Raw genomic sequence first — 115,343 nt, 5'->3', positions numbered from 1 at the left:
ATTTAAACATACAGATAGAAATGATATCCATCAATTTGTCTGTCACATAGTTGAACATTTAGATTTCACGGGACAAATTTCCTTTGATTTTATCGTAGATGAATGTAATAAGGCTTATCCAATTGAATGTAATCCGAGAACGACAAGCGGACTACATCTTTTTGATCAAGATGTGGTGAAAGCCTTACTTCTGCAATCTAACAAATGTTTAATACCTTTAAAGAAGAAAAAGGAAGCGATTAAGTTAGTATTGTTTTTATATGGACTTCAACAGGTTACAAATATCAGGAAATTAGGGGAATGGTTGAAAATTATCGCTACTTATAAAGACATTACTTTGCGGGCAAATGATCCTTTTCCTTTTTTCTATCAAATTATTAGTCTAATAAAACTGTGGAGAGATAGTAAAAAAAACGCTGTTACATTACTACAACAATCAACGTATGATATTAGCTGGGACGGTGATGATATATGAAGGTACTTGTTACAGGTGCAACAGGATTTTTAGGATTGAAAGTAGCACAACGCCTTTCTTCAATGGGATTTGACGTAACAGGGACAGGTCGAAATGAAAAAATAGGAGAAGAGTTATCCCGAAATGCTATACGCTTTGTACCATGTGCGCTGGAAAATAGGAGTTCCATCTTGGCTCTTTGTCAGGGTCAAGATTATGTGATACATTGTGGAGCCCTTTCCTCACCCTGGGGAAAATACAAAGATTTTTATAAGGCGAATGTGATCGGGACGCAAAACGTCATTGAAGGGTGTTTAAAATCGAAAGTAAAGCGGTTAATACATATTTCAACACCAAGTATTTACTTTCATTATAATGAACGAAAAGACGTAAAAGAAGATCAAGAGTTACCGAACAAATTTGTAAATCACTATGCGAAAACGAAATATCTTGCAGAGCTTGAAATAGACAAAGCATTCCAACAAGGTCTCGCGACAATCATCATTCGTCCGCGAGCTTTATTTGGTCCTGGTGATCAAGCTATTTTTCCCAGATTAATTAAAGTATGTGAGAAAGGGATGTTTCCAAAGATTGGAACAGGGGAAGTTGAAATTGATATGACATACATAGAAAATGTAGTCGATGCCATACTTCTTTGTTTAACATCTAGTGAATCTACACTTGGACATAAATACAATATAACAAATGGTGAACGAGTTAATTTATATAGCATGATAGAATCGGTGATGGAAAGATTAGAAAAATCCTTTACATACAAAGAAGTTTCATTTAAAAAAGCATTTCTTGTAGCAAACACATTAGAGCGCATCTCCACCATTTTATTGGGAGGAAAAGAGCCTTTATTAACGCGGTATACAGTTAGTGTTTTATCACAATCACAAACTCTTTCAATTGAAAAAGCAAAGAATGAATTAGGATATGAACCGGCTATTTCGATTGATCAAGGCACAAATGAATTTATTGAATGGTGGAAAACTCATGACAATTGAAATGGTCAAGCTCTTTGAATGTGGCTACTGCACACATCCTGAAAAAGTTATTAACCCTAAAGGGTCATTAAAGAAAATAAAGTTTCCAGCTACAGCAGCATTATTAAAGCATCCGACTAAAGGGTATATATTATTTGATACAGGATATTCTGGGAAGTTTCTAGAAGCCACAAAATCGTTTCCTTATTCTATTTACGCAAAGTTGACTCCTGTTTTTTTCACGGAAGAACAGTCGATAAAAAATCAATTAAGGAGTGAAGGGATTCATTCATCAGAAATACGATACATTATCCTATCTCACTTTCATGGAGACCACACAGCAGGTTTGAAAGATTTTCCAACTGCAAAAATCCTAACCTTTAAAAAAGCGTATGATCATATTAAACAATTTAATAAAGTAAAAGCTTTAACAAAAGGTTGTCTAGTTGATTTACTACCTGATGACATGGATAAAAGAATTGACTTTATTGATGAGCATCCTGAGATATCATTAAGCAGTCAGTTTCAACCATTTCAGAAAGGTTTCGATGTGTTTGGGGATGGATCTCTCTTTGCGATCGATTTAACAGGACATGCAATCGGTCAATTGGGGATTTTTGTTTCTTTGGAAAGTGGAAAAAAATATTACTATGTGCTGATGCCGTTTGGACAAGTCAGGCATATGAAGAACTGCAATTTCCTCATAAAATCACTAAGCTGTTAATTGAAGATGGATCGGCTTATAAGAAAAATATAAAAAAGCTACATGACCTTTCAAAGAATTCACCTGAAATTGATATTTTGCCAACCCATTGTCAAAAGACATGGAACCTGGTGAAAGAGGGATATATATATGAATAAACTATTACTATTAAAACAATATATCTTATCAAAATATTTAAGACGTTTTGAATCAAGAAAGACCATTCAAGTTTATCAAAATAAAAAAATAGAAAAGCACTTAGCATTTGTTTTAACACATTCTCCATTTTATCGTAACTATTATAGGGATCACCTGCTTGAATGGGAATCTTTACCTGTTATATCAAAGCGAGAAATGATGGAGCATTTTGATGAAATAAATACAGTGGGCATATCGAAGGAAGAAGCAATTCAATTGGCAGTAAAAGCTGAGAAAACAAGGGATTTTTCCCCGAAAATCAATACTGTCTCAATTGGATTATCCTCAGGAACTAGTGGAAATCGCGGTTTGTTTTTAGTGAGTGAAAAAGAATCAGCAATGTGGGCTGGAGAGGTCCTTGCAAAGCTGCTACCAGGAAGTCTAATGAAAAAACAAAAAATTGCTTTTTTCTTACGTGCTAACAATAATTTATACGAATCAACAAAAAGTAGTAAAATAAGTTTTTATTTTTTTGATTTAGTTGAAGATCTAAAAACTCATCAAAATAGGTTGCATGAATTGAAACCGACTATTATTATTGCACCACCATCTATGCTGCGTATGATTGCAGAGTGGAAGGGAAATAACATCATTGATATTACGCCAAAAAAAATCATCTCCGTTGCTGAAGTATTAGAAGACGTTGATAAAGCATTTATTGAAGATATCTTTCAACAAACTCTGCATCAGGTTTATCAAGCTACAGAAGGATTTTTAGCAACAACCTGTTCACATGGTGTTTTACATATGAATGAAGATATAATAGCGATTCAAAAGGAATATTTAGATGAAGAAAAAGGGATTTTTGTTCCGATTATAACTGATTTTACGAGAAAAACACAGCCATTAATTCGTTATCGCTTAAATGATGTGTTAATTGAGAGGCAAACTCCTTGTCCTTGTGGATCACATTTTTTAGCTTTGGAACGGATCGATGGCCGATGTGATGATATATTTTATGGAGTCCATGAACAAACAGGGGAACAACATATGCTATTTCCCGATTTTATCCGAAGAGCAGTCATGCTTTCTTCTGAAGATATACTAGAGTATAAAGTAACACAGAAAGATCTTTTTGTAATTGATATTAAGTTGAAAGTGAAAAATGAGAATTCAGTGGCAGAAGCAAAGGTTAAACAAGAATTAGAAAAGCTTTGGAAAGAAAAACTGCTTGTCTTGCCGCAAATTACTTTTACAAAATACGATTTAATTACATCTGAACGTAAAAGGAAGCGGATTGAAAATGTCATAAAGGAAAAGGCAAAACATGAGACTATATGATGTGAAATCAATTGAGGAAATTGACTGGAAAACAAAAAAAGATGGTGAAATGATTAAGCATTACTTTGAACCATTGATGAAAAATGGCAGTACATTTTATATGGAAAATGTCCAAACAGAACTCTTCTTTCTAGAAATAGATGATATATTGTTACCTCTCACTGTTAATAATAAAGAATTTAATAATTCCTATGTCACATCTCCTTTTACACATTATATTACTTATGCAAAAGAAGAGCTTTGGGAGCTGAAAAATCCTTTACTAGAAAAGGTGTTCTCATTAATTATTGATATAATTGGAAAAATACTGAAGAAAAGCAATTTAAATAAAGTAGTGATCGTAAATAATTGGTTATTGTCAACAAATTTAATGGGTTCTATTTTAACGAAGGACCAACTTTTAAGGATCACAAATTATCTAGTGGCAACTTTTCCGCAACACACCATTCTGTTTCGTTCATTAAAAGAAAATTTACATCGTCAGTTTCTTGATACAATGCATAATGTTGGATATCAAAAAGTCATGTCTCGGGCCATTTACTTATTTAATCACACACCAAAATTAACAAAGAAGCATGAAAAGACACTTCAACAGGACAAACGTTTATTTAAAAAATACCATTATTATGTTCGTAAACCTAAAATGGACGATATACCTAAAATAAAGGAATTGTACGATCAGTTATACATTAATAAATATTCCCGTCATAATCCACAATTTACAAAAGAGTTCTTTGAACAGGCCTTTCAGTTTGGGTTTTTACAATTTATGTTATTATGCCAGGGAGATAAAGTAAAAGGGGTAATCGGATATTGGGTAAGGGAAGGTGTTCTTACAACACCCGTATTAGGATATAACACCAAAACAGATAAAAAAGAAGGTTTGTACCGAGTTTTATCATATTTGATCACTGAGTGTGTCCTGCAGAATAAATATATTGGACATCGAAGTGCAGGTGCAGGGGAGTTTAAACGTAACCGAGGCTCAGTTCAGCAGATAGAATATTCTTATTTTTATCAAAAGCACTTACCTGTACATAAAAGACTGTCATGGACTTTTCTTAAGGTAATCATGTCCTTATTCGTTGAGTCTCTTGCGAAGAGGAAGGGATTTTAACTAATATTACCATCGAAAGGATGAGTGTTTTTTTGTTACGATCTTTAGGATAACTTTGTTTTTCTAAGGAGTGAAATATGTGAGGAAAAACATCACCAAAATTCTAATGATCCTGATAATATTTACAGGAGGCTTTTTCTCAGGCATCCTATATCATAATAATAGTGAAAAGAAAACGAATGTTCCTAAGGTCGTAACAAAGGCACCAAAGTCAGAAAAAAACCTACTATAAAAGGAACACCCCAATATCAAGAAGAAAAGAAAAAAGTATTAATTGGTTATGTGCAGGACTTTAGAGATCCGTCCTCAATTGGCTATGGAGATCTTACACATGTGATTTTTTCATTCGCACACCCTGCAAAGGATGGACGAGTCTTAATGAACGGAGAAACAGCTAAAACGAACTTAAAGGCGATGGTAAAAAAAGCACATGAACAAAAAACAAAAGTTTTATTAGCAGTCGGTGGCTGGTATCACATTGAAGGTGGAGAGTCGTATGATTATTTTCGGGCAGCAATCTCAAACAGCACATCAAGAACAAAAATTAGTAGATGAACTTATTTCACTAACAAAGACAGAAAATCTTGATGGAATAGACATTGATTTTGAACATCCGAGATCTAATGAGGATGCAGAAAACTTGAATATATTCATTCAAGCACTAGATGAAAAGTTGTCTAAGCTTGATAAAGAATTATCGATCGCCGTATATTCAAAGATTCATAGTGTAACGGGCACAGAAATTCAATCGGTGGTGTTTAAACCGGAGATGTTCAACTATGTTGATTATGTGAATATTATGGCATATGACGGACAATGGGACGGAGAATACAATGCCGCAAATTTATCTCCATATCCATTTGCTGAAGATATTGTAGCCTATTGGTCAACATTATTTGATAAACACAAATTATCAAAAGAAAAGTTGATCTTAGGTGTTCCTTTTTATGCACAACCGGAAGATGTCTCAATTAACCAAATGTCATATGGAGCCATTGTGGAAGCAAATCCGGAAAACGCTCAACGTGATACTGTAAAGATGCATGGTACAACTTATTATTATAATGGAATACAAACGATTAATAAGAAAACAGATCTAGCTCTTGATAATGGGTTTGGCGGGATGATGATATGGGAATTAGGTCATGATGCTAAAGGCAATTATAGTTTAACAAGTACCATTTCAAAAGAGTTGGCTAAAGAGAATGAAAAAATGTCTATTTTTGCAAAAGTGCATGAGTGAGTCAAAATAATCTACATGGTGGACTAAAATAAAAAAGCAAAAAAAGATAATGGGTGCTTACTCATTATCTTTTTTTGCTAATTCCTTTCTCATTCTTTCGTCTTCCTCGATAACACATATTCGAGTAATTTGTTCATTGAAGTAATGATTGAGATAATCCATCTCTTCCTCACAGTGTTCTTTTTTCATTGATAAACCTCCTTGTCATGTGTCATGCTATTCTTATCGTTTGTATGAAAAGGAGGTGCTATACCAAAAAAATAACAGCCTTATAATGGCCGGGATTTATATATAAGTTAACATATATGCTTTATATCAGAATGTGTATAAAGAATTGATTTAAGCTCAGTTTCGGAAGCTTCATAAAATTGTCTTCCATCAGGCATTTTAAATACATTATGATCGATTAAGGCTGTAATAATTTCAGATTTGGATTTTTCTTTTGCCATTTCACACATCAAAATCACCTCATATTTGAAAGCGTTTACAAATATATGATATATAAATTTTGTCCTCCTGTCAACTCTCTTTCGTCTATTTTTTCTTTACTTTATAACCTCATTCAATGTACATTTTTTATAGTGTATTTGAGAAAAATAAGGTTAAAGGAGGGAAATCCTGATTGAAACGGAAGTTTTGGGTTTTTACTGTTATTATATTTAGTTGTTTAATGATCTTTCTGTTCCTATTTTCAGATGATTCTGTTGCTATTATGAAAAAAAGAGACAAAAATTCAATTCATATTTATCTTATTGGAGATTCGACAGTATCTACTTATAAACCAAAGGTAGCACCTAGAATGGGCTGGGGACAAAAACTAAACGATTTTTTTCATGAACGGGTCATTGTTCACAATGCTTCCATCCCAGGAAGAAGCTCAAAAAGTTTTTATGAAGAGGGTAGATTTCAAAAAGTTAAAAGAGAGATAAGTCAAGGCGATTATTTATTCATACAATTTGGCCATAATGATGCAAAAAGGGCAGATGTCAAGCGGTATACAGATCCATTTACAACATATAAGATGTATTTAAAAAAATACATTGACGAAGCTAGGGAAAAAGGAGCAATTCCTGTACTCGTTACTCCAGTTGAAAGAAGAAATTTTTCAAAGCAGGGGACCATTATAGATTCACATGGTGATTATCCTAGTGCAATGAAGCAATTAGCTGTTGAAGAAAATGTGGAACTAATAGATTTAACAACTAAAAGCAGGCAGCTATTTAACAAAATTGGACCGGAAAACACGAAAAAATTATTTTTGTGGTTGGAACCATTTGAATATAAACATTTTCCAGAAGGGAAAAAAGATAATACACATCTACAAGAACAAGGTGCATATACGATTGCCTCGCTGGTAATTGAAGGATTGGTCGAAATCAATTCACCTCTTAAAGAATATGTGAAACAAGATTAAAGTTATTTTAGAGTCTGTCATAAAAAGGCAGACTCTTTAGTGTACAAGGAAAAATGTTCTTGTCATACAGAGGAATTTTTTCTTTTTCTTGAAATACATATATAAGGCTTTTGTAAACGCTTACCTTATATATGGAGGTTGAGAGAATATGTATGTTACAATCGGTGAACTATTTGAACAAACAGTAAATAAATATAAGAACAAAGAAGCTATAGTAGACAAGATGAGAGGAGTACGCAGTACATTTGAAGAATGGAATGTTGAAGTCAATCAACTTGCACATGCCATGTTAGCTTCCGGAGTCAGGAAGGGGGACAGGGTGTCTACATTGTTATTTAACTGTTTTGAATTGGGAACAGCGTACTTTGCTGCTCCAAAAATCGTGATCTTTGAGAAAGAATTAGAAGGACATATCACGAAAATACACGATCGTTTTCCAACGATACTATTTTGGAGCATCGATGAGACAACTTCACCTTATGCTTCTTCTTATCAAGACATCATCAAGTATTCTTCTACAACAAATCCAAATTGTGAAATTAGTGAAAATGATACGTATGCTATTATGTACACTAGTGGTACGACCGGACGACCAAAGGGGGTTATGCACCGCCATCGGGATATGATTGAACAAAGTTTAATTTGTATCAATGCGCTGCAAATTAATTCAAAGGATATCGGATTAGTAACAGCGCCGATGTTCCATTGCGCAGAGCTCCACTGCAGCTTTTTACCGCGGGTACATTCAGGTGCCAAAAATGTCATCCTGCATCATTTCGATGCTGAACAGGCATTAGAAACAATCGAGAAGGAAAAAATTACAATGCTTTTTGCAGCTCCTACAATGTGGAATATGCTACTTCAAGAAGAATTGGAGAGATATGATTTGTCTTCGCTTCAAGTTGGTTTGTATGGTGCAGCACCAATGGCTCCGGTACTAGTCAAAGCTTGTAAAGAAAAATTAGGAATCGAACTTGTTCAAGCATACGGGATGACAGAAATGGGACCTGCTATTGCATTTTTAGAAACAGATGAGCAATTATCCAAAGCAGGTTCTGCTGGTAGGGCTTGTTTTAATCATGAGATTAGGGTAGTCAAGCCAAATGAGGAAGGACCATCAGACCCTGATGACATTCTTCCCCCTGGAGAAATTGGAGAAATCATTGTAAAGGGCCCATGTATGATGATTGGGTATTATAATAGAGAAGAAGCTACTGAGGAAGCGATGTACAAAGGATGGTATCATTCAGGTGATTTAGGTTACTTTGACGAGGATGGCTATTTGTTTGTGGCTGATCGAGTAGACGACATGGTCATTAGCGGTGGGGAAAACGTATATCCAAGGGAAGTAGAAGATGCCTTATACGAGCATGAAGGAATTTTAGATGTGGCCGTTTTAGGTGAACCTGATGAGTTTTGGGGAGAAAGAGTAATTGCTGTTGTCGTAAAAAAAGATCAGGAGATTACAGGGGAGCAGCTTGATCAATTCTTAAAGAATTCAGATAAGCTTGCGCCATTTAAAAGACCGAGAAGATATGTTTTTGTTAACGAGCTCCCCCGTAATGCAAGCGGAAAAATTCAAAAATATTTATTAAGAGAAACAATGTCACAAGATAAGTTTCAGATTTAGTTATATAGCGTAATGTTAGGCAGTTCTGAAAAGGTCTGCCTCTTTTCTATTTCCATAAGATTTTATGAAATCGGGTTGTTAATATGGTATAGTTATTTAGCTGTTGTTTGGAAAAACTAACAATTAGTATGAATAGAAAGAAGATGTGATAAAAATTGGCTGATTTCTTACAATTAGGAATACGAAAAGAAATTCATTATACATTAAAATCATTAGGACTAACACAACCAACACCAATCCAGGAACAAACGATTCCGATGATTATAGAGGGCAAAGATGTTATCGCGCAGGCCCAAACAGGGACAGGAAAGACCCTTGCTTTTGTCCTTCCAATTATTGAAAAAATTAATACACAAAATGACGAAGTACAAGCCCTTATCTTAACTCCAACAAGGGAACTAGCTCAGCAAATTTCTAAAGAAATAAAACGGATGATTGAAAATGTGGAAGGACTCAACGTTTTGGCTGTTTATGGTGGTCAGGATGTTGAACATCAGCTGAAAAAATTAAAAGGAGCTCAACACATCGTTGTAGCAACACCCGGTCGGTTACTAGATCATATTCGCCGCGCAACGATTGATTTATCGACTATCCAAATGCTTGTATTAGATGAAGCAGATCAAATGCTGCATATGGGTTTTCTTCCTGAAGTTGAGGACATTATTTATGAAACACTTTCAACAAGACAAACGATGTTATTCTCTGCAACAATGCCAAGCGAAATCAAATCGCTTGCAAAAAAATATATGATAGAACCTTTAAACATACAAGTACAGGCAAAGAGAATAACAGTTGATGAAATAAAGCAAATCGCTGTTGAAACAACAGACCGGAGGAAACAAGCTACTTTGCTGCATTTATTACAAGAGCATCGTCCTTTCTTAGCGATTATCTTTTGTCGGACAAAAATTCGTGCCAAAAAACTGCAAGAGGCATTACTTGCTCATGGCTATGAATCAGATGAACTTCATGGTGATTTAACTCAAGCAAAACGAGAAAAAGCGATGAAGCGATTTCGTGAAGCCAAAATACAATTTTTAGTTGCAACAGATGTAGCGGCAAGAGGACTTGATGTAGAAGGTGTTACACATGTTTATAATTATGATATTCCTCATGACGTTGAGAGCTATGTCCACAGAATCGGCCGGACTGGTCGTGCAGGCGGAACGGGTGTTGCCTATACATTAGTTACTCCGAAGGATTTGGACTTTTTACGAATGATTGAAAAAGGAATTCATCTAAACTTGGAAAAACAAGTGATAAAAGGAATTAGTGTTCCTGATCGCGAGGATTATGAACAAGAGAGAAAAGAGCAGGTAAAAAGGCAAGGCGGCCAAATGACCGTGGAGGTAGAGTGAAAAGAGAAAACAAATCAGACAAAGGGAGAAGAAAAGAGGAAAATCAACATAAGAATAATGAAAGACCAGTGTCAAGAAATCGCCGATCAAAAAGGAGATAATATGTGACGGGTACCAAATGATACCCGTTATTTTAGTTATTTATTTAAATCCTTTTTTGTAATTTCACTTCTTATTGAAAGATCCTTCGAAAATTCTGCATCTTGTTTCTTGTTATTTGGATATTTGTTTTTTCGCTCACGATTATCATTGCGGTTTGTCATTTTATATCCTCCTCTTATGTTTTTCAATTCCTATTATGCTCGTTGGGTGGGCTATTTATCATGTTGAAAATAAATTTTCTTTTGTATACCCACTTCTTATTTGAGAATAATATCAGGGAATGTTTTACATAAGGAGAAGAATAAATGGATCAAAAATTATTTTCCATGATCAACGGATTTGCAGGCAGAAATCTTTTCTTAGATCGACTCATGGTATTTGCATCAAATGAATTACGCTACTTGTTTCTTTTTGTTCTCGTCTTACAAGTCGGTACGAAACACTCAAATAAAAAGATTGTAATTGAATCTATCATTTCAGTAATCATGACATTAGGTCTCAAAAAGGTCATTAATCGTATTAAGTTCCGTCCCAGACCTTATCTTACTCGCTACGCGAATGTCTTGGTATCATCTTTGCAAGACTCCTCTTATTTAAGCAAACATACACTTTTGGCATTTGCTGTATCAACAACAGTCTTTTTGTATAACAAAGCTTTGGGCAAATTTTTATATATTTCTTCTTTCTTCATTGGTTTATCCCGTGTTTGGACAGGAGTACATTATCCATATGATATTATTAGAAGTTCTATACTTGGAAGTATGGCAAGTCTGTTTGTAAATAAATTAAATATACGCAGATAAGTTTATTCATTCAATCTGATTCATCAAATAATTCGCATATTCAATTGGTATATCATGTGTTTTCTCCCAAAATGGCAAGTAATCCTTAATCTTTCTAAATGCACCATATTGACCTCTTAAGTTACATTCAATGAAATATAGTGTACCACTTTCAGTAATACCAATATCTAATCCTAAATCTGCTATGTGAGGCCAATTTTTTTCAAGTGCTTTAGCAATATCAACACCAAGTGTGTTGATATTTTTTTGGATATCTTGAATTGAAATGCCATCGTGGGTAAAGTAGTCCTGAAGTAATCCAATTTTTCCTCCTCTCGCCACATTTGTGATGACATGGCCTTCTGGAGCTAATTTTGCCACTATTCCGCTGATGATCCATTTCCCTGTACCATCTTTTTGAACGACAACTCTTAAATCAAATGGTCTATTTTGAAAAGTAGCTAATGGTATTCTTTCCTGGATAATAAAAGGATGTTGTTTAAACAGCCTTTTTATCCTATTAATCTCGACCGAATTAAATAAACTTTTTTCCCAGCTTTTTTTGGTCGTATGCTTTTTATAAAGATACCAATGACCATCCACTTCTTTTTGTATATTCATAATTCCTTTCCCGATACTGCTGTAACAAGGTTTAACAAAAAAATTCTCCATATGCTGTAAAACGTATTCTAAATTTTTGCCGGTGCCTTTTAAAGTAGTTGGAAGATAACGGATAAGATGTTCTTCTTTTTCTAATAATTGGTGAACAAAATATTTACTATTCATTATTGGTATATAATTAAATACCTTTGAACCTGATTGAATAAAATAAAAAAGGGTTTGCCGTACTTTTTTGTTATTTAAATGAGCTCGATTATAAACAACTTTTGGTATAGGTATCATTGTTTCCTTGAACTTATCGTTTTCCGTATCTCTTAGTAAGACATGGATATTATTGGAGGATAATGTGCAATCTGAACAAAGAAAACAAACGGAAAGTTGATAAAATTCTGCAGTAGATTCATATTGGGCATAGGCTGGATGAAGAGAATATTCACTTTTCATTGCTTCATAATGGTGCTTCGGAATAAAAATACCGATCATTCTTCTATACATAAACTTGCTCCATTCTAAATTAGTACTAACACCCATTTCATAAAGTATGAATATAGGTAGTTATGAGGATGAAGAATGGGTGTTTTGTGAAATAGCTCAACCATTCACTTCCACTTATTGGTTTACCTATACCTAATGTATTCGCTCTTATGAGAAGAGGTACTTTTATTGGAGATGAGAAAATGGACACGATTGTATTCATTGGATGTAACAAGTCTGGCACGAGTAGAGAAGCATTAAAGGCTGCATCAGGAATGGGATATTTTACGGTATTATATACTGATCGTTTAAAATTTCTTAAACAACGTGAAGAATTTCCTGAAGTTCATCAGTTAATATATATAAAGAGTCTAGAAGATAAGAATTTAGTAATTGAAGAAATTCAAAAACTTGTTCATGCTGGGAAACATGTAAAAGCATGTTTAAGTTTAATCGATCCATTTGTTTCAATCGCAGCTGATATTTCTGATATGTTAAAAATAGGGCGACTTACAAAAGAAGCAATCATAATAATGGAGAATAAAGCTTTGTTTAGAGAAAAACTCAAATCTCTATCTTACACACCAAATTTTTTTTATGATAAAAAGCAATCTATAAGTGAATTTTCCCAATCGAAGGAAAAATACTTACCATTAGTACTTAAATCTCCTAAATCTAACGGATCGAAAGATGTCATACTTGCTACAAATCTTCTTGAATTTAAAATAGGTTTAACAAAATTGAATAAAGTGTCAGATAAGGATCCTATTTTAGTAGAAGAATATATTGATGGTCGACAATATTTAGCCGAAATTATTGTTTACAAAGGAAAACTAACAATAGTATGCATCCTTGAACAAGACGTTATAAGAAAGAAAAGGTTTATTGTTTTAGGCTACCAGTTCCCAGCAAATTTAAGCTCTGATCAATATGCTGATTTAGAGATAGCGATAAATACGATTATCGAAGAGATCGGACTTAAAAATGGGAGTTGTCATTTAGAATTCCGTTATGTGAACAAAGAATGGAAGCTGATTGAAATAAACCCGCGCATATCTGGTGGAGCAATGAATAATATTATTTTTCACGGTACAGGAATTAATTACGTAAAAGAAATCGTAAAACTGCATTTGGGTAAGGAGCCTATTATCGAAACAAATGGGACTGAATATGTCTATGTACGATATGTAACAGTTGAAACGAAAGGTGTTCTTCTAAAGGTTACTGGTAAAAATCGCGCAAAGAAACAGGATGGTGTAAAAGAGGTTTATGTAAAGCCTAGAAAAGGGAGTATCTTAACACCTCCATTATCGATGGGTGACCGATATGCCTATGTCCTGGCAACAGCAAAGTCTCAAGAAGAGGCTAAACAGCTTGCTCTTCAAGCATTAAAAGAAATTAAGTTTATTATTGAACCACTTTAAAGGGTGATTAAATGACTGTTATTGGTATGCTTCATTCAAGAAAAGATCCTGAAAACGTAAAAAAAGCTTATGCATGTGCGGCGGTTTCTAAAATGGAAGGTGTTGATTTCTTTTATTTTTCTTTTGGAACAGTTGATATGGTTGACCATAAGATTAATGGATGGATATATGATAATGGAAAGTGGATTCAACAGCAACGAGACTTGCCGGATATTATTATAAACAGTAAATCTCCTAAGAATGACAAACAAAAACAAATATGGAGTTATTTGAAAAAAAGATGTCTATTTACAAGTTATTCAGTAGGAAATAAATTAAACGTTTATCAGAAAATTAGAGAAGGAAAACAATTTTCACATTTTGTTATTCCTTTTTTTATTCTGAATAAGGGAGAAGAGATCTTTGATTATTTTGAGAAACATAAAAGACTAGTATTGAAGCCGATTAAAGGGAGCGGGGGAAAGGGAGTTATTTTTATAGATAAAATAACCTCAAATCAATATCTTGTGATTAATGGAGATCATAACGAAACTCTTGTAAAGAATGAACTTTCCCTTTATCTTGATCATTTATTAACAACAACCCGGTACATCATTCAACCTTTTATTAAAAGCTCAACAAAAGAAGGATGGGTGTATGATATAAGGCTGCATGTTCAAAAAAATGGTAGAGGCGAATGGGAACCAACTCTTATATATCCGAGAGTTAGTGCAAATAGAAAAATGATAAGTAATATTTCAAGCGGTGGGTTTAGAGGTGAACTTCAACCATTTTTAATCGGAGAATTTGGTGATGAATATTATAATATGAAAAGATTATTAGAGCATTTTTCCATTTGTTTTTCACAGCATTTCGAAAGTCTTTATCATCATACATTTGATGAACTTGGAATTGATATCGGTATTGATGATAATCAAAAGCTTTGGATTTATGAAGTGAATTGGCGACCTGGTTCAAAGCATCGAGAAATGGATGTTGCAAAAAATCTAGTTCAATATGCTGTCTTTTTAGCTAAAGCGAATAAGTAAAGACCTTTCTTGCACAAATGCCCATATCAAGTAATAACATAAAAGAAAGGGCGTAGGAAAGGAAGGGAGACGATGAAGGACAACAATACACATGAACAAATAAAATCAGTGTATCATGCAATTCTTGAATTAAAACATCAACAAGATTCGTTGGGCGGTTGTCCAACAAGTTGTTTTAGTACCCTTTCTTCAAAACTTTTTAAGGTAGATACGATTCCGTTTTTATTATACACAGATAGCGGTTTGTTTCAGGTTTCAGAAGTGAAGGCTAGTGATACTGGTAAAGATGTTGATTTTTGGACACCTTTTTTTAGAATTGAACATGTAGATAAAACAGAAAAGTGTGGGATCCTTTCGCTTCTTCGTCCACTATCCTTAACTGGATACCCTGTTGAAGATGTTTCCGATGTGGAAAGGCTTGAACGAACAGAAATATACGTGAAAGTGGACTTAACCTGCATTTGTGCTGTGCAGTGTCTTGATATACATTTGATGAAGAAGGTTGTCATAGAACCTAAATGGTAAAAAGCGATTCTTATTCGAAGCTCATAGAAAGAGTTTTCGCATATAGAATATTTGATATTTTTGCTTGATATAAGATGCTTGGTTTGTTAGCTTTTACCGCAATATAATGATCAGGATTTTGATTATTAATTTCAATAATCCAAACTTTTCCGCTTTGGTCAATTCCAATATCAAATCCAAGGTTTCCCAGATGGTAACCATTCTCTTCAAGGATCACAATGGCATCCATCATGAGATTATGAGTAAGGTTTACTAAATCAATCATTTCCTTGATCGACAACTCAAAAACTGTTTTTAAAGTTATTCCGCCAATCTCTGCTTTTCCACCGGCTGTAATGTTGCTTACAATACTGTTTTTTCCTCCATATCTTGAAAATGCACCGATATTTTCCCATATCCCTTGGTTATTCTTAACCATAATAATTCGAAAATCAATGATTTGGTCATCATATTTAACTAAATCAATGGCTTGTTGAATGAGATAAGCCTCCTCTTTTACTATTCTTCGAAGATAAAATTTGAATAAACTCCATGATTTGAAATGTTTAACATTTTTCGAATGACGACCATACTTTACGATGACTCCATTAGAAATACGCGTGACTTTCAGGACGTATTTACCCAACCGCCCGTTAATTGGTTTTATATATAATGAAGGATATTCCTTTAACATCTTCCATACATCTTTAGGTTCATAGTAAATCACTGTTTTGGGTAAGAATTGTTGTAATCTTTCTTTCAAAAGTTGATACATTTGCCATTTATCAAAATTAGGATAGTTAAAAATTCTTTTACCGAGTTTTTGATGAAAATGTTTCATTGTATCTAAATACGTAGACCAGTTCTCTGTTAAACTGGTTTCCACAACTGAAAACACAGAGCGTGGATAGGGGAAAATCCCTTCTATCCAATTATTACTTTTTGGATCAAACATAAGTCCGGTGATTGTTTCGTTTTCATGGTCGATCCCATCTAAGGAAAAGGCAATGATTGTACCCCCAATTTTCTCATAATCTTTTACATAGACTGAAAGATAAGGAATGCTTTGCTTTAAGGTCTCCTTAGTAACGGCAGCAAGGACTCCTATATAGGGACCGAAGATCATCTTATTTTTTTCAAGATTAATTTCATAAGGTAAGTTAATAGGTATATCTAGTATCCGGATAACATCTAATGTAACGTAACATGTATCTTCAGGAACAGCATCTGAAAACAAGGGAGTGACAGACACTTCTTTTATTCCATAGATAATCTTTAGTGGTTTCCACCTTTGAACTTGTTTTTTAAAGGATGAATGCAAATGAATAGACATTGAACGTTTTTTATCTATGCGAATGTGTATCATACTTATATCTCCTTTTCGTTTATGTATTACTATATGTATCTACTAGTAAAGTGTCTGTTTAAATAAAGAATTGGTAAAAATCAATATATATGCCGATACAATTATTGGGGGAGCTAATACACTAATAATAAAAAACATTGTGAGTGTGTTGTTTATTATGAAAAGCTTGCTGCTTAGAAAGGTCGGTCCTGTTATAGGTGGTATTTTAATCAGGGGAGATGCAGATGCAAAGATAGAAAACGTAGCCACACGAAATAGTCATAAAATGACAAAAGATACGTTAGTGTTTTATCGTGAAAAACTTAAAGTTCCAACAAATTTACATTCATGTATCATTGTGACTGACCAAAAAAAGGTTGAAGCACTTTTTCCATCATCTTATACGATTGTCTATGTTAAAAAAGTGTGGGTGGCATTCTATAAATTTATTCATTATTATCGCAGGATGTTTCGAATCCCGGTGATTGGTGTAACTGGGACATGTGGAAAAACAACGACGAAAGAAATGATTGCCCATATTTTGTCACCTGAAATGAATATTGTTAAAACAGTATTAAGTCAAAACGGATTATCTCATAATCTAAAATATTTACTTGAAATCGATGACAAAACCGATGCGGCCATTATTGAAATGGGTGTGAATTCACCAGGTCATATCATGCAAACAGCAAGTTATTTTAGGCCAACAATAGGGTTGATTACAACCATAGGTACAGACCATTTACAAGGATTTAAAAATCATCACGAATATGTTAAAGAAAAGGAAAGTATGCTGAAAGCTGTTCATCCAGGCGGAACAATGATTTTAAATGCGGATAATTACTATTCAAGAAAACTAAGGACGAACAAATTTAAAGGTAAGCTGATTTACATTGGAGAATCAGATTTTGCTGACTACAAAATCATGAAGATGAAATATGATCAAGCTGGGATGAAATATATGATCGGAAATCGTGGGCGAATATATGTAGGTAATGTACCTGGGTTTGGAAAACATAATGTCTACAATGCTATTTTCTCTATTGCAGCTACTGGCTTATTAGGTATTGATATCAATACTGCGATTGAACGGTTAAAAACGTATAAACCCGTTCAAAGACATTTAGAATTAAGTCCTGGTATTAACAACAGTACAATCATCGATGATACATGGAATACTAATCCAACGTCGATTCAAGCTGCACTGGAAGTGTTGGAGCAAGTGTCGAAAGATAAAAAATCGATTGCAGTTTTAGGTGATATAGAAGAGTTGGGAGCACATTCCCAAGAAGAACATCAAAAAATTGGAACACTTATTGTAAAGCATAATATCGACTACCTTATTACAATAGGCGATCAAGCAAAAGAAATTGGTACGAAAGCAAGACAATTGGGAATGGACCCAAATTGTATATACTCTGTCAAACATGAAGATCATTTGTTAAGAATTTTAATGAACCACGCAGACAAACATACAACCATCTTAATCAAAACATCGATGAGGAACTCATTCAGAGGATTATTAAGTAAGCTAAAGGGATAAAAAACAGAGGACTGTATGATTTTAGTCCTCTGTTTTCAAAACATCATTAAATTGATATGTTTTTTTGATCTAACAAATAACGTGCATAATCAATTGGAGTAGAAAAAACTGATTCCCATTCTTCTTGTAGAAGTCTTTGTTGATGAATAAGCCCTCCAACATAATCTGAAATAAAATTGCATTCTATAAAGTAAGGAGCTCCTTTATTTGTTAAACAAATATCAAATCCCAAATCAGCAAGATGCGGGAAATGTTTGTCTAATTTATTTGCGATCATTAAAGACATGGTGCAAATATCCCGCTTAAGTTTCTCATAAGACATGGAAGGGAATGAGATCGGACAAATATCTTCAAGTCTACACGTTTTTCCACCTTGCGAGCCGTTTGTTAGAAAGCTCTTGTCTTTAGCCACTTTACACATAATACCCGTAACTTTAAACATACCAGTACCGTCCTTTTGTAAAGCAACACGCATATCAAAGGGATTTCCTTTGAAAGTAGCCAATGGAATTCTTTCTTGAATCACATAATCTTTCTTTTCAATATGTTCGAGAACGACGCTTGGTATCTCCGCTGTAAAGTTCACTTTTTCAAAAACATGACTGTTTAGCGGTTTATACGTAAGTGTACAATGCTTGATACCCTTATCAATTTTCATTGCTCCAATTCCACGTTCACCATAATTCTTTTTTAAAATAACACTTTTATACAATGATAGCATCTTTATGAAGCTTTGCTCTGTAAGGAGTTCGGTATGTGGTAAGTACTTTTGTATGTTTTTATCACGGTTTAGAAGTTGATGGATGGTAAATTTTTCAATGTCATAGTTAGGTACATTAAAAATTGTAACTCCTGCTCGGTAAAGGTCATAAATTCTTTTCCTTATAACAGGATGTCGATCAAGTATTCTGGAATAATTAACTTTCGGCCGAGGTATCCTCATTAATTTGTAACCTTCAGATGTAAGAACATACGCAACAACACTTTTTTTGTCAGGGTGGAGATGACGTAACCGAATAAAACAAGGAATTAGATTATTCCTTGCAGCAGCACGTTCAAAAAGCATAAACATCGTTTTATGGTTTCCGTTTAGATTAGGAATTTGTCTATAAATCGTTCGAGGTACTATGATTCCTACACCTTCCATAGACTGTATCCTCTCCTTAAATTACTTTCAAACTCCTATTAGTTTATTCTTGTAAAATTTTGATGTATGGATATGTAACTATGTTAGATGCAATTAGGGCGATCCTAATCACATTTAGTAAGAACTTGGAGGTATAAATATGAAGTGTAAAATAATCCTAAATAAAAGGAAAGACAAAACAATTTATGTGAATAGTAAACTTTTTCATTTGCTTCAACTAGACAAGTACTCATCTATTAATCTTCACTTTGGGACTGGCAAAGAAAGTTGTCGTATTGAAATAGATCCTTCAATAAAAAATAGTGAAATTAAGATACCTGCAAAAGTAAATGATTTTATCATTCCGTCTGTTTTTCAGTACGAAGCTAAGTTCAATCAAGACACACTAGTGGTTGGACCGTTTGTTGGAATTATGGGATGCAGGGACAAGAAATATTTGACCAAAAATGTATTATCAAAGCTTAGATATAGGTTAAAAGATTCCTGGAAACTAAATGGTTTGTTTTTTGTCTTTGCAGAGAATGATGTGAATCCCTTGAAAAAGGAAGTAGAGGGGTATTATTTTCATCCCCGTAAACAAGCTTGGGTAGCTGCGAGATTACCATTACCAAATGCGGTAATAATTAGTAAAAACTCAATGAGTAGAAGAGGGTATACTTATTTTACGAATATCATAGGTCAAAAGGTTTTTTACAGTGATCATCTTTCCAAATGGTATCAGTATAAGAAACTATCAGAGCATCCATCTCTTTCAAGCTTTGTTCCTAAAACAAAAAAATTAGTGAACAGACATTCTTTTTTGGAAATGATTAATGAGTTTGGTGCAGTTTATTTAAAGCCAAATCAATCATACCAAGGGAAAGGGATTATAAAAATCGAAAAAAGCGGTGATACCTATAAGCTACAGAATATAAATGGTCATATTAAAATGATATTTCAGGAACATATTTTATTGAAATATGTAACCTATAAGATGAAACAAAAGTATTTAATACAACAAGCCATCCCTTATACTGTTGGGGAATCATTAATTGATTTTCGCTTATATTTACAAAAGGGTAAGGATAAGCAATGGAGTTCACCTGGTACGATGGCTAGAATTGGCAAAAAAAGAAGCATCATAACTAACGCAAATCATAGAATAGATGTTTTGCCAAGCCAATATGCATTTGCCAGATATTACGGGTTAACGAATAATCAAATTTTTACACTACAAAACGAAATGACAAATATATGCAAAAAAGCAGCCGAATACATCGAAGAATGCGGACACCATTTAGGTGATATTGCAATTGATTTAGTTGTAGATAATGAGTTAAAGATATGGATTCTGGAGTTTCAAGGTGGCTATGGTGCTGAAATAAAAGAGAGAAATATGCCAAACAAGTTGTATGAAAAGTTAATGATAACACCTTTGGAATATGCAAAGGTGTTGGGGGGGTTTAAGGTTGTTAATTATACTAAAATAATAAATCGTGTATATTTCCGTTTATTTAAAGAGGTCTAATTTCCTTTTTTCTTAAAATAACTTGTTTGCATTTCACTCTTTAGCAGGTCATGACATATATTCTACATTAGAGATGAAGACCTTAAGTATTGAGTTGACAACAGGGAACTCGATAAAAAGAAGGAGTGAAAGAATATATGGCATTTAGCTTATGGAAATCGGAAAAAGAAGATCTGCAGGCGGAAAAAATTAAGCAACTTGAAGAAATGGTGTCAACGTTGGAACTGAAAATTAATGATTATGAAAGTGCATTAAGTAAAGTGCAAGTTCATAATAATGAAAATCATAATGATAGCCAAATAGCGGATATTTATACAAGAATACAAAATATATATGAAAATGATGAATCTAATATCAATAGGATACAACAGCTAGAAAGTGAAATATACAGTTATAAAGAAGTCCTTAATATGTATGAGATGAACATCAAAGAATTAACAAGCAAAGTACAAGAACTACAGTACAAACAACAAGAACAACAAATTAGTAATTTAGCTTACGATAGCAAAGTTGAGGAAGTACCGATGAAAGAACAAAAAAATATAAAGAGCAATGGAAAGAAAAAAGAAACGTAGAGTTTTCCAACAAAAATCAATCATTATTTCTATACGGAAATACATTTGGAGAAACGATTCAACGTATTTCACCTCCTGAAAAATCAGCTAAAAAGAACGAAAAGAATCAAAGAGTTAAAAAAAACAAAAAAATGAATTAGTATCAGGCTCGGAATATATAAATCGATTCTATCCAAAAGGTGAAACACCAAATCATGTTACATCCTTTAATCCAACAAAATATTCATAAATTAAGGGCAATTAAAAAAGGAACCAATAAGGTCACTCAAATTCATATATAAAATTAGTGACCTTCATATATGTTCATGTCTTCCTTTTATATTTTCTTTTATAGGACTCTATTGTATTATACATTGGTTTTAATGCTTCAATCTCAAGGAAACCTTTTGTTTGAGGGGCAGAGTTCGCTTCAATTATCCATATATTACCTTTAATGTCGATTCCTATATCACATCCCCATATTTTAATGCTTGGAAAATATGTATATAAACAATTTGAAATGGATAATGTAACGATTTCTAAAGTTTCCAAAAGTTCATCGAGGTTAAGGTGATTTATATTCGTATTCATTAAAGCCTCTTCAACTGTAAGAATACTAGATCCATATTCAAAATTCGTAACAGCATAACCATCTTTAGCAACTTTTGCATACTTCCCAGTAACAACCCATTCAGTATCGGTTCTTTGTACTATATATCTAAAATCTATTGATCTCGATGTGTAAGTGGCTAGAGGTATGTATTTTTGAACAATACTTTGAATAGAGTGGGTTTCTTGTCCTTTTAAAAATGTATAAAGGTTACTTTGTCCAACAATATTCTTAATTCTATTTAAAATAAATAATTCATATTTCTCTCTGCCAACTTCGGATACTATTATTATGCCCTTACCTAGAGACCCAATCGAAGGTTTTATCACGAATTTCTTATACTTATTTTGCATATTTAAAAGATTTTCTTTTGTAAGAAGCATTGTTTCCGGAAGATAATTCCTTAAATATGTGTCCTTCATAAAGATTTGATGTTTATGAAATTTATTATTCCTATTTATCTTCATAGTATTTCTCCCTAATGTTTGGATTAGATTCTTTTTTCTTGTTGAAAAGATTATATGAAGATGGAATATTCAAATATGATATAAAAATAATAATTTGCTTTTTTCCTATTCTTTGTTTATGCGTATCACTAAAAGGTAAGGTGAAGAACATGAGTCAGGAAACAGAGATGAATAAGACAGAAGGAATTTCCGTTATTACAGCTACCAACAGAGATGAGTGTATGGTAATGGTGTTCGCAAATTATAAAAGACAGCAGTGGCAGAATAAAGAACTCATCATTATATTAAACAACGATTTGATGGATTTAAACAAATGGAAAATGGAAGCTAGAAAGTACCAGCAAGTTACTGTATTTAAGCTTCCTGAGAATGATACATTAGGGAAGTGTTTAAATTTTGGAGTAGAAAAAGCGAAATATAAGTATATTGCCAAACTTGATGATGATGATTATTACGGACCAAAGTATTTAGACGAATCATTCGAAACCATGCATAATATGGATGCAGCAGTTGTAGGAAAAAGAACTTGTTTTATGTATTTAATAAAGAAAAAAGAAGTTCGACTTCGTTTTCCGGGAAAGGAGAATTGTGAGGTAAATATCCTTCAGGGAGCAACCATTTTTACTACAAAGAAGTTGTTACAGAAACTACCCTTTCCTAATAAAAATTTGGGAGAATGCCTTGATTTCCTTCAAAGATGTGAAAAGTACGGTTTTAAAATATGCGCTTCCAGTCGTTATAACTACGCCATTTTAAGAAAAAATTCAAAATTCCATACTTGGCGTCCTACAAAGGAGTACTTATACGTTACCTCTGAAAGAGTTGCATTTACTGAAGATTATAGAAAGTACGTCAATGAAATATAAAATGAACAAAAAGGTTACGATGTTGAAAAAACACGGATAGAAAGAAGGTGACGGACATAGAAGTTATATATCCTAATCAATCTAATACCGTTACCATTTCAAAAATAATTTCAGAAAAATACAGAGTTAGTGATTCGATAAAAATCATTAAGTTTGGTTCCTGGGAAAAAGAGATGGCTATCAGGATGGACGAAACATTAGTTGGAGAAATAATGTGCTTACCAGCTTACTTGCTCGATATTTGTGAGCTTCCGGCGGAATTGCCCTATGAACTTAAAGTTAATGATCATAAAATTGAAATTGGTCCAGTTATAGCGATGGTGGCATTTCGTGATAAAAGAGAAATGACATTTAAGTCGTTAGAAAAACTAAAACCCCGATTCTTACACTACCACCGAATTAACGGATTGGTATTCGTTTGTGCAGCAAATTGTATCATTCCAGGCGCTGACAAGATCGAAGGTTATTACTATAATCCGAGCCCAAAAACATTAAAAGATCGTTGGATATTTGGTGAATTTCCATTTCCAAATGTCGTATATAAAAGGGTACCCATTGATACCGACCGTTATAATTATCTAGCTTCTAAGGTGGAAAATCGGATTATCAATTCTATTTTCTTTTTAAAAGCTGATATTGCAGTAGAATGCGAAAAAGATAAAGATTTTGCTAGTTATTTTCCACACACAGAAATAATTAGAAATGGACAACAACTTAGAGATTTTATTACTCAATTTCAAACTGCTTATATTAAACCATCAAATGGATCACAGGGAGAAGGGATTTTTAAAATAACGTTTGATCAACATAAGAGATTAAAACTTACAGATCGAGATAAAAATATAACAATAATATCAAGTCCGAATAAACTCGGAAACTATTTGAAAGAATGGAGGAAAAAAGAATACGTTGTTCAAGAGGCCATTCATCCAACAAGCAAACAAGCTTTTGATTTTCGTGTGTATGTACAAAAAAATGGGTTAAAGAAGTGGGTTTGTCAGGGAATGATTGGGAGGATTGCTAAAATAGGAGCAATAATAACAAACCTAAAATATGTAGACAGAATACTTGAGGGTCATATAGCTATAAAAAAATATTTACATTTAGATGATCAAGAAGCATATAAACTTGAAAAAAGAATTCATGATCATTGCATAGGAGTCTGTAAGGAAATTGATAAAAGGTTTGGGACTTACGGTGATGTAGCAGTAGACGTAATCATTGACTCATCTCTACGTATTTGGATTTTAGAAATTAATAAAGTATATGGCTATAATAGTGTAAAAAAAATCAAAAATCAACAACTATTGAATACCCTTTATTCAACACCATTTGATTATGCAAAAGCGCTGACTGGTTTTTAGAATAATGGAAAGGAGGAAAAACATTTTACTCAAAAATATATTGGAATTCTTGTTTCTCCTGCCGTTTATAATGGCATTAAAGATGGCGAAACGATATACGAAGAATTACCTTTTTATGAAGAGGCAGCTAGAGAACTTCAAATGGTTATTTGTTATTTTCGTCTTAAAGATATTGATCCAAATGAAGCCCAACTACAGGCAATTATAAAACAAAATAATGGAAAGTATAAATTAAGGGAAGTTCCTAAGCCACAAGTTATACACAACAGAATTTTTACAAAGACTAATACTGCAAAAGAGAAAATTAAGCAATTACAAGAGGTAGGTATTTTCATATTTAATGAAAATAATCGTTACTCAAAATTAGAGATACATGACATCTTATTAAAGAATCAAGAGTTAATACAATATATGCCTGAAACACTTGTGTGTAATAGAGAAAATGTTATGTATATGATGGATAAATATCAAGAGTTAATAATAAAACCAAATAGCGGAAGTTTAGGGATGGGTATTATTAAATTAACTCAACTTACAGAGCAAAAATGGGAACTGAGTTATGTTCATGAACAATCAATGAAAAGAATGACGTTTACAGGAATATGGCCTAAGAAATTAAAACAAATAGTTTCAAATGCTAATTGGATCGTCCAAGAAAGAATACAATTAGCTTTAAGCAATGAAAGGCCTTTTGATATGAGGGTTTCGGTTCAGAAAAATGAGTCTGGTATATGGCAAGTGTCAGGTATTGTGGGGAAGGTAGCAGAAAAAGGAAGGTTTATCACAAATGTTGCACAAGGTGGTGCTCTGCTATCCTCTAAATGAGCTACTGAAAGAATTACCTCATTTGGATAATGAAAAAATACATCATAAAGTTGAACTCTTTTCTATAAAAATAGCTCAACTTCTGGATAGGGAAATCCCAAACCTAGCCGATTTGGGTCTTGATATTGGAATAACAATGGAAGGAAAACCTATGTTTATCGAGTGCAATGGTCGAGATTTAAGAGTAACCTTTCGAAATGCAAATATGTTTGAGATTTGGAAAAGAACCCATACTACTCCGATAAGATATGCAGATTATTTATTTAGATCAGTATTACCAGATCAATGAATTTCATGAAAAATGTCCTTTATTAAAGAGTCAAATGATATAAGTTACTTGTTCACTAACTTAAAAAGGTAATTTCTAAGAGTTTTTCTATATTTCTTTTTTACAAATTTGGTTTCCAAGTTTATTTTTTTGCCTGTAATTTTGTCCCCATTTTATCGTGATGTCGGTAAGAAACAAGTGGTTCATCAATATAAAAAAATTCATAGTTAAGTAACAAACGACACCACATATCATAATCATTGGCATATCGTAAAGATTCATCAAAATAACCTACTGCCGAAAAGACATCCATTCTTGTCATAACTGTACAGCCATTTACTGGACAATGTTTTAAGGCTGTTTTTATAAGTTCCTTTTTATTAGGATAAAATTTGTTTATCTGATTTATCACTTCTCCATTGGAATTAATAATATAGTATGGGGAATAAGATACTTTAGCACCAACTTCCGTCATAAGGTTTACTTGTTTCGAAATCTTTTCAGGGTTATATAGATCATCTGAGCTAAGCCAAGAAAAATATTCTCCAGTAGCATTTTTAATTCCCATATTTAAGGCACTTGCAGTACCACCATTCCCTTTTTTTATGTACTTTACTCTAGAAAAGTATGGTTGTATTTTTTCATCATACTTTGTGGAACCATCATCTATAACAATTATTTCGATATTCTTATAGGTTTGATTAAGAGCACTTTCAACCGCTTTATCGACATATTGGCAATTGTAAAAAGGTATTATGATTGAAACTTTTTCCATTAGGACCTCCATAACTGATTAAGGGATAAATATTAATACACTAATCATGTTATGTTTATGTATCTTAAATAATGTAAGAAAAAATCTAAAAGCATGTGTGGTAACCATGATTAAGGTTTGAATATAATATTTAATACTAATTATTTTTAATAATATTTTTCTAATTATCAGAATATAGGTCAGATGGAGCCGACAATAATAATATATTCATAAAATACAAAAAGGTAGGAGGTTACCATATTATGTTCCACAATGCTTTTCTTACTTTTAATGATAAGTCCTCTGTATCGATACCGGAACAAATATTTCTAAATGTTCAAAATACATTCACGATCGAATTTTGGGCAAAACCTAAAGGTGCTCATATCGTTGATCAACAAAGCAAAAAGGGCATTACAACAACGAATAATAAACAATTTGTAATTGTACCAATCTATGGTGCCATTGGAGATGGTAATTCTACACGTGCAGGTGTAGGAGTTTCTGTGGGAACTAACGGTGTCTCAATTTATGAGCATACATTAAACCATTTACCGGCTACATTAGTAGAAAATTTACCCATACATGATTGGACACATATTGCAATAGTCTACAACGATAAAACTCCCAACTTATTTATAAATGGAAACCTTGTTAAGAGGGGGTTATCTAGTACTAAAAGAATTGTAGTTCCTTCAGGAATCTTTGGGGGAATGGATAATTTTGGATCTTATATTGGTTCTCTAAGTGAAGTCCGAATTTGGGGTACAGCAAGGACAAAATCTGAAATAAAGCAAAATATGCGTCAGGAATTAACTGGAAATGAAAATGGCCTTTTTGGTTATTGGAAGTTAAATGAAGGTACTGGGACGATTCTATACGATTCAACTCAGAATAAAAAAAATGGTTTCATCCATGGAGCAAAATGGAACACATTACAGCAGACAGTACTTAATATAAAGAGTAATAAAGTTCTTTTTCAGTTCCTAGTTCCTAGTGGAGGAGTTGAAACACTAAATCGTCAACGCTTCTATGCATTAAAAAAGCAAGGAATTTACTGTCATTTTTTGTATGCCAAAGAAGGAACAGGATTACAAAATAAAATTGAGACCTCAATCTTTATTACAGATATAGATGCTGAAATAAAAGATATATTAAATAATGGAAATTATAGAGCAATTGTAGTTTTGGATAGCATTAAGCTAATTAAAAAAATACGAGATTTCGGATATAAGGGTCCGTTAATTTATGAGACTCAAGGTTTAGGTCATAATATTCAATATGCTGAACAATTTTTAAAAGAACAAGCTTATGATACTATTAATAACTATTGTGATGCAATTTTGTACCCTGTCACTCCTCACTTAATTAAAGCATTTAATTCTGTTTTTCCACATAAACCTAAGTACTGCTTTCAAAATTGTTTTGATTCGGAAGAATTTAAGTATGAAGTACATCCAACAAACAAAAGGCCAATCATAGGTTGGGTTGGTAGATTGGAACCAAATAAAAATTGGAAAGATTTCCTTTTAATTGGAGCAAAACTAATTAAAGAAGACCCTTCCATTCAACTATGGATGTTTGAGGATAATACATTGTCTGCAATGAAGGAAAGGGCAGCATTTGAACAAAAAATTGAAGAATTAAATTTAAAGAATCACCTCACAATCTATGCCAATCAACCACATCGTAAAATGGCTGAATATTACTCTATTATTGGCGATTCTGGAGGTTTTTTATGTTCAACATCAAAGGTTGAAGGATTCGGTTATGCAGTATTAGAGGCAATGATTTGCAGATGTCCTGTACTATCTACTGATTCTGAAGGAGTTAGGAGTTTCATAAAGCACAACAATACAGGTAAATTCTTTACTTTAGGTAATATAAATCAGGCAGTTCAAGAAGGAAGAGAATTAATGACAAATATGCATTTAAGAGAACAAATTAGATATAATGGTTTTAAGCATATTGAACTTCATTTTTCTCCAAAGGCCTATGCTGAAAATTTTATGAAAATGATTTCTGAAGTTGAGATCTTAAAATCATAATTTAGTAATTAGGTTCAACATTTAGATAGAATTTTTAATATCCATTTTCCCTCTATATTTTAGCCTATTGTGTAAAATCATTCTCATAAAAATAAATAAAACTGTCAAAAAGTGGAGAAGGGCAAATACTCAATCATTTAAACTTATTAAAGAATAGGATATAAAGTGAAGAAAGTAATACGCCATCATTCAAATGATTACTAAAGGAGCCATTCCTGTAATGAAGAAATTTGAGGATTGAAACAAAAAGAGCCCTCTTGGTATAGTACGAGGTGTCCGCAGCTGATCAGCACTAAGGACCCTTAATTAAGTAACCAAGGAGGACTCAAAATGAATTATACACAAAATCACAAAATCTCTCAAATTACACCTTCAACTCTCATTGTCGGCATTGATATAGCCAAAGACAAACACGTAGCACGTGCCCAAGATGATCGAGGCATCGAGTTCGGGAAACGCTTGATCTTTGAAAATCGAATGCATGGCTTTCAAAAACTAGTGAATTGGGCAGAAGATCTTCGGAAGGAAAATGCCAAGGATCACGTCATTCTTGGCGTAGAACCAACTGGTCATTACTGGTTTAGTCTAGCTTACTTTTTAGTAGCCAAAGGATACGATTTCGTGGTCGTAAACCCAATGCACGTTAAGAAAAGTAAAGAGCTTGATGACAATTCCCCTACTAAAAATGATACAAAGGATGCCCGTGTCATTGCACAGTTGATTAAGGATGGCCGATACTCTGTACCAAACCTCTTAGATGGCGTTTATGCCGAATTAAGAGAAGGCGTCAAATTACGAGATCAGCTTACTAAACAACTGATGATAACAGAGGGACGCATTCAAAATCATATTCAGCGCTATTTTCCTGAGTTTTTTGATGTGTTTGGAGACTGGGAAGGAAAAGCAGCCTTCTGTACGTTGCGATTATTTCCGTTTCCATCTCAAATTAAAGAACTATCTCCGGAAGAGGTGTTGATGAAGTGGAAGCCATATGTTCAACGAGGAGTGGGAATTAAGCGAGCGACAAAGCTAGTAGAAGCTGCTCGAAAGAGTATTGGGATTCAAATCGGTATTCAGTTTGCCAAGAGAGAATTAGATTATCTACTTGACCAGTATGAGCTATATAAACAACAGGTAGAACAATTAGATACGGAGCTTGAAGCTCTAGTGGAAACACTTCCGGGAGCTAAACAAATGATGGAGATATCAGGATTAGGATCTACCACAATCGCTTTATTCTTCTCGGAAGTAGGTGACATTACAAAGTACAGTCACCCCCAACAATTAGTGAATTTAGCAGGCCTCTCATTACGAGAACACAGCTCCGGTAAATTTAAAGGCCAAACACGAATAACCAAGAGAGGGCGAAGCCGTCTACGACGAGCCTTATATTTGGCTATTCGTCCACTAGTCGCCCATAACCCAACGTTTAAGGCCTTGCATCGATACTATACAACACGATCTGAAAAGCCATTGAAAAAGCAACAGTCACTCATTGCCTTGTGTTGTAAGTTACTACGTGTGTTGTTTGTCATTGGACAAAAACAATGTGAGTTTGATGGATCTAAACTAGTCAGAGGATTACCTCAAAAACAAGTATTACAGGTTGCTTAAAGCTCTTAGAAAAACACTCTAAATACACATTATTTCTCTACAAACACCAATAGTGCAGAGTTGGAGAATATTTTTTCCATTCGGGCAATTGACCCAGCTAAGGAGCATTTCCAACCTCCACCTCATGGATACGCAGGACGAAGGAAAGTATGGATTACAATCCTGAGAGATATGGGAGGGTTAGCGACCGTGATTTATGTGGAGATTTCTTAGCACGGTTATACACTTATTTTCCAAACTAATCCAGTTTGGTTGATAGGATGGCCCCCACCCTGTAAATTATTTATAGAAATTCAAATGATATCCAGTCATTTAGGTGAGTCAACTAAATGGTAGTTATGAAATATTGAGAATACATGAGTATTTGGAAGAAAAATTAACTTTATTGAGGGAGGAATAACTTTATGGCAGTTTTTTCAACTGGACCTGTTTTAAATAATCCAGTTAATGGTGTTAGACAAACACAGCAGGTCACAATTAAAATGGAAAACAATGATTCTGTAAATTCAGCTGCTGTTTTAATATATGGATATCACCAATTAAATAACACTAAAACGCTATATGTACTTGAACAATTATCTTTAGCGCCCAAAGAGGTTATTACGAGAAATCATTTTGTTAACTTTGATGTGTTTGAATTTGTTTTTGCAACAGTCGGTCCAGCAGCAGAAAATACTCAAATTTCAGTTCTTGGAAAGAGTAGAGCAGGTGTTTCGTTAAACACACTTTCCCTTGTATCAAATGCGTAAATTGTGAAATTAGGCAAAAGTTCAAAAATCCTTAATCCATTTTACGTAGGATTAAGGATTCATAGTAATTAGCAAGTGTTTAATAATTTTCATTTTTTACTATTCTCAATATTAATTAAATTAATTAATTGATCCTCATATTTTTGATTAAGGGTTCTTACTTCTTTCATTATATCTTCATAATGTTTCTTTGTTCCCATATCATTATGAACTCTATATTTCAATAGTGGTTCATTTAAATAATAAAATTCATAATGTTGCACTGCACGTAACCAAAAGTCATAGTCCTGAGTGAATTTTAACCCCTCATTAAATACCCCTAATTTAGAAAATAACTCCATTTTCATCATTACTGTACAACCATTAATGCTATTTCCAGTTCGTAAATGTTGTAGGAAATCAATTCTATTTGGAAAGTAAACTCCAGCTGCACTTTTTGTAATTTGGCTATCTTTATTTATGAAAGAGTAATTTGTATAACTAAAAGAACCATTTCTTTCTTTCATAAAGTTTAGTTGCTTTGCAATTTTATCTTTGTAGAATATGTCATCTGAGCTTAACCAAGAAAAATAGTCTCCAGTAGCATTTTTTATTCCTAGATTAAGTGCACTAGCTGTCCCACCGTTTCCTTTTTCAATATAGCGAATACGATTTAAATAAGGAATGATTTTTTCGGTGAATCTAGTCGAGCCATCATTTACGACAATTACCTCTATATTGTCATATGTCTGGTTTATTGCACTATCAATAGCTTGGTCGACGTAAGAACAATTATAGAATGGAATAATAATTGAAACCTTCGTTATAATAATCACCTTCTTTATCATGTATTGAACTTTTGGGGAATTTTTAGTGGCTTATCACAATTATCTCACCTAGATTAATAAAAACAGAAATATACCTTTTAAAATATTGTATGAAAAATGTTTATATAAGTGAAGAATTTTACATGAAAATTCAGACCTCAACCAGTTAGGTGACACCTAGTATCAAAATCTTTTCTATTATCTAGTAATTTGTATGAAAAAAAAATTCATTTTTTGTACTGAAATACAATCGGAAATTATTATCTTCTCATATAATATATTAATTCTAAAAGAAAGGGGGAAAATAATGGCGATTGAATTAGTAAACTATAATACTAGTGTACCTTCAAATTTTAATGATTCTATTAACGTAAACGTGACACCTATTCCAGTCACAGTAGCACTTTTTGGATTGAATATTCCTTCGAATAATACAAACGTGGTTTTAGTAGGTTCAGCAGGTCTCAGATCATTTTTAGGGTTTCCGGAAGTCTTGTTTAGGGTGGTACGAGATACAGCTGTTATTGGCAGTACTATTACTTCACCTTTAGTGATAGGAGAATTCCTTAACATTCCAATTAATTTTGTCGATCGAAACGTACCGCCAGGATTTCATACCTATAGGCTGACAGCAGAATTAACAACCAGTTCACTTACTACTAATGCCACAATTGTAGGACCAATGACTTTGTCAGGATTAGCAATTACAACAGTTTAATTCAAGAGGAGATGACTCAAAAGTTGATTTCTAAGCTCTAAAGTCATCTTCTTTTTTAATTTTAATTTAAACCTCTATTCAATTCGAATAATTTTTATGTTGTTGTACTTGTCCTTTTACAAAGGGGAGGAAGTAATGAGAGAAGTGTTGTGGCTTCTCAGCTTTGTATTCTTACATTTTAAAAAAGAAAGATAGTTTTTTTACAGCTCTTTTCTACCATTTATAATTTTTTTCATATCCTAATTCAATAAGAATGTTCCCTGCTACTTTTTTAAAGGCATCTTTTACTTCTTTATCAAATTCAGTTTTCCAGCTTCCAATTTTTCCAGAGCGGAATGTCAGTGAATATTTTTGATCCATTCTTTCTTCCATTTTTTCAATCATTATATTAATAGGAATTGGGGGAGTACGGTCATTCCAAAGGTAATCTGCAATTCTTCTCAATTGTAATTGTGTAGACTCCTTACTTCGAACTAAATCTTCAAAAGTAATATAAAGAGTATATGGATCCTTTATCCAGCCTTGGAATGGACGAAACCAATCTGCGATCGAAGGATATTTAAGCTTATCGTTTTGAACCCCATATATAAGGGCTAGATATCTTTGTTTCTGACTGATCGCTTCTTTAGTGAAATAATCATAGAGAGGATGGTAAGGGTATTTTTCTACAATAAAATAAACATATGAAACAACAACATCTCGCAGATCTCTACTAATAAAAATATGTTTCATATTCAACTGTTTAAGCATTTGGAGCCATTCAGGAGAATAGATTATATGTCCAGCTCCAAATTCGTTAGGATTCATTAAACTTAATTTACGGAAGTGATCATTTAATTGATAGAAATAGCCTTCATATAATTCATTTATAGGGTTATGAGTAACATTAGGGATTCCAAGTACAATGTTTTTTAGTAAATGAGTTCCACTTTTTGGAACTGAATTTATAAAAAAACTTGGAAGTGCATCCGCTTCTTTATTTTTCATATTTATTTTTTCGATTCATCACCAAATTTTGTGATAAGAAAAAAATAAGAAAACACTTTTGAAATCCTGGCAATAATGTTAGCGACCAAACTACACATTAGGAGGATCCAAAAGTGCTTTCCGTATCACTAGATTTGCCAGAATTTGAAGTTGTTAAACAGGAAGAATTGACTTCCAGTTATGTTGTTGTTGTTCAAAAGAATTCAGTAAAAGAACGTTGTTCTTTTTGTGGTTTTCTTTCTTCTTTTGTCCATGATAGAAGGACAAGAAAAGTAAGAGATCTTGATATATTAAATAAGCAAGTATATCTGCTTATTAAGGTAAAACGGTATAGATGTTTAAATTGCTCTGAAGTATTTTCAGAGTGTTACGATTCAATAGAACCTGGTAAACATCAAACTAATCGTCTCCGTGAACACCTGTATCAACTTTGCCAAGATACAACCATTAAACATGTTAGTGAGAAGTACCATATTCCATATACCACTTTAGAAAGGATCTATTACTCAGTGGCTCAAGAAAAAGCACTCATTCACAAAGAGGCAATTACACAAGCTACTGACAAAGATGACCTTGTCTTAAGCCTAGATGAGGTAGCCGTTAGAAAGGGTCATCAATATGAAACGGTACTTCTTGATGCAAAGCTAGGATGCATTCTAGGTATGATTCATCAACGTAGTTATGAGTCTACCTCTCAGTTGTTAACAAATTACATTTCATCATCTCAAGCTGTAAAAACGGTTGTAGTTGATATGTGGGATCCGTTTCACAAAGCAATTAAATCTTTATTTCCTTTGGCTTCGATAGTGATTGATAAGTATCATGTTGTTCAAAAAGTTACACAAGCTCTAGATAAAGTCAGAAAGAAATACCCTAAGTTAAAGAAAGCCAGATTCCTATTGTTAAAAGGGTATGAAAAGTTATCTGAACAACAAAAAGTCCGATTAGATGAGTTATTAGAAGAATATCCTTTACTTGCTTCAGCTTATTACCTTAAGGAAACCTTCAGAGAAATGTATAAACTTGATAATTATAATGATGCAGAAGAATCGTTTGAAGAATGGATTCAACTTGCATGGAGTAGTCCATATCCTTCTTTTCATGAGGTAGCTAAAACCCTTGAAAATTGGAAAGCTGAAATTCTTCAATATTTCTTGTCAAGATATACAAACGGAAGGACCGAAGGTACTAACCATAAGGTTAAAAACATTAAAAGAAGAGCCTATGGTTATAGAAATTTAGAACGGTTTAGATTACGTGTATTTCTGGAATGTACAGGAAACACTTATAAAAAACAAGTAGCATAACTCTCTTTTCTTCTTCAGCTATCAGTATGGTAGTTAGTAACTTGGATGCCGTCAAGGAAAGCACTTGACCGCATCCAAGTTACTAACTAAGTAGTCTACAAGCTGAAGAAGGAGATAGTTTGATTGCGACACAATCAAGCTAACTTATTTCTGGGATAGGTGTTTATCACAGAAAATGGTGAAGAGACATTTTTTCTTCCTTTCTATTCATGATTAAGATTAAATCATTATATGTCTTATAAATTACTAATATTAAATCATCTATTATTAAACTGTTCATAACATTATATGAAGAAATGAAAGTAAAGTTTGTATGATTAACTAGTTCAATTTATAAAATCACGTGTAGTCGCAAGTATTGAGTCCTGTAGAGAATAAATTTATTAACCGGAAATTCCCAGATTTTCACAAGGGATTATTATAAAGTTTAGGAGACAGCATTTAAGCTGTCTCAAAGACATAGGGACTAAACTTAAGATTGCTCTTTTTTAATTACCTCACTTCTATATATTACGTATGGTTTTAATAATGGATTTTTATCAGTAGAGGATACTATTTTATCTATGTTATTGTAATGCACAAATGAATAATTAGGATTTTCATTTAATGTAGAAATTAACGGTTTTAGCATCGTTGGCTCAGAAAATAACAAGCTGCCATCACAAATCATAAAATAAGGAGTATCCAAATTAACTTTGGCTTTATTGAGCTCATTTATTGGACTGCTATTTACTCCATCTATATAAGAAACCCTCATGTCAAAGTATTTCGCATTAATTTGCTTTATATTATTTTTTGGAGAACAATTAACTAGTAATAGTTTGTAATTTGTCCAGTATTGATCGATTAACTTTCCATATCTATTTAGGATTTCCTCTGTGGCTTCATAAAGGAAGTATACAATCGTTAGTTCTGGTTTAATACCTCTTCGCTGTCTGGTCTCATAGTGTGCGAGATGAACCTCATTCCAACAAATTCTGTGATATTCAGGTTTAGTACTTATACTTGTTGACAGGCTAAAAGGGGAGTTTAATCTATAAGCCATTGTCTCTATTGGAATAAATTTAATTTTACAATAATCCATCATTCTTAAGAAATAATCATAATCTTGAATTAATGTGAACCTATAGGGTCCAATTCTTTTACAGTATTCGACTTTGTATATGAATGAAGGTCCGATTATACACCCTTGAAACATGTTTTCGATTGTATTAATCCATTTGCGAAGATAAGATTCTAAAAATTGAGGGGAATCTGCAGAAGTACCATTTTCAAAAATGGAGTTGTAACTAGTATATACAATTCCAATATCACTTGTTGTTTTTACTATACCTTCATATAGGGTTTGGAGAAAAAATGGATAATATATATTGTCATTTGAAACCCAAGTCATATATTTTATTGAGGGTATTTGATATAATGCCTCAAACCCTTTGTTCAATGCATAGGCTACACCTTGATTTTCTTTATAGGATATAATTTTAACCCTCTTATCTCCATCAATAATTTCATGAACAAGCGGGAGTAAATCAAGGGCACCGTCAATGACAATAAATAAAATAAAATTTGTATGGCTTTGATTGAGAATTGTACTGATTGCACTTCTTATATGCTCTTCTTTTTGGTAATATAGGGGCATAACAATCCCTAAGTCACTCAATAGTATCACCTCTATATAATGAATGTTGAGACTTATAACATGTATGGACACCCAAATATGTTATATCTCCTAAAGAAATAAAGTTAACAAGGTTTCATTTCTAATATTTATTCTGTAGTTTTAAAAGGATTATTTTTGTGGTTATCACGATAAAAGTTGAGGATATCTTTTAACGATTGTTTTAAAGGGATGGCTGGCTTCCACCCTAAGTCAATAAGATTTGAAGGCATAATTTTTATTGTTTGTTCAATTTGATGGAACTCCTGTGATTTCAATTCAAAATTAATAGTTGTTAACGTCTTAAAGCAATTGACAATTTTTTCAATTGATCTGCTTTTTCCTGAGGAAATATCATATATCTCTCCACTTTTTCCCTTCATTAAAAGAGTTTCATATGCAGTAACAGCATCTCTTACATCTAAATAATCCCGTTGTGCATGTAGATTATTTACTTCTAGAACTTTATCTAGTTTATTTTCTTCCATATCTACAATTTTCTTTGCGAGTATAGAACAAACACCATTTGAAAAGCCTGGCCCTATAAGATTGGAAGGTTTTGCGATGACAATGTGCATATTAAATAATTTGGCCCATGACTGTGCGATTATCACTTGTAAGGTTTTACTTAAACTATAAGGGTGGGGAAGGGTAGTAATATTCCCAGGATCAAATTGAAGAGCTGAGCCTACAACAACAACCTTGCTTAATGGACTTTCTTTCCGAAGTGATTCTAGTAGATTCACAGTACCCATAGTGTTTACTTCCAATGAAGTTACCGGATCAACCCATGACAGACCAACATGATTTTGTCCTGCTAAGTGAAGAAGATACTGAGGTTTAGTTTTTTTAATTAGGTTTTCTACATCAGCTTTGTTTGTAAGATTACAATATTCATTAGGAACATCATTAAGAGTAAATTTGCTCTTTCTTGATACAGCAGTAACATTAAAGCCGACATTTAAAAAATGCTTTACAGCGTGTTGTCCAGTAAACCCATTTGCACCAGTAATTAACAATTTAGGCTGTTGATTCAATGTGTACGCATCCATTCCTTTAATTCCTCGACCATTTCTTTATATGATGGAATTGTATATTGGAAGTCGGTTCTTGTACTTTTAATGGTACGATCAAGTACAATCTTACTATCTGGACTTATTACTACATCGTCTTTATTAAAAACTTCTTGTATTAATTTCAACAATGAAAACTTAGAAATCTTATTCTCTGATCCAAGGTGGAAAAGGCCCGTCACGTTATTCCTGATCATTTCTTCAGTTGCCTTTGCAAGTTCGAGTGTTGTTACCCCATTCCAAAAAACCCGTTCATATCCTTTAATTCTTCCAGTTTGTTTCATGAACCATAAAAATAAGCCAATTCCATCTTCTTTTAATTCAGGACCGATTATTGAAGTACGAATCGTTAAGTGCTTGTCGCTGAAAACTTCTCCCCAGCGTTTTGACATTGCATATAATGATGTTCCATCTGGAATATCATCTTCTGTATAACTGCCTTTTATTCCCGAAAAAACGCAGTCTGTACTAATGTGGATTAATTTCCCACCGTAACGCTCAGCTAATTTTGCTAATTGATGGGGAAGTATACTGTTTGTTTGTAAAGCCAATATAGGATTGTTACTTGCTTGTTCATTTAAGATGCCAATGCAATTAATAATAATATCGGGTTTAAGAGATTCAATTATTTCTTCAATACCTTTATTATCTGTTACATCTAGGTAGAGGCTGTTATTATCTTTAGAGTCTCGTGAAGTATAGAACACTTCATAATTGTTTTCTTGCATGAAATATTCTACCATTATATGTCCTGCCATTCCTTTTCCACCTAGGATTAATACTTTCATTAAATAAACCCGCCTTTCTTTAACATGTCTTTAATTTCCTCTTTACTTATCAATCCTGTACCAGAATGATATTTATCTAAATTTACAGCTTGATATTTAGAATAATGCTCCATTAATCCCGGGATGTGGATGGAGGGGAGGATTACAAAATATTCTTCATCATATGCGATTGTTGTTTTGCTTTCATAACTTGAGAGAAGTAATTCATGGATTTTTTCACCTGGGCGAATACCGAATGTTTCAATGTCTACATCCTCTATACCAGAAGCTTCTATTAAAACATGAGCAAGGTCTAAAATCTTAAATGCCGGCATTTTCATAACAAAGATTTCTCCTCCAACACTTTCAAAAGTTGCTTTGAATACTAATTTAATTGCGTCTTGGACAGTTAGGAAAAATCGTGTCATATTAAGGTCTGTAATACGAACTTTTTGTTTTTCTTTTATTTGCTTTTTAAATACATGAATGACACTTCCATTCGTTCCTAAAACATTTCCACCTCGAATGCAAACGAATTTAGTTTCTGTCTTAAGTGTATTGGCATGAATGATTAACCGCTCACCCATTGCCTTTGTTAAACCATAGAAATTAGCAGGGTTTGAGGCTTTATCCGTGGAGATATACACAACTCGTTTAACATTACAGAGTATTGCTGCATCGATCACATTTTGTGTACCAATAACATTTGTTTTTAATGCTTCGAGTGGCTGATCTTCACAAACAGGAACATGCTTTAAAGCGGCCAAATGGAAAATATAATCAACATCATGAGCTGCCTCAATTACCGCATCCTTTTCCTTAATATCTCCTATCAAAAAGTGCAATCTTGGATTATTATCAAATTCTTGTTTCATCGTAAATTGAACTGATTCGTTTCTTGAAAAAATACGAATTTCTTTTGGGTTATATGTTAGAAGCTGTCTGACTAACTCATGCCCCCATGATCCTGTACCACCTGTAACCAAAACAGTTTGATTTTTAAACAATTTTTATACCTCCTAATACAATTTTTACTATTTTCTCTGAAACATTTATGTGATCATAACCTTCCGGAAAGATCCATGTTTTTGGTTGATTTACCATTACATTAACAGAACTGACAATTTGTCTTGCGTCAATACCGGATAACATATTGCTTCCACATGCTATTGTTTCGGGTCTTTCAGTTGTTTTGCGAACTGTAATAGTAGGCACGTGGAACAAACAACATTCTTCCTGTACTGTACCGCTATCAGTTAAAACGCAATAAGCATTTTTCTCAAGTTTTACAAAATCCAAGAAACCAAACGGCTCATAAAATTCTACAAATGAATGAAGCTCAAAATTTTCAATTTTATCCAAACGTGATTTAGTACGTGGGTGAATACTACAAATCACCCTTTTTTGGTAGGTGTTTGCGACATTATTAATTCCCTTGAAAATTTCCATAAGACGATCTTCATGGTCTACATTCTCAGCGCGGTGGATGGTTACTAAAAAATAATCCTCTATGTTTAGATTTAAGGTCTTAAGGATCGTTCTATTGTCAATCTCCTTTTTATAGTGTTCTAACACTTCATAAATTGGGTTACCGGAAATGAAAATCCGATTTCGTGGAATTCCTTCTTTAACTAAATTTTCTTTACTTTGAGGAGTATAAGGTAGATTAATACTTGAAATTGTATCTATAATTCTCCGGTTTTTTTCCTCAGGTACTTCTAGATCAAAGCATCGGTTTCCCGCTTCCATATGAATGACTGGTACACCCATACGTTCTGCTAAAATTGCACTTAAACCACTATTTGTATCTCCTAATACTAAAACTTTATCTGGTTTCTCTTTTAAAAGAATAGATTCTAAATTTTTATACATTATAGATAACTGTTCTCCTAGAGAGTGTTGTTGATTAGAGAGTACATAGTCAGGCTTACGAATATTTAATTCTTCAAAGAAGATGTCACTTAACGAAGAAGTAAAATTTTGTCCAGTGTTGACTACTATATGTTTTTCAGCATATCGATCAAGTTTTTTAATAATAAGGCTTAAGCGGATAATTTCTGGCCTGGTTCCTAAAATCGTCATTACCTTCATCTTCATTACTCCTTACAATAAAATTTTGGAAATTGTACATATATGGCTTCATTTATACCTTATGCCATTATTGGTTATATGCTATAGGCAATTCTATTAACTTTGCATTTTTACTAGGTTTTTTTACTAAGAAGAATATAAATTTACTAGACTATAATCCTAAAGATTAAGGGATTTTTGATCTTACGCCAGGGGTTTTGACAAAAGATTAAAAGTGAGGAAGAAGACAGTTGAATAAAAGGGGAGGGACTGAAAAGAGTGTAATAAATTAGTTAATACAAAAATACACCTCTTATATTTGATAGCAAATATAAGAGGTATTAAACCTTAGAAGAATCCATTCATTTTTTTAATGCTTTCATTAAAGTTTTAATGACTTCTGGTCTACTAAATTCAGACGGAGGTATTTCTCCACTACGCAACATCTCTCTTACTTTTGTACCTGATAAATGAAGGTGATTATTACTATCATGAGGACAAGTTTTTTGAGTAGTCATTTGTTTGCATTTTTTACAGTAAAATGAATGATCAAAGAATAAAGGTTTTATACCAAGTTCTTCATTTGTAAAAGAGGAAAAAATTTGTTGTGAATCATAAGTACCATAGTAGTTTCCTACCCCAGCATGGTCACGGCCAACAATAAAATGTGTACAGCCATAATTTTTTCGGACAAGGGCATGAAAAATTGCTTCTCTTGGTCCTGCATATCTCATTGCCGCGGGGAAGACTCCTAAATGTACTCTACTTTTTGGATAGTATTTATTTAACAATACTTTATAGCTTTCCATTCTAATATCTGCTTGAATGTCATCAGCTTTTGTTTCTCCTATAAGAGGGTGTAAGAATAACCCATCAACAATTTCTAATGCACATTTTTGAATATATTCATGTGCACGGTGAATGGGATTTCTTGTTTGAAATCCTACAATCGTTTTCCATTTTCGTCTTGTAAATTCTTTTCTTGTTTCTGATGGGGGAGAATAATAGCTGTTAAACGATGGATTTATAGTTAGATGCTTAACAAGAGTAATGGGGCCAGCAAGGTATATGTTTGCTCGGTTGTATAACATATTTACCCCTGGATGTTGTGGATCTGTTGTTTTATAAACATTTTCTGCTTCTATCTGTTTATTTGGCTTGTATTTTTCTTTTAAAGTAAGAATACCGTATACATCATCATTATGACTAAGTTTAATATTCTCACCTATAGTAAGATTACTAGCTACTTCCTCAGAAACGGGGAGCGTAATAGGTAAACTCCATATAATCCCTTTCGCTAGTCGCATCTTATAAACAACAGATTCGTAATCTTCTTTTCCTAAAAATCCTTCTAACGGACTATAGGCACCTGTACCAATTAACTCCAAATCCGCAAGCGCCATAGAGTCGATTTCAATTTCTTTCGGTACAGAATTGTAATCATAATGATAATTTATATTATCTATCAGTTTTCCTCCATGAGGTACACTGCCAACCATGATTAAACCTCCAATAAATCATATATTTTTCAAAATGTAGGTTGTAAGCTGATGAACAGAAGTTGGAATAGCTTGAGTAGTAGTTTCAATAATTAATTCGGGATTTGTTGGTTCTTCGTAAGGTTGTGATACTCCAGTGAAATGTTTGATTTTACCTAGTCTGGCTTTTTGATAAAATCCTTTTGGGTCACGCTTCTCACATTCTTCAAGAGTGCATTTTATATAAACTTCAATAAACTCACCATCTTTAACTTTTTGTCTTGCTTTATCCCGGTCTTTTTTAAACGGGGAAATGGTAGCTATGAGGATGACAATACCAGCATCAACAAATAATTTAGCAATTTCAGAAATACGCCGAATGTTTTCTTCTCTATCTTCTTGGGTAAATCCTAAATTACTATTAATACCAAGTCGGAGATTATCTCCATCAAGTAAATAGGTATGAATCCCTTGATTTATAAGCTCTTTTTCAACCCAATTTGCTATGGTAGATTTTCCGGAACCAGATAAACCTGTTAGCCAAATAATTTTGCCTTTATGACCATTTAAACTTTCCCGATCTTGTTTTGAAACAGTGGTTTTATGCCACTGTATATTTTCATTCATTTAAATTTCTACCTCCAAATCGAAAGTGTTATCAATACTGTGCAAAGCATACAAATAATACTTAATAGGGAACCTACCTTAGCATAATCAGAAAATCGGTATCCACCAGGACCATATACAATTAAGTTCGTACTATAACCGATAGGAGTGATAAAACTGCATGAAGCAGAGATAGCGATAAGCATTGCGAAAATTTTGGGGTCTATCCCCATTTCTACAGCAACTGATAGTCCAATAGGAAACATCATCGCTGCAGCAGCTAAATTATGGATTAATTCAGTTAAAATAGTTGTGAATAAATAGATGAGAATAGCTATTCCGTAAATCCCGATTACTCCATAAAGATGAATAATAAATAAAGAAATGATATCAGTTAATCCTGACTGTTCAACTGATGAACCGATCCCGATTGCGGAGGCCATTAAGATAATAATGCTCCAATCAACAGATTTCCGTGCATCCGAAGGGCTAATCGATTTTGTTAATAGCAAGATAACAACACTTATAAGAGCAGCTTTAAGGATTGAAAAAATGTTAAATACGACAAGCCCAATCATTCCTAATAACACAAATGAAATGATAAATTTATTTGTTGGTTTAGTAGGTTTTTTAGGTGTTATATCTACTAACAAATAAAAATCTCTAGAATTTGCCCATGTTTGGATGAAGTTTTCTTTCGTTAATAATAGAATTGTATCTCCAGGTTTGAGTGTATGATTTCCAATCCCTGATGTATATTTTTTTGTGTTTCTTTGAATCGCAATGATTGATGCATTGTAAATAGAACGAAAATTTGATTCTTTTACCTTAATATTCAGCAAAGGTGAATTATGTGATATAACAGCTTCAATAAGTGTAGATTTTCCGCTTTTATATTGGGTAATGAATTCATTGCTTTCAGTTTTTAATGAAATTCCACCATTTTTTAAAAGAGTGTTAATTCCATCAATGTGGCCTGAAAAAATGAGCAAATCACTTGATTGAATCAATTCGTCATGTGGAACCGGGGAAATGATTTGCTTTGAACGGTAAATTTGTATTAAAAAGATATTATTTAGTTTTCTTAAATTCGCTTCGTTTACAGTCTTTCCGACCATATGAGAATCGGGTGACACATATACTTCAAAGATATAACGTTTACTGGAATCTTCAATTGTTTGAAGCATATCAGTACTAATTACCTTAGGGAGTATATGCTTACCTATAGTAATCATATAGAGTATACCGATGATAGTAAGAGGAATTCCTATAAATGAAAATTCAAAAAGTGTAAACCCCTGATACCCATTTTGTTTAAGTAAGCCATTTATCATTAAATTTGTAGAAGTACCGATAAGAGTTATAGTTCCTCCTAAAATTGTTGCATAGGATAATGGAATTAGTAATTTCGAAGGGGGGATATTATTTCTTACTGCCCAATTACGAACAACGGGTGTAAACATTGCAACAATTGGAGTATTATTTAAAAATGCAGATAAGCTCGAAACGGGAATCATTAATTTTAAAAGAATCATTGAGAGCTTATTATTTGTTCTAAGATATTTTTTAATAAAACTTTGAAGTGTCCCACTATTAAACACGCTGTAACTAATAATAAACAATAATCCGATCGTAATTACGCCATCATTTGAAAAGCCTTCAAAAGCTTCTTCCACGGAAATAATTCCAGAAAGTAGAAATATTGACATTGTGGTAAAGAGGGTCACATCAGGAGGGAAATATTCCTTGATTAGTATAAACAGCATTACTGCTAAAACACTTACTACAAATATTATTTCCATTCGATAACCTCCGCGTCTTTTTCATATTCATTATTATTAGAATATGCAATATACTTCGGATGGTTCTTGTATACTCTCAACTTAATAACTATAAAAAAGCTGTTGTTATAATAAAAGTTAAAAAGGGGGAGTGGGGAAGGGGAAGTGGAAGAGAAAAGAATCGAAAGGTTAGAAATTAAGAGTTAGTTAAATTGGCTTGATATAGGATAAATAGTCCAAGTTTTTTAAAATATAATTAATATACTTACTCAAATTCTTTACTATTATTTTGGGAAGTTGACTCAATCTCTTTTGTGAGTTTCGCTAATTTAAACTCAAATTCATGAAAAACCGATTCTAAATTGCCTTCCTTTTCAACATCTAATGAGCTTTCTAAATGCTTTTTAAATTGGTGTTCTAGAAGAAAAACCAATAGCTCGGAAACTTCGTAATTGTCTGTATCAGTATAATTAATCATGGAAAGGAGTGAACCAAAATCCTCATTGAATGAACTAACAGTAGAAACCATTTGCTGTTGGAAATGTTGAATGTTATCAATTTTTGATAACAATTCTTTATTCATTTTTATTAATGAAGAGAAATTTTTGTCATTATTCTCATTTAAAATTTCTGTTTTTCCCTTTAAATACTCGTGCTGTTTCAAGTAGTTTTCTATGTTTTGTTCAAGATTAATATTTGAAGATTTTAGAGTATTGTTTTCTTGTTTTAAAACAGAATATTTTTTCTTGATATCCTCTAATTCTGTTTGTAAACCTTTAAGTTGTTTTTTTGACTGGCTTAATTCGAATTGTTGTTTCCTATTTGAATTTGCATATTCATCTTTAGCTTCTTCAAGTTTTTCTTTGTGAATTTTGATATCCTTCACTAAATCATTATGATTATCCTTAAGCTTTTCATTGAGATCTTTATAAAAAAACACTTCTTCTTGGAGTTTACTTAATTCGACTTTCCTTTGCTCTTCCTTAGTCTTTAACATTTCCTCCAGCTTACATTTGTCATCTTTAACAGTTGCTATTCGTTTTTTTAGTTCAGTAATTTCATTTGTATAATGATTATTTTCTTTAGATAGATGTTCAATATCGATTTGTAAAGTATCGTTTGTGGTTTGGAAATTTGCTATTATCTCTTTATGCTTAGAGCTTTCAATCTGTAGTTTTTGATGATCCTCTTTTAATTGTTGTAGTTCTACCTTTTTCTTGTTTAGATGTTCATCAAGGGAAGTCATGTCAAGTTTCATTTTTTCGTTAATTTTTTTATACTCTTCAAGTTTTTCTTTTAATCTAGAGATCTCTTTTTGATAGTTTTTATTATCATTAATGTGATTTTCTATTTTATTATTCTGAGTTAGGAGAGATTGATTTAACTCCTCAGTTTTTTCAAGTAATTGTAAGGACATTGATTCATTTTCGTCCCTTAATTCCTTATTTTGCAATTTCAATTTTCTTAATTGAGAATAATGGTAGTTATTCTCGTAGTCTTCTACCATTTCTTTATATTTAGCCAGTTCAGATTTTAAATAAATAATTCTTTGTGAAAGTTGAGTTGTATTAGTTGCACTGGAATTAAATTTGCTCATGTTTTGCCTCCTTCAATAACTTAATGTTTCTATAAGGAAATGGAAGATATTATTTATCTTTTAACTGATCAATAATATCTTCAAATTCTTTTTTATTCTTTATAATTAATGTGTCCAATTCTTTAATTAACTCAATTGAGGAAAAGTCATTTTCGTCTGTTGCGGTTGAATTATCAGTTTTTTGCTTTTCGGTGTTATTTAAGAGATACATAAGTAACATACTTAACGTATTGCTCTCTAAATAGATAAAACTGTGATCATCTTTGTTTTTACTTTTTAATTGTTCAAGCTTATCTTTTATTAGCTTATGAGTTAATTTCTTTAACACAAGTTCAGGATCTAATTTCTCATCAGAACTCATATTTCTTCACCTCACACTTAATTTCCACTTACACTTATTTGATTAATAGAGGGTATACCTTCTTTCTTTTCATCAAAATAGGTAAACCCTGTAATACTACCAGAATATGGTTTATTCGAGTGCCATTTCACTTGAAAATTAGGAAAAGAGATGATCTGTGATGGAGCTAATGATTCTTCTCCTAGTGGTTTAAGCCAATATTCCTCTTTATCTGATTGATTATTCAATCGTTCCCAGGCATCATTTAGTTTCATTGACAGATTGGAATTTTTATTTATATATTTTCCGGAAAATTGAAACGGTGAATTTGAAGAGAGTTTTAAACATATATATGGATTTGTTATCGTTTTTTTCCCTAAGTTATGGATATGGTAAGTGCCAATCATCATATGTTCTAGATCTTTATCATGTGAGAGATTCGTTGTATATGTAAAATAACTAATTATATTTAGTTCATTTCCTGTTGGGTTGCTTGAGAGTAAATTCTTTATTTCTTTTAAGTAAAAAGAAGTTTGTTGTTCAATTTTCCTAATTTTTTCCTGAAGAACGATCAATTCTTTGTTTTTCTCCATAAACTTACACTCCTTAAAAAAAATTAGAGAGAGGAGTGTCTCCTCTCTCTAATTCTATGCAGAATTAATCCTCGTCAGCACCATCATTATCCGGGAATAGTACAGGACATTGTGGTGGTAATGTTGGAGTTGGGCAAGCAGGAGTAGGTAGAATATCTCTTGGTTGACAGAAATCAGCAACAATTTCAAGTGTAACAGGGAATGTTGACTGAATGCTTTGGCATAGACGTACAGTAACAGTTGCATCAAATGTATCTGCAAGGTCATCACATTCGAACGTACAGATAAAGCAATCTAATTCAGGATAAGTTACCTCAACTGCAGTTCCTTCTGGTGCACATAATACGACTTGTTCACAGCGAGAGAAATCAAAAGATGCTTCACCAGTACCTAATAACGTTGGGAAGAAGAAAGTAACCGTGAAGTTTTTGCGAATAGTTACTAACTGAAGAGTAACTAATGCTCCGTCAATAACAAATTCTCTATCTTCGCGATTTAGAACTTCAGTACCTACTGCAGTTACTTCACATGTGACAGGACCAGTAAGATCATCACAAGTAATTCCATCTTCACCGATTACAGGTAGATCTTCATCAGCGATCGTTAAATCAAACGAAGCTTCATTAAGAATCCAGTCATATACCTTCTCAGTATTAATACAAAGGAGCTCCTGGCCTCCTGTTAAGTTTTTTGCTTGCATATTTGCAAACACCTCCGAATTAGGATAATTTCTATTCATTTGTAGCATATGTTTAGTAGTAAAAATGGTTCTAATATATCTGTCTAATTGTTAAATTGTGTAATTGTCCAGATTCATTTTAGATAATAATGAAAGGAGATTGTTAGAATGAAACAAGATGATATTGAGGGATTAAAGAAGAAGTACATTGTTTATAAACAAACGTTAGAAACAATGAAATCTGGTAATGTTGTTGAAGATTATCTAATTATGAAAAATGAGTGTTACGATTTAATGAAGCAAATATTAGAATTAGAGGATGTTATGGAAAGAAACAGAGACCAACATACTATTAAAATAACGAATATATCTCAACAGATAACGGCGCTTAAGGAAGAAATTAAATCAATGAATTTATCTATAGAAAATGTAAAGCAAAAAGTTAAGGGTTTAACAGATAAAGTGAATAGTTTGAACATGGATGAATTAATGGCAAAAATGGATTCGTTGATACGTAATGAGGAAACGTTATTATCCTCCATCACACAAGAAAAAAAGAATTGCTGGATTTGAAGAATGAACTAATCAAACTAAAAGGTGAAGTTCTTAAATCAAATATTGTACCCCAGAAACAAATACCCCAAGCAAAGAATAAAATACAACCGACAAGCTATCAGCAATTACAAAAAATAATTAAATCATCATCAACTTCCTACCAGAATATATTACCTGAGTTATCTGTACCCTTCGGAAAAGATATATCAAACTTTTATCAAGGTGTATCTAAAAGAACACAAAAAGCTAGTTTCTTACCACCTACTAGTCCGAAACCACAAAAAATTGAATTAATTGATCAAAACAAAGGGAAGAACAAAGATCTGAAAGAAGCAGAAAGTGAGTTGCTTATAAGTACTCGAAACAAAACAAATGAAGAAAAGCCAAAAATATTCTCTGAGACTCCAAATGATCCTTCAATTAATGAACTTAGCTCTAAAGTGTTAAAGGGTGACGTAAAATCCATATCATCCATACAAAGGAGTAAAGTTGATGAGTAACAACAAGTTAACTTTGAAACAAAATGATTATGAAAAGATAATAGACCACTGTTGTTCAGAACAACCGTACGAAGCCTGCGGAATTGTCTCAGGAGTAAATGATATAGTCAGCTCTATATGGAAGTTGAAAAATGAATCAAAGTCACTTAACAGGTATTTTGTCAGTAATGAAAAAGTTCAAAATGTATTTGATGAAATTTTCAATAAAGGTGAGAATGTTTTAGGTATTTATCATTCACACCCCAAAACATCTCCAATTCCATCTGAATTTGATTTAATTAATCATCCATATCATGATGTGAAAATGATTATCATTTCATTAAAGAAAAAAAGCCAGTTATAAAATGTTATGAAATAGTAAATAAAAGCTTTTTTGAAACAACATTAATTGTCAATTAGTCCAAACCACAAGATTATCACTTGTTTATAATATAGAGAAATTTATTTTATGGAGGGATATTATTTGAGTACTTACAGTAGTAATAATGGAGGGAGTAATAATAAATCACCCGTAATCATAAATCGCATTAAAAAGACTGCGAAAAAAGTTACTATTAAAAGCAGAGGAGCTAGAGGTGCTTGTTGTTTTAAAAGAATTAAATAACCTTATTAGACTTTAATTTATTTAAAGTTTCTTTTTTATAATATTGACTAACTTATGAAAAATAAAAATAGGGTGAAATCCACCCTATCAGGATAATTAATACCAAACTTTCTAGAATCCACCTTCATCTGGAGAAAAAGGCAGGCTAAACTTGGTTTCTACCGCACGCAATCTTTGGTTAAGTCGGTTAAGACGGCGGGTATGTTGTTCGACACGATTATTAACTCGAACAACTTGCTCATTTAGCCGGCTTATCTCACGGTTCATTCTGCGGTTTTCTTCATTTAAACGTTTTATTTCTTCATTTTGCCTTGTGAGTTCTCTTGTTTGACGTTCAGATTGTCGTTCGAGAGTTGATACTCTTCTTTCAAGGTTAGGTTGACGTTGTTCCATTGGTTGAAACTGATCATAATAAGTTGGATAATACATTTGATGTCCTCCATAAGGGAATTGCGATACAGGCTCGTTTTGATAAGCAAAAGGATATGAATACATGATGGTGAGCGCTCCTTTATCAACTTTTTTAGAATAAATCATCCTTACATTGGTATGTAGGTTATCGTGGAGTGTTACAGTTTGAATCCGATAATTGCAGTAAGAAAAATCTAATGAAATATAAAAAGAGTGATTTATCTAATGATAATCACTCCTTTTAATGTTCGCTTATTTATTTACTCTAACTAATTTAGTTATTTTCCTCGGCTTTTTTCTTTTTAAAAAACGAAACGGCCCTCTTTTTCATTGATTTTGTCAGGTAACCGCCTTTAAATGAACGAAGCTCATATGACAATAAAAATGCTTTTGGTTCAAAATGGTCAATGATTTGAAGCAGTTCTTTTTCACGGGAACGTTTAGCAACGATATCAAGACGGAATCTTGCTGTATTAATTCCTTCACCTTCAAATACTGTTACACCGAATCCTGCAGTACGTAACGCATTAACTAAATCCATATTTTTAGCGAGAATATTAGCCTGATAAGTAATAAAACCTATTGCCAGTTTGCGTTCTAAGGCTCCACCTAGAAGTAAACCAACACTAAAACCAACCACATAGGCAATGATATTGTAGATGTTTGATAAATCCTGAAACACAAAAATTAAACTAACAATATAAATGATTCCTTCTAATAATCCAACACCTGCAGCTGATTTTGTTTGACTTTTTACAAGTAGAATTGTCCTAATAGTAAGAACAGGAACATAAATTAGTTGAAGGGCGAAAATAAGTAGAGCCTGTAAAAGCATAGTTCGCAAATTCCTTTCTGCAAAGATATAGGCAAAGCATAACATATTTAGTTGATTTTCATATATAGTTTATAAAAATTCTATTGTCTTATGTAAAATTGAAATGTTGGTAACGAAGGGGAAATATGTTATTTAATTGTTTACCCAAAATTGCCAAAGAGAAACGTTTTACATAACATTATTATGTAAACAAAAACGTCTGTTTATTCGTATACATTAATGTAGGTCATTTCATTAAAGTATATGGATATTTTTGTAAAAGTAAATGATAATTGATAAATATTAATTGAGTATATAATGAATGAATTTAGTTGTCATAATTCTTTTCTTATCTAAATAATATAGAGAAGTTAAGTGTTTTAGACGTGTTTTAATAATAGATTAAATATAATTTTAACTATTAAATTATAATTATTATAAAAAAGTATTGATTTTTAATTGAGACATGTTATTATTGATTCATAGCCAAACAAAATATGAGGTGATTCTTAAATGACTAATAACAGACTAACTACAAGCTGGGGTGCTCCAGTAGGGGACAACCAGAACTCAATTACAGCAGGAAATCGTGGCCCAACATTATTGCAAGATGTACACCTTTTAGAAAAGCTTGCACATTTTAACAGAGAACGTGTTCCTGAGCGTGTGGTTCATGCGAAAGGTGCAGGAGCACACGGGTTTTTTGAAGTAACAAATGATGTGACAAAATACACGAAAGCAAATCTCTTCTCTGAAGTAGGAAAACGTACACCATTATTTATTCGTTTTTCAACAGTTGCAGGTGAAAATGGTTCAGCAGATACAGTTCGCGACCCACGTGGATTTGCGGTTAAGTTTTATACGGAAGAAGGAAACTATGATATCGTAGGTAACAATACACCGGTATTCTTTATTCGTGATGCGATTAAATTCCCTGATTTCATTCATACGCAAAAACGTGATCCACAAACACACTTAAAAAACCCTAATGCCGTATGGGATTTCTGGTCATTGTCTCCAGAGTCTTTACATCAAGTAACAATTTTAATGTCTGATCGTGGAATTCCAGCGACATTACGACATATGCATGGATTTGGAAGTCATACATTTAAGTGGACAAATGCGGAAGGTGATGGAGTGTGGATTAAATATCACTTCAAAACAGAACAAGGAGTTAAAAACATATCTCCTGAAGTGGCAGCACAAATTGCTGGTGAAAATCCAGATTATCATACAGAAGACTTATTTAATGCAATTGAAAAAGGTGATTTCCCTGCATGGAAATTATATGTGCAGATTATGCCTTTGGAAGATGCGAATACTTATAAATGGGATCCATTCGATGTAACAAAAGTTTGGTCTCAAAAAGATTATCCATTAATTGAAGTTGGTCGTATGGTGTTGGATCGTAACCCGGAAAACTACTTTGCGGAAGTTGAGCAAGCAACATTCTCACCTGGTACATTAGTTCCTGGTATAGATGTATCACCAGATAAAATGCTTCAAGGACGACTTTTCGCATATCATGATGCACATCGTTACCGCGTAGGTGCGAACCACCAGGCACTTCCAATTAACCGTGCAAGAAATGAAGTGAAAAACTACCAACGTGATGGTCAAATGCGCTTTGATGATAATGGTGGAAAATCAGTATACTATGAGCCGAACAGCTTTGGAGGTCCAACTGAAACACCAGAAAATAAACAAGCGGCCTATCCGGTATCAGGAGTAGCTGAAAGTGTAGCATATGATCATAATGATCACTATACTCAAGCTGGTGACTTGTATCGTCTTATGACTGAAGAACAACGTGCACACTTAGTGAGTAACATTGTTGGCGCAATGAAACCAGTTGAACGAGACGAAATTAAATTACGTCAAATCGGTCACTTCTACAAAGCAGATCCAGAATACGGAACTCGTGTAGCTGAAGGTTTAGGCTTAGCTGTTCCAGCTGAAATAAAATAATGATTTAAACTAATTTTCAATTCTCAACTATTCTCAATTATTCTCATGTTAAAATGCATCCAACAATTGGATGCATTCTTTTTTTGACGTAAGATCTATAATGTCACAACATTAGCGAAAGCTTCACTATGTTCACGACGTTCTTTTCGGACATTTCTGCGCTGTTTTGCGGTATTAAAAAGCATGATTTCTTCATCTGATTCCGGAATGACTCTTGGAACTTGCTGGGGTTTGCCTTGGTCATTTAGTGCCACAAAAGTTATGAAAGAGGTAGCTGCAAGCTTTCGTTCTCCTGTTTTTAAATCTTCTGCAATGACTTTAACAAAAACCTCCATAGATGAACGGCCAACTGACGAGACATAGGATTTTAAACTAACAGAGTCACTTTGGCGGATAGGAATTAAGAAATCAACAGAATCTGTCGAGGCTGTTACAACCTCACATCTTGAATGCATGGCTGCTGAAATCGAGGCAACATCATCGATATAGCTCATTAATTTGCCGCCAAACAATGTATTATGGTTATTTGTATCTAATGGAAATACTCTACTGGTTTTAATAACAAGGGATTCTTTACATGTTTTTTCTTCAATGTTTGTCATCATGTTCTCTCCTGACGTAACTTGATTAGATCATATAAACATTATTGGCTCTTTTCTTAACATCGTCAATTTATTTGTTTTACATTCTAACATTGTCTTTTAAAACGCAAATACTCAAGAGAAAATGCATCTTGAGTATTTTTGTATTGTTTTTATTTATTTTTTCCACCATCCATCAAACATAGAGGCCGGTACTTCTCGCTTATGTTGTGAAATCAGGTAGCGTTTTTCGATTTTTTCAGCTACTTCGGAATCGACTTGTTTCCCTTCCAAGTAGTCATCTAATTGGTCATATGTAATACCAAGCTCTGTTTCGTCTGCTTGCAGGGGAGTGTTGTCCAATAGATCAGCAGTTGGTATTTTGAGATATAATCGTTCAGGCGCATCTAATTCTCGAAGCAGACGTTTACCTTGACGCTTTGTTAAGCCTGTTAGTGGTAATAAGTCTGCACCACCGTCACCATATTTTGTGAAAAATCCTGTAACCGCCTCTGCAGCATGGTCTGTACCAATAACTAACAAGCCTTCCTGTCCGCCAATCGCATATTGAGTAATCATTCTTGTTCGTGCTTTTACATTACCTTTGTTAAAGTCTGAGAGCGGTTCATCCATTGTTTTTTCGTAATCATTGGCAAATGCATCGACACTATTTGATATGTCAAAAGCAACACTTTTATCTGGATTAATAAAAGAAAGGGCTAATTGTGCATCATCTTCATCCTGTTGAACACCGTATGGAAGTCTTACAGCTGTGAAAGTTGCTTGATATCCTTCACTGCGTAATTCTTCAACTGCAATTTGAGCCAAACGACCTGCCAAAGTAGAGTCCTGGCCGCCACTAATGCCAAGAACAAAGCCTTTAGCACCAGTTGATTTCAAGTATTCTTTTAGAAACGTTACACGTGCTTTGATTTCTTCCTTTGGATTTATCGTTTCTTTTACATGTAGTTCACTCATAATTCTTTTTTGTAAACTCATTTTTACGCCTCCAATTGAAGTTATTTTAGAATTTCCTATTGTTTTTGATCATTTCGGATACTTTTTGTCTTACTTCTTCAATGTTTCTCATTTTGTTTTCCCAGCATTCCTGACTTAAGTCAACCGGGTATTCCTCGGGATGTAGGGCACGCTTATATTCATCCCATAATAACTCTAAGTTTGCCCTTGTGTAATTTTGCATATCCTGTAGGGTAGGGGAGTCATATACAAGTGATCCGTTCTCAAAAATAAGATGATGTAATTCTTTGGCTTCAAAGTTTGTAACGAATTTACTTACAAACGTATGAATAGGGTGGAACATCTTTAATTTCTCTTCACTTTCAGGATCTTCATGCTCTAAAGTAATATAGTCACCCTCAGATTTGTGGTTTAGCGTATTAATGATCCGATAAATCTTTTTTAAGCCTGGTGTTGATACTTTTTCAGGATTTCCACTAATTTTGATCGTATCGATCATTTCACCATTTTCATCTTCGATTGAAGCCAGCTTATAGACAGCACCGAGTGCAGGTTGATCAAAAGCAGTGATCAGTTTTGTTCCAATACCCCAAATGTCAATTTTGGCACCTTGTGATTTTAGGTTGATAATGGTAGATTCATCCAGATCATTTGAAGCAATGATTTTTGTATCATGGAAACCTGCTTGGTCGAGCATTTTTCTCGCTTCCTTAGATAAGTAAGCAAGATCTCCGCTATCTAGACGTATTCCTCTAAATTCAATCTTATCTCCTAATTCTTTTGCTACTTTAATTGCATTCGGAACACCAGATTTTAATGTATCATATGTATCTACAAGGAACACACATTCTTTGTGACGGCGTGCATACTTATGAAAAGCGACATATTCATCTTTGTATGCTTGAACAAAAGCATGAGCATGTGTACCTGAAACAGGGATATTAAACAGCTTTCCTGCTCTTACATTAGATGTTGCATGGAATCCGCCAATATATGCTGCTCTGGTTCCCCAAATAGCAGCATCTAATTCGTGTGCGCGGCGAGTACCGAATTCCATAACCGTATCATCACCAACGACTTGCTTGATTCTAGCTGCTTTTGTTGCAATGAGCGTCTGATAATTGACGATATTTAAAATGGCTGTTTCCACTAATTGTGCTTCGGCTAAAGGGGCTTCAATTCGGATAATAGGTTCATTTCCAAATACCATTTCCCCTTCTTGTACTGAATAAACATTTCCAGTAAATCGAAGGGTACTTAAGTAATGTAAAAAATCATCTTTATAACCTAATTCTTCACGTAAATACTCAATGTCACTAGTTGAGAATTGAAATTTCTCAAGATATTGGATGATTCTTTCAAGCCCTGCAAAAACTCCATAGCCATTTCCAAATGGCAGTTTTCGAAAAAACACTTCAAATACTGCCTTTCGATCATGGATGGAATCTTCCCAATACGATTCAGCCATATTAATTTGATAAAGGTCTGTATGAAGAGCTAGACTATCATCTTCGTAATGTGTGTTCATTTTATTCCTCCAAGTTCGTTCAATTTTTCACATAGATCGTAGTGGTCACTATTTAATGAATAATGGAGGGACCATCTGTTCATTAAATACGTATTTAAGCATGATGTTAAATCACTTTAGCATTTAAGCATGAAGAAAAATGTTGCAAAGCCCACTCATGACCTGCTTCATTAAAACTCGCAACAGCGTCTTTATATATGACAATGGAAAACCCTTTATTGTATGCATCCACAGCAGTATGTAAAACACATATGTCTGTGCAAACTCCAACGAGGTGCAGCTCTGTAATACCGCGTTCTTTTAATTTTATTTCTAAATTTGTTCCGGCGAAAGCACTATAACGTGTTTTATCCATCCATAGTACATTGCTTTTTTCTTGGTTGCTTTTGTATAGCTCTTGAAGCTCTCCATATAAATTTCTTCCTTTTGTATCACGGATATTATGTGGTGGAAATAATGCTGTCTCAGGATGGAAATGATCCTCTTTTTCATGAAGATCTATGGCAAAGACAACAAACTCATCTTTTTTAATAAATTCTTTTGTAATAGCTGAGATTTCCCTTTCGATATCTTGACCGGGCTTCCCACAGGTAAGTGCACCATCTTCTGCAACAAAATCATAGGTGTAATCAATGTTAATTAAAGCTTTTTTCAACATTCATACCTCCTTAATAGTATGAAAAACAATGTGTGGTGTAAATAAAAAGCATTGATAAATGAAGAATCTAGATAAAAATATATGGATAATATGTTTAATTTTACACGAACTCTTGATTTTATCAAATATGGAATAATATTCATTTCATGGAGTTGGTTAAGAAGATCAAAAAAGTAGAAAATATGGGCTGCCCTATTAATAATTGGGCAGCCCATTCATAATTTATACGTTACGGATTTGTTGACCAAAGTCCAGCAGATTTAATAAAGATTCTAGGATGAAGTTTAAGTTGAGCAACCATATACTCTGCAAGATCTTCCGGCTGCATCACTTTTTCCGGATTACCATCTGTAAGGTTTTCTTTATAAGCTAACTCAGTTGCGACAGTACTTGGAGTAAGAGCTGTTACGCGAATATTATGCTTGCGAACTTCCAAGGCAAGCGATTCGGTAAGTCCTAATAAACCGAATTTTGAAGCACTGTAAGCACTCGTCACAGGAGCTCCTTTTTGACCTGCGGTTGAAGAAATATTAATAATATCTCCGCCATTTTTGTCAATTAATTGAGGTAATACAGCACGGGTAACATAATAAACACCCAATAAATTAATATCGATTATCTTCTTCCATTCTTCTGGTTCAAGTTCAAGGAATTTCCCGAATTTCCCAATGCCGGCATTGTTGATAAGAATGTCGACTGGACCAAGAGAAGTTTTTAGTTTTTCAACAGCAGCATTTACTTCTTCGATAGAAGAAACATCTGCAGTAGCATAGGCCGTTTTCACTCCAAGAGCTTCAATTTCCTTCGCTACTTCCACTAAATCTTGTTCTGTTCGTGCTAATAACCCTACATTTACTCCTTCGTGAGCAAGGGCAATTGCAGTTGCACGTCCAATTCCTTTCCCTGCTCCAGTAACAAGAGCAACTTTACCTTTTAAAGATTGCGCCATTTTTTGTGGCCCCTTTCAATATGTAATTTGCGCTCTTATCTTACATATTGGTAAATCGAAAGTCAAAAGAAGTGCTTTAATGTAAAAAAATTGCGGATGGTTGAACGCCTCAAAATAGAAAATGGCTACTGCTATTTGATATGATGAGGAAGGAAGCTTATAAGAGGGATAAAATGAAAAGATTAAAGGAGGTTCTAATGAACAAAGAATCAATTTTAATTGTTGAAGATGAGGAGAAAATAGTAAGATTGCTTGAACTGGAGCTAGGCTATGAAGGGTATATAATTGAAAAAGCGATGGACGGAGTTACCGCATTGGAAGTTTATCGAAAAGGAAGCTTTGATTTAATTTTATTAGATGTGATGTTACCCGGATTAAGCGGAATCGAGCTTCTTCGCCGAATCCGGGTGAAAGATCCGTATACCCCTGTTATTTTGCTCACAGCGAAAGGATCTGTTGAAGATAAAGTTTCAGGCTTGGATTTAGGAGCAAATGATTATATTACAAAGCCTTTTCAAATGGAGGAACTACTTGCGAGAATTCGCGCTGTATTGCGAATGAGTTCCAGACCAGCTCAACAAAATGAACAAATGGATCTTGATGACTGGTTCATTGCCGGAGAATTAAAGGTGAATGAAAAAACACGTGAAGTGCTAAGAGGTGAACATGAAATAGAATTAACACCTAAGGAATTTGATTTACTTCTATTTCTCCTAAGAAACAAAAGGCAGGTTCTAAACCGTGAACAAATACTAGAAGCGGTTTGGGGATATGACTATTTTGGTGATACAAATGTTGTTGATGTTTATATCCGCTACATACGTAAGAAAATTGACTTTCCATTTGATTATCCATTGATACATACAGTACGTGGTGTTGGCTACGTCTTAAAGGAAGCAAAATGAAGCTTCGAAATAAAATAAACTTATATACAGCCTTTTTATTTATTTTGCTTATTCTTGTAATGAACACATCAATTTATATGGTGTTTAACAACATGATGATTGAAAAAGAGCTAGAACAAATAAAAGCGGAAACAGAGAAGATATCAAATGATGTTAGTGAAGGAATAAAGCAAGTAGATCCCAACCAATTGCTGCGCGCATATTTACCTGTTGATGGAATGATTCATGTATTGTCAGTTGAGGGTAAATCAGTTGCAAAGATTGCTTCACCTTCTGAAAAAACATTAGATAATATGCAAGAAACATATTTTGCAGGAGAAAAGAGCGAAATCATTACATTTGAGAATAAACAATATGCTTTCGCTTCAAGTCCAATTATTTGGACAGATGGAAGTATTGTCAATCTGCAAGTAACAAAAAGTATAACTACAACAAATGAGATTCTATCTGTTTTAAGAATTGTTTTAGTTGCAACTACTATTATTTCTGTTATTCCTGTTCTCTTATCAACACATTTCTTAAGTAATTTAATCACCCGACCGATCAAAACAATGACTGAAACCATGAAGGATATTCAGGAAAGTGGACAATTCAAACAAATACAACTTGTAGAAAAGTCGAAAGATGAGCTTGTAGAGATGGGAATTACCTTTAATAAAATGATCGATCTTTTGCAAACGAACTTTAAAAAGCAGGAGCAATTTGTATCAAATGCCTCTCATGAACTGAAAACACCTTTAACGATTATTGAAAGCTATGCAGATTTAATGAAGAGAAGAGGGAAACAACGTCCGGAAGTAATGGATGAGTCGATTGAGGCCATTCATTCTGAGGCTGTTAGAATGAGTGACATGATCGAACAGCTCCTTCTTTTGGCTAAACATGACGAAAAATGGAATATTGATAAAACAGAAGTAAATATGACAGAGCTAGTGAAGGAATCAGCTAAAATATTTCAAAATGCATATCACAGAACAGTGGAAGTAAGTAGCGATGAAGTGATTTATACAGTAACAGATACTCAAAAATTAAAGCAATTGCTTTTTATTTTTCTAGACAATGCGAAAAAGTATAGTGAAGAGAACATTTCTATTTATATTGAGAAAAACGGGGAGAGACCATTAATCCGAATAGCAGACAGAGGAATTGGTATTCCTGAAAATGATTTACCTAAAATCTTTGACCGTTTTTATCGGGTTGATAAAGCTCGAACTCGAAAGCAAGGAGGAAGTGGGTTAGGACTCTCTATGGCCAAGGAAATCGCAGAAGCTTTAAATATTCACATCCATGTCGAAAGTGTCGAAGGAATAGGGACAACTGTAACACTAACCTTTTAGAAAAATAACTCGAAAAGCATGTTCTTCCTTCTCAGCAAATTCTCATATTTCTATCTTATACTAAACCTTATAAAAATGGAGGTGAAATATGAATAGAAGGAAATGGTTGATGACTATAGGATGTATTGCCATTGTCGGAGTGGTTCTTCTAGCTACAGTTCAACTATGGGGTCAGGCATCAGAAGCTCAAGCTTTAACAGAAGGAGAAGCGAAAGAAAGGGCTTTAGATAAATATACGGGTGAAATTATTGAAACAACGAAAAAAGATAACGAGTATCATTTTGTCTTGAAAGCAGAAACAGGAACATATCTTATTGTCATTCATGCTACGAGTGGAGAGGTTGTTTCTATCACCCAACAAGAAAAAAATAGTGAACAAAAACCCAATATAAATAATGAAAATCCTTTAACTGAAGAAGAAGTGAAATCAAAAATTTCATCTCAGGGTACGATTAAATCAATTGAACTAATCCAATCTGCGTCATCTTCTTATTATCAGGCCATCGTGCAAAGAGAAAATGAAGAACACACACTAACCATCGATCCTTATACAGGAGATGTTACAAATTCAACGAAAACGTCTCAGAGACTTTTATCTGAAAAAGAAGCCATACATTTGGCTTTAGAAGAAGTGAATGGCGAAGTGGATGACGTTGATTTTATTGAAAGTAACGGTCAAGCACCTTACTATTTAATTGAAATTGAAACCGATGATGATCGAGAAGCAACTATTCAAATAGATGCCTATAAAAAACAGGCGATTACGGTTACTTGGGAAGAACAGGAAGATGATGAAGACGATTCTTAAGAAATCTAAGAGTTTTCTCATCAATTTTTAATCTTCCTTTCCGTTTCCTCTCATATTGGTTGGTTAAAGTTAAGTATGTAAGAAACATAACAATCAAGGAGGAATAAAGAAATGAAGAAATTGATGACAATCTCATTAGCAGCGGTAGTCGTATTAGGTGGTGCAGTGGCAATTAATCACAGCTACGCACAAGAAAATTATGAAACAATAGGGATCGATAAAGCAAAAGAGGCAGCCTTAAAGAAGGTTGATGGAGTGATTGAAAGTGTGGAACTGGAAAATCAGAACGGTCAGCCTGTCTATGAAGTTGAGATTGACAAAGATCAAAAGGATTATGAACTATACATTGATGCAACAACAGCTAAAATTCACAGAGTCGATGAAAAAGTCGATGACGACGATGATGTCAATTCAAATAACATATCAAATAAAACAATAATTACAGAAAAGGAAGCAATTGAAATAGCTAAAACAAAAATTGATGGCGAACTTCATGAAATTGAATTAGATGAAGATGATGGCAGATACGTATATGATATGGAGTTTAAAACTTCCTCAGGAGAAGCGGAAATAACGATTGATGCTGAAACAAAAGAGATTCTTGAGTTAGAACTTGATGATCAGGATGATTAATGTTAACGAGTAAAAGAACCTTGTTTTTGAAAGGTTCTTTTTTTGTACTATCAAAATGTATATAAATTTTATGGATGATCGTATAAGAAAAACGAAGACTTTCGTTATTAGGACTTGGCGACAGGCCAAGTTTTTCTAATTATTGTTCAGAATAAATACTTTCAAAAAATCAGTGAGTGTAAGATATAAAATTCACTGTATAAATATGAATAAAATACATCATTTCTTTTACAGATATTTGCTAATGAATGATAAATGTAGCAATCTATCTAAAAGCGAGATGAATGTAACCGTTTTCTATAAAAATATTATAAAAATACAGAAAATTTAATAGAAAAACACTTGTCAAATTTACAATCTTTAAATATAATAAACTCATGTTATAAAAAACGACATAGAAATGAGAGGTTATCTAACATGAGTGAAGCGGTTATTTCAAAAGGGAAAAATGATACGGAAATTCTTGCACAAATTAAAGAAATTATCAGCTCTAAAAGTGTAGAGCTTATCCATCTACAATTTGTAGATATAGAGGGTATTTTAAAAAGCGTGACTGTTACTGTAGAGCAATTCGATGATGTTGTTGCAGGGAAACAAATGTTTGACGGTTCTTCTGTAAAAGGTTTCTCTCCAATTAACAAGTCAGATCTATACTTACAACCTGATCTTACAACATTTGCAGTATTACCTTGGTCTGTTGAAGAAGGATATTCTGAAGCGCGTTTCCTTTGTTCAGCTGTGAACCCTGATGGAACACTTTTCGAGGGTGATACTCGTAATGTTTTAAAAAAGACAGTAGAGCGTGCAGCTGATAAAGGTTATACAATCTCGGTTGGTCCGGAATTAGAGTTCTTCCTATTTAAAACAGATGCAGACGGTAACCCGACTCAACAATTAGATGATAATGGCGGTTATTTTGAGCCATCACCAAAAGATTTAGGTGAGCGTGTACGATTAGAAATTTACCGTGCATTAAAAGCAATGGGCTTCACAATCGAAGCTTCTCACCATGAAGTTGCTGAAGGTCAACACGAAATTAACTTTAAATATGCTGACGCTTTAGGTGCAGCAGATTTATCTACTACTTATAAATGGGTTGTTAAAACAATTGCCCAAAAATTCGGCTTACATGCTACATTTATGCCAAAACCAGTTTTCGGAATTAACGGTTCTGGAATGCACGTAAATATGTCTTTCTTCAAAGATGGAGAAAATGCATTCTATAATGAAGCAGATGAGTTACAATTATCAGATGAAGCATATTCATTCATCGCAGGTTTAGTAGACAATGCGAAAAACATTGTTGCTGTAACAAATCCATTAGTAAACTCTTATAAGCGTTTAGTTCCCGGATATGAAGCACCTTGCTATATCGCATGGTCTGCATCAAACCGTTCAGCACTAATTCGTATCCCGGCTAAAAAAGGTATGGCAACTCGTGTTGAGCTTCGTTGTCCAGATCCATCTGCAAATCCGTACCTAACATTTGCGATTATCGCATCTGCTGGTCTTGAAGGAATTGAAAAAGGCTTAAAAGCTCCAGCCTCTATTAATGAAGATATCTTCCACATGACAGAAGAGCGTCGCGAAGAACTTGGAATTGAGAATCTTCCAGGTAGCCTTGAAAAATCAATTGCTGAATTCCAAAATGGCGAAATTGGCCGTAAAACATTAGGTGAGCACGTATATGGCGAATACGTATCTGCTAAAAAAGCAGAATGGGATAGCTATCGTACAGCCGTGCATTCATGGGAAATTGATAACTATCAATCTAAATTCTAATTTTAAATTTTCAAAAACAGGTGAATCTTTTCACCTGTTTTTTTATATAATCGTTAATATTATATTTTCAATATCATAACTTTTCCTATTGGAAAATTGAAAAAGTTGACATATACTTAGGTTAATGGTTAAACAAAGAGGCGCATTACGAATAAACGGGATAATGATTTGTATGATCAAAAATGTAAGCGTTAAACATTACATAATATGTACTTTGATTTTTAAAAGGAGTGGAGAAAATGTTACCAATATATGAAGATTTAAAAGGTAAAGTTGCAGTTATTACAGGTGGCGGAGGAGTTCTTTGCGGTCGTATGGCTATTGAATTAGCTCGACAAGGAATGAAGGTCGCTATTTTAAATCGTACATATGAAAAAGGTTTGGTAGTTGTGAATGAAATTATTGAAGCCGGTGGAGATGCACTAGCTATCGAGTGTGACGTCCTTAATATAGAAAGTGTAAAAAAAGCAGAGCAAAAAATCTTTGAGGTATACGGTGACTACCATGTATTAATAAATGGAGCCGGGGGGAACCATCCGAAGGGGGTAACAACGAAGGAAATCTTTGAGATGTCAGATTTAGAAAATAAAGACATTACGACTTTCTTTGACCTTACGACAGAGGGTTTTCAGTCTGTTTTTAACCTGAATATTATCGGCACATTAATTCCGACTCAAGTATTTACAAAGAGAATGATTGAAACAAAAGGAACGATCATTAATATTTCATCAATGAGTGCACCAAGCCCTATGACAAAGGTACCTGCATATAGTGCAGCAAAATCCGGAATTGAGAACTTCACAAAGTGGCTTGCGGTCCATATGGCAGAGACAGGTATTCGTGTAAATGCAATTGCACCGGGATTTTTCTTAACAAAACAAAATGAAAAATTATTAAAAAACGAGGATGGCAGCTATACTGACCGAACGAAAAAAATACTAGCACACACGCCTATGAGAAGATTGGGAGATCCAAAAGACTTATTAGGTACATTATTATGGTTAATCGATGAGAACTCAAGTAGTTTTGTTACAGGAATAAGTGTACCGGTTGATGGTGGATTTATGGCTTATTCAGGGGTCTAACGTAAGTGTTATTCTATGATTTTAGCAAAAATTCCTAATATGTATTGTAGATAATTGACGAGGATTGAAAAAAATAAAAAAACTTAGTTTATTCAATAGACAAACTAATTTGGAGATGGTACTATATTGGTGTAAGGAACAAAAGTAAAACTTATATTAAAAGACAACCAAAAAGATAATTGTTGTATGTTAATGCTCTAGTATTGAAAGCGTTAACAGTAGTTTGGGAGTTTTTAAGTTTAGTTAATCGGGAGGCAAAAAAACATGGCTTATTTTGAAAACGTTAACCAAATTAAATATGAAGGACCTGGTTCTGCAAACCCTCTAGCTTTTAAATACTATAATCCTGAGGAAGTCATTAACGGAAAGAAAATGGAGGATTTACTCCGCTTTTCAGTTGCATACTGGCATACATTTACTGCTGACGGTTCCGATCCGTTCGGTGTAGGAACAGCTATTCGCCCATGGAATCACTTGCAAGGTTTAGATTTAGCAAAAGCACGTGTTGAAGCTGCATTTGAATTTTTCGAAAAGCTAAATGTACCATTCTTCTGTTTCCATGATGTGGATATTGCACCAGAAGGAGCAACATTAGCAGAAACAAATAAAAATCAAGATGTTATTGTTGCGATGATTAAAGAATATATGAAAACAAGCAAAACAAAGTTACTCTGGAATACAGCGAACATGTTTACAAACCCACGTTATGTTCATGGTGCTGCTACTTCTAATAATGCTGATGTTTACGCTTACTCAGCGGCAAAGGTAAAAAAAGCGCTTGAAGTTGGTAAAGAGCTAGGTGCTGAAAACTATGTATTCTGGGGTGGTCGTGAAGGTTATGAAACACTTCTTAATACAAACATGGGATTAGAATTAGATAATCTTGCACGGTTCTTCCATATGGCAGTTGACTATGCTAAAGAAATCGGTTTTGATGCACCATTCCTAATTGAACCAAAACCAAAAGAACCTACTAAACACCAATATGATTTTGATGTTGCGACTGGGTTAGCTTTCTTGCAAAAATATGATCTTACAGACCATTTTAAATTTAATATTGAAGCAAACCATGCTACACTTGCAGGTCATACATTTGAACACGAATTACGTGTTGCACGCGAAAACAATATGCTTGGATCTGTTGATGCAAACCAAGGTGATACTCTACTTGGCTGGGATACGGATGAATTCCCGACAGATTTATATTCTACAACATTAGCAATGTATGAGATTCTTAAAAATGATGGATTAGGAAAAGGTGGATTAAACTTCGATGCAAAAGTAAGAAGGGGTTCATTTGAAGCTGAAGATCTTTTCCATGCACATATTGCCGGAATGGATACATTTGCAATCGGTACAAAAGTTGCGAACAAATTAATCCAAGATAAAGTTCTTGATAGCTTCATTGAAGAAAGATATAGCAGCTATACACAAGGGATTGGACTAGAGATTGTTGAAGGAAAAACAAACCTTCGCAAGCTTGAAGAATATGCTCTACAATTAACAGAAATTAAAAATGCTTCAGGTAGACAAGAGCGTTTAAAAGCAACGGTAAACCAATATATTATTGAAACATTGGCAAATGTAACGGTTTAAATTCTTTTTATAAAAAGGAGGATGACTCTGCCTATAGAGTCATCCTCAATTAAAAGGAAAGGGGTAATTCTTTGAATAATTCCACTAATATCCAAATCAAAGAACAAACTTTGGAAGCAGCGTATCATTGTTGGCTGCAATATAATAAGCTTGACAGTTCAATAACAGAACATTATCAGACATATTGCGAAACTCTCATCTTTTTAGATCATTCACAAATCATTCAGGCAGCTAAAGAAGAGCTGGTACAAGGTATTACTTCTATGATACACCCTCCATCAGTACATGCAGTCCCACTAGAAAAACCATCAATTGTTTTAGCAACTTATGAAAATAACCATTTAAAAGATTATGGTATTAATACAACAGTTTTAGATCATTTACAAGAAGACAGCTACATGATTCAAACGATTACATACAAAAACCATCATTCAATTGCGATAATCGGAAAACAGGATAAAGGTGTGTTATATGGAGCATTTCACCTCTTAAGACTTATGCAAATGCGAGAAAACCTTAACGAATTAGCCATTATAGAAAATCCGTCTAATCAAATTCGAATGATTAATCATTGGGATAATATGGACGGTAGTATTGAGCGGGGATATTCTGGAGATTCCATTTTCTATAAGGACTATGAATTTACACATGATAGAAATAGAACCAAGGACTATGCTAGATTGTTATCTTCAGTCGGAATTAACAGTTTATCCATTAATAATGTAAACGTGCATAAAGTGGAGACTAATCTTATAACAAAAGAAATGCTGCCAAGTGTTGCAGAAATTGCGGATATTATGAGATGTTATGGCATTACAACATATTTAAGTGTTAATTATGCGAGTACAATGGAAATTGGTAATCTTCCAACAGCAGATCCTTTGGATAAAGATGTACAGCAATGGTGGGTCGAGAAAACAAAAGAAATTTATCAACATATACCTGATTTTGGCGGGTTTATTGTGAAAGCGGATTCAGAACATCGTCCCGGTCCTTTTACATATAATCGTACACATGCAGATGGGGCAAATATGCTGGCTAAAGCACTTGAGCCATTTGGCGGTCTTGTTTTCTGGAGATGTTTTGTTTACAACTGTCTTCAAGATTGGCGTGATCGAAAAACAGATCGTGCAAGAGCGGCATATGATCATTTTAAACCATTAGACGGAGAGTTTATGGATAATGTTATTCTTCAGATTAAAAATGGTCCAATGGATTTCCAAGTTAGAGAACCTGTTTCCCCATTATTTGGTGCCTTGCAAAACACAAACCATGTCCTTGAATTTCAAGTGGCACAAGAATATACAGGACAACAAAAAGATTTATGCTTCCTTGTTCCACAATGGAAGGAAGTTTTGGACTTTGACACGTATGCAAAGGGAGAAGGAACCACAATCAAATCGATTGTAGATGGATCACAGTTTGACCTAACATATAGTGGTATCACAGCTGTTTCTAATATAGGAAATGATATGAACTGGACAGGAAATACACTTGCTCAAGCAAACTTTTTTGGCTATGGCCGTTTAATTTGGAATACCGAATTAACATCTGAGGAAATTGCGAATGAGTGGGTTCGTATTACATTTGGCCATGATGAAGAAGTTGTTTCAACTATTACGAATATGCTCCTTCATTCTTGGGAGATTTATGAGAATTATACGGCACCGCTTGGGGTTGGCTGGATGATTAATCCAGGTCATCACTATGGACCAAATATTGAAGGGTATGAATACTCATTGTGGGGAACGTATCATTTTTCAGATTGCTTTGGAACAGGAGTAAATCGAACGATAAAAGATGGAACTGGGTATACTTCACAATATTATCCTGAAAATTCCAGTCTGTATGATTCAATTGAAACATGTCCGGATAATTTATTATTATTTTTCCATCATGTTCCTTATCGTCATCAATTAAAATCGGGTAAGACAGTTATTCAACATATTTACGATACACACTTCTTAGGTGTTGAACAGGTTCAAGATATGATGCAAAAGTGGAAGCAGCTTGAACAGAAAATAGATTCCTACCGCTATAAAAATGTTTTAGATCGATTTAACATGCAATTAGAAAATGCAATTGAGTGGAGAGATCGTATCAATACGTATTTCTTTAGACATTCCGGTATCCAGGATGACCAGAATCGCCTCATTTACTAATATTTTGAAATGACATAACATTTTTTATAATTTCACTACCATACTAGTATTACTAGGATATTATTAATCTTCTACTAGGAAAGGAAATGGTCCCTTGATTAATATCGCCATTATCGGTGCCGGTGGAATAGCTTCTGCCCATGTTAAAGCGTATTCTACTTTATCGGAAAAATGTAAAATCGTTGCATTAGCAGATATCTACCCTGAAAAAGCGAGGACACTTGCTGAAAGCTTTTCTTTAAATTGTAAAATTGTTAGCGATTACAGTGAACTATTGGACGATCCTACAATTGATGCTGTTTCAATATGTACACCACCTTTTACTCATAGAAATCTAGCTGTTGACTTTCTTCGAGCGGGTAAACATGTTTTGGTTGAAAAACCAATGGCCTCCTCATTAAAAGAATGTGACGAAATGATTATGGCAGCTAAGGAAAGCAGTAAACTACTATCTGTTGTTGCTCAAAATCGTTTTATGAATCCTATTATGAATTTAAGTCATGTACTGAACCAGAAATTAATTGGGAAAATAGCTCATGCACAAATCGATTCCTATTGGTGGAGAGGTCATAGTTACTATGATTTATGGTGGAGAGGCACTTGGGAAAAAGAAGGTGGAGGCTGCACGTTAAATCATGCTGTTCATCATATTGATATGTTGCAATGGATGATGGGAATGCCGAAAGAAATCGTAGCTATTACTTCAAATACATTACATGATAATGCAGAGGTTGAAGATCTGTCAGTTGCCATTTTACAGTATGAAGATGGAGGATTAGCACAAGTGACGAGTTCTGTTGTCCATCATGGTGAAGAACAGCAGCTTATTTTTCAAGGGGAAAAAGCAAGAGTTTCTGTTCCATGGAAGGTAAAAGCGCAGAAGGCTCGAGCGAATGGATTTCCATACGAAGAAAGTGATACTGACATCGAAACGAAGATTCAACAATTTTGGGATGAATGTCCATTACTTGAATATGAAGGCCACACTGGACAAATTAATCAGTTCTTAGAAGCCATCAATGGCCAAGAGTGTTTACTTGTTGATGGTATTCAAGGACGTAATACATTAGAGCTCATTACAGCCATTTACAAGTCTGCAAATGAAGGTGTTCGCGTAACATTACCTCTATCAGTAGATGATCCTTATTATACACGTGAAGGAATACTTGCACATGTTAAGCACTTTTATGAGAAAACAACGAGCATTGAAAATTTCTCTGATACAAAAATTACAACAGGTGGCAAATACGAGTAAATAATGCGAGTCAAGGAGGATATTATGCAAACACATGATGGCATGAATTATGCGCCAATAGGTAAATATGATCCTGTTGTTCAAGAAGGTGAGTTTGCTTTTGCTGCTATTGGACTAGATCATGGACACATTTATGGAATGTGCAATGGCTTAATAGAGGCGGGTGCTGAACTAAAATGGGTGTATGACCCTGATAAAAAAAGGTGGACAGATTTCGTGAAATTTTTCCAGACGTGAAGGTTGCTGCATCTGAGGATGAAGTTCTTCAAGATCCTTCTGTTCAATTAGTTGCCGGTGCGGCAATAACATCTAAACGATGCGAATTAGGCTTAAGAGCTATGGATGCGGGTAAGCACTATTTTACTGACAAAGCGCCCTTTACAACATTAACACAATTACAAGCTGCCAAAGATAAAGTGAAAGAAACTGGACTCATTTGGGCTGTCTATTATAGTGAACGTCTTCATAATGAAAGTGCAATATTTGCAGGGCAGCTTATTGAGCAAGGTGCAATTGGAAATGTTGTTCAAGTGATGGGTACTGGTCCACATCGTACTAATCCAGATCATCGGCCGGATTGGTTCTTCAAAAAAGAATATTATGGCGGAATTTTATGTGACATCGGAAGTCATCAAATTGAACAGTTTTTATTTTATACAGGAGCTAAAGACGCAAGAGTGGTCCATAGTAAAGTAGGAAACTATAAACATTCAACATATCCTGAGCTTGAAGATTTTGGAGATGCTAATTTGATTGCTGATAATGGAGCAACAGGTTATTTCCGGGTTGATTGGTTAACTCCAGCTGGTCTAAGTACTTGGGGTGATGGAAGAACACTCATCTTAGGTACAGAAGGCTATATAGAATTAAGAAAATATGTTGATATTGCAAGAGAAAAAAGCGGTAGTCACTTGTATTTAGTCAATGAAGTTGGAGAAAAACATTTTAATGTAAATGGTAAAGTTGGATTTCCATATTTCGGATCACTTATTTTAGACTGCTTAAATGGAACAGAGATTGCCATGACTCAAGAGCATACATTTAAAGCTGCTGAGTTATGCTTGCTTGCACAACTTAACGCGATAAATATCTCAAATGAAGAAGAAATACAAATCTAGTAATTAAATAGTAGAAAAAATTAATAAAACCAAATGGATGGGGCAGGACAGTAATATCATATTTTTTATTTACTGAATGTCGTATAAAACACCTGCTCCAACTAGTTTTATTTCCCCAATAAACATTTTGGTTGTAAATATATCATTCATTATGATGAAAAATAAATATTTGCGTAAATAATTAATAAATTTTCACATTTATCTATTTAATTTTACTACCATACTAGTATTATTAATATTCATTTGTGCTCACACAGAAACATATAAAACGATCGAATTATTTGTAAGCGCTTCAAAGTTATGTGGTTTTCGAGTGTACTTATTTTATGAAAAGAGTGGGGGGATTATTATGGCTGAAATTAAAGTCGAAACCGGTGGGGAATCAAATATTATTATCAAAAGAAGTAAATTAGCTGTTTTGGGAACGATCTTACGTAGAGATTGGCAACTGTACTCTTTGCTAGTTCTACCCATCATTTACTTAATCATATTTAAATATGGACCTATGTTTGGGAATATTATTGCATTTAGACGATTTATGCCTGGAGGTAAAATATACGGGGAATCTTGGGTAGGACTCCATTATTTTAAGATGTTTATCAATGATCCAACGTTTTGGAATGTGTTTAAAAATACCCTTATGCTTGGTGGGTTAACACTTATTATTTGTTTTCCGATGCCGATCATTTTTGCCTTATTGCTTAATGAAATTAAAGCGAAAAAATTCAAGAAGTTTGTCCAAACGGCATCGTATTTACCTCACTTTTTATCAATCGTTATTGTAGCAGGAATGATTCTTCAATTAACAGCTGTTAATGGTACGATCAATTCGATTGTAGAGTTTTTCACGGGTGAAAAGATTAACTTTATTCAACAAGCAGAATGGTTTAGAACTATTTATGTAACTTCAGAGATATGGCAAACGATGGGATGGGGAGCCATTTTGTACTTAGCAGCATTAACAACAATAGATGAATCATTATATGAGGCTGCCAAAATAGATGGTGCAAATCGCTGGAAACAAACTCTTCATATTACAATACCAGGAATTCTCCCAACAATTGTTGTTTTACTTATTCTAAATATCGGGAGCTTCATGGCAGTAGGCTTTGAAAAAATCTTACTTTTATATAACCCATTAACTTATCAAACATCAGATGTTATCTCAACATATTTATATCGAGTTGGTTTGGAATCTAGTAATTTTAGTTATGCAACTGCGATCGGGTTATTTGAATCTATTATTGGCTTGGTCTTAGTATTATCAGCTAATGGAATTTCTAGAAAATTAACCGAAAGAAGCTTGTGGTAGGGGGTTGATAAAATGAAAGAGTCAAAACAATATAAAATATTCAAAGTTTTTAATGTATCAATATTAATCATCATCGTTTTTTGTACACTTTACCCTTTTTTAAATGTAATCGCTCAATCATTTAGTAGTGAGGCCTATATCAATGCAGGAAAAGTTACACTTTTCCCTAGAGGATTTAATATAGACACATACAAGACAATTGCACAAGATAGTATGTTTTGGATCAATTATAAAAATACAGTTGTATATACAGTTGTAGGAACAGCGATTTCTATGTTTCTTACAACAATCTTTGCTTATGCATTATCAAAGAAACGTTTAGTAGGAAGAAAGTTTTTAACATTTTTCGCCGTATTTACCATGTTTTTTAATGGAGGGTTAGTACCTAACTATGTATTAATCAATAGTTTAGGATTTGGTAACTCAATCTGGGCAATCGTCATTCCAGGTGCGATCAGTGTTTATAACATGTTAATTATGAAGTCATTCTTTGAAAATATGCCAGAAGAATTAGAAGAAGCGGCTTCAATTGATGGATTAAATACGTATGGAATTTTATTGAAAATTGTTCTGCCCCTCAGTAAGGCAGTTATCGCAACCATGATTTTGTTTTATGCAGTAGGACATTGGAACTCTTGGTTTCCAGCATTCTTATACTTAGATCAAAAAGAGTTATTCCCTGTGACGATGTACTTGAGAAATATGATAGCAGGTGTGACTGGAGCAACATCTGCCGGTGCATCTTCTGCCGATAATTTAACTCAAATTTCGGCAAACATTAAATCCGTTACGATGGTCTTAACAATTTTACCGATCTTAACAATCTATCCATTTGTACAAAAATACTTTGTATCGGGAGTAATGCTCGGTTCTGTTAAGTAAATACAAAAGCGTTTACTAAAAGCTTCATTGTTTGCTTAGTAGCAATGAGGCTCTCATTAAGAGAAGGGGTTATCTTTCTTTTAATGAGCGTCTTATCGCCTAAGTAGATAAAAACGCTTATGTTTAAATCACTAAACCAAAAAAGGGAGGAAAAGAAATGGGGAAAGGTCTAAAAGGGTTAAAGTCTACATTTAGTGTATTGGCTTTATCAGCACTTGTTGTTGCTGGGTGTTCAAACAATGAAACATCTAGTTCCGAGGAGAAGAACGTAAATCAAAAAGGAGCAATGGAATCCTATAGTGTAGGCGATACGTTTAAATCTAGTGAAGCATTTGATCTTTCAATTCTTTACATGGATCAACCTACATATCCATACAAGGAAGACTGGCTATTATGGGATCATATTAAAGAAACAACGAATGTAACATTAAAACCAACAATTGTTCCTTTGAGTGATTATCCTCAAAAACGTAGTCTTTTAATTAGTTCTGGTGATGCACCGCTAATTATTCCAAAAACTTATCCAGGTGAAGAAGCGCCATTTGTTGCTTCTGGTGCTGCATTACCTGTAAGTGATTACATGGATAAAATGCCTCACTTTAAGGAAAAAGTGGAGAAATGGCAACTTGAAGATGAGTTAAAAGGACTTCGTCAGAAGGATGGAAAATTTTATGTTTTACCTGGTTTACATGAAGCTGTTTGGCCAGATTATACATTAATTGTGAGAACGGATATTTTTGAAAAGCATAATATTGCGATTCCTAAAACATGGGATGAATTATATACAGCGATGAAACAATTAAAGGAATTATATCCTGATGTTACACCTTTCTCTGATCGATTTACTTTCAATAGTACTCTAAATATCGCAGCAGTTAACTTTGGTACAAAAGCTGGATGGGGTTTTGGAAATGGTTTAACATATGACGAATCTAAGGATGAATTCGTACCAACAGCAACAACTGATGAGTATAAAGAATTGCTAACTTATTTTAATAAATTAGTTGAAGAAGGTCTATTGGATAAAGAAAGCTTTACTCAAGAAGATGATCAGGCTGTTCAGAAGTTTGTAACAGGCAAGTCATTTATCATTAATGGTAACTCACAAACGGTTGTCCAACATCGAACTGATATGGACAAAACGTTAGGTGAAGGAAATTATTCAATTGCGAAAATAACTGTTCCTGGTGGACCTGCCGGAGATTTAATGGGCGGTTCAAGATTGGAAAATGGGGTCATGATTTCTTCTAAAGCTAAAGAAAGTGAATACTTTGAAGCAATCCTGCAATTCATTGATTGGTTATATTATAGTGATGAAGGTCAGGAGTTTACTAAATGGGGAGTTGAAGGCACGACATTTACAAAAGCTGAAGATGGAACGAGAACTCTTGTTGAAGAGGTTAATTATAATGGCTTAAACCCTGCTGGAACGAAAGACTTACGTATCGATTATGGTTTCTCAGGAGGCGTATTTGCTTACGGAGGAACAACTGAACTTCTTCGTTCTATGATGAGTGAAGAGGAGATTAAGTTCCAAGAGGATATGGCAAATAGGAAAACAACTGTTCCTGCAGAGCCGCCAATTCCTTACACAGTTGAAGACAGAGAACAAGTAACATTATTAAGCACGCCATTAAAAGATTTTACTGACCAAAATACATTGAAATTTATCTTAGGTGAACGTGATTTAAGTGAATTCGATGCATTTGTAAAAGAATTAGAGGGTCAAGGTTTGCAACAATACGTAGATCTAGCAAATAAAACGTATAAAGACGCTAATAAATAATCTAATAAAGAGGTTAACTAAACGTGAGTCATCTCACGTTTAGTTAACCACTACTAAAAAGCAGGTGGAAAATAATGGAAGAAAAGAATCAATTTGGTCAAGGGATTTTATATACATTTACTAATTATGTTTATGCTTTTCTTTTAACAAATCTTTATTTTGTCTTAACTAACGGTCTGTTTATTTTTTTCTTTATGACATTAGAACCTTCATTTTCAAACATTCTCCTGTACTTTTTAGCTCTAATCCCCACAGGTCCAGCTGTAGCGGCTTTATACTATTCTATGGAAAAACTTGTGAGAACGAAAGAGCTTTCTCCAACACATGACTTTTTCTACGGATTTAAAAAGAATGTAAAAGATATTTTATCCATCTGGTTCCCAATTCTTTTGGTTTACTTTATTTTAATCGTTGATTTACAGTATCTTCGCCAAACACCAACAGAATTAAATCAAATTTTATCTATAGTGATTTTCGTTCTGATCGTCTTATGGACTATGTTGATATTAAATGCTGTAGCAATTAGTGCGCGCTTTAAATTTAGAATAAGAGATATATGGAAGCTATCTGTTTATTACAGTTTTATGAAGGTGAAAAACACAGTAGGAAATATGTTGATCCTATTTATCCTAGCATTTATTACGACAATTACAACTGACTTTTTAATTCTTTTCGTATCAAGCATTGTCTTTTTCCTCTTGGCCCTTAATACAAAAGAAATGCTTTCAGATATTGAAATGAACTTTCTGAAAACGAGTCCAAAACATACAGATCAACAACTGGAGTAGTTAATAAAATAACAAAAATGTGAGGTGAACATGATGGGGTTAAAAGTAAGAGATGTTGTGAAACAATTAGAATCTCCTGTTGAGAATATTAAATCAACAGTAGACTCTCTCCTGTTTGGAAATGGTGATGATGAGGTAAGTGGAATACTAGTAACATTCGTCGCATCACATTTTGCTATAGAACATGCTAAAAGAATTGGTGCAAACATGATAATAACACATGAAGGAATATTTTACAGTCATACTCAAAACGATGAAGTTTTAAAAAATAATAGAGTATATGCTGAAAAACTTGAACTAATTAAAAACTCAGGAATCGCTATTTACCGATTTCATGACTATGTTCACAAATACACGCCTGATCTAATAACAGAAGGGCTTATTCAAAAATTAGAGTGGAACGGTTATGTAGAGAGACATAATCACACATCATCTATTCTGGTTATTCCACCTATGTCAGGGGAAAAAATCGTTGCGTATGTGAAAGAAAAGCTTTCGATTCCTTTTGCTCGAGTCGTAGGAGATTTAAGCCTTGAATGCACTAGGATTGGACTTACAGTTGGCTTTCGAGGAGGTGGAGAAACAGCCATCCCATTATTCGAAAAAGATAAGGTGGACTTGATTATCACTGGAGAAGGTCAAGAATGGGAAACACCGGAATATATACGTGACGCAGGAGTACAAGGGAAGAAAAAGGTCTTAATCATGATTGGTCATGCTGCAAGCGAAGAACCCGGGATGGAATACTTAGCAGTAAAACTCAAGTCCTTTTTTCCTGCGATACAGACAACATTTCTATCTAATAATGAAAATTTAATTCATGCTAAATAATCAGTTTCATACGTATAATAACTCAACTACCATACTAGTATGAATAGTATACATATAAATCCGCTTTAGTAAGTATACAAGGAGGCAGAAAAATGAAAATGACGTTTCGTTGGTTTGGGAGTCAAGATGATAGTGTTACCCTTGATCAAATAAAACAAATTCCGGGAATGGATGGCATCGTTGGTGGACTGCATGATATAGCCGCTGGAGAAGTGTGGCCGTTGGAGAGAATTCTCGATTTAAAGAAAGAGGTACATGCAAAAGGCTTAAACCTTGATATCATTGAGAGTGTAAATGTACATGAAGATATTAAACTGGGATTACCAACTCGTGATCATTATATAGAAAATTATCAACAAACAATTCGTCATTTAGCACAAGCTGGAATAAAGGTCATTTGTTATAACTTTATGCCTGTCTTTGATTGGATTAGATCTGATCTGGCCAAAGTGTTACCAGACGGATCAACAGTACTTGCTTATGAAAAGGAAAAGATTGAACGTGTAGATCCTGAAGTTTTAATAAAAAATGTTGAAAACTCTGCAAATGGATTTTCACTACCAGGTTGGGAGCCTGAAAGAATTAGAAAAATTAAAAGAGCATTTGAATTATATAAAGATGTAACAGAAGAAGATTTATTTGAACACCTGCAATACTTTTTAGAGAAAGTAATTCCTGTGGCTGAGGAACATGATATAAAGATGGCGATTCATCCTGATGATCCTCCATGGTCAATTTTTGGATTACCAAGAATCGTGACGAATTTTCAGAATTTAAAGAGGATTGTCAATCTTGTGGATAGTCCTTCGAACGGATTAACATTATGTTCTGGTTCACTTGGTGCAAATCCTAATAATGATATTCCCGCGATCATGCGGTATTTTTCAAGCATAAACAGGATACCGTTTGCACATATACGAAATGTGAAGATCGAAGAAAACGGTGATTTCACTGAAAGCTCCCATCGAAGCAGTGACGGATCCTTAGATATTTATGAAATTGTTAAAGCTTTACATGATACAAACTTTAAAGGATATGTGAGACCAGATCATGGAAGGATGATTTGGGGAGAACAAGCTCGACCGGGATACGGCTTATACGATCGTGCACTAGGTATTATGTATCTGCTTGGAATTTGGGACAGCTTAGAAAAAGTCAAAGCACAAAAGAATAAAAAACGCGGGACCTTATATTTATAAGGTAAGAACTTCTTAATAGATTAATAGAAAACTGTTACATTAGATGATTGGAGAGTACTAAATGTATATAAATCATAAACAGAGATCTTCAACAACAAGCAATCAAGTGTATGAAGAACTAAAATCACAAATATTAAATTTACAACTCGCACCAGGTACAAGTATTTCAGAGAAGGAGATGTCTGAAAAATTCAATGTAAGTCGTACTCCGGTACGGGAAAGTTTTTTACGACTTTCGAGAGAGGGGCTATTAAACGTTTTTCCTCAAAGAGGAACGTTTGTCTCCTTAATCGACTTAAATTTAGTGGAAGAAGCAAGATTTATGAGGGAGCATTTAGAAAGAGCTGTCATTCGATTAGCTTGTGAAACATTTCCTCAAGATAAACTAATTACCCTAGAAATGAATCTCAGCATGCAAAAGGTTTGTATTGAACAGCAGGATTACCGAAAAATGTTTGAGCTGGATGAGGATTACCATAAGACTATTTTTATCGGTTGTCAAAAATATAATACATGGCTAGTTATCCAACAAATGAATGTTCATTTTAATAGAAGTCGTATGTTGAGATTAGCGACTGACTTTAACTGGTATACAATTTATTTACAACATAAAGAAATTTTTGAAGGAATAAAAGAGAAAAATCCTGATAAAGCAGAACAGTTGATGCAAGAGCATTTAATGCAAGCAGTTCTTGACAAAGAATATTTAAAAAGGTCATATCCGAATTATTTTAAATAGCCTTTTTATTTTTATAACATGCTAACCTTTACAATCTTCATCAGTTTTCTATTGGAACGAATAATATAGAAAGTGAGTAAATGATATGAATAAAAAGGAACTTTTTAATGATGGATGGGAATTTGCCAAAACCAGTTTAGACAGTCCTTATGATCCATCTTCATTAAGCTTTGAGTCAATTGATATTCCTCATGATTGGTTAATTTTTAATACATTAAATTTATATGAAAACAGTATTGGATGGTACCGGAAAAAATTCACATTAAAGAAAGAAGAGCAGCAAGTTCTATTAGCCTTTGATGGAGTCTATATGGATTCATCTCTTTATGTAAATAATCAATATGTAGGTGAATGGAAATATGGTTATTCTTCTTTCGAACATGATATTACTGATGAATTAGTGGATGGCGAAAATGAAATTTTGGTAAAAGTAGTTCATCAAAGTCCAAACAGTCGGTGGTACTCAGGAGCCGGTATATATCGAAATGTATGGTTAAAGACAAGAGACAAAAACCATATAGTAACAGATGGAATCTATATATCTACTAAAAAGAAAGAACATAGCTGGCAAATAGAGGTGGAAACTGAAATCAACCATGATCATGATGTTGTTATTTCCCATGTTCTTCTTGATGATGATCACGTTATTGCCATCACTAAAGAAGAGATAAGTTCAGATTATTCCACTTCAATTAACCAACAAGTTTTAGAAGTTGAAAATCCAATTCTCTGGAACACAGATACTCCCTATCTTTATGAACTAAAAACGCAGTTGTTTTTGGTGGATAAGAGGAAAGGCAGTTATCAAGAAATTGAAACAATTACACAAAAAATTGGTTTTAGAGAAATTTATTTAGATCCAAGCAACGGGTTAAAACTTAATGGTAAAAAGATGAAATTAAATGGAGTATGTGAACACCATGATTTAGGAGCACTAGGAGCTGCTTTTCATAAAACAGCTTTAAAAAGAAGACTCGATATTTTGAAAGAAATGGGTGTTAATGCTATCCGTACAGCACACAATATGCCTGCTAAAGAATTGATGGAATTAGCTGATGAAATGGGATTTCTTATCGTGACGGAAGCTTTTGATATGTGGGAGCGGCCAAAAACTCCCTATGATTATGCCAGATTCTTTAAGAAATGGGCATATCATGATGTGAAAAGCTGGGTAATGAGAGACAGAAATCATCCAAGCTTACTAATGTGGAGTATTGGAAATGAGATTTATGATACTCATGCGGATGAAAGAGGTCAGGAAATTACTAAATTGTTAATCCAGTATGTGAAAGAATTTGATCCGAAGCAAAATGCAAGCGTAACGATTGGATCGAATTATATGCCTTGGGAAAATGCCCAAAAATGTGCAGATATCGTGAAGATAGCAGGCTATAATTATGCTGAAAAATACTATCAAAAACATCACGAAGAACATCCTGATTGGGTAATCTATGGCAGTGAAACGGCATCCGTTGTACAGAGCAGGGGAATCTATCATTTCCCTTTTGAAAAATCAATTCTCGCAGATGATGATGAGCAATGTTCAGCACTTGGAAATAGTTCAACAAGTTGGGGAGCTAAGTCCGCTGAAGCTTGTATTTTGGCAGAAAGGGATACACCATTTTCACTCGGACAATTTATATGGACAGGTTTCGATTATATAGGAGAACCTACACCCTATCACACCAAAAACTCGTATTTTGGTCAGATTGACACAGCTACTTTTAAGAAAGACTCGTTTTATATCTACCAATCAGCATGGACAAATTATAAAACAGCACCTATGGTACATATTTTTCCATATTGGAATTTTAATAAAGGGCAAATGGTTGATGTTCGTGTTTGTTCCAATGCACCGAAAATTGAATTACAACTTAATGGTCGTAAGATTGGTACACACGATATTGACCAAGAAAAAGGTGAGAACCTTGTTGGGTGGTGGAAGATTCCTTACGAAGAAGGCGAATTAAAAGCAATTGCCTATGATGAAACAGGGAAAGAAATTGCCATGGATGTACGAAGGTCGTTTGGTGATGCAAAGTACATTTCCCTGCTGCCTGATAAGGAAAACGTACTAGCAAACGGGACAGATCTACTTTTTGTAGAAATCACATTGGATGATGAACAGGGTAATCCTGTTGAAGATGCGTCAAATCGTGTGGATATACGTGTTTCAGGTGCAGGAAGATTAGTTGGATTGGATAATGGTGATAGTACAGATTATGATCAGTATAAAGGAATTAGCAGGAGATTATTTAGTGGCAAATTAATGGCCATAATTGCATCGACACTAGAACCAGGGAAGATTATAATCGAAGTTTCTTCAAATGGATTAGATTCTCAATCAATTGAAATTGAGTCAATCTCTATTCAAAATGGATCTTTACAAGGTATTACAGCAAATGCAAAAAATCATGGAATGCCAATTGTCTTGGGAAACAAAGATGAAATACCTGTACGGAAAATCGAGTTAATTAGTGAGTCCGGTCAGTTATTTAATGAAAGTATAACTGAAATGGAAGTATATGCAAATATTTATCCTCTTAACGCAACATATCAAGATGTTGAATGGAGCGTTGTAAATGAATCAGGTATTAAATCAAATATTGCAAAAGTTACAGGTAATGGTACGAAAGCGTTAGTTACCGCTCTAGGAGATGGAGAATTTCGGATTCGGTGTACAAGTAAAAATGGCAGCGATAAGATCAGGCTCATTTCTCAATTGGAATTTAAGGCAGAGGGACTTGGGAAGGCATATAAAGACCCTTATGAATTTATTTCAGCAGGACTGTATGAATATAGCAAAGGTGAAGTGACAAATGGAAACGAACGAGGTGTGGCAACCAGTAGGGATGGAGAAACACAGGTAGGATTTCGGGAGATCGATTTTGGCTCTTTCGGCTCTGATACGATAATAATTCCTATTTTTGCTTTATCAAGTGAACAATACCCGCTCCAAATTTGGGAAGGTATGCCGGATGAAGACGGCAGTCAATTACTTGCAGATGTTATTTACCAAAAACCTTCAAAATGGAATGTTTATCAAGAGGAAACATATCGATTATCCAAGCGCCTTCATGGAATTTCATCAATATGCTTTGTGTTCAATCAAAAGGTGCACATAAAAGGTTTTACATTTGAGAAAAAGAACAAAGCGACTGAAAAGATTATGGCGACTGAATGTGATCATATATATGGCGATACTTTTACGATGAAAGAAAACAGTGTAGATGGTATTGGAAACAATGTATCTCTTGAGTTTGATGATATGCATTTTACTGGTGAAGGAACAACAAAATTGACCATCTACGGTCGATCCCATCATGATAAAAATACAATTCAAATTTCTTTTGCAGGTGAAGAAGGGGAAACGAAACAAATCATCGAATTCACTAAATCAGAAAAGTTGGAACAAAAAGTCTTTGATTTAAAAAAGATCTCAGGTAAACAAAAAGTGACATTTATATTTTTGCCGGGGTGTCATTTTGATTTTGGTTGGTTCCGGTTTGATGAATAATTAGTGTGATTATAAAGTTGACAACCTATAGCGGGTGTCAACTTTTCTTGTTTATTTGTATTATGCCCCATTCATATCATCCTTCCTATTAGCCATTAGGAGAATAGTCCAGTTTTAAGATATCGTACAAAATACATGGTTATTCTATCAGAAAATTGATATAGTAGTCTCAGTGGAAATAAATTTACAATTAATAGTAAGTGAAGGTCGGATGTAATATGAGATTAAAATCATCAATTTTAGAAAAAGTTTTTTTTCAATCTAGAATTCCGCAAATGATATTTGAATATAATTTCAAGGATAATGTGGCAAATGAAGCCTTTTTTCAATTTATTGGATATTCAAAAGAAGAATGGAATGAAGTAACGTTAAAAGAAATATCTCATCCGGAAGATTATCAACTTGATATGCAGTTATATCATGAAGTTTTTACCGGAAAACGTCCATCCTATCAGATGGAAAAACGATATTTTCACAAATCCGGTGAAATTATTTGGGGATCCTTAAACGTTACCTCGATAGAAGATCCAGATTCTCAAAAAAAATTTTTTAGCTCAAATATATGATATAACTGAACAAAAAAATCTGGAACGAGTGTTAACTGATAATGAACAGAAGTATAAATTGTTAGCTGATAACTCTTCTGATATCATCAATTTGTATTTACCAGATGGAAGATTTTTGTACAGTTCACCATCCATTACCCAAATACTGGGTTATGATACTGATGAACTAACAGGAGATGTTCCATATCTTTATATACATCCGGAAGACATTCCCTATGTTCAAAAGAAACATATGTCCTTACTGGAAAATCATCATCCTATTCTTATCACTTATCGATTTAAACATAAAAATGATACATATATTTGGGTGGAATCAAGTATCCGTTCTATAGCAGATGAAAAAACTGGTGAAATAACCGGCTTGATCTCTATATCCCGTGATATTACAAGTAGATTAGAGAAGGACAAGCTGTTACAAAAGTCTGAAAAATTGGCAGTTGTTGGACAGCTTGCAGCTGCTGTGGCACATGAAATTCGAAACCCGTTAACATCAATAAAAGGCTTTATCCAGTTATTCTCTCAAACGAAAGAATGTAATGAAGAGTATATGAAGATTGTTCGAGATGAATTGAATCGGGTGGAGGAAATCATTTCGGAGTTTCTAACGATGGCAAGACCTCAGCAAGAAAAAAACGAAGCACTCAATATAGATGAATTAATCAACCAAGTGATCACTCTTTTAAATACACAAGCCATTTTAGTTAATAAAGAAATAAAGTATGAAAATGTAGCAGCTAACCCACTTGTGAGGGGGGACAAAAATCAGCTTAAGCAGGTTTTTTATCAAATCATTCAAAATGGTTTAGATGCACTCGAAGAAAAAGGTACGGTATATATAAACTTGTCTGCAAACGATGGCATCATCAAAGTCAAAGTGAAAGATAATGGACGTGGAATTCCAAATGAACGCCTAAAAAACATTGGTGAACCTTATTATTCAATCAAAGAAAAAGGAACAGGCTTTGGTCTGATGACTAGCTTTCAAATTATTGAAAATCATCAGGGAAGAATCGAGATCGATTCAATTGTTGGTCAAGGAACCGTCGTATCTGTTACACTTCCCATGTAATGAAGTTTAAAATCAGAGGTGAAATGCAATGTATTACGTCGTTTTAGACCTGGGTTGTTCTGAATGTGGAGAAAGCTCAAATATTCTTGGAATCTTTACATCTTTTGAAAAAGCTAAAAATGCTAGAGATAAATATATTATAGTGAATAAACTTGATGAATATTCAGACCACGAATTCTTTATTTACAAAATTGATTCTTTAGATAAAGTGTATCAAAATAGTTATGAACATTTAATAGAAGAATGAAACAAATACTCCTTTTTCACATATATTTATTGAAAAAGGGGAATTTCCTGATGATAAAATATTATTGCTCAAAATGTATGTTATTACATGATCAGGAGCAGCCATGTATGAAATGCGGAAATTTAGATCTTAAACATATATCAATAAGTGTCCAAAATCAGGAGGAAAGACAAGGCGAGGGAAATGATTCATGAAAGAATTTGATAAGAAGGCTCTCCATTAATGATCGGAGAGTCTTTTATACGTTCAGTAAAATATTGGAAGCGATTACTATTTCTATCCGTTAATGATGATAAATGGAGATGATTGACTGGAAGGAGTGGATTTTGATATTTTAATTTCTAATATACCATTAGTGAGGGACGCAGTTATTTTTTTCCTTTCAATTGAAAAAGGAAGGACAACCGTTCTTTTTCTCTCATGTTCTCCTTGATTGTCATCTAAGACGGTGATATAAAGATGTTCCCTATTCACAGTTAAGTTGACCATTTCAGTTGAAATTGCTTCCCCAAGTTCTGCTTCCACAATAAACTCTTCACCTGTTTCAAATAAATCGAGACGAAATGTTTGTTCGTCTAGTAAACTAGTAAATGGATCTGTAAAAAACTGAGACATCCATTCCTCAATACCATGAATGTCCATAGGATTTGAACATTTTTTTTGTTCATTTTAATTGACCCCCAACGACTTTTTCTCTAGTAAAACTAGATCCCTTTAACATTTACAATATTCAAAAAATCTGGTATTGGTGAAGACTTAGCCATCAATTGAAGAAAATGTGAATAAAAAAAGAGGGTGACTCAAAAGGTCGATGATTGACGACCTTTTGAGCACCTTTTTCTTATTTGTTTTTAAAAAGAATCAAATAGTGGATTTCCCCAATAGAAAGGGTTATCCCTCCCATTTATTGGTATCCGTTCACCTCACTTTCTTTATTTCTTTTTATCGCGTTCTGCATTTTTTTGCAGTTATGTGCAACGCAAAGAAGCCCCATTCAACCGTATTTTTTGGGAGGCCACGCATTGAAAAGCGTCTGAACTGCTGATTGTGTTTTAACTGTCTAAATACAATTTCCACATCACATTTTCGTTGACTATATAATTTCCGACCTTCTTCGCTCTGAAGACGTTCACGAATCTCTTTTCTTTGTCTCTGATTATCTAGAGATATTGTAATTGTTTTTTGATCTTTCCCTTTTGCACAAATTGGTTGGAATGGGCATCTGGTACATTTAAAACAAGAATACTCTCTTTTAATTGACCAGATTCATTATTAGACGTTTTTGTGGTTTCATACTCGAATCCTTACTTGTATAAGGTGATGTAGTAACTTCATTATACAAAATAAGGAGATTTTTTTGCTTAATTATGTTTTTAAAAAAGGTTGTTTGTTTTCGTATGGTTGTTACACTGGCTACCATTTTAGATAGATAGTGGAATAGAGCGGAGGACACTTGACTCATGGGGGAAGTAGAGGAAAGGCTGAGACCCCGCAGGCGCAGGAGAGGAGGCTCAGGTTCCTCCCTGCGGACAGCAAGTGTCTGGAGCGCAATAGAATGTCCCGGTTTTTACGCTTATGTAAAAAGAGACTAAAAAAGGGCTAACCCAAAGGTCTAAAAACTAGACTTTTGAGTCAGCCTCTTTTATTCTCTACATATCATGACCCTGATTGTTCTTTTGACGAGTGTGATTTGCATTTTTCACTTTCTTTGAACCATCCAATGGTTCCGGTTGACCAGGATTGTTCCCTTTAGGCGCATTTTTACGCATATCTTTACTTGTATTTTTGTTGGTCATTTTCATCCCTCCTACTAATAGGATGAGTCAAAAATGAAAAAACATGCGATGTGAAGAATGAATAAAATTTTTAATAAATGCACATCCTAATATATGGTTCTAATAGAAGATGAAAGGAAAGTGATGATAATGCCTTATAATAAAAATAACCAACAATCATTCCAAGCAGCGCAGCAAGGAGCCACACAAGCCTTTGATGCTTATAATAATATTGTTAAAGATTCTGCTGATTACGGACATCAACTGAAACATCTGACAGAAGAAGTGAACGAAGCATATCAACAAATTAATAATGCCTTGGAAAATGCATCTGAAACACAAAGGGAACGGTTAGAACAATATCAACGTGACCTTGAACAAATTGTCCACGATGTTAATCAATCAGAATAACTAAGTAAAACGACGGGGCTCCGTCGTTTTTTGTCATATGAAAGAATAATTATTGGTTTTTTTTGCGTTTCTTATTGTTCTGTTTTTGAGCAGCAGTTAGTGGTTCATTTTGTAACTCCTCATTGTATCCTGTACCAATACCCTGTGCACTAGCATCATTCATACCCATTCTTACGTGGTTTGCTTTACGTTTAGCCATTTATGCAATCACCTCCCGCCTTAAAAATTAGCTTGTCTCAATTCATCGGAAACAATCCAAAAGAGATGAATTCTAAATAAATGAAAAAATTTAGAAAAAAATGAAAAGTTTTTTATCCTTTTTACTTCAAAATTTGGTATAGTAGAAAAGTAAAACTAGTACGCTTTCATAAGGAAACCTTATACATATCGATAACATCATTGTTATTTACTTATGTTACTAGTTGTATTAAGATTAAATTGTGAAAAGTAATTAAAAATGGGGTAACATCCTTCGACACATGTCGATCCTTGATCTTTTTAAGGGGGAGAATTTATGACTAATCAAGTGACTACGAAACAAGATGCTTTCCAAGCCCGTAAAAACTTTACGGTAAACGGAAAGAAGTACAACTACTATTCATTACAAGCACTAGAAGATGCGGGAATTGGTAACGTTTCACGTCTGCCATATTCTGTGAAAGTTCTTTTAGAATCAGTTCTGCGCCAAGTAGATGGCAGAGTTATTACAAAAGAACATGTTGAAAACTTAGCAAAATGGGGAACGAACGATCTAAAAGAAATTGATGTTCCTTTTAAACCATCACGTGTTATTTTACAAGACTTCACAGGTGTTCCAGCTGTTGTTGACTTAGCGTCTTTACGTAAAGCAATGGCAGATATGGGTGGAGATCCTGATAAAATTAACCCGGAAATTCCAGTTGACCTGGTTATTGACCACTCTGTACAGGTTGATCGAGCTGGAACTCCTGACGCACTTCAATTCAATATGGATCTTGAATTTGAACGTAATGCCGAGCGTTACAAATTTTTAAGCTGGGCAAAAAAATCATTTGATAACTATCGTGCTGTACCACCGGCAACCGGTATTGTTCACCAAGTAAACTTGGAGTACTTGGCAAATGTTGTTCATGCAGTACAAAACGAAGATGGTGAATTTGAGGCTTTCCCGGATTCATTGGTTGGTACTGATTCTCATACAACAATGATCAATGGTATTGGTGTCCTTGGATGGGGTGTTGGCGGTATCGAGGCGGAAGCTGGAATGCTAGGACAACCATCTTATTTTCCTGTGCCTGAAGTAATCGGAGTTAAATTAACAGGTGAGTTACCAAATGGAACGACTGCTACTGACTTAGCATTAAAAGTGACTCAAGTATTACGTCAACAAGGTGTTGTTGGTAAATTCGTTGAGTTCTTCGGTCCTGGAGTAGCACAACTACCACTTGCAGATCGTGCAACTATCGCAAACATGGCACCTGAATATGGAGCAACTTGCGGTTTCTTCCCAGTTGATGAAGAAGCTCTTAATTACATGCGCTTAACGGGTCGTGATGAAGAACAAATTCAAGTGGTTGGAGAATATTGTAAAGCGAATGGATTATTCTTCACACCTGAAAATGAAGATCCAATCTTCACAAAAGTTGTTGAAATTGATCTTACTGAAATTGAAGCAAACCTTTCTGGTCCAAAGCGTCCACAGGATTTAATTCCGCTTTCAATGATGAAGGATAAATTCCATGAACATTTAGTTGCTCCAGCTGGAAACCAAGGCTTTGGTTTAGAAGCGACTGAAATTAACAAAGAAATCACTGTTAAATTCAAAAATGGTGAAGAAACGAACATGAAGACTGGTGCAATTGCTATTGCAGCAATCACTAGTTGTACAAATACATCTAACCCATACGTACTAGTGGCAGCAGGTCTTGTTGCGAAAAAAGCAACAGAACTAGGCTTGGAAGTACCTAAATACGTAAAAACATCTTTAGCTCCAGGATCTAAGGTTGTTACTGGATACCTTGAAAACTCAGGATTACTTCCACACCTTGAGCAACTTGGTTTCAACCTTGTAGGGTATGGATGTACAACTTGTATTGGAAACTCAGGTCCTCTTGCAGATGAAATCGAAGAAGCAGTAGCGGCTAACGATTTATTAGTAACATCTGTATTATCTGGTAACCGTAACTTTGAAGGTCGTATCCATCCACTTGTAAAGGGTAACTACTTGGCTTCACCGCCACTAGTTGTTGCTTATGCATTAGCAGGTACTGTTGATATTGATTTACAAAGTGATTCACTAGGTAAGGACAAAGATGGCAAAGATGTATTCTTCAAAGACATCTGGCCAACTACGAATGAAATTAATGAAGTTGTCAACAAAACGGTAACTCCGGAGCTATTTAGAAAAGAGTATCAGCAAGTATTTGATGATAATGCTCGTTGGAATGAAATTGAAACAACTGATGAAGCATTATATGTATGGGACGAGTCATCAACATACATTCAAAACCCACCATTCTTTGAAGGCTTAGAAGCAGAACCGGGTAAAGTAGAAACGCTAAAAGACCTACGAGTTGTTGCTAAATTCGGTGATTCTGTTACAACTGATCATATTTCACCTGCAGGTTCAATTGGTAAAGATACGCCTGCTGGACGTTATCTGCAAGAAAACGGGGTAACACCAAGAGAGTTTAACTCTTATGGATCTCGTCGTGGTAACCACGAAGTTATGATGAGAGGTACGTTTGCAAATATCCGTATCAAAAACCAAATTGCTCCAGGCACAGAAGGTGGTTATACAACTTACTGGCCAACTGGTGAAGTTAAATCAATCTATGATGCATGCATGGATTACAAACAAGATGGAACTGGTCTTGTTGTATTAGCTGGTAATGATTACGGAATGGGAAGCTCACGTGACTGGGCTGCAAAAGGTACAAACCTTCTTGGAATAAAAACAGTTATTGCTCAAAGCTTCGAGCGTATTCACCGTAGTAACCTTGTATTAATGGGTGTACTTCCTCTTCAATTTAAAGATGGAGACAGTGCAGAAACACTAGGTTTAACTGGTAAGGAAACAATTGAAGTTGAAATCGATGAAACAGTAAAACCACGTGATTTCGTGAACGTTACAGCTACTGATGAAGCAGGAAACAAAACAACATTTGAAGTATTAGTTCGATTTGATAGTGAAGTTGAAATTGATTACTATCGTCATGGCGGAATCCTTCAAATGGTATTGCGTGATAAATTAAAAGCATAATTAATAAAAAGGGAACGGGATGAATCGTTCCTTTTTTTGTTGTGTCTTCAGGTGTCGAATTTCCTTCTCTGTTGAGTTAATGTTATAAAAAAACACGTCTCTTATTCACATTATGTCTAAAATGAGAATTCTAATGCGTTTCCATTGTCCTTTTAATAAAACCATGCTTAAATGAGAGATGAAGTACTACTATGTACTACTACTTGAAAGGACCTAATTTTTGTATGTACGATGCCATTCAACTTGGACCGTTTACAATCCAATATATCCTGCTGATTTACCTATGTTCAGTCATAGCTACATATTTTATTTTAGATGCTTTTATTTCTGATTCAAAAATTAAGTCTTTTTTTAAGCGGCAATATTTTACCTTTTGGTTTATTCTTTTTATTACATATAAATTCAGTATTGTTTTATTTGAACCACAGCTTTTATTAACAACCCGATGGTTATTCTTTACCGGTGGTCAAGATGGATTTTACCTTGGGCTTTTAGCAAGTGTCCTATTCTTAATTTGGAAAATGCGAAAAGAACACATACATGTTAAGGAATTTATCAAAGCGTTGTTGATCGTCATTTTAAGTTTTACGGTAGTATTTCAATTAATCAAGTTTGTTGTGTTGTCTTTTCTTTAGGAGGTAAATAAATGAAAAAGGTTTTGGCAGTTTCTATTTTAGTTTTTCTAATAGGATATGCGATTTATTTTGCAATCAATCCAAATTCTCCAAAAATAGGTGTGTCTGAAGGCAGCGCTGCACCTGATTTTGAATTAGAAACTCTTAGTGGAGACAGCATGAGTTTATCAAGTTTAAAAGGGAAAAAGGTCATAATCAATTTTTGGGCTACATGGTGTCCGCCATGCCGGTCAGAGATGCCTGATATGCAAAAAATTCAGGATGATCATAATGGTGATGTAGTTGTATTAGCGGTAAACCTTACCAGTTCCGAAAGCAGTATAGATACAGTGAATAAATTTGTAAGTGAACTTGGGTTGACTTTTCCTGTCTTATTAGATAAAAAGGGACAAATCAATAATCAGTTCGAAGTACTTTCATACCCAACATCTTATTTTGTAGATGAAGAAGGAGTTATTCAAACAAAATTTGTTGGAGCCTTAACATATGATCAAATGAATAAATTTCTTAATAACCTTTAAACCGAGCCACATAGGGTCGGTTTTTAACTTTTTCCAATAGATGAAACTTTTCACATAATTGATTTAAATGTCAGAAAATTGGGTATCCTTTTATTAAATATGTCGGAGGTGAGAGGCAACATGAGAAAGACGAGAAAAAAATCATTTGAAGAGTTAGTTAAGGAAAATAAGCAACAATTATTACAGGATCAACAAGCACTTGATTTATTGGAGGAACGTTGGGAGCAACGTATTCTAAAAAGGCTGGATTCATTTTAACAGGCTTTTCTAGTAATTGTTTCTCTTCCGCAGGGTATTCTATTTGTTGAGGGGGCGATAACAATGGCAAATCATAATAATCAACAGAATCACTTTACTCCAAGCCATATAGGGACAAAATCACGCGGTTTCGGTAATAATAAAGGGAAACAAATGCAGGATACATCAGGGAAACATGCTCAAGTGATTCAAACAAAAGGCGAGTAATTTCAGGTAAATCAATTCTTACTATTAAATATAAAAACGTGTTTAAAATCTTCTTCAAACATGCAGACTAACATTGTTTCATTGATTTTAGGTGAAAATCCACAATGAGAGGAAGGATACACGATGACAAAACATACAAAACCAAATCCTGATGATCGTTCTGATAACGTTGAAAAGCTGCAGAGCATGGTACAAAACACAATAGAAAATATTGAAGAAGCGCAGGATTCTATTGCATTTGCTAATTCTGAAGAGCGTGAACGCATTGAAGCTAAAAACCTTCGCCGTGAGGAAAGTATCAATGCAATGCGCAATGAAATTAAGGATGAAGCACAAGCGCGCGAAAATGGCTATCGTTATGATCAATAGATAAACCGGGCTTATACAGCCTGGTTTATTTTTTATTCTTTCTTAAAAAAACTACGCATTACGCTTTATCATATAGTCTCACCAATCGGCAGTTTTCTTTAGCCCCCAAAAAAACTTTATGTTATCATTGTTTGAAGTATTGATGATAGGATTACGAAACAAGGAGAGAAGAAAGATGCATATATCTAAAGCTGAGATTGAAGTTCGATATGCTGAAACAGATCAAATGGGTGTTGTATACCATGCAAATTACCTAGTGTGGATGGAAGTTGGCAGGACAAAACTTATACAAGATCTGGGGTTTTCTTATGCTGGAATGGAAGAGCAGGGAATCATATCACCTGTTATTGACCTTGATATTTCTTATAAAAAGCCAATGCGTTACGGTGAAACAGCTACAATCAACACCTGGATTGAAGAATATAATGGGATAAAAAGTGTGTATGGATATGAAATTTTTTCGCCAGGCGGTGACCTTGCTGTTCAAGCAAAATCCAGTCATGTTTGTGTGAACAAAGAAACATTTAGACCAGTTAAATTCAAAAAGATGTTCCCAGAGTGGCACGAAGCTTATGAGAAGGCGAAAAAATAAATGGCATTTGGCATTTCCCGAAAGGAATTACATAGATGGAAACATGAAATTGATCATGGAAATATCGCATTTTTAACTCATTTTTGGTTAGATGACCGGTTTCCTAATAGTCATTGTGTAACAAAGGTTGGCTGCAAGGATATTGACAAATTAGCCCATTGGGGAACTCGATACGGATTAAAGAGAGAATGGATTCACCATTATAAACAATATCCACACTTCGATTTAATGGGTAACATACAAATGTCTATATTAAAAGAATACGGTTTAGAAGACCAAATTAAACGATTTAAATTGTAAAAATATAACAAGAGGGGAGAATTTCATTAGTATATAGAACGCGTGAAATTTCCCCCTCATGTTTACTTTTTAGAATTTCTTTTCAATGCACTGAATTATTGATATTGAAATACAGGTTCCTCAGCATCTTCATCTAAATCAACATGTAAATCATGTTGATCAAAATACCATAAATCACGATTTTCAACAAAAAACGTAATTCCATTACTTTCTACACTGGATCCTATTTCTTCAGGGTTTTGTTTCACAACTCCAAGTGAAAATCCTTTTTGTACATTACTACATCCACCATATCTAACAAAAAACTGAACAGTGTCACCCTCTTCAAGTTGTAATTCATTTATATACCAATCTGCTGCTTTGTTATCAATGGTAATTTTCAAATCCGAACACTCCTTATGTTTTATAAACTTATCTTAATTATAATATAGATGTGCTGTTAGGGCTAATGATGAACATAACGAAAATAAAAAAGAAGATGAGTAAAACAGAAATAGTATCCTGTTTACTTTATCTTCTTTTTATAGCCACTTTACTTTCGGCTCTGTCTTATCGATAATTCGTTTAATATTTGCACGATGGCGATAGACAACAAATGAAGTTAACAACGTTATAACAATGATAAGTGGAATATCTTTTGTAAATAAGCTGTAAATGATTCCATAAACTCCAGCGAGCATAGATGAAAGTGAAACATATTTTGAGATATAAAGAACAATAAAAAAGAAGGCTAACATCGTTATAAATAATAACGGTACATAACATAAAAGTACACCGCCGGAAGTGGCAACTGCTTTTCCTCCTCTAAATTTCGCGAAAATTGGATATGTATGGCCAACAACGGCAAAGATCCCAACTAATAAAGGATGCAAGTGTTCTAAACCGAATAATAAAGGTAAAGCAGCAGCAAGTGTTCCTTTTAATATATCAGCACCTGTAACAAGTAATCCTGCTTTAATTCCCAATGTTCGAAACGTATTCGTTCCACCTAAATTTCCGCTCCCATGTTCACGTATGTCAATTCCATACCCAAGCTTGCCTACTATAAGGCCGGATGGAATGGAACCTAATAAATAAGCTAAAATAAAAATAAATGCTTCAATCATATATGTACTCCTTTGCATATTCTTTTTATATTCTATCATGATAATTGATAAAAACACTACGAGAGAATAAAAAAAGATAAAAACTCTCATGTTATAAGTAATATTCAAACGTCGTACATAGTATAAGAGTTAAGTTTCAATTCCATACAAAAGGAAGCAAAACTTCCTGTAGTCGAAGGCAAAATCATTGTTTGCCAAGTTTCTAAATTGTTATGATAGAGGAAAAGGAGATGGGAAAATGCCGATTGAAAATCCAACAAGAGAAGAAATTGGACAAATTTTAAAGAACAGTAAAACAATAGCAGTTGTTGGTCTGTCTAATAATCCTGAGCGTACATCATACATGGTAAGTAAGGCGATGCAGAATGCAGGATATGAGATTATTCCTGTAAATCCTACTGTAGACGAAGTATTAGGTCAAAAGGCAGTAGCTTCATTAAGTGATATAAAAGGGCATGTTGATATTGTCAATGTGTTTCGCCGCTCAGAACATTTGTTGGAAGTTGCCCAGGAGTTTTTGAAAATTGATGCAGATGTATACTGGGCACAGCTCGGATTAGAAAATGAAGAAGCCTATCAATTGCTGATAGACAATCATAAAACCGTTATCATGAATCGTTGTATAAAGGTTGAGCATGCTATGACAAAGTAATTTACTTGTTCTTTTTTGAAGAAAATCCTTGTAAAAACAAGGATTTTTATTTTATTATGCGAATATTGTTTCCTAAAACCAAATTACCATATACAATTAAGCATGGATATGAGGTAAGTGGTAAGATAATAATGTTAGAAAACTTTTACTTGATTTTCTCTTCATTTGTGGGGGTTGTCGATCTGCAAATTATTGTATAAAATACTAAAACATGCGTTCTATTGTGAAAAAGATTTAATTGTTTGTCACTGAAAGGGGTTTAGTCGCTTGGGAAAGAAGCAACAGTTTGATTATAATGATGATGCGATTCAGGTCCTCGAAGGTCTTGAGGCTGTAAGAAAACGACCTGGTATGTACATTGGTAGTACAGATAGCCGGGGTTTGCATCATCTCGTTTACGAAATCGTTGATAACTCTGTGGACGAGGCTTTAGCAGGACATGGGGATCATATAATAGTCAAAATACATAAAGATAACAGTATTTCTGTTCAAGATAAGGGTAGAGGTATGCCGATTGGTATGCACAAACTTGGAAAACCAACACCTGAAGTCATCTTAACGGTTCTTCATGCAGGAGGAAAGTTCGGGCAAGGTGGATATAAAACAAGTGGCGGTTTACATGGAGTTGGTGCATCAGTTGTTAATGCTCTCTCAGAATGGCTGGTTGTCACTATTCAACGCGATGGTTTTATTTATGAACAACGCTTTGAAAACGGCGGAAAGCCTGTGACAACTTTAGAGAAAAAAGGAAAAACGAACAAAACAGGTACAAAGATTCATTTTAAACCTGATCCAATAATGTTTAGTACGACAACCTATAACTTTGAAACATTAAGTGAACGTCTTCGCGAATCTGCTTTTCTTTTGAAAGGGTTTAAAATTGAATTAATTGATGAGCGACACGATCAATCAGAGGTATACCATTACGAAACCGGAATTGAAGCATTTGTCACATACTTAAATGAAGAAAAAGATGCCCTACACCCGGTAGTTTCATTTGAAGGTGAGCAAAATGGCATTGAAGTTGATTTTGCTTTTCAATTCAATGATGGGTACTCAGAAAATATTTTATCATTCGTTAATAATGTTCGGACAAAAGATGGCGGAACCCATGAAGCAGGTTCTAAAACAGCAATGACAAGAGCCTTTAATGAATATGCAAGAAAAACGGGATTACTTAAAGAGAAAGATAAAAATTTAGAGGGTTCTGATATTCGCGAAGGTTTATCAGCGATTGTATCAGTAAGAATTCCTGAAGAGTTATTACAATTTGAAGGTCAGACGAAAGGTAAGCTTGGGACAAGTGAAGCAAGATCAGCAGTTGATGCCATTGTTTCTGAAAACCTTTCTTACTTTTTAGAAGAAAATCCTGACGCAGGCACACTTCTTGTGAAAAAAGCGATTAAAGCGTTTCAAGCTAGAGAGGCTGCCAGAAAAGCACGTGAGGAAGCACGGAGCGGTAAAAAACGAAAGCGTTCTGAAACGACATTGAGCGGTAAACTTACACCTGCCCAATCACGTAATCCATTAAAAAACGAACTATATCTTGTTGAGGGTGATTCTGCAGGAGGTTCTGCAAAACAAGGTAGGGACAGAAGGTTCCAAGCAGTACTTCCTTTAAGAGGGAAAGTTATCAATACAGAAAAAGCTAAATTAGCGGATATTTTTAAGAATGAAGAAATTAATACGATTATTCATGCAATTGGAGCAGGTGTTGGAGCAGAGTTTACTGTAGAAGATATTAATTATGATAAAGTCATTATTATGACTGATGCAGATACAGATGGTGCTCATATTCAAGTGCTGTTATTAACATTCTTCTATCGCTATATGAAACCTCTAATTGAAAATGGAAAAGTATTTATTGCCCTGCCGCCTTTATACAAGGTAAGTAAAGGTTCAGGCAAAAAGGAAGTTATTGAGTACGCATGGTCTGATGATGAGCTAAGTGATGCCATCTCTAAGGTAGGAAAAGGTTATATGATTCAACGCTATAAAGGTCTTGGTGAAATGAATGCAGACCAGCTTTGGGAAACAACAATGAACCCCGAATCAAGAACGCTTATTCGTGTCAAAATTGATGATGCAGCTCGTGCTGAAAGGCGTGTCACAACACTTATGGGTGATAAAGTTGAACCACGTAGAAAATGGATTGAAAGCAATGTTGCATTCGGTCTTGATGAAGAAACAAATATATTAGAAAATGAGCATTTATCGGTTGCAGAGGAGGTATAGGCAATGAACAATTCAGTAGAAGTATATCGCGATTTACCTCTTGAAGATGTGCTTGGTGACCGTTTTGGACGTTATAGTAAGTACATTATTCAAGATCGTGCATTACCAGATGCGCGTGATGGATTAAAGCCTGTACAACGAAGAATTTTATATGCTATGCATGTTGACGGGAATACAAATGATAAAAATTACCGTAAATCAGCCAAAACAGTTGGGAATGTTATTGGTAATTACCATCCACATGGTGATTCATCTGTTTATGAAGCCATGGTTCGAATGAGCCAGGACTGGAAAGTAAGAAATTTACAGATTCAAATGCATGGAAATAATGGGAGTATTGACGGTGATCCACCTGCTGCAATGCGTTATACAGAAGCAAGATTATCAGCGATTGCTTCAGAATTGTTACGTGACATAGAAAAAGAAACAGTTGAATTTGTTCCAAACTTTGATGATACAAGTAAGGAACCTCTAGTTCTTCCAGCTATGTTTCCAAATCTATTAGTCAATGGCTCGACGGGAATATCTGCTGGTTATGCAACAGATATACCCCCACATCATTTAGGAGAAGTAATTGATGCCGTCATCAAAAGAATGGATAAACCTGAATGTACAGTTGATGAATTAATGACGGTAATTAAAGGTCCGGATTTTCCAACTGGTGGGATTATTCAAGGTGTTGACGGGATAAAGAAGGCCTATGAAACAGGTAAAGGAAAAATCATTGTTCGTGGTAAAGCGGAAATAGAAGAGATTCGCGGTGGGAAACAGCAAATTACGATCACTGAAATTCCATTTGAAGTGAATAAAGCAAATCTAGTTAAGCGAATCGATGAATTTAGAATTGAACGTAAGGTCGAAGGAATTGCCGAAGTACGTGATGAGACAGATCGTACCGGGTTACGAATTGTCATTGAGTTAAAAAAGGATGGCAATGCAGCTGGAGTTCTTAATTATTTATATAAAAACAGTGATTTGCAAATAACGTATAACTTCAATATGGTCGCAATCCATAACCGCCGTCCAATGTTGATGAGCCTACCTTCCATTCTTGATGCCTATATCGGTCACCAGAAGGAAGTTGTGACAAATCGCTCAAAATATGAGCTGCGCAAAGCACAAGAAAGACAGCACATTGTCGAAGGGTTAATTAAGGCTTTATCTATTTTAGATGAAGTGATTGCGACAATCCGTGCTTCAAAGGATAAAAGAGATGCAAAGGATAATTTAATAAAAAAATATCAATTTTCAGAACCACAAGCAGAAGCAATCGTTTCATTACAATTATATCGTTTAACTAATACAGATATAACAGCGTTAAGAAACGAAGCAGAAGAGCTGGCTAAAAAAATTCAAGAATTAATTAATATTCTTAATGATGAGAAGGTACTTCTTAAAGTCATTAAAAATGATCTAAAAAGAGTGAAGAAAACATATGCTGATGATCGTCGCTCGGTCATTCAAGCAGAAATTGAAGAAATAAAGATAAACCTTGAAGTCATGGTGGCATCTGAAGATGTGATCGTAACCATTACTAAAGACGGTTATGTGAAACGAACTAGCCAAAGATCTTATGCAGCATCAAATGGTCAAGATTTTGGGATGAAAGAAAAAGACCGTTTACTTTCTAAAATTGACATTAATACAACAGATGTTGTGCTGTTGTTTACAAATAAAGGGAATTACCTGTACTGTCCGGTACACGAACTGCCTGATATACGATGGAAGGACCTTGGACAACATATTGCGAATATTATTCCTATTGAACGCGATGAAGAAATTATCAAGGCGATCCCAGTTAAAAACTTTGAGGAACCACTCTTCGTTACGTTTGTGACAAAATCAGGTATGGTGAAAAAATCTGAGCTTTGCGTATATAAAGCACAGAGATATTCTAAACCTCTTGTTGCTGTAAATCTCAAAGGTGATGACATCCTGGTGGATGTTCATCTGACAACAGGCAAGGAAGATCTGTTTATAGTTACACATCTTGGTTATGGATTATGGTTTGCAGAAGAAGAAGTGAATATCGTTGGACCTCGTGCGGCAGGTGTAAAAGGGATTAACTTAAAGCAGGATGATTATGTTGTTGGCGGAAGTATGTTAAAACGGGATACAAAGGCATTTTTAGTCATTGCCACCCAAAGAGGAGCAGTGAAAAAAATGTCAATAAATGACTTTGAAAAGTCTTCAAGAGCAAAACGTGGACTTATCATGTTAAGAGAACTTAAAAATAATCCACACCGAGTTGTCGGTGCTGAGATTGTATATAAAAATGAGGAATTTTTCCTTGAAACAGAAAAAGGTGTTATCGAAAGTGTTGATGTCTCTTCATTAAGAGCGAATGATCGATATAGTAACGGTTCGTTCGTGATTGATGAACAAGATGCCGGGTCTGTAAAGGAAACATGGATAGAAGTGAAAGAGGAAACAGGTAGATAAAAATCAAAAGGGCTGATCCATAAAATAGTGGATCAGCCCTTATTTTTATTATTTTTTTTGGAAATAGTCTGAAAATGCGTGAACAATTTCAATACCTTGGTACGTAAAAAGACTTAAGGCTGTAACTGAAAACAACACGATCGGTAACATTCTTATAATAAACATCATTTATATAACCTCCAATTTTTAGACTGATTTTGTATAGGAAGATTGATATAAACGATCTTTATCAAAGTAAGAAGATTGATAATAGACAGCATACAAAAATTGCCTTATTCGTTGATTCCAAGTAGTAAAATAGCTATAAAGCAATAATGCTATTGCGATTAGGACTGTGTATGCAATTTCCGGAAAAATGCCATATAAATCGAAATGTTTTTGATCTTCTTCAAGTAAAGCAAATCCAGTTGCTGCTTCATTTTCTACGGCAATGACTTTGCCTAGACTAATAGGATGATGTACCTGCGACATTGAAACGAGATGTATGCTAGTTATGAAGATCAATAGCAAAAATAATGATTTAAATAGCAAACGATGTCTCAATGATCTCACCCCTTTGCCAATTCATAGACCTATCTTAATCCTTTTTCAGCAATTTGAAAAGACATTTGTTTTGGATTCCAATGTTAATTTCTAATGAAAAGGTTATCATTCTATAAAAGATAAATGAAGGTACGAGTTAGTAAAAAATGGTATAATTTGAATAATCATTGATAATGAATTATCTATCCGTTCGTCATTAAAACTAAAAGAGGTATTGTGATGGCAGTGAAAAGTAAATGGAAAAGAATCTACAAAGTTTTAACATTATTTTTCTCCATTTTTCTCAAAATCTACTGGTATAAATTAAGGAAAAAATCTGATTCTGAGTGGGAAAAATTATGGCTTGAGATTGGTAAGAAGTTTCGAAAAACATTATTTGAGGTAGAGGGGCTACTAATCAAAATTGGGCAAATATTGAGTATTCGTTCAGATTTGCTTCCACATGCTTTTATCAGTCAAATTCAAGATTTAACTGATAAGGTCCCTCCTTCAAACTGGGATGAGATAAAAAACCAATTGGAAAATGAATGGGGTGAAAGACTTGACTACCATTTACAATCCATTGATCAACATTCGATCGCTTCCGCGTCAATTGGAGAGGTATATAAAGGAGTATTGAAGAATGGAACAACGGTTGCGATTAAAGTACAGCGACCTCACATACAATCCATTATTCAAACTGACTTTCGTACTTTAAGAATCATCATTTGGTTTGCTGATCACTTTGTGCCAGTCCCAAAAGGATTTATTCAATTTAACGTGTTGTTCAAAGAATTAAAGCAGGTGATTGAACAAGAACTTGATTTTCAATTGGAAATTAAATCACTTATATATTTTAAGGAGCGTTATAAGTCGTCCTCTGAAATCGTGCAAATCCCGTCCGTTTATAAAGATCTTTGTACATCAAAGATTCTTGTCATGGAATGGGTTGAAGGAATAAGGATTTCGGATGAACAGCAAATTAATCAGTTGCCATTTAGCAGGGAAGAGCTGGCAAAACGGTTAATTAGTGCTTTTCTTCCACAATGGTTAGAACCTGGATTGTTTCATGCTGATCCTCATCCAGGAAACATCCTATTTTCACCAGAAGGAAAAGTAATTATGTTAGACTTAGGGATGGTCGGGGAAATTTCAAAAAAGGATGCTACTTACTTTCAAACTTTAATCGGTAGTATACTAGCAAAAGATTATACAAAAGCAGTGGAATGTTTATATTATTTAGAATTTTTACATTCCCAGGATAATTCCCGAACGATGGAGAAACTGATGGAAGAGATTGTATCCTTTGATCCATCACAACTAAAGGAAGCCGACCTACTCAAATTAAAACTTGAAATGAATGATCTCATACAAGCATTACCAATTCAAGTTCCAACTAGGTTTGTATTTTTAGGGAGAGCAGTCGTCACTATTGAAGGGAATTTACGAAATTTAGTTCCGGATCAAGAATTGATAGAGCTGGGTAAACCCGTTTTTATGAAATGGATACAGTCACAAGGAAGTAATAAATGGTCTTTTTTATGGCAGTGGGCAAAATCTCAACCACTATTTAATATCATCCATTCTGTTACTGATTTCCTCCAAGCTCCTAAAAAGTACGAAATGGTAAAAGAAACGGAACAAAGGAGACTTTTTCAATTTACTGTTATTGAAAATAATAAGAAACGATGTTTTCAACTTGCTTTAATTGGTCTTATTGGGGTTGGTTATAGTATAGTTTCTTCACAGGATTTGTTGGGGCAGTTATCTGGTGGTTTAACTATTCTTTCAGCAGTTGGATATGGTATATGTGAAATCAGATTAAAAAAATGGATGAAATATATGCAAGAAGGACGCTAAATATGAAAAACGGCTAAACTCATTATGATAGAGTTTAGCTTTTTTCTTCGCTTAGACACTGGTATAGAAATGTGATTGTAAAGTCAATACTTTAATATTGTCATTACAATTTAAAGGGGGTTTTCACATTTTGGATAGTAAAAGAAACCTTTGGGCTGGAATTTTTTCGGTATAGGATTTGTAGCCTTTATCGATGAAACTGTATTTCACCAATTATTACATTGGCATCATTTCTATGATCAATCAACAACGGAAATTGGATTAATATCTGATGGGCTTTTTCATGCTTTTAGCTGGTTTGCTACAGTGATGGGATTATTTATGTTTGCAGATCTACGCCGTAAAGGGATTTTCTCTTTAAAAAGATGGTGGGGAGGTTCTTTGATTGGGTCAGGTGGCTTTCAGTTATATGATGGGACAATTCAGCACAAACTCATGAGGATTCATCAAATTCGTTATGTAGACACAGTGATCGTCTATGATTTGGTTTGGAATGGTATTGCGATCGTCATGATCATGTTGGGAATCATGTTGGTGTATAAGACTAGAGATCGAGAAAAGGTGAATAGAGGGAAAATGAAATATGATCAAGAATCTTCACCATGAAAGTGCAAATCCTTATAGTGAGCTATTTTTAATCTTTCTTTTCATACTAGTAATAGGTTATTTAGCAGCAACTATATACTTGTATTATCAAAAGAAAAAGTGGTCGATCATCAAATTTTATTGTTGGGTATTCGGAATCGTATGTATAGCGTTAGCGGTTGTTGGCCCTATAGCAAGTCAAGCACACCACCATTTTATGTTTCATATGATAGGACATATCCTGGTTGGTATGCTAGGTCCGTTTCTTCTAGTTTTGTCAGCTCCAATATCCTTACTTCTTAAAATCTTACCTGTGAAATATGCGAGGAAGGTGGCAGCTATACTAAAATGTTGGCCATTTAAGATACTTTCTGATCCAATTGTAACTACGATCTTAAATGTGGGCGGTTTATGGCTCCTTTACTCAACAGACCTATTTTTGCTGATGCATGAAAATGTCATTGTAGCTAATCTGATTCATCTCCATATGTTTTTGGCAGGCTATGCATTCACTTTTTCAATTCTATGTATTGATCCAACAGCACATAAAAAGTCGTTTATTTATCGGGCTACGATCTTAATTTTAGCTTTAGCAGCACATGGAATACTTTCAAAATTAATATATGTGCACCCACCTTTAGGTGTTTCCCGGAATGATGCTGAAATAGGTGCGATGGTTATGTACTATGGTGGGGATCTTATTGATTTTGGAATCATCTATGTCCTTTGTCTGCAATGGTATCATGTAAGAGGGAGAAAGCTGGACATTCACAAAAAGACTGCTAACTCTTTAAAAGGATGAGATCAGTCAATTAACATCCCTTACAATCTAAACATATGGTAAGCTTTAGGTATTAATGGTGTGTGAGGGATGAAGAAAATGAACAAAAAAGTCGTAATAGCCGGAGGAACGGGATTTATTGGCCAATTTTTTGAGAGGGAATATAACAAACTCGGTTATGATGTAATGATAATATCAAGACGTCCACAGCATGTTTCATGGGAAAATGAAGAAGGTATTGCAGATGCGTTAAATCATGCTGAGCTACTTATAAACCTGGCAGGAAAATCAGTGAATTGCCGATATAATGAGAGAAATAAACAAGAAATTATGAATTCGAGATTAATGACAACGAACCAATTAGGAGAAGCAATGAAACGTTGTACAGCTCCACCTAAATTGTGGATTAATTCCAGTACAGCTACAATCTACCGTCATGCAGAGGATCGTCCTATGACAGAAGATGATGGTGAGGTTGGATCCGGTTTTTCCGTAGACGTAGCGGCTGCTTGGGAAGATGCTTTTTTCATTCAATTTGCCAAACACAAGGCAAGTAGCCCTGCGAATTGCGATCGTCTTAGGAAAAAATGGAGGAGTTATGGTCCCATACCAAAGCTTAGTCAAGTTTGGCTTAGGAGGTAATCAAGGATCCGGTCATCAAAAATTCAGTTGGATCCATGTAGAAGATTTGTTCAGGATTGTCCTCTTTTTACAAGAAAGAAAAGATCTTGAAGGTGTATTTAATTGCTCCGCTCCTAACCCTGTGACAAACCAAGAACTGATGCAAAATCTTCGAAGTGTGATGAACGTTCCTTTTGGTCTCCCTGCACCTAAATGGATGCTTGAATTTGGATCAATCCTTATTCGAACGGAAACTGAGCTTGTGTTGAAAAGTCGTTGGGTCATACCGGAAAGACTTCAAAAAGAAGGGTTCAATTTTACATATGATACGCTTAATAAAACTTTACATGATATTTTAATTTCTTAAGAAAAGAAGGAAGACCCATAATTATTGCGATGGGTCTTCCTTCTTTTTGGGAATATAGTTGAAAATTTCATGTGTTTCAAACGTATCAACTAATCTATTTAACCAATTATAGTAATCTAATGCGTCATGTAATTTTTCAATATCACGTCTTACAGTTTTTTTATCATCCTCAGAAATGCCAGGACGTTCAAGAATTTTGTTTAATTCCTGTAGAGACTTTTCAATAGCGTTGACATTTATCATGACACCGCTTCTCCACTTAATAGTGAAAAAATCAATAAACGTTTGGTACCAGTCTTCTTCCACCTCATAAAGATCTTTTCTAATTCCTTTTTTCCACACTTTATCGACCATATGGAGATCCATTAAGGTTCTTACAGATGTACTCATACTCGTTTTACTCATTCCTAATTCATTCTTCATTTCATCTAATGTCATAGGTTCATTTTGAAAATAAAGAAGACCCCAAAGTCTTCCTATAGAAGGAGTAACACCATATAAATTCATGTTTTGTGATATTGCTTCAATCACACGTTCGCGAGCTCTCTCAAGTTCGTCTTTACCTTCCTGCAAACCCTTTCACATCCTATAAACCTTTTATCCCATTCTTAACGGGTAGTAAGTCTCCTCCTACAAAATTCGACAGTAGCAAAGAAGATAAGTTGGAGATAACTGCCGTAAAGAACCCATCAGTGAGGATGAAGTAAATCTCCACTGATAGAAGTCTCACTTTATATGTATAGAGTACCTATTTCTAATGTGAAAGTAAAGATAAAGAAAGTGAAGCATATGGAAGGATTTATAAGTATCAAGTATATAAAGTGCGTACAGTTTTTTCTGTACAAAGTTTACGCTCGAATATGAGCATATATGAGCTTTGTCATCTTTTTGTAATATTTCTATAATAGAAGAGCGAGTTAGAGACGGACAATTCATTTGAATGGAGGGCTAAACAGAATAAAATTGATGGTTGTCACGTTTTATCTAGTGAATATATAGAGGTGAAAAAATGAATATGGAAGAAAAAACGGTGAAAATCTCCGTAAAAGATGTGTCGAAAATATTTGGAAAGAATACCAAAAAAGCAGCACAACTTTTAAAACAAGGAAAATCAAAACAGGAGATATTAAAAGAAACAGGTTCAACGGTTGGTGTGAACCGTGCGAACTTTGAAGTGTATCCTGGAGAAATTTTTGTGATTATGGGTCTCTCGGGAAGTGGGAAATCTACACTTGTTCGTATGTTCAACAGATTAATAGAGCCTACAAGTGGTCAAGTGTTGATCGATGGAGAAGATATTGTTTCAATGAACAAAGAAGAGCTACGAAATGTACGAAGAAAAAATTAAGTATGGTCTTCCAGAAATTTGCTTTGTTTCCACATCGATCAGTACTTGAAAATACAGAATACGGTCTTGAAATTCAAGGTGTTGAAAAATCAGACCGTAAGAAAAGAGCATTGGAAGCGTTGAAACTTGTAGGCCTTGAGGGATATGAACAACAATTTCCGAGCCAGCTAAGTGGCGGTATGCAGCAGCGTGTGGGTCTTGCGAGAGCTTTAGCAAATGATCCTGACATATTGTTAATGGATGAAGCCTTTAGTGCATTAGATCCTCTCATCCGTAAGGATATGCAAGATGAATTACTTGAGCTTCAATCGACAATGGAGAAAACGATTATTTTTATTACACATGATTTGGATGAAGCATTACGAATAGGTGATCGCATCGCGTTAATGAAAGATGGAAACATCGTTCAAATTGGTTCTCCTGAAGAAATTCTTATGAATCCTTCAAATGAATATGTTGAAAGATTTGTAGAAGATGTTGATTTATCGAAAGTACTCACGGCTGCACATGTGATGAAACGTCCCGAAACAGTTCAGCTAGATAAAGGTCCACGAGTCGCATTAAAACTGATGCAAGACCATGCCATATCTACTGTGTATGTAGTAGATAAGCAAAAAAGACTAATCGGAGCTGTTTCTGCACAAGATGCAAAACAAGCAATTGAAAAGGGACTTTCGTTAAATGAAGTCATTATAAAAGACGTTAAAACTGTGTCACCTGATACTTTATTAGTTGATCTCTTTGATGATGTCTCAGATGCTGCAATTCCAGTAACGGTAATTGATGAAAACAACAGGTTAAAAGGAATTGTGATCAGAGGTGCAGTCATTGGTGCACTAGCAGGCAATGATACGTATATAAACGATACGGAAAAAGTAGAGCTCCCTGTAACTGAAGAAAGGGAGGTTTTATAATGGGAAATTTATTACCTAAACTACCGATAGGCGCATGGATTGATTTTTTCATCGAGTGGTTAGTTGATCATTTTGAACCATTTTTTGAAGGAATTGCCATTGGTTTGGAATCATTTGTCGAAGGCATTGTGGTGGGTCTCGGTTTCATTCCGTCGATTATTTTAGCTGTTCTTGTTGGTTTACTCGCTTGGAAAGTATGTAATTGGAAGATTGCGTTATTTACATTTATAGGGTTATTACTGATAGATAACTTAGGATATTGGGAAAATATGCTCGATACGATTGCCCTTGTCTTAACATCAGTTGGTATATCTATTATTCTTGGTATTCCGATCGGAATTTGGGCCTCGCAAAGTGAGTTAGTCAGTAAAATTGTGACACCACTTCTCGATTTCATGCAAACAATGCCTGCGTTTGTTTATTTATTACCTGCAATCTTTTTCTTTAATATTGGTGTTGTACCCGGAGTTGTAGCATCTGTTATTTTTGCGATGCCTCCTACTATACGTTTAACAATTCTCGGAATAAAACAAGTTCCAGAAGACTTGATTGAAGCAACACAAGCGTTTGGGTCAACAACTCGTCAAAAATTAATAAAGGTTCAGCTTCCGTTAGCGATGCCGACTATTATGGCTGGTATAAATCAGAGTATCATGCTTGCATTATCGATGGTTGTTATTGCTTCAATGGTTGGTGCTCCCGGACTTGGAGCAGATGTTTATCGGGCAGTGACACAGTTACAAACAGGTACGGGATTTGAAGCTGGATTAGCGATAGTTATTATTGCCATTATACTTGATCGAATTACGCAGAATATTGGGAAAAAAGCATAAAAAACTTCCGTACGTTTTGTATGTGTAAGTTTTTAATAGATTCATCCAAATAGGATGTAAAAACTTAAAGGGGGACAATAGAATGTTTACAAAATTATCAAAAGCAACATTAGCATTGGGTCTTACATTTGGTCTGGCTGCTTGTGGTGGTGAAGAAACATCAAACGATTCATCAAACTCAGAAGGAAGCACAGCAACTGTTGGAGAAAACGTAGAATACAAAATCACTGGTATTGATCCAGGTGCAGGTATCATGAAGGCAACTTCATCTGCACTTGAAGAGTATGAATTAACTGACTGGGAATTAGTAGAAGGGTCAGGTGCTGCGATGACTGCTGCTCTTCAAAAGGCTTATAAGAAAGAAGAGCCTATTATTGTGACAGGTTGGACACCACACTGGATGTTTTCTAAGTTTGATTTAAAATACCTAGAAGATCCTAATGGTGTTTATGGGGAAGCAGAAAACATTCATTCTATTGCACGTAACGGCTTAGCAGAAGATCTGCCTGGTGTACACAAAGTATTAGATCAGTTCTTCTGGACACCTGATGAAATGGGTGTTGTAATGAGTGCAATTCAAGATGGTACTGCACCTGAAGAAGCTGCAGCTGCGTGGGTGGAAGAAAATGCTGACAAAGTGGCTGAATGGACAGAAGGTGCTGAAAAAGGAAATGGTGAAGAAGTTAAACTAGCATATGTTGCTTGGGATAGTGAAATTGCTAGCACAAATGTAGTGGCAAAAATATTAACTGACTTAGGATATGAAGTAACACTTAGTCAAGTTGAAGCTGGTCCGATGTGGGCTGGTGTAGCTGATGGTAGTGTTGATGCACATATAGCTGGATGGTTACCATTAACACATGCTGATCAATATGAAAAGTATGAAGGTGACTTCGAAGATCTAGGTGCAAACCTTGAAGGAGCAAAAACAGGATTAGTTGTTCCTGCATATATGGACATTGATTCTATTGAGGATTTAAAAGAATAATAGGTAAACACCTGCAGAATTTTAATCTGTAGGTGTTTTTTTATATGAAAACTAATGATAAGAATGAAGAGAATGAAATTATTTTCCCAAAAAAATATCAATAAGGTCTTGAATATTTTCTAAATTCATTATAAGATTAGAAAAATCAGATAAATCAAATAATGAAACGCTTTGATCGGGAGTATTAAGGATTCAAAATTGTTCAGAGAGCTGTCGGCTGGTGCAAGACAGTCAATTCATTCCCCAACTCGCCCGGGAGCGGTAAGACTGATAGAGGTAGGTCTTAACGGATGACGACCGTAATAAAGTCATTAAGCGGGTTCATTTTATTTAGTATATGAACCAAAAAGAGTGGTACCACGTAGGCTAAGCCTGTCGTCTCTTATGAGATGAGAGGCTTTTTTATTTTAATTAAAAATTAATTATACAAAAAAAGGTGGAAGTTATCATGAAAAATACAAATAAGTATACTAGAGGATACTTTATGCCCCCAGTAACAAGCTTGAAATGGACTGAAAAGGAGTATATTACAGAAGCTCCTACTTGGTGTAGTGTCGATTTACGTGATGGAAATCAGGCTTTGGTCGTACCGATGAGTCTGGAGGAAAAATTAGAATATTTTCAATTACTATTGGAAGTAGGATTTAAGGAAATAGAAGTAGGATTTCCTGCCGCTTCAGAAACAGAATATGCTTTTTTACGTACGTTAATTGAACAAGATCTTATTCCAGATGATGTAACCATTCAAGTGTTAACGCAGTCAAGAGAGCACATTATAAGTAAAACATTTGAAGCATTGAGAGGTGCAAAAAAAGCAGTTGTTCATCTTTACAATTCCACATCTGTTGCCCAGCGTGAGCAAGTATTCAGGAAATCTGAAGAACAAATTATTGATATAGCAGTAAATGGGGCAAAATTGCTTAAAAAGTATGCTGCTGAAACCGAAGGGCAATTTCAATTTCAGTATTCCCCAGAGAGCTTCACAGGTACAGAAATGGAATTTGCACTTGAGATTTGCAATGCTGTTCTAAATATTTGGCAGCCTACCGATGAAAATAAGGTCATCATTAACCTTCCAGCAACGGTATCCATGTCCATGCCGCACGTTTACGCTAGTCAAATTGAGTACATGAGTGATCATCTTCATTTCAGAGACAATGTGATTCTTTCCATCCACCCTCATAATGATAGAGGAACTGGAGTAGCAGACTCAGAGCTGGGGATGCTTGCAGGTGCACAGAGAGTTGAAGGAACACTATTTGGAAATGGAGAAAGAACAGGAAACGTTGATATTGTCACACTTGCCTTAAATATGTTTTCACATGGAATAGATGCAAAACTGAACTTTGATAATATCCCGAAAATTATTTCTGTATATGAAAAATTGACAAGAATGACGGTTCATGAAAGACACCCATACGGTGGTGAACTCGTATTTACTGCATTCTCAGGCTCCCATCAAGATGCTATTGCGAAAGGCATGAAATGGCGAGAAGAAAAAGAGTGTCAGCATTGGACTGTACCTTATCTATTAATTGACCCAATGGATATTGGCAGAGAATATGAAGGAGATATTATCCGTATTAATAGCCAATCAGGAAAGGGTGGAATCGGTTATATCCTTCAACAATCTTATGGTCTTGACTTGCCTGTTGAAATGCGAGAAAGCTTTGGCTATAGCGTGAAAAATGTATCAGACCGTAAGCACAAAGAGCTTATGCCAAGTGAAATTTATGATATTTTTATTGAGGAATATGTGAATATTAATACACCTGTTGAATTTATTCATTATCATTTTATCTCAAATGGAGAATATGAGACGATTGTTTCCATTCGGACGGATAATGAACTATATGAGTTAGTCGGTAAGGGAAATGGAAGACTTGATGCAATTAGTAACGCCATTCAAAATCATTTGAATATTGATTATAAAGATTTAGTCTATAAAGAGCATGCTCTAGAAATTGGATCTGGCTCAAAAGCTGTTTCGTATGTAGGAATAACTGCAGAAGATGGTACAATATACTGGGGCTGCGGTATTGACGTTGATATCATGACTTCATCGGTAAAAGCTTTATTTAGTGCCATTAACAAAATGGTTTCAAGCTTACTTACAGTTGAAAAAGAATTAATTATTGTAAAAGAATAATGAAAGAAAACATTATCATTTCATATAGATGAAAATACGAGGAGCTGGTTCTTATCCATTTGAATCAGCTTCTTTTATTTTTTTAAAACCTTTATTGTATATTTATCTAGATCATTCTAGTTGGAGAGAAGGGGAAATGGCACATTTAGAAAAAGTGTTACGCAAACTTCAACCAACAGATATTCTTCATACAAGTGATTTTTTATTTTGAAAAAGCAAGTGAATCTGAGGGTGGAAAAAGAACTGACACTCCGAGATAAGGAACATCAGCCGGAAACAGAAAAAGAGGTGTATAAACAATTAGATGCTTGTCTTTTAACCAGTGATGAATTTGATTTGGAAGTTTTTTAAAGATCCGTTGCATTGGGATATTACGGAAAAAGCTTAATGAAATTTGGAATTATTAGAGGTATATGGTCTCTTTTTTATCATAAGAGTTATTGTATGAAAATAGATTAGCTAATAAGCGTTTCAAAATCCTTATGAGATAGAAAGTATTAATAGTTATATTCAACAGATGCTTTTGAAGAGTATTGCATTTTAATTAGGGTGGATTATTTAATAAACAACATACCATCACCAAACCGTTCACGACTCCTGGAATGAAAGCGGTTTATATTAGTGTGAGGCACTGGCTAATCTTTAAATTAAGAAGTGTATATTCAAACCAAAAAGCATCAATAGAATGTAGGATACATACAAAGGAAAAGATAGATTGGTAGCTTCTCATAACGAGTGGCTGGGGAGGTTTTGAGGAGGTGGTTCCACAAGAAATAGATCGGGAAATTTTCCGTCCACCATTACTTAGAAATAGTAAGGCAGAAGCATTTTTTGGTGACACATCAAAGGCTTATCATAAGAGCAAATCAGGATAGGGAGTAACACTCTTAAGTAAGAAGATTAAGAAAATAATAGAATGTAACATACTTGAAGAAGTACAAAGCAAGATCTCTAAATCAGGACTAAACTTTAGCATTCTCAATCGACCATGTGAACGTTATAAATTGCTGCTAGCTGTTAACAAATTTATTTGATGGAAGTGGGAGAAAAAATGATAACAAGAAATGATGTTGAATATTATCATGAAAATGGTTATTTGCTTGTTAAAGGAGTTTTTAATAGTCATGAAGTAGAAGAAATGCGCAGATCTGTTGACAACATTATTAAAAAAGCTGCAGAAGCAAAACTTGACAGTAACCATGCATGGCAAGGGGATTTTGTTTCGGAAAGAGAAATTCATAAGCTTGTATTAAAGGGGTTTCATAATCTGGAATACCATGATTCTTCTTTTATCAAAGCAATTGTACATGAGAACATGATTGAGATATTATCGAAACTAATCGGTCCGAATGTTCAACTACATCACTCAAAAATGTTAGTAAAGCCCCCAGAAAAAGGGGCGGCCTTTCCAATGCATCAAGACTATCCATATTTCCCTCATGAGAAGCATTCTATGTTGGCTGCTAGTGTACATTTGGATAATGCTGACATTGAAAATGGATGTTTACATGTTATACCTAAATCCCATCAAAGTGGACCTCTTGAACATAGGGGACAGCATTATTTAAACCATAAGGAATATCCTATTGAATTAGGTACACCATGTCCTGCGGAAGCGGGGGATGTGTTGTTTTTTAACTATTTAACAGTTCACGGATCTCAATCTAATAAAAGCAATCGAACTAGAAGAAATGTTCTGTTTCAATATCGTGATCCTTTAGATCTGCCAGTGAAACATGTCCATGTGGATTGGGGTCAAGGTTTAATGGTTTGCGGAGAGAATCCTGTGTTTAAAGAATATGATCCAAATAAAATCGTAGATAAGTTTAAAATAGGATCCTAGTCTTGTTAGAAACCTGGAGTTTTCATATAATTGAGAATTATTATATGTAAAGTAATAAAGGAAGGTAAAAGACTAAAAATAAATGGTTAGTAAGAAGTCTCTAAGTTTACTTAGAGACTTTCTTATTGTTTGTGTTTTCATATTCTTATCAATTGTATAGTCCTCATTGATTCTAAAAATGTTTAATTTATAGCGACAACGCTTCGGAGTTGTAGATGCATCTTGTTAGGTGATTGTAAAGGTTCATCAGAATGAATCATATTATTAAAAACAGCTTAACATTGGAATTATGATGAAACTCAGTATTTTATTGATTACTGCAAGCATGTTAGCAGCTTGTACAAACGCGAGCAATAGCAGCCAAAAAGAAGAAAGTAAGCATATCAGCTTTCTTATAATTTTTCAACGAATTCTCTTGAACCACATGTTGATACAAGCTATGTTCCACTAAGAGCGGGAATAACTGAAACGTTAGTAAGATTGGATGTTGGATGTTTTTGTAACTGGTTGCTTTAATGTCTTAAACATAAATTAATTGGTACTAGGAAATACTCTCCAAGCAAATTATATGTATTTTAATTATAAAGAAATATACTTAATTAGTAATTGTAGGTATTAAGTAAGGGGTTTCATATAAAGTATACAGTATAATTGTATGAAAATTCATAATAGTAATGCTAAATAAGCTTGGTCATGATACAATTAAACTTGACATATATTCCATAAATATCCTTATTTCCAAGTGAGAGTCTTCTTCATTTCGAAAACCAGCCTTACCAGTCATCCTGATACTGTGTAGGGCTATTTGTGTAAAAAAGGAGGTGGTATTCGTGTTGGAGTGGTTAGAGCTTCTTGTCAAATTGTTAGTTGCTGCTGCCACACTTTTCTCTTCCATCACAATCGGGTTAAAAAACATAGATGATTTAAAAAGAAAGTCAAAAAGAAAAGACGCCTCCTATAAGGAAGACGTCAATAAAAAGTGCTTACAAGTAAATTATAATACAAATTATAACAAAAGGTGCGAAAAAAATAAAATTATCAGAAGTTTTATTGGATAATAAGGATATATGGAATTATGTCACTTTAATAAAGGAGGAATCACAATGAGTAAAGTTGGGTTAATTCCTTTTACTATTCAAACTGTATTAAAAGATACAAAAATTATTCCACCAGGTATTAAATTAGTCGGTGCACCTAATTCATGGGAGCAAGGTTATTTTGGTAATGGAAATGTTATTGCTGTTCTTGATACAGGATGTGATTCCAGTCATTTCGAACTCCAAAATCAAATTATTGATGTTTATAATTTTACAACAGATGATAAAGGAGATCCAAAAAACGTAAACGATTATAATGGTCACGGTACCCATGTATGTGGAACGATTTGTGCAGAAGAAAATGATAGAGGTGTAATTGGTGTTGCACCTAAAGCAAAGCTTCTTGTTTTGAAGGTGCTCTCTGGTCAGGGGTATGGAGAAACAAAATGGGTTACAGAAGGTATTCGGTATGCAACAAAATGGCGAGGACCAAATGGTGAGCGTGTAAGGGTAATATCGATGTCTTTAGGGGGAAGAGATGATCATCCAGATCTTCATAAGGCAATTAAAGAAGCTATCAGCCAAGAAATTCTCGTTGTATGTGCTGCCGGTAATGAAGGGGATGGAAATCATGAAACAGATGAGTTTGCCTATCCTGGAGCATACCCTGAAGTTGTACAGGTAGGATCGGTTAATTTACAGAAGAAGATTTCAACATTCAGTAATACGAATAAGGTGATCGATCTTGTAGCCCCTGGTGAAGAAATTATTTCAACATATCTCAATAATGAATTTGCCGTCTTATCAGGAACATCTATGGCGACCCCACATGTATCAGGAGCTGTTGCTCTTATTATTGAACAATGTGAAAAAGAATTTGACCGTTCTCTAACTGAGGCTGAAGTGTACGCTCAACTTATTAAAAGAACCATTTCATTAAATTACAGTAGGCGCTACCAGGGTAACGGATTGCTGGATTTGAGTGTAGGTGTTGATTCCAAGATCGAAACAGTACAAACAGCAGCTAACAAGTAAAGTACGCATTGTTTATGAAAAATACGATAAGGAAATTATAAAAAGAGCGCAGCAGCCTGTGCTCTTTTCATTGGGCTGGAAAAGAGAGCCTATATAATGTTGTATAATAGAGAACTAGGTTCCAAGTATCTTACTTTTACCCTGTAATTTATAAATGTGACAATAATTAATGAAATAAAATGCATATCTTTAACTAAGAAAGAGAAAGTACAAATTAACCGTATATCATAGTAAATAGAAAAAATGGGAGTTGTTTTATATGGCAAATGGTGTTGAAGATTTTTATTGTGACGAGGTGTTAAGCGGTAAGACGGAAGTTGAAAAAGTTTTAGAGACTGATCAAACTTTAGCCTTTTATCATACCCGTCCTTTTTATGATGTACATATCGTTGTAATCCCTAAAAAACATATCACATCTTTAGTAGACATTAATATTAATGAAAGAAGTATTTTTGATGATTTATTTCAAGTTATTCAAATCGTGTCAAAACAAGTAAATGATCAATATGGTGCTTGTACGGTATCAACCAATATCGGAGAGTATCAGAGTAATAAGCATCTACATTGGCATGTGCATTATGGAAACCGTATTAAGTATAAAGATGGGACTTGGTGTTGATAATTTTGAAAGATATAGAGAAGAGGGATAGATATGGAAATAAGCGTAAAAGCAGCATACGACAAGCTTGCAAGCGATTATGAACATAATGTTGATACAAAAAATGCTTTTAATGCTTACTACGAAAGACCTGCAATGGTAAATCTTCTTCCGTCCGATTTAACAAATATGAAAGTGTTTGATGCTGGTTGTGCTGCAGGTTGGTATACAGCCAAGTTACTAGAACTTGGTGCAGAAGTAACTGCAACTGACATAAGTAAGGAAATGGTAGCAGCGACTCAACGGCGTGTTGGAAACAGAGCGAAAGTTCTAAATTTAGACTTAGAAAAAGAACAACCCTTTGAAAATGAATCTTTTGATTACATCATCAGTTCACTTGTCATTCACTATATAAAAGATTGGGATAAGACCTTTAGTGAATTTCATAGGATAATGAAACCAGGAGGGATATTACAATTTTCCATACACCATCCATTTATGGACATTAAATTCTCCAAAAATCAAGAGTATTTTTCTAAAGAGCTAATTGTTGATCAGTGGGAAAGGCAAGGAAAAGTAATAGATGTTCCTTTTTATCGAAGACCACTGAATGAAATAATAAATAAAACACTGGAATATTATTCGATTGAAGGAATAGTCGAACCTAAACCTACAAAAGAGTTTAAATCACTAAATCCCGAGAGTTATGAACGGCTAATAAAACAACCTAATTTTTTGATTATAAAGGCTATTAAGAAACACTAAAGATCAATAATCCGGTGCTTTCCTTATATAAGGTTAGTGCTTTTTTTAGTTAGCTTTGGATAAAAAGTTGATCAGTGTCAGGAAATTAATGATTGAATGATTGGTGGTGTGGATGTGATGGTAAGAAGTTTATTTACAATAGGAATAATTCTACAATTCACCTTCCTAATTTTGTATTTTAGTGCGATTTTATCTAAAATGAATAATGTAGGAGGTGCAATCCTGTGTTTATTCCTAAGTTTAACAAGCCTTATGGTAGGAGTACTTATATTAAAATATCATACAAATAAATTGTCATCTTTGCCTATAATTTTAACGGGGTTTTTTATGTTAATGTTTACACTAGTTACATATTTTTTAGGCGAGGCTGGATACCCGCCGTTAATTTTAATGAATTCATTATTGTATACAAGGAGAATTTTTAAATGATTAGTAGTCGTAAATATTTAATAATAATTATTACAGTTGGATTAGGCTTATTGACTGCATGTGGAGAGTCATCTGTTGAATCAAATGCTAAATCTTCGAATAATAACTCCGCTCTTAATGCAGATAGCAATTTAACTAATAAAGATGAAAGGAAAACAGAAAACTCCTTTGATGAGAATAACGGCAAAAATCAGCTAGAAGAGCAAGAAGATATGTCAAAAAAAGCATCTACAAGTAATGAAGATGGTGAGCCGTTGAAATCCGATAATACTAGCAATGAAATGATGGAAAGTAAAAAGGATGAATATCTCAAGAAACTAAATGAAATGGAAGAAACAGACCGATTTACAGAAGCTAAAACAACAATAAAAGAAATGAAAGAACAAGAAGAGGAAAGATATAAAAAGTGGGATAAGGAATTGAACGAAATCTATGGAGTGTTAAAAGATCAGCTTGATACAGATCAAATGGAAGAGTTAAGAAAACAACAGAGGGACTGGGTAACACACAGAGATGAAGCCGCAAAAGTAGCTTCACTAAAATATAAAGGTGGAACAACAGAATCATTAGAATATGTGGCGACACAAGCAACTCTTACAAGAGAAAGATGCTATGAGTTGGTTGCAAAATATATGAAATAATGCTATTTTTTATAATTTATTTCAACAGGTGTGTTAAATTTTAAACGTGTTTTCTATCAGAAAGTATATAAATTTTATGGATGATAGTTTAAAAAAGCTAAGGCTTTCGCCATTACGACTTGGCGCAAGCCTTAGTTTTTCTAATAGTTACCCAACTCTGAACCTTTAATGGTAAAATAAGGATAAATATACAACTAATAATTTGAGGAGTTAGATAAATGATTAAGGCTGTCTTGTTTGATTTAGACGGGACTTTGTTAAATCGTGACGAGTCATTAAAGGGGTTTATTGATAATCAGTACCGGCGATTAAATAAATGGTTAGGTCATATTCCAAAAGAGACATACATTTCAAGATTTATTGAACTTGACAACGGTGGGTATATTTGGAAGGATCAAGTATATCAACAGTTATCAAAAGAATACCAAATATTCGGAATTACATGGGAAGGCTTGCTTCAAGATTATATCAATGAATTTAGACATAACTGTGTCCCTTTTAAAAACTTAATTCAAATGTTGGAAGAATTAAAGAGCAGCAATCTTCAGTTAGGGATGATTACAAATGGATATGGACAATTTCAACTTGATAATATTAAAGCGTTAGGAATTGAAAATTATTTTGATGTGATCTTGATATCGGAATGGGAAGGAATAAAAAAACCTAACCCAAAAATCT

At 34.2% G+C, this 115,343-nt stretch carries 111 protein-coding genes, 5 pseudogenes and 1 other annotated feature (2 of these 117 running past the window's edge); of the genes and pseudogenes, 79 read left to right on the top strand and 37 right to left on the bottom strand.

Annotation, left to right across the window (positions count from 1 at the left end):
* The 7 genes and pseudogenes from AC0L8O_RS12045 to AC0L8O_RS12015 form a co-directional block, all read left to right on the top strand.
* Window positions 1-475: the 3' end of an ATP-grasp domain-containing protein gene (locus AC0L8O_RS12045; protein ID WP_473448250.1), read on the top strand. 674 nt of this gene lie to the left of the window's left edge; the window shows 475 of its 1,149 coding nt (coding positions 675-1,149); its start codon lies beyond the left edge, outside the window; the stop codon is at window positions 473-475.
* Entirely contained in the window at window positions 472-1,464 is a 993-nt protein-coding gene (locus AC0L8O_RS12040; RefSeq protein WP_473448248.1) for an NAD-dependent epimerase/dehydratase family protein, read from the top strand. The genes AC0L8O_RS12045 and AC0L8O_RS12040 overlap by 4 nt, the downstream gene beginning before the upstream one ends.
* Window positions 1,454-2,304, top strand: a pseudogene (locus tag AC0L8O_RS12035) (MBL fold metallo-hydrolase). Before AC0L8O_RS12040 ends, AC0L8O_RS12035 begins: the two are co-directional and overlap by 11 nt.
* Window positions 2,297-3,625, top strand: coding sequence for a F390 synthetase-related protein (locus tag AC0L8O_RS12030; RefSeq protein ID WP_473448246.1), 1,329 nt, complete (start codon window positions 2,297-2,299; stop codon window positions 3,623-3,625). Before AC0L8O_RS12035 ends, AC0L8O_RS12030 begins: the two are co-directional and overlap by 8 nt.
* Window positions 3,612-4,742, top strand: a complete 1,131-nt coding sequence (locus AC0L8O_RS12025; RefSeq protein WP_473448244.1) for a hypothetical protein — start codon at window positions 3,612-3,614, stop codon at window positions 4,740-4,742. The genes AC0L8O_RS12030 and AC0L8O_RS12025 overlap by 14 nt, the downstream gene beginning before the upstream one ends.
* A gap of 333 nt (window positions 4,743-5,075) precedes the next feature.
* Window positions 5,076-5,297: a hypothetical protein gene (locus AC0L8O_RS12020; protein WP_473448243.1), complete on the top strand. Its 222-nt coding sequence runs from the start codon at window positions 5,076-5,078 to the stop codon at window positions 5,295-5,297.
* Window positions 5,239-5,985 carry a glycosyl hydrolase family 18 protein gene (locus tag AC0L8O_RS12015; RefSeq protein WP_473448241.1) on the top strand — a complete coding sequence of 249 codons (747 nt, stop codon included), beginning with the start codon at window positions 5,239-5,241 and terminating at the stop codon, window positions 5,983-5,985. The genes AC0L8O_RS12020 and AC0L8O_RS12015 overlap by 59 nt, the downstream gene beginning before the upstream one ends.
* Window positions 5,986-6,042: 57 nt before the next feature.
* Here the strand turns inward: AC0L8O_RS12015 and AC0L8O_RS12010 are convergent, their stop codons facing one another.
* A complete protein-coding gene (locus tag AC0L8O_RS12010; RefSeq protein ID WP_286158765.1) occupies window positions 6,043-6,174 on the bottom strand; it encodes a hypothetical protein in 132 nt (43 codons plus the stop codon).
* Window positions 6,175-6,281: 107 nt separating this feature from the next.
* Complete coding sequence (locus tag AC0L8O_RS12005) at window positions 6,282-6,443, bottom strand: Fur-regulated basic protein FbpA (protein ID WP_232230103.1); 162 nt, start codon at window positions 6,441-6,443, stop codon at window positions 6,282-6,284.
* Between the two features lie 164 nt (window positions 6,444-6,607).
* Between AC0L8O_RS12005 and AC0L8O_RS12000 the strand changes: the two genes are divergently transcribed.
* The 3 genes from AC0L8O_RS12000 to AC0L8O_RS11990 all read left to right on the top strand — a co-directional run bounded on the left by AC0L8O_RS12000 (window position 6,608) and on the right by AC0L8O_RS11990 (window position 10,387).
* Window positions 6,608-7,399 (top strand): rhamnogalacturonan acetylesterase, encoded by a 792-nt coding sequence (locus tag AC0L8O_RS12000; protein WP_232230102.1) that lies wholly within the window; start codon window positions 6,608-6,610, stop codon window positions 7,397-7,399.
* 148 nt (window positions 7,400-7,547) lie between these two features.
* Window positions 7,548-9,029, top strand: a complete 1,482-nt coding sequence (locus AC0L8O_RS11995; protein WP_473448238.1) for a fatty acid--CoA ligase — start codon at window positions 7,548-7,550, stop codon at window positions 9,027-9,029.
* 155 nt (window positions 9,030-9,184) lie between these two features.
* Window positions 9,185-10,387, top strand: a complete 1,203-nt coding sequence (locus tag AC0L8O_RS11990; RefSeq protein ID WP_473448235.1) for a DEAD/DEAH box helicase — start codon at window positions 9,185-9,187, stop codon at window positions 10,385-10,387.
* 137 nt (window positions 10,388-10,524) lie between these two features.
* On the opposite strand, the gene AC0L8O_RS11985 is transcribed toward AC0L8O_RS11990, so the two are convergent.
* Complete coding sequence (locus AC0L8O_RS11985; protein WP_264144011.1) at window positions 10,525-10,650, bottom strand: hypothetical protein; 126 nt, start codon at window positions 10,648-10,650, stop codon at window positions 10,525-10,527.
* A 144-nt stretch (window positions 10,651-10,794) separates the two neighbouring features.
* Here AC0L8O_RS11985 and AC0L8O_RS11980 point away from each other — a divergent pair, with 144 nt between their 5' ends.
* On the top strand, window positions 10,795-11,292 hold the full coding sequence (locus AC0L8O_RS11980) for a phosphatase PAP2 family protein (RefSeq protein WP_026559221.1): 498 nt from the start codon (window positions 10,795-10,797) through the stop codon (window positions 11,290-11,292).
* 6 nt (window positions 11,293-11,298) lie between these two features.
* Here the strand turns inward: AC0L8O_RS11980 and AC0L8O_RS11975 are convergent, their stop codons facing one another.
* Window positions 11,299-12,387 carry a YheC/YheD family protein gene (locus AC0L8O_RS11975; RefSeq protein ID WP_026559220.1) on the bottom strand — a complete coding sequence of 363 codons (1,089 nt, stop codon included), beginning with the start codon at window positions 12,385-12,387 and terminating at the stop codon, window positions 11,299-11,301.
* A 182-nt stretch (window positions 12,388-12,569) separates the two neighbouring features.
* On the opposite strand from AC0L8O_RS11975, the gene AC0L8O_RS11970 reads away from it, so the two are divergent.
* The 3 genes from AC0L8O_RS11970 to AC0L8O_RS11960 all read left to right on the top strand — a co-directional run bounded on the left by AC0L8O_RS11970 (window position 12,570) and on the right by AC0L8O_RS11960 (window position 15,343).
* Entirely contained in the window at window positions 12,570-13,790 is a 1,221-nt protein-coding gene (locus AC0L8O_RS11970; RefSeq protein WP_473448232.1) for an ATP-grasp domain-containing protein, read from the top strand.
* 11 nt (window positions 13,791-13,801) lie between these two features.
* Entirely contained in the window at window positions 13,802-14,818 is a 1,017-nt protein-coding gene (locus tag AC0L8O_RS11965) for a YheC/YheD family endospore coat-associated protein (protein ID WP_026559219.1), read from the top strand.
* Between the two features lie 72 nt (window positions 14,819-14,890).
* Window positions 14,891-15,343: a CotY/CotZ family spore coat protein gene (locus AC0L8O_RS11960; protein ID WP_026559218.1), complete on the top strand. Its 453-nt coding sequence runs from the start codon at window positions 14,891-14,893 to the stop codon at window positions 15,341-15,343.
* Between the two features lie 10 nt (window positions 15,344-15,353).
* Here the strand turns inward: AC0L8O_RS11960 and AC0L8O_RS11955 are convergent, their stop codons facing one another.
* On the bottom strand, window positions 15,354-16,688 hold the full coding sequence (locus AC0L8O_RS11955) for a YheC/YheD family endospore coat-associated protein (protein WP_026559217.1): 1,335 nt from the start codon (window positions 16,686-16,688) through the stop codon (window positions 15,354-15,356).
* A 157-nt stretch (window positions 16,689-16,845) separates the two neighbouring features.
* Here AC0L8O_RS11955 and AC0L8O_RS11950 point away from each other — a divergent pair, with 157 nt between their 5' ends.
* A complete protein-coding gene (locus tag AC0L8O_RS11950; protein ID WP_156931850.1) occupies window positions 16,846-18,210 on the top strand; it encodes a UDP-N-acetylmuramoyl-tripeptide--D-alanyl-D-alanine ligase in 1,365 nt (454 codons plus the stop codon).
* Between the two features lie 46 nt (window positions 18,211-18,256).
* On the opposite strand, the gene AC0L8O_RS11945 is transcribed toward AC0L8O_RS11950, so the two are convergent.
* Complete coding sequence (locus AC0L8O_RS11945; protein WP_026559215.1) at window positions 18,257-19,357, bottom strand: YheC/YheD family protein; 1,101 nt, start codon at window positions 19,355-19,357, stop codon at window positions 18,257-18,259.
* Window positions 19,358-19,496: 139 nt separating this feature from the next.
* Between AC0L8O_RS11945 and AC0L8O_RS11940 the strand changes: the two genes are divergently transcribed.
* Window positions 19,497-20,864 carry a YheC/YheD family protein gene (locus AC0L8O_RS11940; RefSeq protein ID WP_473448229.1) on the top strand — a complete coding sequence of 456 codons (1,368 nt, stop codon included), beginning with the start codon at window positions 19,497-19,499 and terminating at the stop codon, window positions 20,862-20,864.
* Window positions 20,865-21,001: 137 nt separating this feature from the next.
* Window positions 21,002-21,439 (top strand): hypothetical protein, encoded by a 438-nt coding sequence (locus tag AC0L8O_RS11935; RefSeq protein WP_473448227.1) that lies wholly within the window; start codon window positions 21,002-21,004, stop codon window positions 21,437-21,439.
* A 303-nt stretch (window positions 21,440-21,742) separates the two neighbouring features.
* On the opposite strand, the gene AC0L8O_RS11930 is transcribed toward AC0L8O_RS11935, so the two are convergent.
* Window positions 21,743-22,495 carry a YheC/YheD family protein gene (locus AC0L8O_RS11930; protein WP_026559212.1) on the bottom strand — a complete coding sequence of 251 codons (753 nt, stop codon included), beginning with the start codon at window positions 22,493-22,495 and terminating at the stop codon, window positions 21,743-21,745.
* Window positions 22,496-22,644: 149 nt separating this feature from the next.
* Here AC0L8O_RS11930 and AC0L8O_RS11925 point away from each other — a divergent pair, with 149 nt between their 5' ends.
* The 4 genes from AC0L8O_RS11925 to AC0L8O_RS11910 all read left to right on the top strand — a co-directional run bounded on the left by AC0L8O_RS11925 (window position 22,645) and on the right by AC0L8O_RS11910 (window position 25,839).
* Entirely contained in the window at window positions 22,645-23,361 is a 717-nt protein-coding gene (locus tag AC0L8O_RS11925; protein ID WP_051475417.1) for a glycosyltransferase family A protein, read from the top strand.
* Window positions 23,362-23,408: 47 nt separating this feature from the next.
* A complete protein-coding gene (locus tag AC0L8O_RS11920; protein WP_084042925.1) occupies window positions 23,409-24,725 on the top strand; it encodes a YheC/YheD family endospore coat-associated protein in 1,317 nt (438 codons plus the stop codon).
* Window positions 24,726-24,866: 141 nt separating this feature from the next.
* On the top strand, window positions 24,867-25,550 hold the full coding sequence (locus AC0L8O_RS11915) for a YheC/YheD family protein (RefSeq protein WP_473448224.1): 684 nt from the start codon (window positions 24,867-24,869) through the stop codon (window positions 25,548-25,550).
* Window positions 25,513-25,839: a YheC/YheD family protein gene (locus AC0L8O_RS11910; RefSeq protein ID WP_473448222.1), complete on the top strand. Its 327-nt coding sequence runs from the start codon at window positions 25,513-25,515 to the stop codon at window positions 25,837-25,839. The genes AC0L8O_RS11915 and AC0L8O_RS11910 overlap by 38 nt, the downstream gene beginning before the upstream one ends.
* Window positions 25,840-25,960: 121 nt before the next feature.
* Here the strand turns inward: AC0L8O_RS11910 and AC0L8O_RS11905 are convergent, their stop codons facing one another.
* Complete coding sequence (locus AC0L8O_RS11905) at window positions 25,961-26,593, bottom strand: glycosyltransferase (RefSeq protein ID WP_473448220.1); 633 nt, start codon at window positions 26,591-26,593, stop codon at window positions 25,961-25,963.
* Window positions 26,594-26,835: 242 nt separating this feature from the next.
* On the opposite strand from AC0L8O_RS11905, the gene AC0L8O_RS11900 reads away from it, so the two are divergent.
* From AC0L8O_RS11900 to AC0L8O_RS11890, 3 genes are all read left to right on the top strand, one after another.
* Window positions 26,836-28,620 (top strand): glycosyltransferase, encoded by a 1,785-nt coding sequence (locus AC0L8O_RS11900; protein WP_084042924.1) that lies wholly within the window; start codon window positions 26,836-26,838, stop codon window positions 28,618-28,620.
* 330 nt (window positions 28,621-28,950) lie between these two features.
* Window positions 28,951-30,234: an IS110 family RNA-guided transposase gene (locus AC0L8O_RS11895; RefSeq protein ID WP_445088961.1), complete on the top strand. Its 1,284-nt coding sequence runs from the start codon at window positions 28,951-28,953 to the stop codon at window positions 30,232-30,234.
* Window positions 30,235-30,638: 404 nt separating this feature from the next.
* Complete coding sequence (locus tag AC0L8O_RS11890) at window positions 30,639-30,983, top strand: hypothetical protein (protein WP_026559207.1); 345 nt, start codon at window positions 30,639-30,641, stop codon at window positions 30,981-30,983.
* An 89-nt stretch (window positions 30,984-31,072) separates the two neighbouring features.
* Here AC0L8O_RS11890 and AC0L8O_RS11885 read toward each other — a convergent pair whose 3' ends face one another.
* The gene (locus tag AC0L8O_RS11885) at window positions 31,073-31,810 is read right to left on the bottom strand and encodes a glycosyltransferase (protein ID WP_026559206.1); all 738 of its coding nucleotides are present in this window, start codon (window positions 31,808-31,810) and stop codon (window positions 31,073-31,075) included.
* Between the two features lie 286 nt (window positions 31,811-32,096).
* On the opposite strand from AC0L8O_RS11885, the gene AC0L8O_RS11880 reads away from it, so the two are divergent.
* A complete protein-coding gene (locus AC0L8O_RS11880; RefSeq protein ID WP_051475773.1) occupies window positions 32,097-32,507 on the top strand; it encodes a hypothetical protein in 411 nt (136 codons plus the stop codon).
* A gap of 213 nt (window positions 32,508-32,720) precedes the next feature.
* On the opposite strand, the gene AC0L8O_RS11875 is transcribed toward AC0L8O_RS11880, so the two are convergent.
* Entirely contained in the window at window positions 32,721-33,494 is a 774-nt protein-coding gene (locus AC0L8O_RS11875; RefSeq protein ID WP_026562811.1) for a sulfotransferase domain-containing protein, read from the bottom strand.
* Window positions 33,495-33,607: 113 nt separating this feature from the next.
* On the opposite strand from AC0L8O_RS11875, the gene AC0L8O_RS11870 reads away from it, so the two are divergent.
* Window positions 33,608-34,801, top strand: a complete 1,194-nt coding sequence (locus AC0L8O_RS11870) for an ISL3 family transposase (protein WP_473448216.1) — start codon at window positions 33,608-33,610, stop codon at window positions 34,799-34,801.
* A 472-nt stretch (window positions 34,802-35,273) separates the two neighbouring features.
* Here AC0L8O_RS11870 and AC0L8O_RS11865 read toward each other — a convergent pair whose 3' ends face one another.
* The 12 genes from AC0L8O_RS11865 to AC0L8O_RS11810 form a co-directional block, all read right to left on the bottom strand.
* Window positions 35,274-36,461 carry a glycosyltransferase family 2 protein gene (locus AC0L8O_RS11865; RefSeq protein WP_473448214.1) on the bottom strand — a complete coding sequence of 396 codons (1,188 nt, stop codon included), beginning with the start codon at window positions 36,459-36,461 and terminating at the stop codon, window positions 35,274-35,276.
* 107 nt (window positions 36,462-36,568) lie between these two features.
* The gene (locus tag AC0L8O_RS11860; RefSeq protein ID WP_034333527.1) at window positions 36,569-37,510 is read right to left on the bottom strand and encodes an NAD-dependent epimerase/dehydratase family protein; all 942 of its coding nucleotides are present in this window, start codon (window positions 37,508-37,510) and stop codon (window positions 36,569-36,571) included.
* Window positions 37,492-38,319, bottom strand: coding sequence for a dTDP-4-dehydrorhamnose reductase family protein (locus tag AC0L8O_RS11855; RefSeq protein WP_026562813.1), 828 nt, complete (start codon window positions 38,317-38,319; stop codon window positions 37,492-37,494). Before AC0L8O_RS11855 ends, AC0L8O_RS11860 begins: the two co-directional genes overlap by 19 nt.
* Window positions 38,319-39,305, bottom strand: a complete 987-nt coding sequence (locus AC0L8O_RS11850; protein WP_473448211.1) for a polysaccharide biosynthesis protein — start codon at window positions 39,303-39,305, stop codon at window positions 38,319-38,321. The genes AC0L8O_RS11855 and AC0L8O_RS11850 overlap by 1 nt, the downstream gene beginning before the upstream one ends.
* Window positions 39,298-40,389, bottom strand: coding sequence for a non-hydrolyzing UDP-N-acetylglucosamine 2-epimerase (gene wecB, locus AC0L8O_RS11845; protein ID WP_026562815.1), 1,092 nt, complete (start codon window positions 40,387-40,389; stop codon window positions 39,298-39,300). The genes AC0L8O_RS11850 and wecB overlap by 8 nt, the downstream gene beginning before the upstream one ends.
* Window positions 40,390-40,730: 341 nt before the next feature.
* Window positions 40,731-41,867, bottom strand: a complete 1,137-nt coding sequence (sat, locus tag AC0L8O_RS11840; RefSeq protein WP_026562816.1) for a sulfate adenylyltransferase — start codon at window positions 41,865-41,867, stop codon at window positions 40,731-40,733.
* 18 nt (window positions 41,868-41,885) lie between these two features.
* The gene (gene cysC / locus AC0L8O_RS11835; RefSeq protein WP_026562817.1) at window positions 41,886-42,473 is read right to left on the bottom strand and encodes an adenylyl-sulfate kinase; all 588 of its coding nucleotides are present in this window, start codon (window positions 42,471-42,473) and stop codon (window positions 41,886-41,888) included.
* 8 nt (window positions 42,474-42,481) lie between these two features.
* A complete protein-coding gene (locus AC0L8O_RS11830) occupies window positions 42,482-44,254 on the bottom strand; it encodes an SLC13 family permease (RefSeq protein WP_034333529.1) in 1,773 nt (590 codons plus the stop codon).
* A 244-nt stretch (window positions 44,255-44,498) separates the two neighbouring features.
* A complete protein-coding gene (locus AC0L8O_RS11825; protein WP_026562819.1) occupies window positions 44,499-45,830 on the bottom strand; it encodes a coiled-coil domain-containing protein in 1,332 nt (443 codons plus the stop codon).
* 49 nt (window positions 45,831-45,879) lie between these two features.
* The gene (locus AC0L8O_RS11820) at window positions 45,880-46,191 is read right to left on the bottom strand and encodes a hypothetical protein (RefSeq protein ID WP_026561689.1); all 312 of its coding nucleotides are present in this window, start codon (window positions 46,189-46,191) and stop codon (window positions 45,880-45,882) included.
* A gap of 17 nt (window positions 46,192-46,208) precedes the next feature.
* Window positions 46,209-46,763: a hypothetical protein gene (locus tag AC0L8O_RS11815; RefSeq protein ID WP_026561688.1), complete on the bottom strand. Its 555-nt coding sequence runs from the start codon at window positions 46,761-46,763 to the stop codon at window positions 46,209-46,211.
* 64 nt (window positions 46,764-46,827) lie between these two features.
* The gene (locus AC0L8O_RS11810) at window positions 46,828-47,463 is read right to left on the bottom strand and encodes a BMQ_0737 family morphogenetic spore coat protein (protein ID WP_026561687.1); all 636 of its coding nucleotides are present in this window, start codon (window positions 47,461-47,463) and stop codon (window positions 46,828-46,830) included.
* Window positions 47,464-47,610: 147 nt separating this feature from the next.
* Between AC0L8O_RS11810 and AC0L8O_RS11805 the strand changes: the two genes are divergently transcribed.
* Genes AC0L8O_RS11805 through AC0L8O_RS11795 form a run of 3 tightly spaced genes read left to right on the top strand, consistent with a single transcriptional unit; the run spans window position 47,611 to window position 48,840 of the window.
* Window positions 47,611-48,015 (top strand): hypothetical protein, encoded by a 405-nt coding sequence (locus AC0L8O_RS11805; protein ID WP_473448207.1) that lies wholly within the window; start codon window positions 47,611-47,613, stop codon window positions 48,013-48,015.
* Window positions 48,012-48,497, top strand: a complete 486-nt coding sequence (locus AC0L8O_RS11800; protein ID WP_473448205.1) for a hypothetical protein — start codon at window positions 48,012-48,014, stop codon at window positions 48,495-48,497. The genes AC0L8O_RS11805 and AC0L8O_RS11800 overlap by 4 nt, the downstream gene beginning before the upstream one ends.
* A complete protein-coding gene (locus tag AC0L8O_RS11795; protein ID WP_473448204.1) occupies window positions 48,490-48,840 on the top strand; it encodes a M67 family metallopeptidase in 351 nt (116 codons plus the stop codon). The genes AC0L8O_RS11800 and AC0L8O_RS11795 overlap by 8 nt, the downstream gene beginning before the upstream one ends.
* Window positions 48,841-49,212: 372 nt before the next feature.
* Here the strand turns inward: AC0L8O_RS11795 and AC0L8O_RS11790 are convergent, their stop codons facing one another.
* Together AC0L8O_RS11790 and AC0L8O_RS11785 are read right to left on the bottom strand one after the other, a co-directional pair.
* Entirely contained in the window at window positions 49,213-49,596 is a 384-nt protein-coding gene (locus AC0L8O_RS11790; protein WP_026561684.1) for a hypothetical protein, read from the bottom strand.
* A gap of 190 nt (window positions 49,597-49,786) precedes the next feature.
* A complete protein-coding gene (locus AC0L8O_RS11785) occupies window positions 49,787-50,347 on the bottom strand; it encodes a DUF2179 domain-containing protein (RefSeq protein WP_034332865.1) in 561 nt (186 codons plus the stop codon).
* Between the two features lie 492 nt (window positions 50,348-50,839).
* On the opposite strand from AC0L8O_RS11785, the gene katA reads away from it, so the two are divergent.
* A complete protein-coding gene (gene katA, locus AC0L8O_RS11780; protein WP_026561682.1) occupies window positions 50,840-52,294 on the top strand; it encodes a catalase KatA in 1,455 nt (484 codons plus the stop codon).
* Between the two features lie 95 nt (window positions 52,295-52,389).
* Here the strand turns inward: katA and AC0L8O_RS11775 are convergent, their stop codons facing one another.
* From AC0L8O_RS11775 to AC0L8O_RS11755, 5 genes are all read right to left on the bottom strand, one after another.
* On the bottom strand, window positions 52,390-52,899 hold the full coding sequence (locus AC0L8O_RS11775; protein WP_034332864.1) for an acyl-CoA thioesterase: 510 nt from the start codon (window positions 52,897-52,899) through the stop codon (window positions 52,390-52,392).
* Between the two features lie 153 nt (window positions 52,900-53,052).
* Window positions 53,053-53,874: an ammonia-dependent NAD(+) synthetase gene (nadE, locus tag AC0L8O_RS11770; RefSeq protein ID WP_026561680.1), complete on the bottom strand. Its 822-nt coding sequence runs from the start codon at window positions 53,872-53,874 to the stop codon at window positions 53,053-53,055.
* A gap of 25 nt (window positions 53,875-53,899) precedes the next feature.
* A complete protein-coding gene (locus AC0L8O_RS11765; protein ID WP_026561679.1) occupies window positions 53,900-55,381 on the bottom strand; it encodes a nicotinate phosphoribosyltransferase in 1,482 nt (493 codons plus the stop codon).
* A gap of 106 nt (window positions 55,382-55,487) precedes the next feature.
* The gene (locus AC0L8O_RS11760) at window positions 55,488-56,036 is read right to left on the bottom strand and encodes a cysteine hydrolase family protein (protein WP_026561678.1); all 549 of its coding nucleotides are present in this window, start codon (window positions 56,034-56,036) and stop codon (window positions 55,488-55,490) included.
* A gap of 232 nt (window positions 56,037-56,268) precedes the next feature.
* On the bottom strand, window positions 56,269-56,988 hold the full coding sequence (locus tag AC0L8O_RS11755) for a 3-ketoacyl-ACP reductase (RefSeq protein WP_026561677.1): 720 nt from the start codon (window positions 56,986-56,988) through the stop codon (window positions 56,269-56,271).
* 197 nt (window positions 56,989-57,185) lie between these two features.
* Between AC0L8O_RS11755 and AC0L8O_RS11750 the strand changes: the two genes are divergently transcribed.
* The 21 genes and pseudogenes from AC0L8O_RS11750 to AC0L8O_RS11650 all read left to right on the top strand — a co-directional run bounded on the left by AC0L8O_RS11750 (window position 57,186) and on the right by AC0L8O_RS11650 (window position 82,605).
* Complete coding sequence (locus AC0L8O_RS11750; RefSeq protein WP_026561676.1) at window positions 57,186-57,893, top strand: response regulator transcription factor; 708 nt, start codon at window positions 57,186-57,188, stop codon at window positions 57,891-57,893.
* Window positions 57,890-59,230, top strand: coding sequence for a sensor histidine kinase (locus AC0L8O_RS11745; protein ID WP_026561675.1), 1,341 nt, complete (start codon window positions 57,890-57,892; stop codon window positions 59,228-59,230). Before AC0L8O_RS11750 ends, AC0L8O_RS11745 begins: the two co-directional genes overlap by 4 nt.
* An 88-nt stretch (window positions 59,231-59,318) precedes the next feature.
* On the top strand, window positions 59,319-60,038 hold the full coding sequence (locus AC0L8O_RS11740; RefSeq protein WP_026561674.1) for a PepSY domain-containing protein: 720 nt from the start codon (window positions 59,319-59,321) through the stop codon (window positions 60,036-60,038).
* 111 nt (window positions 60,039-60,149) lie between these two features.
* Window positions 60,150-60,671, top strand: a complete 522-nt coding sequence (locus AC0L8O_RS11735) for a PepSY domain-containing protein (protein ID WP_026561673.1) — start codon at window positions 60,150-60,152, stop codon at window positions 60,669-60,671.
* Window positions 60,672-61,088: 417 nt separating this feature from the next.
* A complete protein-coding gene (gene glnA / locus AC0L8O_RS11730; protein ID WP_026561672.1) occupies window positions 61,089-62,453 on the top strand; it encodes a type I glutamate--ammonia ligase in 1,365 nt (454 codons plus the stop codon).
* Window positions 62,454-62,692: 239 nt separating this feature from the next.
* Window positions 62,693-63,538 (top strand): SDR family oxidoreductase, encoded by an 846-nt coding sequence (locus tag AC0L8O_RS11725; RefSeq protein WP_026561671.1) that lies wholly within the window; start codon window positions 62,693-62,695, stop codon window positions 63,536-63,538.
* A gap of 264 nt (window positions 63,539-63,802) precedes the next feature.
* Complete coding sequence (gene xylA / locus AC0L8O_RS11720; RefSeq protein WP_026561670.1) at window positions 63,803-65,134, top strand: xylose isomerase; 1,332 nt, start codon at window positions 63,803-63,805, stop codon at window positions 65,132-65,134.
* Between the two features lie 110 nt (window positions 65,135-65,244).
* Window positions 65,245-67,296, top strand: a complete 2,052-nt coding sequence (locus AC0L8O_RS11715; protein ID WP_026561669.1) for an alpha-glucuronidase family glycosyl hydrolase — start codon at window positions 65,245-65,247, stop codon at window positions 67,294-67,296.
* A gap of 94 nt (window positions 67,297-67,390) precedes the next feature.
* A complete protein-coding gene (locus AC0L8O_RS11710) occupies window positions 67,391-68,551 on the top strand; it encodes a Gfo/Idh/MocA family protein (RefSeq protein ID WP_026561668.1) in 1,161 nt (386 codons plus the stop codon).
* A gap of 24 nt (window positions 68,552-68,575) precedes the next feature.
* A pseudogene (locus AC0L8O_RS11705) lies at window positions 68,576-69,669 on the top strand (Gfo/Idh/MocA family protein).
* A gap of 349 nt (window positions 69,670-70,018) precedes the next feature.
* Window positions 70,019-70,981: an ABC transporter permease gene (locus AC0L8O_RS11700; protein WP_026561666.1), complete on the top strand. Its 963-nt coding sequence runs from the start codon at window positions 70,019-70,021 to the stop codon at window positions 70,979-70,981.
* 12 nt (window positions 70,982-70,993) lie between these two features.
* Entirely contained in the window at window positions 70,994-71,863 is an 870-nt protein-coding gene (locus AC0L8O_RS11695; protein WP_026561665.1) for a carbohydrate ABC transporter permease, read from the top strand.
* Between the two features lie 157 nt (window positions 71,864-72,020).
* Complete coding sequence (locus AC0L8O_RS11690) at window positions 72,021-73,649, top strand: ABC transporter substrate-binding protein (protein WP_026561664.1); 1,629 nt, start codon at window positions 72,021-72,023, stop codon at window positions 73,647-73,649.
* Between the two features lie 74 nt (window positions 73,650-73,723).
* Window positions 73,724-74,437: a DUF624 domain-containing protein gene (locus tag AC0L8O_RS11685; RefSeq protein WP_026561663.1), complete on the top strand. Its 714-nt coding sequence runs from the start codon at window positions 73,724-73,726 to the stop codon at window positions 74,435-74,437.
* Window positions 74,438-74,467: 30 nt separating this feature from the next.
* Window positions 74,468-75,268, top strand: a complete 801-nt coding sequence (locus tag AC0L8O_RS11680) for a Nif3-like dinuclear metal center hexameric protein (protein WP_473448197.1) — start codon at window positions 74,468-74,470, stop codon at window positions 75,266-75,268.
* A gap of 92 nt (window positions 75,269-75,360) precedes the next feature.
* Window positions 75,361-76,467 carry a mannonate dehydratase gene (gene uxuA, locus AC0L8O_RS11675; protein WP_026561661.1) on the top strand — a complete coding sequence of 369 codons (1,107 nt, stop codon included), beginning with the start codon at window positions 75,361-75,363 and terminating at the stop codon, window positions 76,465-76,467.
* A gap of 61 nt (window positions 76,468-76,528) precedes the next feature.
* Window positions 76,529-77,206 carry a GntR family transcriptional regulator gene (locus AC0L8O_RS11670; protein WP_034332861.1) on the top strand — a complete coding sequence of 226 codons (678 nt, stop codon included), beginning with the start codon at window positions 76,529-76,531 and terminating at the stop codon, window positions 77,204-77,206.
* A gap of 85 nt (window positions 77,207-77,291) precedes the next feature.
* Complete coding sequence (locus AC0L8O_RS11665; protein WP_026561659.1) at window positions 77,292-80,723, top strand: glycoside hydrolase family 2 TIM barrel-domain containing protein; 3,432 nt, start codon at window positions 77,292-77,294, stop codon at window positions 80,721-80,723.
* Between the two features lie 218 nt (window positions 80,724-80,941).
* Window positions 80,942-81,289, top strand: a complete 348-nt coding sequence (locus AC0L8O_RS11660) for a PAS domain S-box protein (RefSeq protein ID WP_473448194.1) — start codon at window positions 80,942-80,944, stop codon at window positions 81,287-81,289.
* A gap of 28 nt (window positions 81,290-81,317) precedes the next feature.
* On the top strand, window positions 81,318-82,358 hold the full coding sequence (locus AC0L8O_RS11655) for an ATP-binding protein (RefSeq protein WP_473448192.1): 1,041 nt from the start codon (window positions 81,318-81,320) through the stop codon (window positions 82,356-82,358).
* Between the two features lie 28 nt (window positions 82,359-82,386).
* Window positions 82,387-82,605 carry a hypothetical protein gene (locus AC0L8O_RS11650; RefSeq protein ID WP_026561657.1) on the top strand — a complete coding sequence of 73 codons (219 nt, stop codon included), beginning with the start codon at window positions 82,387-82,389 and terminating at the stop codon, window positions 82,603-82,605.
* 276 nt (window positions 82,606-82,881) lie between these two features.
* Here the strand turns inward: AC0L8O_RS11650 and AC0L8O_RS11645 are convergent, their stop codons facing one another.
* The 3 genes from AC0L8O_RS11645 to AC0L8O_RS11635 all read right to left on the bottom strand — a co-directional run bounded on the left by AC0L8O_RS11645 (window position 82,882) and on the right by AC0L8O_RS11635 (window position 84,401).
* Window positions 82,882-83,220, bottom strand: a complete 339-nt coding sequence (locus AC0L8O_RS11645) for an Hsp20/alpha crystallin family protein (RefSeq protein ID WP_473448190.1) — start codon at window positions 83,218-83,220, stop codon at window positions 82,882-82,884.
* A 327-nt stretch (window positions 83,221-83,547) separates the two neighbouring features.
* On the bottom strand, window positions 83,548-83,811 hold the full coding sequence (locus AC0L8O_RS11640; RefSeq protein WP_232230178.1) for a transposase: 264 nt from the start codon (window positions 83,809-83,811) through the stop codon (window positions 83,548-83,550).
* A gap of 443 nt (window positions 83,812-84,254) precedes the next feature.
* On the bottom strand, window positions 84,255-84,401 hold the full coding sequence (locus AC0L8O_RS11635) for a small acid-soluble spore protein P (RefSeq protein ID WP_078434125.1): 147 nt from the start codon (window positions 84,399-84,401) through the stop codon (window positions 84,255-84,257).
* A 129-nt stretch (window positions 84,402-84,530) separates the two neighbouring features.
* Here AC0L8O_RS11635 and AC0L8O_RS11630 point away from each other — a divergent pair, with 129 nt between their 5' ends.
* Window positions 84,531-84,791, top strand: coding sequence for a hypothetical protein (locus AC0L8O_RS11630; RefSeq protein WP_026561655.1), 261 nt, complete (start codon window positions 84,531-84,533; stop codon window positions 84,789-84,791).
* A gap of 49 nt (window positions 84,792-84,840) precedes the next feature.
* Here AC0L8O_RS11630 and sspO read toward each other — a convergent pair whose 3' ends face one another.
* On the bottom strand, window positions 84,841-84,990 hold the full coding sequence (sspO, locus tag AC0L8O_RS11625; protein WP_026561654.1) for a small acid-soluble spore protein O: 150 nt from the start codon (window positions 84,988-84,990) through the stop codon (window positions 84,841-84,843).
* Between the two features lie 315 nt (window positions 84,991-85,305).
* On the opposite strand from sspO, the gene acnA reads away from it, so the two are divergent.
* The 8 genes from acnA (at window position 85,306) to AC0L8O_RS11585 (ending at window position 90,914) form a co-directional block, all read left to right on the top strand.
* Window positions 85,306-88,032: an aconitate hydratase AcnA gene (gene acnA / locus AC0L8O_RS11620; protein ID WP_026561653.1), complete on the top strand. Its 2,727-nt coding sequence runs from the start codon at window positions 85,306-85,308 to the stop codon at window positions 88,030-88,032.
* Between the two features lie 191 nt (window positions 88,033-88,223).
* Entirely contained in the window at window positions 88,224-88,667 is a 444-nt protein-coding gene (locus AC0L8O_RS11615) for a hypothetical protein (protein WP_026561652.1), read from the top strand.
* Between the two features lie 11 nt (window positions 88,668-88,678).
* On the top strand, window positions 88,679-89,188 hold the full coding sequence (locus AC0L8O_RS11610) for a TlpA family protein disulfide reductase (RefSeq protein WP_026561651.1): 510 nt from the start codon (window positions 88,679-88,681) through the stop codon (window positions 89,186-89,188).
* Window positions 89,189-89,308: 120 nt separating this feature from the next.
* Window positions 89,309-89,446 (top strand): FbpB family small basic protein, encoded by a 138-nt coding sequence (locus AC0L8O_RS11605; protein WP_084043064.1) that lies wholly within the window; start codon window positions 89,309-89,311, stop codon window positions 89,444-89,446.
* Between the two features lie 63 nt (window positions 89,447-89,509).
* The gene (locus AC0L8O_RS11600; RefSeq protein WP_026561650.1) at window positions 89,510-89,653 is read left to right on the top strand and encodes an acid-soluble spore protein N; all 144 of its coding nucleotides are present in this window, start codon (window positions 89,510-89,512) and stop codon (window positions 89,651-89,653) included.
* Window positions 89,654-89,776: 123 nt separating this feature from the next.
* The gene (tlp, locus tag AC0L8O_RS11595; RefSeq protein WP_026561649.1) at window positions 89,777-90,022 is read left to right on the top strand and encodes a small acid-soluble spore protein Tlp; all 246 of its coding nucleotides are present in this window, start codon (window positions 89,777-89,779) and stop codon (window positions 90,020-90,022) included.
* Window positions 90,023-90,197: 175 nt separating this feature from the next.
* On the top strand, window positions 90,198-90,614 hold the full coding sequence (locus AC0L8O_RS11590) for an acyl-CoA thioesterase (protein ID WP_026561648.1): 417 nt from the start codon (window positions 90,198-90,200) through the stop codon (window positions 90,612-90,614).
* Window positions 90,615-90,914, top strand: a complete 300-nt coding sequence (locus tag AC0L8O_RS11585) for a hypothetical protein (RefSeq protein WP_026561647.1) — start codon at window positions 90,615-90,617, stop codon at window positions 90,912-90,914. It abuts the gene before it with no gap.
* 95 nt (window positions 90,915-91,009) lie between these two features.
* Here AC0L8O_RS11585 and AC0L8O_RS11580 read toward each other — a convergent pair whose 3' ends face one another.
* Entirely contained in the window at window positions 91,010-91,297 is a 288-nt protein-coding gene (locus tag AC0L8O_RS11580) for a HesB/YadR/YfhF family protein (RefSeq protein WP_026561646.1), read from the bottom strand.
* Window positions 91,298-91,435: 138 nt separating this feature from the next.
* A complete protein-coding gene (gene plsY, locus AC0L8O_RS11575) occupies window positions 91,436-92,020 on the bottom strand; it encodes a glycerol-3-phosphate 1-O-acyltransferase PlsY (RefSeq protein WP_026561645.1) in 585 nt (194 codons plus the stop codon).
* Between the two features lie 238 nt (window positions 92,021-92,258).
* Here plsY and AC0L8O_RS11570 point away from each other — a divergent pair, with 238 nt between their 5' ends.
* The 3 genes from AC0L8O_RS11570 (at window position 92,259) to parC (ending at window position 97,349) form a co-directional block, all read left to right on the top strand.
* Complete coding sequence (locus AC0L8O_RS11570) at window positions 92,259-92,672, top strand: CoA-binding protein (RefSeq protein WP_026561644.1); 414 nt, start codon at window positions 92,259-92,261, stop codon at window positions 92,670-92,672.
* Between the two features lie 267 nt (window positions 92,673-92,939).
* A complete protein-coding gene (parE, locus tag AC0L8O_RS11565) occupies window positions 92,940-94,907 on the top strand; it encodes a DNA topoisomerase IV subunit B (protein ID WP_026561643.1) in 1,968 nt (655 codons plus the stop codon).
* A 3-nt stretch (window positions 94,908-94,910) separates the two neighbouring features.
* Window positions 94,911-97,349 carry a DNA topoisomerase IV subunit A gene (parC, locus tag AC0L8O_RS11560; RefSeq protein ID WP_026561642.1) on the top strand — a complete coding sequence of 813 codons (2,439 nt, stop codon included), beginning with the start codon at window positions 94,911-94,913 and terminating at the stop codon, window positions 97,347-97,349.
* 186 nt (window positions 97,350-97,535) lie between these two features.
* Here parC and AC0L8O_RS11555 read toward each other — a convergent pair whose 3' ends face one another.
* The gene (locus AC0L8O_RS11555; RefSeq protein WP_026561641.1) at window positions 97,536-97,892 is read right to left on the bottom strand and encodes a hypothetical protein; all 357 of its coding nucleotides are present in this window, start codon (window positions 97,890-97,892) and stop codon (window positions 97,536-97,538) included.
* Between the two features lie 219 nt (window positions 97,893-98,111).
* Here AC0L8O_RS11555 and AC0L8O_RS11550 point away from each other — a divergent pair, with 219 nt between their 5' ends.
* The 4 genes and pseudogenes from AC0L8O_RS11550 to AC0L8O_RS11535 all read left to right on the top strand — a co-directional run bounded on the left by AC0L8O_RS11550 (window position 98,112) and on the right by AC0L8O_RS11535 (window position 102,085).
* The gene (locus AC0L8O_RS11550; protein ID WP_473448185.1) at window positions 98,112-99,731 is read left to right on the top strand and encodes an ABC1 kinase family protein; all 1,620 of its coding nucleotides are present in this window, start codon (window positions 98,112-98,114) and stop codon (window positions 99,729-99,731) included.
* Window positions 99,732-99,825: 94 nt separating this feature from the next.
* Window positions 99,826-100,337 (top strand): annotated as a pseudogene (locus AC0L8O_RS11545) (DUF2243 domain-containing protein).
* Window positions 100,315-101,118, top strand: a complete 804-nt coding sequence (locus AC0L8O_RS11540) for a cytochrome c oxidase assembly protein (protein WP_473448184.1) — start codon at window positions 100,315-100,317, stop codon at window positions 101,116-101,118. Before AC0L8O_RS11545 ends, AC0L8O_RS11540 begins: the two are co-directional and overlap by 23 nt.
* A gap of 78 nt (window positions 101,119-101,196) precedes the next feature.
* Window positions 101,197-102,085, top strand: a pseudogene (locus AC0L8O_RS11535) (TIGR01777 family oxidoreductase).
* Between the two features lie 21 nt (window positions 102,086-102,106).
* Here AC0L8O_RS11535 and AC0L8O_RS11530 read toward each other — a convergent pair.
* Entirely contained in the window at window positions 102,107-102,658 is a 552-nt protein-coding gene (locus AC0L8O_RS11530) for a GbsR/MarR family transcriptional regulator (protein ID WP_026561825.1), read from the bottom strand.
* A 436-nt stretch (window positions 102,659-103,094) separates the two neighbouring features.
* On the opposite strand from AC0L8O_RS11530, the pseudogene AC0L8O_RS11525 reads away from it, so the two are divergent.
* The 12 genes and pseudogenes from AC0L8O_RS11525 to AC0L8O_RS11470 all read left to right on the top strand — a co-directional run.
* Window positions 103,095-104,347: pseudogene (locus tag AC0L8O_RS11525) on the top strand (quaternary amine ABC transporter ATP-binding protein).
* A complete protein-coding gene (locus AC0L8O_RS11520; protein ID WP_026561826.1) occupies window positions 104,347-105,180 on the top strand; it encodes an ABC transporter permease in 834 nt (277 codons plus the stop codon). Before AC0L8O_RS11525 ends, AC0L8O_RS11520 begins: the two are co-directional and overlap by 1 nt.
* A gap of 82 nt (window positions 105,181-105,262) precedes the next feature.
* Window positions 105,263-106,168: a glycine betaine ABC transporter substrate-binding protein gene (locus AC0L8O_RS11515; protein WP_026561827.1), complete on the top strand. Its 906-nt coding sequence runs from the start codon at window positions 105,263-105,265 to the stop codon at window positions 106,166-106,168.
* Between the two features lie 162 nt (window positions 106,169-106,330).
* Window positions 106,331-106,554 (top strand) — a binding site (T-box leader).
* Between the two features lie 62 nt (window positions 106,555-106,616).
* A complete protein-coding gene (locus AC0L8O_RS11510; RefSeq protein ID WP_026561828.1) occupies window positions 106,617-108,317 on the top strand; it encodes a 2-isopropylmalate synthase in 1,701 nt (566 codons plus the stop codon).
* Between the two features lie 207 nt (window positions 108,318-108,524).
* Entirely contained in the window at window positions 108,525-108,668 is a 144-nt protein-coding gene (locus AC0L8O_RS11505) for a hypothetical protein (RefSeq protein ID WP_156932016.1), read from the top strand.
* A 700-nt stretch (window positions 108,669-109,368) separates the two neighbouring features.
* Window positions 109,369-110,160 (top strand): phytanoyl-CoA dioxygenase family protein, encoded by a 792-nt coding sequence (locus AC0L8O_RS11500; RefSeq protein WP_026561829.1) that lies wholly within the window; start codon window positions 109,369-109,371, stop codon window positions 110,158-110,160.
* Window positions 110,161-110,990: 830 nt separating this feature from the next.
* Window positions 110,991-111,218: a hypothetical protein gene (locus tag AC0L8O_RS11495; RefSeq protein ID WP_473448181.1), complete on the top strand. Its 228-nt coding sequence runs from the start codon at window positions 110,991-110,993 to the stop codon at window positions 111,216-111,218.
* 45 nt (window positions 111,219-111,263) lie between these two features.
* Window positions 111,264-112,232, top strand: a complete 969-nt coding sequence (locus AC0L8O_RS11490; RefSeq protein WP_034332902.1) for a S8 family peptidase — start codon at window positions 111,264-111,266, stop codon at window positions 112,230-112,232.
* A gap of 259 nt (window positions 112,233-112,491) precedes the next feature.
* Window positions 112,492-112,851 (top strand): HIT family protein, encoded by a 360-nt coding sequence (locus tag AC0L8O_RS11485; protein ID WP_026561830.1) that lies wholly within the window; start codon window positions 112,492-112,494, stop codon window positions 112,849-112,851.
* Between the two features lie 33 nt (window positions 112,852-112,884).
* Window positions 112,885-113,595, top strand: coding sequence for a class I SAM-dependent methyltransferase (locus tag AC0L8O_RS11480; protein ID WP_026561831.1), 711 nt, complete (start codon window positions 112,885-112,887; stop codon window positions 113,593-113,595).
* 425 nt (window positions 113,596-114,020) lie between these two features.
* A complete protein-coding gene (locus tag AC0L8O_RS11475; protein WP_026561833.1) occupies window positions 114,021-114,665 on the top strand; it encodes a lysozyme inhibitor LprI family protein in 645 nt (214 codons plus the stop codon).
* Between the two features lie 218 nt (window positions 114,666-114,883).
* Window positions 114,884-115,343, top strand: partial view of an HAD family hydrolase gene (locus tag AC0L8O_RS11470; RefSeq protein ID WP_026561834.1) — the 5' portion only. 209 nt of this gene lie beyond the right edge of the window; the window shows 460 of its 669 coding nt (coding positions 1-460); the start codon lies at window positions 114,884-114,886; its stop codon lies beyond the right edge, outside the window.

This window comes from Metabacillus sp. KJ11-3, from assembly GCF_055808295.1.
This window is presented reverse-complemented; position numbering and strand designations above follow the sequence as displayed.

Excerpts from the sequence above, each read along its gene's own strand:
- AC0L8O_RS11490 (WP_034332902.1), top strand. The coding sequence starts at position 111,264 with ATGAGTAAAGTTGGGTTAATTCCTTTTACTATTCAAACTGTATTAAAA.
- parC (WP_026561642.1), top strand. The coding sequence starts at position 94,911 with ATGAACAATTCAGTAGAAGTATATCGCGATTTACCTCTTGAAGATGTG.
- AC0L8O_RS11765 (WP_026561679.1), bottom strand. The coding sequence starts at position 55,381 with ATGAACACACATTACGAAGATGATAGTCTAGCTCTTCATACAGACCTT.
- AC0L8O_RS11805 (WP_473448207.1), top strand. The coding sequence starts at position 47,611 with ATGAAACAAGATGATATTGAGGGATTAAAGAAGAAGTACATTGTTTAT.
- AC0L8O_RS11935 (WP_473448227.1), top strand. The coding sequence starts at position 21,002 with ATGGCATTTAGCTTATGGAAATCGGAAAAAGAAGATCTGCAGGCGGAA.
- AC0L8O_RS11885 (WP_026559206.1), bottom strand. The coding sequence starts at position 31,810 with ATGATAAAGAAGGTGATTATTATAACGAAGGTTTCAATTATTATTCCA.
- AC0L8O_RS11510 (WP_026561828.1), top strand. The coding sequence starts at position 106,617 with ATGAAAAATACAAATAAGTATACTAGAGGATACTTTATGCCCCCAGTA.
- AC0L8O_RS11910 (WP_473448222.1), top strand. The coding sequence starts at position 25,513 with ATGTTGCACAAGGTGGTGCTCTGCTATCCTCTAAATGAGCTACTGAAA.
- AC0L8O_RS11860 (WP_034333527.1), bottom strand. The coding sequence starts at position 37,510 with ATGGATGCGTACACATTGAATCAACAGCCTAAATTGTTAATTACTGGT.
- AC0L8O_RS11815 (WP_026561688.1), bottom strand. The coding sequence starts at position 46,763 with ATGGAGAAAAACAAAGAATTGATCGTTCTTCAGGAAAAAATTAGGAAA.
- AC0L8O_RS11945 (WP_026559215.1), bottom strand. The coding sequence starts at position 19,357 with ATGGAAGGTGTAGGAATCATAGTACCTCGAACGATTTATAGACAAATT.
- katA (WP_026561682.1), top strand. The coding sequence starts at position 50,840 with ATGACTAATAACAGACTAACTACAAGCTGGGGTGCTCCAGTAGGGGAC.
- plsY (WP_026561645.1), bottom strand. The coding sequence starts at position 92,020 with ATGATTGAAGCATTTATTTTTATTTTAGCTTATTTATTAGGTTCCATT.
- AC0L8O_RS11650 (WP_026561657.1), top strand. The coding sequence starts at position 82,387 with ATGTATTACGTCGTTTTAGACCTGGGTTGTTCTGAATGTGGAGAAAGC.
- AC0L8O_RS11695 (WP_026561665.1), top strand. The coding sequence starts at position 70,994 with ATGAAAGAGTCAAAACAATATAAAATATTCAAAGTTTTTAATGTATCA.
- AC0L8O_RS11855 (WP_026562813.1), bottom strand. The coding sequence starts at position 38,319 with ATGAAAGTATTAATCCTAGGTGGAAAAGGAATGGCAGGACATATAATG.
- AC0L8O_RS11610 (WP_026561651.1), top strand. The coding sequence starts at position 88,679 with ATGAAAAAGGTTTTGGCAGTTTCTATTTTAGTTTTTCTAATAGGATAT.
- AC0L8O_RS11810 (WP_026561687.1), bottom strand. The coding sequence starts at position 47,463 with ATGCAAGCAAAAAACTTAACAGGAGGCCAGGAGCTCCTTTGTATTAAT.
- AC0L8O_RS11750 (WP_026561676.1), top strand. The coding sequence starts at position 57,186 with ATGAACAAAGAATCAATTTTAATTGTTGAAGATGAGGAGAAAATAGTA.
- cysC (WP_026562817.1), bottom strand. The coding sequence starts at position 42,473 with ATGAATGAAAATATACAGTGGCATAAAACCACTGTTTCAAAACAAGAT.
- AC0L8O_RS11630 (WP_026561655.1), top strand. The coding sequence starts at position 84,531 with ATGCCTTATAATAAAAATAACCAACAATCATTCCAAGCAGCGCAGCAA.
- AC0L8O_RS11795 (WP_473448204.1), top strand. The coding sequence starts at position 48,490 with ATGAGTAACAACAAGTTAACTTTGAAACAAAATGATTATGAAAAGATA.
- AC0L8O_RS11570 (WP_026561644.1), top strand. The coding sequence starts at position 92,259 with ATGCCGATTGAAAATCCAACAAGAGAAGAAATTGGACAAATTTTAAAG.
- AC0L8O_RS11875 (WP_026562811.1), bottom strand. The coding sequence starts at position 33,494 with ATGAAAAATAAAGAAGCGGATGCACTTCCAAGTTTTTTTATAAATTCA.
- AC0L8O_RS11930 (WP_026559212.1), bottom strand. The coding sequence starts at position 22,495 with ATGAAGATAAATAGGAATAATAAATTTCATAAACATCAAATCTTTATG.
- AC0L8O_RS11605 (WP_084043064.1), top strand. The coding sequence starts at position 89,309 with ATGAGAAAGACGAGAAAAAAATCATTTGAAGAGTTAGTTAAGGAAAAT.
- AC0L8O_RS11950 (WP_156931850.1), top strand. The coding sequence starts at position 16,846 with ATGAAAAGCTTGCTGCTTAGAAAGGTCGGTCCTGTTATAGGTGGTATT.
- AC0L8O_RS11520 (WP_026561826.1), top strand. The coding sequence starts at position 104,347 with ATGGGAAATTTATTACCTAAACTACCGATAGGCGCATGGATTGATTTT.
- AC0L8O_RS11785 (WP_034332865.1), bottom strand. The coding sequence starts at position 50,347 with ATGCTTTTACAGGCTCTACTTATTTTCGCCCTTCAACTAATTTATGTT.
- AC0L8O_RS11680 (WP_473448197.1), top strand. The coding sequence starts at position 74,468 with ATGATGGGGTTAAAAGTAAGAGATGTTGTGAAACAATTAGAATCTCCT.
- sspO (WP_026561654.1), bottom strand. The coding sequence starts at position 84,990 with ATGGCTAAACGTAAAGCAAACCACGTAAGAATGGGTATGAATGATGCT.
- AC0L8O_RS11665 (WP_026561659.1), top strand. The coding sequence starts at position 77,292 with ATGAATAAAAAGGAACTTTTTAATGATGGATGGGAATTTGCCAAAACC.
- AC0L8O_RS11515 (WP_026561827.1), top strand. The coding sequence starts at position 105,263 with ATGTTTACAAAATTATCAAAAGCAACATTAGCATTGGGTCTTACATTT.
- tlp (WP_026561649.1), top strand. The coding sequence starts at position 89,777 with ATGACAAAACATACAAAACCAAATCCTGATGATCGTTCTGATAACGTT.
- AC0L8O_RS11635 (WP_078434125.1), bottom strand. The coding sequence starts at position 84,401 with ATGACCAACAAAAATACAAGTAAAGATATGCGTAAAAATGCGCCTAAA.
- AC0L8O_RS11615 (WP_026561652.1), top strand. The coding sequence starts at position 88,224 with ATGTACTACTACTTGAAAGGACCTAATTTTTGTATGTACGATGCCATT.
- wecB (WP_026562815.1), bottom strand. The coding sequence starts at position 40,389 with ATGAAGGTAATGACGATTTTAGGAACCAGGCCAGAAATTATCCGCTTA.
- AC0L8O_RS11960 (WP_026559218.1), top strand. The coding sequence starts at position 14,891 with ATGAAGGACAACAATACACATGAACAAATAAAATCAGTGTATCATGCA.
- AC0L8O_RS11735 (WP_026561673.1), top strand. The coding sequence starts at position 60,150 with ATGAAGAAATTGATGACAATCTCATTAGCAGCGGTAGTCGTATTAGGT.
- AC0L8O_RS11585 (WP_026561647.1), top strand. The coding sequence starts at position 90,615 with ATGGCATTTGGCATTTCCCGAAAGGAATTACATAGATGGAAACATGAA.
- AC0L8O_RS12025 (WP_473448244.1), top strand. The coding sequence starts at position 3,612 with ATGAGACTATATGATGTGAAATCAATTGAGGAAATTGACTGGAAAACA.
- nadE (WP_026561680.1), bottom strand. The coding sequence starts at position 53,874 with ATGAGTTTACAAAAAAGAATTATGAGTGAACTACATGTAAAAGAAACG.
- AC0L8O_RS11980 (WP_026559221.1), top strand. The coding sequence starts at position 10,795 with ATGGATCAAAAATTATTTTCCATGATCAACGGATTTGCAGGCAGAAAT.
- AC0L8O_RS11740 (WP_026561674.1), top strand. The coding sequence starts at position 59,319 with ATGAATAGAAGGAAATGGTTGATGACTATAGGATGTATTGCCATTGTC.
- xylA (WP_026561670.1), top strand. The coding sequence starts at position 63,803 with ATGGCTTATTTTGAAAACGTTAACCAAATTAAATATGAAGGACCTGGT.
- AC0L8O_RS12030 (WP_473448246.1), top strand. The coding sequence starts at position 2,297 with ATGAATAAACTATTACTATTAAAACAATATATCTTATCAAAATATTTA.
- AC0L8O_RS11480 (WP_026561831.1), top strand. The coding sequence starts at position 112,885 with ATGGAAATAAGCGTAAAAGCAGCATACGACAAGCTTGCAAGCGATTAT.
- AC0L8O_RS11775 (WP_034332864.1), bottom strand. The coding sequence starts at position 52,899 with ATGATGACAAACATTGAAGAAAAAACATGTAAAGAATCCCTTGTTATT.
- AC0L8O_RS12015 (WP_473448241.1), top strand. The coding sequence starts at position 5,239 with ATGATTATTTTCGGGCAGCAATCTCAAACAGCACATCAAGAACAAAAA.
- AC0L8O_RS11700 (WP_026561666.1), top strand. The coding sequence starts at position 70,019 with ATGGCTGAAATTAAAGTCGAAACCGGTGGGGAATCAAATATTATTATC.
- AC0L8O_RS11975 (WP_026559220.1), bottom strand. The coding sequence starts at position 12,387 with ATGTATAGAAGAATGATCGGTATTTTTATTCCGAAGCACCATTATGAA.
- AC0L8O_RS11645 (WP_473448190.1), bottom strand. The coding sequence starts at position 83,220 with ATGTCTCAGTTTTTTACAGATCCATTTACTAGTTTACTAGACGAACAA.
- AC0L8O_RS11660 (WP_473448194.1), top strand. The coding sequence starts at position 80,942 with ATGAGATTAAAATCATCAATTTTAGAAAAAGTTTTTTTTCAATCTAGA.
- AC0L8O_RS11995 (WP_473448238.1), top strand. The coding sequence starts at position 7,548 with ATGTATGTTACAATCGGTGAACTATTTGAACAAACAGTAAATAAATAT.
- AC0L8O_RS12040 (WP_473448248.1), top strand. The coding sequence starts at position 472 with ATGAAGGTACTTGTTACAGGTGCAACAGGATTTTTAGGATTGAAAGTA.
- AC0L8O_RS11895 (WP_445088961.1), top strand. The coding sequence starts at position 28,951 with ATGAATTATACACAAAATCACAAAATCTCTCAAATTACACCTTCAACT.
- AC0L8O_RS11925 (WP_051475417.1), top strand. The coding sequence starts at position 22,645 with ATGAGTCAGGAAACAGAGATGAATAAGACAGAAGGAATTTCCGTTATT.
- AC0L8O_RS11500 (WP_026561829.1), top strand. The coding sequence starts at position 109,369 with ATGATAACAAGAAATGATGTTGAATATTATCATGAAAATGGTTATTTG.
- AC0L8O_RS11790 (WP_026561684.1), bottom strand. The coding sequence starts at position 49,596 with ATGTATTCATATCCTTTTGCTTATCAAAACGAGCCTGTATCGCAATTC.
- sat (WP_026562816.1), bottom strand. The coding sequence starts at position 41,867 with ATGGTTGGCAGTGTACCTCATGGAGGAAAACTGATAGATAATATAAAT.
- AC0L8O_RS11475 (WP_026561833.1), top strand. The coding sequence starts at position 114,021 with ATGATTAGTAGTCGTAAATATTTAATAATAATTATTACAGTTGGATTA.
- uxuA (WP_026561661.1), top strand. The coding sequence starts at position 75,361 with ATGAAAATGACGTTTCGTTGGTTTGGGAGTCAAGATGATAGTGTTACC.
- AC0L8O_RS11830 (WP_034333529.1), bottom strand. The coding sequence starts at position 44,254 with ATGGAAATAATATTTGTAGTAAGTGTTTTAGCAGTAATGCTGTTTATA.
- AC0L8O_RS11940 (WP_473448229.1), top strand. The coding sequence starts at position 19,497 with ATGAAGTGTAAAATAATCCTAAATAAAAGGAAAGACAAAACAATTTAT.
- AC0L8O_RS11890 (WP_026559207.1), top strand. The coding sequence starts at position 30,639 with ATGGCAGTTTTTTCAACTGGACCTGTTTTAAATAATCCAGTTAATGGT.
- AC0L8O_RS11745 (WP_026561675.1), top strand. The coding sequence starts at position 57,890 with ATGAAGCTTCGAAATAAAATAAACTTATATACAGCCTTTTTATTTATT.
- AC0L8O_RS11965 (WP_026559219.1), top strand. The coding sequence starts at position 13,802 with ATGACTGTTATTGGTATGCTTCATTCAAGAAAAGATCCTGAAAACGTA.
- AC0L8O_RS12010 (WP_286158765.1), bottom strand. The coding sequence starts at position 6,174 with ATGAAAAAAGAACACTGTGAGGAAGAGATGGATTATCTCAATCATTAC.
- glnA (WP_026561672.1), top strand. The coding sequence starts at position 61,089 with ATGAGTGAAGCGGTTATTTCAAAAGGGAAAAATGATACGGAAATTCTT.
- AC0L8O_RS11690 (WP_026561664.1), top strand. The coding sequence starts at position 72,021 with ATGGGGAAAGGTCTAAAAGGGTTAAAGTCTACATTTAGTGTATTGGCT.
- AC0L8O_RS11550 (WP_473448185.1), top strand. The coding sequence starts at position 98,112 with ATGGCAGTGAAAAGTAAATGGAAAAGAATCTACAAAGTTTTAACATTA.
- AC0L8O_RS11590 (WP_026561648.1), top strand. The coding sequence starts at position 90,198 with ATGCATATATCTAAAGCTGAGATTGAAGTTCGATATGCTGAAACAGAT.
- AC0L8O_RS11820 (WP_026561689.1), bottom strand. The coding sequence starts at position 46,191 with ATGAGTTCTGATGAGAAATTAGATCCTGAACTTGTGTTAAAGAAATTA.
- AC0L8O_RS11725 (WP_026561671.1), top strand. The coding sequence starts at position 62,693 with ATGTTACCAATATATGAAGATTTAAAAGGTAAAGTTGCAGTTATTACA.
- AC0L8O_RS11985 (WP_264144011.1), bottom strand. The coding sequence starts at position 10,650 with ATGACAAACCGCAATGATAATCGTGAGCGAAAAAACAAATATCCAAAT.
- AC0L8O_RS11685 (WP_026561663.1), top strand. The coding sequence starts at position 73,724 with ATGGAAGAAAAGAATCAATTTGGTCAAGGGATTTTATATACATTTACT.
- AC0L8O_RS11485 (WP_026561830.1), top strand. The coding sequence starts at position 112,492 with ATGGCAAATGGTGTTGAAGATTTTTATTGTGACGAGGTGTTAAGCGGT.
- AC0L8O_RS11905 (WP_473448220.1), bottom strand. The coding sequence starts at position 26,593 with ATGGAAAAAGTTTCAATCATAATACCTTTTTACAATTGCCAATATGTC.
- AC0L8O_RS11670 (WP_034332861.1), top strand. The coding sequence starts at position 76,529 with ATGTATATAAATCATAAACAGAGATCTTCAACAACAAGCAATCAAGTG.
- AC0L8O_RS11900 (WP_084042924.1), top strand. The coding sequence starts at position 26,836 with ATGTTCCACAATGCTTTTCTTACTTTTAATGATAAGTCCTCTGTATCG.
- AC0L8O_RS11880 (WP_051475773.1), top strand. The coding sequence starts at position 32,097 with ATGGCGATTGAATTAGTAAACTATAATACTAGTGTACCTTCAAATTTT.
- AC0L8O_RS11600 (WP_026561650.1), top strand. The coding sequence starts at position 89,510 with ATGGCAAATCATAATAATCAACAGAATCACTTTACTCCAAGCCATATA.
- AC0L8O_RS11540 (WP_473448184.1), top strand. The coding sequence starts at position 100,315 with ATGATCAAGAATCTTCACCATGAAAGTGCAAATCCTTATAGTGAGCTA.
- AC0L8O_RS11755 (WP_026561677.1), bottom strand. The coding sequence starts at position 56,988 with ATGGCGCAATCTTTAAAAGGTAAAGTTGCTCTTGTTACTGGAGCAGGG.
- AC0L8O_RS11915 (WP_473448224.1), top strand. The coding sequence starts at position 24,867 with ATGGTTATTTGTTATTTTCGTCTTAAAGATATTGATCCAAATGAAGCC.
- acnA (WP_026561653.1), top strand. The coding sequence starts at position 85,306 with ATGACTAATCAAGTGACTACGAAACAAGATGCTTTCCAAGCCCGTAAA.
- AC0L8O_RS12005 (WP_232230103.1), bottom strand. The coding sequence starts at position 6,443 with ATGTGTGAAATGGCAAAAGAAAAATCCAAATCTGAAATTATTACAGCC.
- AC0L8O_RS11955 (WP_026559217.1), bottom strand. The coding sequence starts at position 16,688 with ATGATACACATTCGCATAGATAAAAAACGTTCAATGTCTATTCATTTG.
- AC0L8O_RS11825 (WP_026562819.1), bottom strand. The coding sequence starts at position 45,830 with ATGAGCAAATTTAATTCCAGTGCAACTAATACAACTCAACTTTCACAA.
- AC0L8O_RS11970 (WP_473448232.1), top strand. The coding sequence starts at position 12,570 with ATGGACACGATTGTATTCATTGGATGTAACAAGTCTGGCACGAGTAGA.